Raw genomic sequence first — 87,006 nt, 5'->3', positions numbered from 1 at the left:
CAAAATCCATCCTCCGATGGATTGCCCGAGAAGCTAATTTCGGAAACGAGAATTAGCCAATTCAAAATCCGGAAGATTATCATCACACTACAAAGGTAGAGTCCGTTAATCAAAAGGTTATCATAGGTTTATCGGACAAATGGTGACACCAGATGTCATTAGATGACAGTTCTTTTTTAACCGCTATTGGTTACCTATTTTCAATGTTCTTTTGTGTGGATCAATTAACGAATTGGTGAGTTCTGCCATCCATTAACTCTTCAATGAAAGATGTATATAATCTGCTCAGGAATGACTGATATGGTAAGTGTATGAAGTTTCTGATTAGGGCAATAATGACAGAGGTTCTGGCTTCATGAATGAATGACTTCACTAAGTCATGACGTCGGACTATAACTCATTTAATACAGAGTTCATGAAGCAGGTATTTACATCATTCTGTAAGGAATAACATCGCTATATAACAAGTGAATAGCTGAACGAACTTTCTGATTCTTGATTGATCAAATGAATTATTGAATTACTTATTTAAAACAGTATCACATGAAAGGGAAAACATTATTTATCGCTATCTCCACCCAAAAGGGAGGAGCAGGTAAAACAGCTTTGACCGTACTACTATCCAGTTATCTGCATTATTCACAGGACTACAATGTGGCTATCGTGGATTGTGACTATCCGCAATACAGTATCAATGGGATGCGATTGCGGGATAAACAGTCTGTAACAGAAGATCCGTATTACAAATCACTTTTTTATAAGCAATGTAAGAGCCTGAACAAAAAGGCTTATCCCATCGAAGTGAGCAGGACTACTGAAGCTATCGAAACCGCAGAACGGATTATTCATGAATCAGAAGTTCCCTTGGATTTTATATTCTTCGATTTACCCGGAACAATGAATGCCAAGGGTGTATTAAGCACCCTTGCCCAAATGGATCATATAATAACGCCCATTACTGCTGACCGCATGGTTATGGAAAGTTCATTGGAATATGCCGGACTGATCAATGAGCAGATTATAACCACAGGCAAAGGAAATATCAAAAGTTTGCATTTACTCTGGAATATGGTTGATGGAAGAGAAAGTAACCATCTGTACGGAGTCTACGAATTAGTAATAGCTGAATTGGGCTTACAGGTCATGAAATCATTTGTTCCTGATACCAAACGCTTTCGCCATGAAATAACAACGGAACATAAACCGATCTTCCGCTCTACATTACTTCCTGCCGATAAGAGGTTGATAAAAGGCAGCCAGTTGGATCAGGTTACAGATGAATTTCTATCTATCGTGAAGGGAGGAGCTAATGGCTAAAAAAGAAAACGAATACGAAATTGATGAAGACTTTCTGCTGGCATCCATCGGAGAACGTAAAGAAGGTAAAGCTCCACCCAAGAAAGAAGAAGAGGTCGCAGAAAATATAGATGAGGTAGTAAAGCCTAAAGAGAATAGTAGTAAGCGGAATAAGCGAAGCAATAGCAGTACGGGTGATTATGAAGCCACTTTTTTATGCCGTAATGAAATACGGTTGCGTCAGGGTGCATATATCAGCAGATCGGTATATCAAATGATTATGCGGATCGTAAAACAGATAGCCGGAGACGATGTATCAGTGGGTGGCTACATCGACAATGTCCTAAAGCATCATCTTGAAAAATACAAGGATGAGATAAACGCTTTATATAAACAGGACCGAACCGATTTAATAGAGTAAACAATGATAGAGTTAATTATTATCCTATGCCTTGTGGGGATTATTCTGATTAAACTGTCGGATTACAAAATAACCATAAAGAAGAATCCTTCTAACTCTAAATCAGAAGATGAAAAATCTCATAAAAGAGGAAAAAGAGTTGGACGGGTTGGGAAAAGCATGCCCGATATCAGACAAATGATGACATTGAATGACAGTTCTTTAGAATCGGATAATCCACAGGAAAAAGAGCATATATTTGATTCGTCAAAAGATGAAAGCGAGTCTGATCCGAAGGATTTAGTGATAGATGCCGATCCGACAGAAACAGTAATTGATCATGAAGAGGAAGACGAAATTGCTGCTTATACAAGAGGAGAAGTCTATACAGCCGGAGGGATGGATTATGAGGTAATGGTGAATACCGTAAAGGTTATAAACAGCAAGACCGTCACCAAAGAAGAGGGACAGACGGCCGGACAGGTTTTGTATGATAATCGGGATACGGAACTGGTAGGTAAGATGGTTTCTGCAAAGAAAGAATTATCTGTCAGGATAATATCACTCATCGGACTCCGTCTTCAACAACATGCCGAAGAGAATCCGCAGTATGTTGAGTCAGGCCTCGCTTCTCATCTAAATGAATCGGATGAGTATAAGAATTTTAAAGCAGACGATTATTTCTAAGGTCAGATAATAACCATTTAATAGAGAGGAGGTTGCTTATGAGATAGAGAGTTGTAGAATATCTTTAATAAAACGGTCTGTGACCGCCACTAATTTCCAACGTTACAAGTTAAACCCGCTATGGGGAACTATCCACTCCCCATAGCTTAAAATCAATTTTATGTACAAAAAAGTTTCATTTTTTGTAGCCATACTAATGGCTGCATCGGCCTCTGCATTCGCTCAGGGAAACGGTATGCAAGGTATAACTGATGCGACAAACATGGTAACATCTTACTTTGATCCGGCTACTAAACTGATCTATGCAATCGGTGCTGTTGTCGGTCTGATCGGAGGTGTAAAGGTGTACTCCAAGTTTAGCTCAGGTGACCCTGATACATCTAAGACTGCCGCTTCCTGGTTCGGAGCCTGTATCTTCCTGATTGTTGCCGCCACCATTCTTCGCTCATTCTTCTTATAAGAGTCTCAGACTCTCTTATTTTACTTTTAATAACGAGAAGAATGGCAGAATATTCAATCAACAAAGGAATCGGAAAGCCCGCAGAATTTCGAGGACTCAAAAGTCAGTACCTCTTCATTTTTGCAGGTGGACTATTGTCTGTATTTATCGTCTTTGTGATAATGTACATGATCGGGATCAGTCAGGTTGTCTGCATCGGGTTCGGAGTGGTTACTGCGGGAATATTGGTCTGGGCAACATTCCACCTGAACGATAAATACGGAGAACATGGGCTCATGAAGTTACAAGCCATCCGTAACCATCCCCGCTATATCATCAATCGTAAACGGATCATACAACTTATTAGTCGTATCAAAAGAAAGGAGGATATGGTATGAGGAATACATTAAGTGCAGCAACCTTGGAAAGCAAGTTTCCCATACTGGCAGTTGAACAGGACTGTATCCTGAGTAAAGATGCGGACATAACAGTAGCCTATCGGGTAGAACTACCTGAACTCTTTACGGTCACTTCTCCCGAGTATGAAGCAATCCATGCAGCCTGGACAAAAGCAATGAAGGTATTGCCTAACTATTCGATTGTCTGCAAGCAGGACTGGTTTATCGAAGAGGATTATACCCCCGAATTGCAGAAAGAAGACATCAGTTTTCTGTCCCGCAGTTTCGAGCGTCATTTCAATGAGCGTCCTTTCTTAAATCACACCTGTTATCTGTTTCTGACCAAGACAACCAAAGAGAGAGCCAGGCAACAAAGCAGCTTTACAGCTCTCACTCGAGGCTTTATCGTTCCCAAAGAAATGCAAGATCGGGAAATGGCTCAGAAGTTTCTGGAATCAGTAAGCCAGTTTGAACGGATCATCAACGATAGCGGGTTTATCAAGTTGGCACGATTAACGACTGATGAGATTGTAGGAACAGTAGATCAGGCAGGCATTATCGAAAAGTATTTCTCCTTGTCCCAGAATGACACCACCTGTTTACAGGATATGTCACTGGGTGCAGGTGAAATGAAGATCGGAGATAAGTATTTATGTCTTCATACGCTCTCAGATGTAGATGATCTGCCGGGTAAGGTAGAAACCGATACCCGCTACGAACGTTTATCTACGGATCGAAGCGATTGCCGTTTGTCTTTTGCTGCACCCATCGGAGTACTCTTGACCTGTAACCACATTGTCAATCAGTATATCTTTATTGATGACCATGCAGAGAATCTGAAACGTTTTGAAAGACAAGCCAGAAATATGCACTCTTTATCCCGTTACAGCAGAAGTAATCAGATAAACAAGCAATGGATCGAAGATTACCTGAATGATGCTCATAGTTTCGGATTAACCTCTGTTCGTTGCCATGTTAATGTAATGGCCTGGAGTGAAGATAAGGAAGAGCTTTCACGAATCAAAAACGATGTAGGTAGCCAGTTAGCACTCATGGAATGTAAGCCCCGGCACAATACAGTCGATACACCAACTCTGTTTTGGGCAGGTATTCCGGGTAATCAGGGTGATTTTCCATCGGAAGAAGCTTTCTATACTTTTATTGAACAGGCATTATGCTTCTTTGTCGAAGAAACAAACTACAAGAGTTCGCCTTCTCCTTTCGGCATCAAGATGGTAGACCGTGTAACGGGTAAACCTCTTCATGTGGATATATCCGACTTACCCATGAAAAAAGGAATCATCACCAATCGAAACAAATTTGTGCTGGGTCCTTCAGGTAGCGGAAAGTCTTTCTTTATGAATCACCTCGTTCGACAGTACTGGGAACAGGGCACGCATGTAGTCCTAGTAGATACCGGAAATTCCTATCAGGGCTTGTGTGAAATGATCCGCAGTAAAACCAAAGGGGAAGACGGGATTTACTTTACATATACCGAAGAAAAGCCGATCTCTTTCAATCCATTCTATACTGACGATAACCAATTCGATGTAGAGAAAAAGGATAGTTTGAAAACCTTGTTGCTGACGCTTTGGAAAAGCGAAGACGATAAAATCTCGAAGACGGAATCCGGAGAATTGGGTAGTGCCGTTGACGAATACATTAAAAAGATTCAGACTGACCAGAGCATTGTTCCGAGTTTCAACACCTTCTATGAGTTTATGCGGGATGAGTACAAAACAGCATTGGCGAAAAGAGATATTGAAGTCAGTAAATCCGATTTCAATATCGATAATATGCTGACAACGCTCCGTCAGTATTATCGGGGTGGCCGCTTTGACTTTCTGCTGAACTCGGATAAGGAACTGGACTTGCTTTCCAAACGCTTCATTGTCTTCGAAATTGATGCTATAAAGGAGAATCGAGACCTTTTCCCTGTGGTAACGATCATCATTATGGAAGCATTCATCAATAAGATGCGTCGGTTGAAAGGCATCCGAAAACAACTGATTGTGGAAGAAGCATGGAAAGCTTTATCTTCTCCTAATATGGCTGAGTATCTGAAGTATCTCTATAAAACCGTTCGTAAGTTCTTCGGAGAAGCCATTGTTGTTACACAGGAAGTGGACGATATTATCTCATCACCTATTGTGAAGGAAGCTATCATTAATAATTCCGATTGCAAGATACTACTCGACCAGCGAAAGTATATGAACAAATTCGATTCGATACAGGCTTTATTAGGTTTAACCGAAAAAGAAAAAGCCCAGATACTTTCCATCAACATGTCCAACAATCCAAGCCGTATCTATAAAGAAGTCTGGATCGGATTAGGCGGTATGCAATCGGCTGTATATGCTACAGAAGTAAGTCCTTCCGAGTATTACACCTATACTACTGAAGAGACAGAAAAGCTACAGGTACAGAAACTCTCGGAAAAGTTAGGTGGGGATATTGAACAGGCTATCAAGCTAATCACTTCGGATAAGCCTCTTTCGTAAACAGGCTTATCGACAATTTTAAATTAATCTCAAACGTAAAAAATAAATTATATGAAAAAGTTCTTTTTTCTGACAGCCATTGCTGTCTCTCTATTTAGTTTTAACAGTTGCAGTAACGATGATGATCCGGTAAATTCGGGTAGTAAAGATGCTGTCTTAAAGATTCAGGCAGGCATCACAGCAATAGATGTTATCAGTACACGAGCATCAGTTGTATCCGCATTTCCTGAAGGAACAAATATTGGTTTGTTTGTCACATCGGGTAGTCTTGGGGATAACAATAATTCGTATAAAGAAAATGACAATGCATTATCTGTTTTTAGGAACGGAATATGGAATCAAACACCCGAAATCAGACTTACAGGGGATAACGCTACAGTCTATGCCTATTATCCATACAGTAGCAACAATACCGATGGTAGGTCGATCTTTGTGGATCACGCTACGCAACACGATTATATGTATGGAACGCATACCCCAGGACAATCTGCCATCAACAAAGACAATCCGGACGTAGCACTAACGATGAAACATGCAATGGCTTTGGTACAGTTTAATATCAGCAAGTTTAGTTATCCCTGGCAAGGCAAACTTACCCGTATTGAGATAGCCAATGCCGATAAGAAGACTATTCTTTTCAATGAAGGACTAATGGATATTTCAACAGGAATTATCAAAAATATAGAAGGGAAGAACAGACCGGCATCTATTCAGGCGTATTCGGATATCTATCCGCTGTTGACTATTCCGGAAAAGCCAGCTCAATCAGAAGCGGATTTCTTAAAAGTCTTTGTCCTTCCCATCAAATCTACAGGAAGCGAAGGTGATATTGTTTTTAACTTTACGATAGATGGGCGGATCTATACATGGAAAGTTCCTGCTAACACCACTTGGAAGGGCGGCACAAAAAATACCTATGCTGTAACGATTATTGGTTCGAGCCTTAAAGTCGGCAATGTAAACATCTCGGATTGGACAGGTGGGATTTCTGCAAACCTAATCATTACTGACTAATCTCACACAGGGAGTAAGAACACTGACACTTCTGTTCTTACTCTGTTACTTCTCTCTTTTTATTCAATTTACATCATTAAAAATAATTGAAATATGAAAATGAAAATCTTCATGTTGTGCGTGAGCCTTGTGCTTTTCACTTCAAATATATCAGCTCAGTGGACAGTTTGGGACCCGAGTAACTTTACTCAGAGTATTGTCAATACAAGTAAACAGATTGTGCAGACATCAACGACTGCCCAAAATATGGTCAACAATTTTAAAGAAGTTCAAAAGGTGTATAATCAGGGCAAACAGTATTATGATGCACTCAAAGCCGTAAATGGCTTGGTCAAAGATGCAAAGAAGGTGCAAAGAACCATTCTTATGGTCGGTGAAATATCCGATATCTATGTACACAGTTTTCAAAAGATGCTGTCCGATCCCAATTATTCCATTGAAGAACTTAATGCCATAGCCAACGGATATACCCGTCTGTTGGAACAAAGCAATGACGTTTTGAGTGAACTAAAAGGTGTTGTGAATATCAGTACACTTTCTCTTTCGGATAAAGATCGTATAGATGTGGTTAATTCCTGCTATGATGCAATGCTCGATTACCGTAATCTGGTTCGATATTATACAAATAAGAATATTGGGGTTTCTTACTTACGTGCTAAAAAGAAAGGGGAAACAGCCCGTGTGAATGCTTTGTATGGTAATCCTTCGGATCGTTATTGGTAAAATCCTAAATAAGAAGAAATATGGATTTCGATCAATTTCATCAAACCCTGCGGACGCTTTACGATCAGATGATGCCCCTCTGTGGCAATATGATCGGTATAGCCAAAGGAATAGCAGGACTGGGAGCCTTGTTTTATGTAGCATACCGTGTTTGGCAATCCCTGTCGAGAGCTGAGCCTATCGATGTCTATCCTCTGCTTCGTCCTTTTGCCATTGGTCTCTGTATTATGTTCTTTCCGTCTGTAGTACTTGGAACAATTAACAGTATTATGAGTCCTGTGGTACAGGGGACAAACGGAATGCTACAATCCGAAACGCTGGATATGCAGAAATATGCAGAGATGAAAGACAAGCTGGAATACGAAGCCATGAAGCGTAATCCTGAGACAGCCTACTTAGTAGACAACGAACTTTTTGAAGAGAAGCTGGATCAACTGGGTATTACTGATGTCGGGGAAATAGCAGGAATGTACATTGAGCGTGGATTGTATAATGCGAAGAAATGGATACGGGAAGCTTTTCGGGAGATACTGGAAATTGTCTTTAAGGCTGCCGCATTGATCATAGATGTGATACGTACCTTCTTTCTGATTGTTCTTTCGATTCTCGGACCACTGGCTTTTGCTATATCTGTCTGGGATGGTTTTCAATCGACACTCACGCAGTGGATCACACGCTATATATCCGTTTACCTGTGGCTGCCCGTTTCCGATCTGTTCAGTACAATACTGGCTAGGCTTCAGTCCTTAATGCTCCAATCGGATATTGAACGGATGCAGACCGATCCGAACTTCTCACTGGATAGCTCAGATGCGATCTACATAGTCTTTCTCATTATCGGAATTGTCGGCTATTTCACTATACCGACTGTTGCCGGATGGATTATATCCGCAGGAGGTATGGGCAATTTCGGAAAGAATGTAAACAATACAGCAACCAAAGCCGGAGCAATGGCCGGTGGTGTCGGAGGTGCTGCTGCCGGAAATATTGTAGGACGATTAAAAGGGCGGTAAATGTCTAATCTCAATTATCAAATCAAAAAACAATGGAATTCAAATCATTAAAAAATATCGAATCGAGCTTTAAGCAACTCCGCATCTTCGGCATTGTGTTTCTCTCTTTGTGTGCTGCCGTTGCAGGTTACTCTGTTTGGAGTGCCTACAATTTTGCAGAAGCACAACGCCAGAAGATCTATGTGCTGGATAACGGAAAGTCTCTGATGCTCGCTCTTTCGCAGGACTTATCACAGAACCGTCCTGTAGAAGCCCGGGAACATGTCAGACGGTTTCATGAACTGTTCTTTACGCTCTCCCCCGATAAATCAGCCATTGAAAGTAATATCCAACGGGCATTGCTCTTGTCGGATAAGTCCGCTTTCAATTATTACAAAGACCTATCGGAGAGAGGATATTACAATCGGATCATCTCGGGGAATATCAACCAGACCTTACAGGTCGATAGTATTTCCTGTGATCTTGAGGTCTATCCTTATCAGGTTATCACCTATGCCCGACAGATGATTATCAGAGAGAGTAATATCACCGAACGAAGCCTTGTGACAACCTGTAAACTCTTAAACTCTGTTCGCTCCGACAATAATCCGCATGGATTCAGCATCGAAGCTTTCGAAATACGGGAAAATAAGGATTTAAGGGTATTGGACCGATAAGATTCAGAGCTATGAAAGAGCGAATTAAAGAACTTGGTTATTGGCTGGAAGATAAGCTCAAAGACCTCTGTGGGGAGATTACTCCTGATAAGAGATTGACCGTAATTGTCATTATGCTTTTATTCTTTACAATCCTGAACCTGTATTTCACATTTACGGCAATCAGTAATTGGGGAAGAGAACAGGAACGCAGAGATCAGCTAAAGATAGAGCATATCAAACAACTCGAACTGGAAAAGACCAAACCGAAAGATGCGGTATTCGATTCGGATAGTACTAACAATAAAACAGATTAATCATATGGCAGATAAACCAAAACTAAGTGAAGAGCAGAAACAAAAGCTGAAGAAATATGCAATTTTCGCATTGATGGTGATTGTTTGTGCAGGATGTATTTGGCTGATTATCTCTCCATCGGAGAAAGAAAAAGCCAAAGAGCAGATAGGTATGGGTTTCAATGCCGATATACCCGATCCCAAAGGAGACGGTATTATTGGAGACAAGAAAGATGCCTACGAACAGGAACAAATGAAAGAACGGCAGAAAGAGCGGATGCAATCCTTACAGGGTTATGCTGATATGCTGGAAAGTTCCAAAACTGAACGGGTGACTATTAATCTGGATGATGAGCCTCAGCAGGCTATTAAGAAAGAGAAAGCTCCGATTAATAATTCGGTATCGGCCTACAGAGACATCAACCGGACATTGGGTAATTTCTATGAAAAGCCCAAAGACGATCCTGAAAAGGAAGAGATGAAAAAGAAACTGGAGGAACTGGAAGCCAAAATGCAGGATAAGGACAATAAACAGTCGGCAGTCGATGAACAACTGCTCCTGATGGAAAAATCCTATGAAATGGCTGCCAAGTATATGCCACATAATCAGTCAGAGCCTTCAATGACAAATTCCAATTCATTGAAAAGCAAGATTGATAATTATGGAAAAGATGGATCTTCTAAAAATGGAAAGACTACAATCAGCCCAGTTCGTCAGATACAAAAGAATACGGTTTCGTCACTGGCTCAAAATCTTACGAATGAAGAGTTGTATCAAATGTATGACCAACCCCGAAACACTGGTTTCAATACAATGGATGGTGAGGTTGGAGTAAGTAGCAAAAATACCATCTCTGCGGTTATCCATGATGACCAGACGATAATTGATGGACAAACAACCCGTTTGCGATTGACCGAACCATTGGTGGCAGGAACTACTCTTATCCCTGAAAATACTATTCTGACAGGTATTGCTAAAATTCAGGGTGAGCGGTTGGATATACTGATATCCTCTATCGAGTATAATGGAACAATTATTCCTGTAGAAATGGTCACTTACGATACTGACGGACAGAAAGGTATCCATATACCGGGATCACTGGAGATGAATGCAGCCAAAGAGATTGTTGCCAATATGGGAAACAGTGTAGGAACAAGCTTTACGATGACTCAGAGTACTGGAGCACAACTGGCATCCGATCTCAGTAAGGGAGCCATACAGGGTGTATCGGCATATATGCAGAAAAAAATACGGCAGGTAAAGGTTACCCTTAAATCGGGCTATCGGATCATGCTGATGCCCAAACAGTAAAGAGTTTACAACTGAATAAAAACAAGTATTTATTAATCAGAGAAATAAAACAATGAAGAAATATATTATTGCATTAGCATTGGTGCTGACAACAATTGTTGCTCATGCACAGAATGAAACAACACCAAAAGATATGCAGGAAGATCTGCAACAGGTATTGAAACCCACTTATGGGGATTATTACGAAGGACTGAGTAAGAAGATCTCCTTTGACAGGATGATTCCTCCACACGGACTGGAAGTGACTTTTGAGAAGACCGTGCATGTTATCTTCCCTGCTGCGATTCGGTATGTGGATTTAGGATCGAGTAATATCATTGCAGGAAAAGCGGGAAGTTCGGAGAATGTGTTACGCATTAAAGCGGCTATTCGTGGTTTTGAAACCGAAACAAATATGGCTGTAATAACCGAAGAAGGAAGTTATTACACTTTCAATATTAAATATGCCGATGAGCCTGAAAAGCTAAACATTGAAATGAAAGACTTTATGCATGATGGTATAGCAACCAACAGACCGAATAACTCAATGGAGATTTACCTGAAGGAACTCGGTAGTGAATCTCCCCGCATCGTTTACCTGATTAATCGCTCCATCTATCAGAATGACAAACGAATTGTAAAACATATCGGCTCGAAGCGATTCGGTATCCAATATCTACTCAAAGGTATTTACAGTCACAATGGCCTTCTGTACCTGCATACACAGATCAAAAACTCTACGAATGTTCCATTTGATATTGATTTTATCCGGTTCAAGATTGTAGATAAGAAGATGGTAAAACAGACGGCTGTTCAGGAAACGGTGATCTATCCGCTTCGGGCTTATAATTTCATTTCTCAGGTTGGAGCTAATCAGACAGAACGGACTGTCTTTACCATTGATAAGATAACGATTCCTAATGATAAGCATTTGGTTATTGAACTCTTTGAAAAGAACGGAGGACGCAATCAAACCTTTGTCATAGAGAACGATGACCTGATACGGGCAGAGGAGATTAATGAGTTAAAGATTAAATAAGGTCAGGGTCATAGACTCTTTTATTACATACAAATACAATAACAAAATGTATAAATATAAAATAGCTTTAGTATTCATATTGAGCCTTGTTCTGATAGGACAGGCTCATGCTCAACGTTACTTACCCGGACAAAAAGGGATTCAGGTAACAGGTGGTTTTGTGGATGGATTTAATCCGGAAAAGAAAGACGGACAAGCTTTCTTTGGAGGTATTGCTTTATCGACTTATACCAAGAATGGCAATCGATGGACTTTTGGTGGAGAATACTTGCAAAAGTCTTATGAGTATAAGGATAAACTGATACCCTTATCTCAGATAACAGTAGAAGGTGGTTATTATCTGAAATTCTTATCTGATCCAGGTAAAACAGTATTCTTCTCCGTAGGACTTTCTGCAGTTACAGGTTATGAAACAATTAATTGGGGGAAGGAACTGTTGTTCGATGGAGCAAGTATCACAACAGAGGATAATTTCTTATACGGTGGTGCAGTTAGCTTTGAGATAGAAACTTACCTGACTGATCGGCTTGTGTTACTGCTCAATGCAAGAGAGCGGGTATTACTCGGATCGGACATCAATAAATTTCATACACAAATAGGTATGGGGGTTAAGATAATTATCAATTAGATAAATCGTTCAAAGCCATCAGCGTATTTGGTAGGGATAAATTCGATAATATCGTAGGTCGCAACCTTATTGATATAGAATGGATCGGCTTTCATAATTTCCAAAGCAAGCTCTTTTGTTGCTGCTCTGCACAGGATAACACCTCCGGTACGGGGTTCTTGTCGTCCTGAAGCAATAAAATATCCTTCTTTATAATTTATATCCAGATAAGTGCAGTGCATACCCAGATATTTTTCAATCTCACTAAGTGGTTTCTGATAGGTTAGAACGAAAATAAACATAACATTCAAATTTGAAACAAAAGTAAAAAATAGAAATCGATATGAGAAGAATAGCATCATATATAATTTACACGATACTGATTGCATGTATCGCATGTGCCTGTAGCGACGATATTGATATTCGCCAAAGTTATGAATTCAAGGTTACTCACCTGCCTGTGCCGAAAAAGCTAAAGGTTGGAGAGACGGCTGAGATTCGCTGTCAGCTAGAACGATCAGGTAGATATGATAATGCGAAGTATTATCTAAGATATTTTCAGTCTGATGGTAAAGGGGAACTGAAAATGGATGACGGAACCGTATTTCTACCGAATGACACTTATAAGCTGACTAAGGAAACATTTCGGTTGTATTATACTTCTAAGTCGGAAGATCAACAAGTGATTGATATTTACTTTGAGGATAATTATCAGAATACTTATCAGCTTTCATTTTCTTTTAATAACGATAATTCGGAAGAAGAATAGTTATGATAACAATGATGATAATTTCGTATATCGTCACTTGGATAAATATTATTTATTCGTTGGTGACGGCTCCGAGTGATATAGAACTTTTGGAGAGGTGATGATGTGAGAAAGTATTATAAAAAGTCGGACAATTTTGCCCGACTTTTTGTATATTTAGAACATGAATTTTAATGTTTAAAAAATGATGGAATTTAATAATCTGAATGAGGTACTATCTTATTTTTCTGAAAAGACCAAAGAGGAGGTTAAACTTCATATTCATTCAATTATGATATCTGGCTGTATCTTCAAATTCGAATTAGATTTGGATATGCTATTATCAAATTTCTTGTGGAAATGGCCAAATGCCAAAGCTATCATATTCATTGATATTCTTTTTGAAAAGAAAGTTGATTTAATTACATTTGATAAAAAAGAGATAGAAATAACCTTAAATTTTAATGAATCTTTATTCAAGGATGAAGTAAATATAAATGGGCATATTTTTAAAAGAGATGTGAGTTTTGTAAAATGTACTTTTGAAAAAAAGGCTCTTTTCCAAGAAAATTTATTTAAACAATATTTTCGGCTTTCGGGGACTACTTTCATATCTGATGTAAGTTTCGGATATAGTGAACTAAACAAAACGGCATTTTTTAGCGGCAATGAAGATCGGGTGTTATTTAAAGGGGATGTAACTTTCTGGGGAGCAATAATTAGGGATGCCAGATTCTGGGACTTTATATTTGAGAAAGATGTAAATTTTGTAAATACAATGTTTGAATGTCCTGTGTTTTTTAATCGATCTATTTTTAAAGGGAAAGTTGAATTTGGTTCGGTAGAAACAATGGGAAAAACAATTTTTAATGGAAATATATATTTTGATCAGGCTGTTATTAATGAGATATTATTAACTAACATATTATTTGATACATATATAACGTTTAATAATGCAACAATAAATAAGATAAAAATAGATAATGTTATTTTCAATAGAGGAGCATTGTCTCTGTCCGGAACTACAATAAGATCTGTAACGGATGAACAATCGGCCAGAATACTTAAAATTGAGGCTATCAAAGCATCTAATCAATATGTTGCTTTGGATTTAAAAGCAAAAGAACTAAGGTTATTAAATAGATACCTTCCTTGGAATTATAAAAATCTAAAAGAAAAAATTGTCTTGACTTTTAATTGGTTATCGAATGATTATGGCCAAAATTGGATAAGAGGGGTTCTTTTTACTATCATCTCCTGGATTATATTCTTTTCATTATTTATCATTGTTCGTGACGGTTGGGGAGAGACATTTATATGGAGTGATAGTCAATATCTAACAGAGGCTGCTAACTTCTTTTGGATATTAAGTGGAATTAGCGGATTGGGAGAAAATGTAAATTGGATAGGATTTATTCTTTTTTTCTTAGGTAAAATATCCATAGGGTATGGAATATATCAAACAATCTCTGCTTTTAGAAAATATGGAAAATGAAGTATAATCAATTGATTGACTTTTAAACAATAATTTTTCACTTCTTTTTCTGTTACATAAAAGTATGCTAATTACATTTACTTAATAAATATCATTCGTGATTTTGCGAATCAAAATTATGTTCGTATATTTGCGAACAATAAATATATAGTCTATGTCAAAAAAAGAATTAACAGCCGATCAGGAGCAATTAGCCCGTTTTGCTAAAGCATTAGGGCATCCTATTCGTATCGCCATACTTGAAATGCTTGCCAATCAGTCATGCTGCTATCATGGCGATATGTCGGAGATATTACCTATCGCTAAAAGTACACTGTCACAACATCTGAACGAGTTAAAAGATGCAGGATTGATTCAGGGAACAATTACATTACCCACCGTGAAATATTGTATCAATAACGAGAACTGGAATAAAGCCAAAGAACTATTTAGTGGCTTTTTTACTCAATTACAGAAAACAGATGATATTTGCTAATATTATGAATATCAGGTTTGCAAGTAAAAAAGATATCCCTGCTATTAAAGAACTGTTCCGTTCAACTATCCTTTCAGTCAATTTGAAAGACTATACTCCTGAACAGGTCGAGTGTTGGGCTGCAAGAGGAGAAGAAGCGAGTGTGTGGGAGGAACGTATTAATGAGCAATACTTTATACTTGCCGAGGAAAATAATACAATATTAGGGTTCGCTGTGCTAAAATTATCAGGGTATCTAAATTCTATGTTTGTTCATAAGGACTATCAGGGAAAAGGTGTTGCCTCATTCTTACTTAAAAAGATTGAAGAATATGCACGGTTAAAAGATATTTCAGAAATAACTGCTGATGTCAGTATTACAGCCCAACCTTTCTTCTCAAAAAAAGGCTATGTTATTTTGGAACAACAGACCGTTTGCATTGGTATTTCCATGACAAACTATAAAATGTCAAAAGTTTTATCCTGATATTTTTTTAAGACAAGCATTCGTTATTCGACGAAACAGGAACTGTTAGTGTAAACGCGAAATTATAAACAATATGAGAATTTTAATTCTGTGTACAGGAAATAGTTGCCGTAGCCAGATGGCACACGGATTTTTACAATCATTCGATCCTTCATTGTCTGTTTATTCGGCAGGGACAAAAGCAAGCGGAAAAGTAAATCCAAAGGCAATAGAAGTCATGCAGGATGCAGGGGTGGATATTTCGCACCATACATCCGATAGTGTAGAGCAATATATGAATGATGAATGGGATTATGTGATAACCGTTTGCGGTGGTGCAAATGAAAGCTGTCCTGCATTCTCGGGAAAAGTAAAGAACCGCCTGCATATCGGCTTTGACGACCCTTCCGAAGCTACAGGAACACCCGGATTTATTCAATCCGAGTATATCAGGGTAAGGGATGAAATCAAAAAAGCATTTTACGAACTATATACAAGCAAGATAAAAGGTCATGAGTAAAAAGAAAATGAGTTTCTTAGATAAGAACTTAACCCTTTGGATATTCCTTGCAATGGCTATCGGTGTAGGATTGGGTTATTTTATTCCCTCATTCAGCGGTTATATAGATTCCATGTCGAGCGGGACAACAAACATTCCTCTGGCTATCGGTCTTATCCTGATGATGTACCCGCCATTGGCAAAAGTAGATTACAAACAACTGCCGAAAGTTTTCAAGAATGTCAGAATACTGACTGTCTCGTTAGTCCTGAATTGGATTATCGGGCCTGTCTTAATGTTCTTACTTGCCATTCTTTTTTTACACGATTATCCCGAATACATGGTTGGGGTTATCCTCATAGGTCTTGCACGGTGTATTGCGATGGTACTTGTATGGAACGACCTGGCAGAAGGTAATACAGAATACGGTGCGGGACTTGTTGCCCTGAACAGTATTTTTCAGGTATTCTTTTACAGTTTCTATGCGTGGATATTCGTAACCAAGCTACCACCGTTATTTGGATTTGAAGGTGCAATCGTAGATATATCCATAGGTACAATAGCTGAAACAGTTGCTATCTATTTAGGTATTCCTTTCCTAATGGGTATTTTAAGCCGTTTGATATTGGTTAAAATAAAAGGGGAACAATGGTATAAGGATAAGTTTATCCCTGCCATATCGCCAATTACCCTGATTGCGTTATTATTTACCATTGTGTTAATGTTTAGTCTCAAAGGGGAACTAATTGTACAAATACCATTGGATGTAGTGCGCATAGCCATACCGTTATTAATCTATTTCGTGGTGATGTTCTTCCTCAGCTTCTTTGCGGGCAAATTAATGGGTGTATCTTACGATAAAAACGCTTCAATCGCATTTACAGCTACAGGTAATAACTTTGAGCTGGCTATCGCAGTTGCAATAGGAGTCTTCGGCTTGCATAGCGGGCAGGCTTTTGCAGGCGTAGTAGGCCCATTAGTTGAAGTGCCTGTACTTATACTGTTGGTGAACATTGCCTTTTGGCTCAGAAAGAAATATTATAAATAAAATAACTACAATACTTTTAATATGAATACAAACGAAGAAAAGAAAGCTTTGGTAAAACAGAGATATAGCGAACTGGCTTTGAATAGCGATGCTTTAAAATCCGATTGCTGTTGTGGAACGAATCCTGCGACTCCTTCAAAAAAGGTCTTTACGATCATGAGCGAAGATTACAGCGGGCTTAAAGGGTATGAAGTAGATGCTGATTTAGGTGTAGGCTGTGGACTACCTACTGAGTATGCAGGCATTAAAGAAGGTAATACAGTTTTAGACTTAGGCTCAGGTGCAGGTAACGACTGTTTTATAGCCAGAGCAGAAGTTGGGGAAACAGGAAAAGTAATCGGCATTGACTTTTCGCCACAGATGATAGAAAAGGCACGAAAGAACGCAACTAAAAGAGGATATACCAATGTCGAATTTATCGAAGGAGATATTGAAAATATGCCTTTACCCGATAGTTCCATAGATGTTGTAGTAAGTAATTGTGTCTTGAATTTATTACCCGAAAAAAATAAAATCTTTAAAGAAATATATCGGGTACTGAAAGAAGGCGGCCATTTCTGTATTTCTGATGTTGTGCTGAATGGTGTATTTCCAAAAGAATTTACAGATAATGCTTCCATGTATGCAGGCTGTATAGCTAGTGCCATACAAAAAGACGATTATTTGGGTGAGATTGAAAAGGCTAATTTTACTGATATAAAGATTGAACGAACAAAAACAGTTGTCATTCCAGAAGATGTTTTACAGGAGCATTTGGATGAATCGACCATTGAAAAATATAAAAAGGGCAATGTCGGAATCTATTCTATTACTGTGACAGGCTATAGAAATAATTCATAAACTCCTGACTCTTTTTTAGTATAAATTTCTTTATATTTGTAATATGAAATATTTATCTTTTATATTAGCAATAAGTGTATTCCTATTATCGGTAATACCTTGCTGTTTTGAGGATAAATGTTTTTCCATACATACTGAGACGCAGAATACAGGAGATGATACAAGCAACGCTTGTGATGACTGTTCTGATAACAACTACAGTTGTTGCTCTCCATTTCTCCACTGTAATACCTGTACCGGCTTTCCGGAAGCCCGTTTCTATCATCCCATAACAATCGCATTAAGGTTAGTCTCTGATTGTAACTCAGATTATGTATTTAAAGGAGACGTACCCGGTTTTATATCTTTAATCTGGCAACCGCCACAAGCATAAACGAACTTATTTTTTACAGGCCATACTAAATATGACCTGCAATTTTTACGGTAATGCAATTTTTGTAATATCGTAGCTTTCATGCTATTTCTAATTGAAGATTTAAAACATTTATCATAATGAAAATGAAATTTATGCTGATGCTATTCTTAGCCTTCAGTTTTCCCAATATTTTCGCACAAAATACGCTTAAAGTCAAGTTGATTGATTGCGAAACGAAAGAACCTCTGATCGGTGCAAGTATCGTTCTTCAGAACACAACGAACGGCACATCTTCCGACACTGAAGGATTAGCAGTACTCTCAAATATACCGGACGGGAAACAGAAATTCGAAATCACTTATATGGGATATGAAAAGACCATACAAGAATTTATCTTTCCGCTTACTTCGGACGAACTTATTATTATCAAAATTGAACCTGATGAAGAAACATTACAGGAAGTAGTTGTTTCTTCAACAAGAGGAACCCGAACATTTAAAGATATCCCTACTCGTATTGAGTTTATAAATGGAGAAGAGTTAGGAGAAAAAGGAGTAATGAAGCCCGGTGATATAAGAATGCTTCTAAACGAGAGTACAGGTATTATGACACAGCAAACATCTGCTATATCGGGTAACTCATCTATCCGTATTCAAGGATTGGATGGTAGATATACACAGATATTGAAAGACGGTTTTCCTGTGTTTTCGGGTGCAGCGAGCGGATTAGGCTTGTTACAGACACCACCGCTCGATTTAAAGCAGGTTGAAATAATAAAAGGTTCTTCTTCTACTTTGTATGGTGGTGGTGCGATTGCCGGATTAGTAAACCTTATATCAAAAACCCCTGACAAGGAAAGGGATTTTTCGATACACCTGAATGGGACAACAGGCAAAGGGCTTGATGTGAACAGCTTTTTCGGTCAAAAATTCAATAAAGTAGGTACTGCCGTATTTGCATCCTATAATCGTAACTGGGCTTATGACCCGTCAGATGTGGGATTTACAGCGATACCAAAATTCGACAGGTTTGTACTTAATCCGAAACTATTCTTATACTTGTCTGAAAATACGGATTTTAATTTCGGTATAAACTCTATGATAGAAAACCGTCTGGGTGGCGATATGAAATATATAGAAGGGAAAGGAGATAAAGAACATTCTTATTTTGAAAGGAATAAAACACAAAGACACTCAAGCCAACTTACATTTGAACACCGTTTTGACAAACAAAACCGATTGAATGTAAAAAACAGTGTCACTTATTTCAGTCGTAAAATTGAGATTCCTGATTTTAAATTTGATGGTGAGCAACTGTCTTCTTTTTCGGAAGTTTCTTATATACATACCAAAGAGAAAACGGAATGGGTAGCAGGTGCGAATGTTTGGACGGATAAGTTTACTGAAAAGAAACTGACCGATTTTCCTTTGAGAGATTACAACATGACTACTTTAGGCGTGTTTGTACAAAATAATACGGAGATAACGGACTGGATGAACCTCGAAACCGGGTTGCGAACAGATTACGTTACAGATTATGGATTTGCTGTGCTACCCCGTATATCGTCTCTTTTCAAGATCAATGAGAAGTTCTCATCCCGTGTGGGTGGCGGATTTGGATATAAAGCACCTAGCATCTTTTCCGAAGATAGCGAACGTATACAGTTTCAGAATGTCTTACCGATAGATGATGATAAGAACAAGTTGGAAAAAAGCTACGGGGCAAATGTGGATTTTACTTATAAAACAGGCTTATTTGGCGACCAGGTATTTTTAAGTATAAATCAGCTATTCTTTTATACCTATCTTAAAAATCCGCTTGAACTGCAAGTTGCGGAAAACAGCCGATGGCAGTTTAATAACATAGACGGTCATGTGGATAGTAAAGGTGCTGAAACCAATATGAAAATAACGTATAAGGATTTCGGGCTGTTTCTCGGATATACCTATACGGATGCCAATGTTAAGGAAGATGTCAGAAGCTATCAAAAAACCCTTACCCCGAAACATAAAATCAATTCAGTTTTAATGTATGAGGTAGAGGACAAATGGAAAATCGGATTGGAAGCCTATTATACAGGAAAACAAAAACTGAATGACGGAAAAACAGGACAGGATTATCTGATTTGCGGACTAATGATGCAACGTATTTGGGAAAAGTTTTCTGTATATGCTAATTTTGAGAACTTTACCGACAGGCGACAAACAAGGTTTGATACTATTTATACGGATTCGATGACTAAACCCAAATTTCGGGATATTTACGCACCATTGGATGGATTTGTTTTGAATGCAGGTATTATCATTAAACTGTGAGATATCAGTATAATAATCATCTGAAAGGGGATGTCTGATTTCAATAAAGTGACCGAAATTTAAGACTTGGTCTTTTGCTTCTTTTCTACCGCATCAGACTCACCGAGAAAAGAAGACGGCGAGAATATTGTCTCGCCGTTCGCTGCCTGATTTTTGTCTCAATTTTTCCAGTTGTCTGAGCATAAAAGTATAATTATCTCCAACTGCATGCCCCGAATCCATTAGGAAGTGACTATCCTTGTATAACTTACATTGCTTGATAGCCTTATTCAGATTAATCACTTCGACTGATTGACTTGTAATATCTTTTATTTTCATGCTACAAGTCTTTCTTCTATGAGTGGAATATTCTGCTCAACAAGATCAATTATCTGATTATGGTATTTCGTATTCTTATTACAAACGCCTCTTGATTGGATAACCTTTAGTTGAGAGATTGAAACTTCGATTGTTTCAATTCGTTTACCGGCTATACAAGCCGATAAAATCAGAGAATCTTCTTTGGAATGATAACTGCCGACACAATGGTGCATGGCTTTGCCTTCGGTTATTATCTCTGCTACACTTTCCAATACCCGTACATTGATTAATCCATCTGAAAATATAAGACCGAAAAACTTGGCTTTTGCTTCTTTATAGTCGGCTTCTTTAGCTAGTTGCTTTTCTATTTCCAACTGAGTATCTGCTTTTGCTTTCTTGGCGACATAGCGGTCATGCTCTGCTTTCAGATTATCGGGACAAACATATTTTGCATTGTGCAAGTCTTTGCCAAAGAAGCGAAGTAAGTCAATATAATCGCACCAAAGGGTAGCATCTTTGATTTTGTAGTTATTACGAATACAAATCTTAATCGATTGCCAATAGTTATCAATGTTCTTCCATCCGCTATCCATAATACGCTTTAATAGCTTGGCTTGTTTAGCTTTTATTAGCGTTTCAGCTTTACTATCCGTTAGTAGGATACGAAATAAATCTAATGGCTTTTGATTGTATAAGGCTTTCTTATAGCCTGTACGTTTTAGTTCAGGTATTAGCTTTTGTTTGGGATATACTACACCCATATAGATACGATTGTAAACATCAATCTCTTGTCGTAACTCCAATGGAGTATGAAATATCCATGAATCGTAATACATTGTACCCATTGTCTGCCGAAGACGTGCAAATGTACAATACTTCCCATCGGGAGCAATCCAACGTTGCATCACTTCAGATGCACTGTATTTGGGAACTTCTCCGACTTTGCTCGTATATCCTAACATAATAGTTCGTAGTACTTGATAGCCTTTATGGGTATCAACAACAGTCATATAATAGCTGTCATTGAATGTCCGTTTGGCTGTAGCTTTTACAGTCAGCTTTGATTTACAGTTCGGACAATCGCAACCTAAAATGGTTGTAATCAGTTCGCCTTCTCCCTGCCATGAGTGTCCGCACTTGGAGCAGGTTACAATACCTTTTTTAGATCGATAACCGAGATATTCAATTGCATTATCATATCCCCATTGTATCTGTTCTTTAGTAATACTAGGCAATGTCTTGCTTGCTTCTACAAGTTGTTGTTGGAATTTATTCTTTGGTTTCATAGGTCAAAATAGGCTTAGTTGGTTTGTATTAGCTATTTGTTTAGCAGTTGTCTTCTTCTTAGGTTGCCTCATCTTATTATAGGCATCATTCTGTGCTTTTTGAATCGCATCTTGGCGTGCCTGTTGTTTTTCATCTTCTGTCAGTTCTACCACATGGTTTACTGTTATTCGGGCATCAATCGGTTTGCCAACGTCTACGTTTTCTTCATCGTAATAGTGAACAGCCATTGAGTAGACTTCATCATCAGTGAAGCCATTGCAACCGCTTTTCTGTACTTGGTTCAGGATGTAAGTACAGCAATCATCAATATTCTTATCAAGGTTGGCGAACGATTGGGCGAACAATGGGTCTATGGATGCTCTTTGTTCCAGATGTGTTAATATGGTTCGTGTAAAATATGCTGTTGATTTCATAGTCGTTATTTGTTTAAGTTTAATACTGTGTTTAATTCATCTCTCTTGCTTTTGGAAAATATCCATCCTGCTTGTTTCTCATTGTTATGTGTCAGTCTAGGATTGAATTTTCCGCCTATTGCTTTGAGTAAATCTTTGATTTCTTTGGTATCTCCGAACAGGGCAATTGCTTTCTCTGAATAATCGACTATCTCAAAAGAGAGGTTATCAGACTCGAATTGGAGCGTCGGCTCTTTCTGTTCTTGGGTAGAAGTATTATTGTCATTGCCTTTATTGATGTAAATACCATCGGGACATCCTGCCACATAGGCGAATTCGTCAATCTTACTCTTTCTGTCATATATCGGTGATTTTTCAATAATCCATCCGCTGTATTTGCTTTCTCCCAGATAATACCCAGCACCCATTGAATACTTTTCCCTGTGTTCATACTGTTCGTTATAGTTTGTCAGATGTGCTGTTTCTTCAAAGTTGGAAGCATATTTCCGCATCTCGGAGAAAATATCCCGTTTGTGATTGGAGAATCCTAGAATTACAGTGCGTGTTACTCTTGAGGCATAATAATCGGTTTGTGAGTCGGATTCATCAGCCTTTAAACGAGCCACAATGATCGCTTTGGCATCTTCAGGTAAGTTTTCATTCAGCCATTTGCGACCGATTTCTCTTACAGCCTTTCTGCGTTCATTCTCTTGTCTTTCTTTTTCCTGTTCTACATCCTCCTTAGTCTTTGCTTTGGTATAGAGTTCTGAGACTTCTTCTTCGGGCATAAATTCAATGTCGTTCTCATCGTAATACATACCGATTCCAAATTTTTGGCTCAACGGTTTAATGATTTCAGATTGTTGCATATCAAGTGTACGCAGGTTAATCAGATGATAGTGATAGCCGTATTTGTCGTGTGTAATTTGATGGACTACATAACGGTCATAGGAATATCCTTCCATTTGGAGGATTTGGTTTTCTGCTACTGCTTTAACTTCTGTATCAGTTCTTGTTTCTGCGAATAATGAATATAATTTTGTCATGGCTGTATGGATTAAAAGATTAGGAATAAGAAAATGGAGATAAGGATGATAAAAGCTATAATGGATAATATGATCTTGATAAATAGCTTTACTATTTTAAATACAAGACAGATAATCAGATAGCCACCGATAAGTCCTGTAATAACAGAAGTGTTTATACTCATTTGTGTCACTATCCATGCACACAGAGCCACTATTGCTACCCCTAAACCCAATTTTATGATGATTCCAGAGGGGAGGGAGTTTTGTTTCAATATTTTTCTTTCATTTCTCATAACTGCGACTTTTTTTTTCATGCGTCATCCGCCGTATCGGTCGTTTTTTGTTTCAAGGGCGACAACTAGGTATAGGCTTTTAGACAGGCATATTTTTTCGGATAAATACGCTCGCCTGAAAGGAAAGAGGAAGATTTCTGCGAAAACCGATAGGCGTAAGAATATGCAGGACTAAAAGCCGTTCATACCTTTGCCCGATGAACAGAAAGACCGATCAAGAGATGACTCCGCCAAAAGAGGAGCAGTTATAAAAGGAGAAACGGAAGAGGAAAATCAATAGAATATTATATCCTAATAATATTTTATCAAAAAATATTTGTTAATTTACCAACTTAAATCTTTATTATTCAATGAGTAAGATAAATATACTGGGTATTGTAAAAAATATAAAGAGTAAGTCAAATATATACACACCGATTGTTGAGGCGGTAGTTAATGCCATAGATGCTATAGAGAATAATCCTAATGGACAAATTGAGATTATTATTCATCGAGATAATACTCTGGATTTTGATAACTCAAAACCGTTTATTCAAAGTATAGAAATAATAGATAATGGAGTTGGATTTAATGCTAAAAATAGAAAATCTTTTGATACATATTTAAGTAATGCCAAAATTGAAATTGGAGGAAAAGGTTTAGGGCGATTTATGTACCTAAAGTACTTTAATAATGCGTTTATTCAAAGTCAATTTATAGACGGGAATAAATATACATACAGAAATTTTAGGTTTGGGAAACAAGATGAAATTATAGTCGATGAAGAAATTGGTTCAGCGACTCAATGTTATACCGGAAGTCGATTGTTTTTGGAAAACATTATAAATCCAGAACAATTAGACAAGGGTTTAAATGTGATAGCTCGTAAGTTAGTCGAAAAACTGCTCGTATTCTTTGTTAATAGTTCTTTTAATGTACCTCAAATAATATTGAAAGAAAAAGATAATTCAGAACGTATTATATTGAATGATTATATTAATGACAATAATGCAATTTCTCAAGTTGGAGTAAAAAAAATACCAATAACGAGCAAACTTGATAATAACGACTATTTTTTTGAAGTAAAAGTTTACAAAATATATTTTTCTACATTGTCCAGTAAAATATGCTTAACTGCACATAATAGAGAAGTTACAGAAACGACCTTACAAACATATATTCCTGAATTTCAAGATGAATTTTACGATATTAAAGATAATACGAAGCGTAATTTCATAGTTAAGTCATATGTTCTTGGGGATTACCTTAACACGAATGTGTCTTTGGAAAGAGAATCTTTTGATTTTGGGAAAGAGGCCGGCGATACATTTTTCCCATTAAGTCAAGCTGAGATCGAAAAAGAAGTTTCGACGATTATCAAATCTTTCTTTGATAATGATGTCAAACAGCGTTTTGAGAAAAAGAAAGAGCGTGTTTATAAATATGTGAATCTAAATGCCCCATGGCACAGAACGTATTTAAATGATTTCGATTTAACTGAATTACCAACTAACCTGACAGATGAGCGTATTGAAATTGAGTTTCAGAAATTCAAATTTCAAAAAGAACAAGAAGTACGTATAGAAATAAAAGAGATTGTTGCAGAGGATGATAATTTGATAGATGATAAATTACAAGAAATTGTTTCTCGTGTTTCGATTAACGGAAAAAATGATTTAGCTCATTATGTTTGTAATAGAAAACTTATTACAGATACATTTGATGAGTTACGTAAAAGAAGAGAGACAGATAACAAGGCACATTTGGAAGCTGAGCTCCATAATTTAATATTTCCAATGGGTAAAACTTCTGAAACGATAAACTATGAAGACCACAATTTATGGTTACTAGATGAACGCCTTGTTTTCTCTCAATATGTAGCATCTGATAAAATAATATCTAAAATTGAAAAAACAGAACCAGATCTTGTAGTATTCAATGAAGAACGGATTGTCTATAGAAACGGCGACAATATTACAACTAGCCCGATAACAATCTTTGAATTTAAAAGGCCTAAAAGGGCAAACTATCCGGACGAAGAAAATCCTATTATGCAAGCTTGTCGTTATGCTGATAAAATACGAAAAGGCAAATATGAAATGCCTGATGGTTTAGAAGCAATAAAGGTTTCAAATGAAACTCCGATATATGTGTATGTCGTATGTGACCTCTGTGATAAAATTCATGAGTTTGCAAAAGGTTTTTCACTAACTTTAAGTCCAGATGGAGAAGGATATTTTGGCTTTAGTAGCGGTTTTAATCTATATATTGAGATAATGAGCTTTAGAAAGCTAATAGAAGATGCAAAAATGCGGAATAAGATCTTTTTCAAGAAACTCGGTGTAGAGTAAAGAAAGAAGTTAAAAACTTTTCTATATAAATTGCCATAACGATCTACAAAAAACTGTACCTTGTTACTGTAATACTGAAAATAAAGGTTTAAGTAAGAGTTTAGATATTTTTGAAACAGCTCAATATTATATATAAAGCAGAGCACTTACTTTATATTCTCCTTTGGATGTAGCAAATAACCCACAACACTCAGGCCTCACTGAACAAAGGCTACATTCCTCTAAATATTTTACTTTCCAGTCCGAGATTGATTTACGAGCAAACTCATGTAATGATGAGGGTAAAGAGCAAAGAGGCAGATTGAATATTGAGACATCCAATCCCCATGTTGCAAGACTAATTACAGCTTTCTCTAGTTGGACTTGAAAATCAATTGGGTCTATCCAAACTCGTTCGTGATTTTTTATGCTGTAGCCAGTATCTTCTAATCCCATAAAAGAGATATGAGTAACAAAGGGCAGATTCTTGTATATAAAATTCGATAGCTGCGGTAGACGTGGATAATTTATTTTATTGATAACAATACGGAGTTCTATTCGGATATTAAATTCAGCCAGATTATATAATCCTTTTACGGTCTCATTATATGATCCTACCGCTTGCGCAATATAATCATGATCATGCAAGTAGTCGGAATGTAGAGGAATTCCCAATAATAATCTATCATTTCCAACAGCAGCTAGTTTTCTCACATAGTCTCGGTTTGAAAAAGCACGTCCATTGGATAGTATATGTATTTGGGATTCGGGTAGTTTCTCCTTTATTTTTTCTATCAACAAAAAGAGTTTATCTCCTAATAATGTGGGTTCTCCTCCTGTTATTCCAATGTCTGTCAATTCAGAAGGAGCAGACTCTATAATCGCTAAATTACGGTCGAACAATAGGTCTATATCATCTCTGTTAAGTGGAGGCTGTGAGCACATCAGGCACCGATTATTACATTGTGCTGTAACAAACAGGGAATTGTCATTGGAATTAATATCTAATTCAGTTTTAATCATCCGACACTATTATTAATCCACCGTTTGAATATAGGTAATACCTCTTCTTCTCTGTTTATCAATAATGAAAAGATATGTTGTATTATTTGTTTATGCTTTTTGCAGAAGGATGACGTTGGTCTAAAACCATACATATCACCTTGTGTTGAATGGTTTCGTACAGGATCGGCTCCGCAATAAGATTGATAAGCACATTCTGAGCAACCTGCAATAGTTTCGTTTGCCCAGATTAAAGCTATCTCCTGAGCCTTTCTTCCATAGAATATATCCTCGTAAGTATCATTGACATGTCCAAGCCGAAAAGTATTGTCTCCATGTTCAGTCAACATCCGAGATTCATCCGAAGCATATACATAATCGTCATAGTTATATACAATCACACTATTGATTATTCCGGCCGGAGATTGAAGGTCTACAAAACCAATAGAAAAAGGAGTCAAGATCTTCCTCAAAATTAGGGAAGTGAATTCTTCTATAAAGTAAGTTCCGTTTTTATTTAAGTCTATAATGTAATCCAACGCCTTCTTGTAAAAAACAATGAACCGATCATAATATTCATTCCAGTCTGCGTATTGGGAAGCCATACCATAAGGATTTAAGGCTCTTAAGAATATACTATGAAAACCGTTGTCTATATATGCATCAATAATTTCTACGGGATGATTCACTGATTCTTCCGAAGCTGTCATTAGAGCTGATACTCTATCTATACCTAAAATATTTCGGGCTTTCTCAATTCCTTTTACGACACGGGAGTAACTGTCAATCTTTCCTCTATTGTGATTATGCAGTTCCTCAGGACCATCAAGAGATGTCGATATCAGGACTTTGTATGTTTCACAAATCGATAAAACCTCGTCAGTCAGATTTACACTGTTAGTACACAAAACATAAGTAATCTCTTTCTGGTAAATGATATTCTTTTCTTGTGTGGTTGATATTGCAAAGAGTAATAAATCAACCATTAGAGATGGTTCTCCTCCCTGAAACTCCATTGTAATAGAAAGAGAAGGAGATTTAAACATCAGGTCAATGGATTTAAGCATTGTGTCTTTGCTCATATCGTATAATGAGCCGTAACATTCTTTACTGGATGCCTGACAATAAATGCAATTTTGATTGCATCGCAGCGTCAATACAAATATATGTAAGGATGTAAAATGATCTAGGAATGATTTCTTTGTTCGCAGCCGAGCCGCAAGATTATCTATCAGGTAAGGAATTGGTATTTCACTGATAAAATATGAAGAAATAAGATCTTTATACAGCTCTTCGTTCGTTCCAATTTCTCTGTGTGCAATTCTTTTAGCTGTACCAATAGGAGTAATCAGAAAATCCCCAACTTCATTAACAAGAACCTCATTATTGTCGATGCGATCAAATCGAAAGGGTAATAAATAATACATTATTCTCCGGTTAGCATGTAATCTTCAAACTCATCATTATTCGCAAAAGCCTTGACATAAAGAATATCTCGAATATTCCTTGTTTCTTGTCCGACAATATCCCGGACTTTATAATCGATAAAATCTTGATTAATTTTTCGCTCTAACTGATCAACCTCTTCTTGAGTAAAAATTCCGTCTTTCTTCTTGAGTTCAATAGATTGGATTGTATCGGTTGAAGTTTTACGGTTTATGAGGTATAAGTCCGTCAGCCAATACAGTACTTTTGATATAACTGTATCATTGTAAATCAGAGTGTCTACCGAAAAACGAATGGAATTCTCTGCTATTTGTCTAAAATCAGTCATCCTACTATTTTTTCAGGAAATAAACAGTTTGAGTATCTACAATCCCGTCTGCATCTATACCTATCTTATTTTGAAAAGCAATAACAGCTTTTTCTATTTCATTATCGAATAAAGTAGTTCCTTTTGCAAAAGATCCTGATAAGTATTTTTTATCAATTAAGATATTCTTTAGTTGTGTAACATCCGTTCCTGTCATTCCTTTTTTTAAGATTCTATCGCCCAAATTGAGTTTCTCACCGACAGCTGTTGTTGAGGTCGTCTTTTTAGTTGAAGTTGATGATGTTCCATTTGTGGTAGACGAACTACTGCTGCCTCTAGATTTACTACTTGAAGGTTTCGCATTGGATGTTCCCGTAGACGAACCTGTAGAAGGCGAAGAGTAATAAGAAGAAGATGATGATGACCTGCTGGGACTACCCGAATAAGTAGAACTGCTCGATCGGTGTGAAGAATGCGACCTATGCGAAGAATGTGATCTGTGGCTTCTATGTCCTGCAATGAGATAAGAATTATCATTTTGAAATTTCAATACAAATTTCTGAGAATTATCTTTTTTAGGACTTATTTCTGGTTCTTTTTTTCCGTTATCCAGATTCAGTTTACTGATAGCATAGTTTGAGGCTTCGGTATTTGTAGTAGCAACAATAGATGTTAAAGAAGTCAGAAAGATGCCTTTCAGAATTTTATTAAAACGTGATTTCATAGATAATTACTTAATTAGCTGATTCCAAGCATAAAGATATAGAATACTCTTTTATTATAGTGAATAAATGCTAAAAAATAATCAATATAATTTTTCTAACAGCTTGATTATACATAAAAGCGGAAAATATATTTACTCTTTTATCTACCTCATTCTGTATATTTGTAGGGAGAAATAAAAATTTGTAAATAATAGTTCAGACAATGATAAAAGTTATAGCCGAGGATTTTATTAAAGAAGAGTATCTGGAAATAGTAAAACCGCTTTATGCTGAATTGGTTGCTAAGACAAAACTGGAAAAAGATTGTATTGATTACAACCTTTATATAGATAAGGACGATAAGACTCACTTTATCTTCATTGAAGAATGGCCGGATCATGATGCATTGGACAGACATTGTCAGACAGAGCATTTCAGAAGGCTTGTTCCCCTGATTAATAAACATCAATCCAAAGAGTGTGAATTCACCATTATGGATATTTTTCAATAGGTAACAAAATGAATAAAGAAGATATCCTGATAAAAGCGCAGGAATATATAAAAGAAACTTTTCTCAAAGAAGGAACGGGACATGATTACTATCATATAGAACGAGTGGTTATTAATGCCCGAAAGATTTTGCAAACAGAGCAAACTGATAGTTTCATTGTCGAATTAGCAGCTTGGTTGCATGATCTGGGCGATCATAAACTCCACGACGGTGTAGATAAGTCAGAGGAGTTTATCGGTGCATTTCTTAGATCATTGGCTATTGAACAATCAATTATAGACAGAGTTGTCGAGATTGTTTCTCAGGTTTCTTTCAGTAAAGGGAATAGGCCATCTTCAATTGAAGCCGAGATAATACAAGATGCAGACCGTTTGGATGCTATCGGAGCAATCGGTATTGCCCGCTGTTTTGCTTATGGAGGTAGTAAGAACCGAATCCTATATAGTCCTGATGAAAAGGTGAAAGAAAATTCAAGTATTCAACACTTTTATGATAAACTGTTTAAACTAAAAGATATGATGAATACTGAATCGGCTAAGCTGATAGCCGTAAAACGGCATTCATTTATGGAAGAATATATTGCTGAATTTTACAGGGAAGTTCAATAAGAGATCTATCTTTGCAGTTCGAATTTAAAATATAATAGTGATGAAAAATTTAGTAGAAAATTTAAGTCAATTGTTTGCTGACTTTTCAAAAGATGCAAATACTCAGGTAGAGAATGGAAACAAAGCAGCCGGACAGCGTGCCAGAAAAGTGTCTTTGGAAATAGAAAAAGTTTTGAAAGAATTCCGTAAAGTATCTATAGAAGAGTCTAAGAAATAAGAGAGAGGAGCTATTGCTCCTCTTATTCATTTTGTATATATCCGACACGTTTTCTTGGTTTATCTTCCTGTTCTCTGGTACCAGCTAATTCTGTCAGAGCCTGATATATCTCATTGAACTGCATATTGGTTTCGAGCATAAATGTTTCCAGTTTCCGATTAAGTTCTGCATATCCTAAAGCATATTGGCGTAAAACTACAAATGCCCGCATAATTGAAATATTGATTTCAATAGCAATTTTACTTCGTAATACAGATGAGAGCATAGATACTCCCTGCTCAGTGAATGCAAATATCTTAGTTGCTCCGACATTATAACCGGAGGGTATCACAGATTGTGACACCCCCATGTTTATCAATTGCATAGCTTCTTCCCCCGTCAGTTCAAACATGAAGTCTTCGGGAAACCGCTCGATATTTCTTCGAACAGCCTGTTTTAAAACGCGGGTTTCAACCTGATAGAGTTCTGCCAAATGAAAATCGATCATCACCCGTAAGCCACGAACCTCAAATATTTTATTTTGAATAATCTGTAATTCCATATCAATTCAAAGTTTTAAATGATGATTTTCCTATGTTAGCATTGAATATTATGATCATTTCAGATTTAGTCTTTACCCTTCCGTATTCACAAAAAGCATTCAACACCCATTCCCGAAAAGTTTTGGTATATAGCGATTGAATACGGAAACTTAAGAAAATAATAACCTCTAGATTATAATAGGTACAAATATATTCTTCTTTCTCATTTCGGGTATACCGGTATTCTTTTGTCACATCCGGTTCTCTCAATAAGCCTTCTTTGAATATAACTTTGAGATGCTTATTGATTGTAGGTGTATATATGCCAAACAGATCAGCCATATCATTTACTGTCATCCAGACCGTACCATCTACTATTTTTACTTCAATGATTGGTCTGTCAGTATCTATATCTGTAAACTTTATATATCCTGTTTCCATAAACTCAACTAGATTAAACAATAGCACTTTTTGATTCGTAAGTTTTTAGTTTTCCAGCAATAGCATTCATTTCATTGGCTATCTTGTTATTAGTTATCCGGGCATATATTTGCGTTGTCTGGATTTTTGTATGCCCCAGCATTTTCGATACAGACTCGACCGGAATACCCAAGGATAAAAATGTAGTTGCGAATGTATGACGGCTCATGTGATAGGTGAGGTGCTTCTCAATACCGCACAAATCGGCAATTTCCCTTAAATAAGAGTTCATCTTCTGATTGCACATTGTCGGAAGAACTTTATTATTTTTTTGTTTTCCTCTGTATTTCTCGATTATAGAAAGCGGTATATCCATTAAAGGAACGGTTATATCGGTATTCGTTTTAACACGCTTCTTCATAATCCATAGATTATCATCAAAATGAGGCTTTATATCGTCATACGTTAATTCGTATATGTCTGCATATGAAAGTCCGGTGAAACAGGAAAATATAAATATATCCCTTACCTTTTCGATCCGGGCAATAGAGAAGTCTTTTTCAATAATCGCCTTTATCTCTTCTTCAGTCAGATATCCTCTGTCAACCTTCTCAAAATGGATTTTATAATTCGCATAAGGGTCTGCAATGATCCAACCATTATTCTTTGCTATATTGATAATCTTCTTCAGAAGCCTCATGTTGCGTCCGATTGTATTGGTCTGGCAATTCCCTTCAATTCTGAGATAAGTTTCAAAATCCGTTAAGAAACTGTGTTTAATATCTTTCAGTTTAATATCAGACAGATTATATTTGAATTTTAAGAATGTCTGAAGCTTTTTATAAACACATTTGTATTTTTGCAGGATAGCCGGAGAGAATTTTTTACCGACCAGTTTTTCCATATCTTCATTGTGCTGACGATAGACTTCCAAAAGATAGATTGGTATGTCGTTAGGAGACGAGGAGATACCAAGAATACTGTTTTTCAAGCCTTCTGCAGAAACAATCCCATCACGATGAAATATCTCATTGTATTTTTCATTGATAAGGCTGGTATAAGAATCTATAATCTTATTGATACCTAAAGCTTCTCGACTCTTTCCGATTGCTCTGCCTGTACTTGATTCCCAAATACCTGTATTTATTGCAGCTTTTATATTAAAACTGACCTTCTCCTGAGAGATGGTAATCCGGCAAAAGATAGGTGCTGTTCCGTCCTTTTTAAGTTTGTCTCGACGGATGTAATAAATAACATTGAATGTACTTTTCATAACTACTCATTTTAAATTACAAATAAAACATTATTGTTTCTCGAATGAGTAAATCTTGTACTTCCAAAAATGTCTGATACACTGCCAATTAAAGACAATTTAGGGTGAACACTTTTTCCGCTTAGGGTGAACACTTTAGGGAACGAATTAAGGCGTTCGATGCCTGTTTAATGTCTTTTTCTGGCTATATGGATAAAAAGAAAAATCCTACAATATATTGATATTGTAGGATTTAACTAACTTTTTTCGCCTTTTGGCTTTAACTCTGGCGGTATGGACGGGACTCGAACCCGCGACCCCCTGCGTGACAGGCAGGTATTCTAACCAACTGAACTACCACACCATTTTGTTTTACTTTTTTATTAGCAGCATTTCCTCTCAAATGCGATGCAAAGATAGGATAAGGATTTGAATCCTGCAATAGATTTACAAAGATTTTTTAGAATAAAATTTAACATCATTGTGTTTCAAAGGATTAAAAATAAAGAAAAATTATCGGCTTAAGTATTCTATGAAAATTTAAATGGAAAAATGGAAAAATGGAAAAATATAAATAAATAAAAAAGTTTACGAGAATTGATACTTAAAAAAGCAGCAAGATAAATAACATTTACAATATTGATATCTACCAAATTTATGACTTCACTAAATATTTTTTGAAATATTTTATACTTTATTTTGATTTATAAAATATTTTGTCATATTTTTGCAAATAAATAAATCAAAAAGAAACTCATAACCAATATATCTAATCAAAATGAATAATAAAGATTAATTTTAGTATCTTTAAATATTTTGATTATGGAAACTCTAATTTTAGGTAAAAAAGGTTGTCTGGCTATAGTATTATTTGCTTTCCTCTCTACTTTATCCGTAAAATCGCAATCAGTTAATATTGATTTCGGAGCCGATTTAGTAAGTTCCTATGTATGGCGCGGTTATAAGCAAGCCGGAGCCAGTTTTCAACCAACATTAAGTGCTAGTGTAAGTGGATTCTCACTAGGTGCATGGGCATCTACAGATTTTACTAGCGAAAATGGTAAAAAAGAAGTAGATTTTACTGCCGCATACGAAAACAGCGGATTTAAAATTGCTGTTACAGATTACTGGTGGGATGGAGAAGGTCAGTATCGATATTTGAGTAACCCTCTCGGAAGTAATAATGGACATTACTTAGAAACATCATTAGGCTATACACTGCCCGAATCATTCCCATTAAATGTTACATGGAATACATTTCTGCTAGGTAAAGGAAATAAGAAAGAAGATGGTAAAAACTCTTATTCTACTTACATTGAGTTAGCTTATCCATTTTCTGTTGCAGGAATAGATATGGGAATATCAACAGGATTCACGCCTTGGGAAAGTGCTGTTTATGGAACAAATGGATTCAATTTCACTTCTATATCTTTAAAAGCATCCAAAAGTTTAAAAGTTACAGATTCATTTTCTTTACCGATATTCGGTCATATCATCTGCAACCCAAATCTTGAAGATATACATTTTGTATTTGGCATGTCTTTTAAGTAAGAACCTCCTTAATTATAAATAAAACACTTTATCTTTTTTATATGAAAAAAATTGAAGCAATCGTTCGCAAATCAAAATTTAATGAAGTCCGCCGAGCGTTACATGAAGCAGATATCGACTTTTTGTCATGGTGGGAAGTCAATGGACAGGGGAGTGCCCGTCAGGGTTTAATATTCAGAGGTATAGCATACGATGTAAATACAATAGAACGCATCTATATCGCTTTTGTTGTAAGAAATATAAATGTAGAAAAATCAATCAATGCCATTTTAGGCTCAGCTTTTACAGGCGAAAGCGGAGATGGTAGAATATTCGTATCGGCGATAGAACAATCAATCCGTATACGCACCGGAGACCATGGTGACGAAGCCTTGTACGACAAGGATGAAGAGGATGAAGAGAGTAAATAAAGATTAGGTTAAAAAGCTTTAGGTAAAAAATAAAAATATGAAACATCGATTATTCAAATACGTCACTATTATATTGTTTATAGCTATGGTTTTACCCACAGCTGTATGGGCACAGGATTCTCTTACAACTGTTGCTGACTCTTTAAAAACAATAACGACTATTCCCGTAGAAGCTGCAGCAGCAGCTACGGAAGAACCTACTGTCTTAAATTCAGGGAATACCGCATGGATTATAGTAGCTAATGTGCTTGTTATGATGATGACAATTCCCGGGTTAGCATTATTCTATGGAGGTCTTGTTCGTCAAAAAAATATTTTGAGCATCCTTATGCAGTGCCTTATGGCTACCGGTATAATTAGTATTATCTGGATAGCTTTTGGCTACAGTTGGGTATTTGGTACTAGCTTTATGGATTCCGGCAGTCCTCTAGGTCAAATTATCGGAGGATTTGATAAGGCATTTTTACATGGTATAAAATTAGATACATATATGAGCGGAGTTGGCATTCCTGAGATTTTGTTTGCCTTATTCCAGTGTATGTTTGCAGTTATCACTCCGGCTTTGATTATTGGTGCCTTTGCTGAAAGAATCAAGTTTTCGGGTTATGTGGTTTTTATCATCCTATGGTCAATCATCGTTTACAACCCAATGGCTCACTGGGTATGGGGCGGTGGATGGCTAATGAAAATGGGTGCCATTGACTTTGCCGGAGGAACTGTGGTACATATCAATGCCGGTATATCTGCTCTTGTTATGGCTATCATGTTAGGACGCCGAAAAGGATACAGAACAATAGGTCATCCTTTTACACCGCATAACATCCCATTTGTATTCATAGGTACATCTCTACTATGGCTCGGATGGTTTGGATTTAATGCAGGTAGTGGACTTGCTGCTGACGGATTGGCCGCGAATGCATTCCTTGTAACTCATTTAGCTACATCTGCCGCCGCTGTGATATGGATGGCTCTAGAATGGATTCTTTATAAAAAGCCAACTATTGTAGGATTTTGTACTGGTGCTGTTGCAGGGCTGGTAGCAATAACTCCCGCAGCAGGAACTGCTGATGTGCTCGGAGCTTTTGCCATAGGAGGAATTTCTGCTTTAGTATGTTTCTTTATGGTTGCTTATGTAAAACCCAAACTTAAATACGACGATTCTTTAGATGCTTTTGGTGTACACGGTATCGGTGGTATAGTTGGATCTATACTTACAGGGGTATTTGCCACACGAGCTATCACAGGCCCTGAGGGCGTTCAAGGAGCATTATACGGAGATTGGAATCAATTATGGATACAGGTTGTTGCAACTGGAGCTTCAGTTGTATACAGTGCTGTTCTAACATTCATACTATTCTTTATTGTTAATAAAACTATTGGACTGAGGGTAAGCAAAGATGACGAGTCTACCGGACTTGACATATCTCAACATGGAGAAATTGCTTACAGCGAAGAAGAATAACTAGAAATCGCACTATTAAACACAGGAAATGTACCATGCAAAGAAAATATCTTTGCATGGCATTTTTTTCTATAAAGAGGGTAGGGGGCTTGCTTCTTTACTCTGCAGTTAGATCTACCACTTCAGCATCAGGTGCATTTTTAACAACAGATGCAATACCGTTATCGCGGCTAGCTACACTTTCATATAATTCGCTCGTTCCTATAATCTGCCCATTCGTAGCTTTTAGATTAAAATATGGTTTGCCATTTTTTGATTCTAGTTTTTCAAAGTGAGATTCAACTTGGCTGTTTTTTCTTACAGATTCAATACCATTCTTGCAGTTTTCCTTTTTTGTGTATCCTTCACTACTTAATATAACTTGTCCATTACCTGCTTTAAGATTAAACTGGAATTCACCGTTCTTTCTCTTCGAAATTTCAAATTTTCCCATTTTGTTGTGTTTTAAAAGTTCATATTAAAGTAGAACACTAGTTTAATATAAAAAGTTTATTATCAATCTATATTCATCTATATAAATACTGATAAAAAAATAGCAGTAGAAAAAAATCTACTGCTACATATATACTTTCTATTTATAGAACTTTTAATAGTCTTTTACTTCCCAACCTAAAGCACTTGCACCAAGTACGGCAGCATCGCTTTCTTTAAGCTCAGACATTAAAAGTTTAATTTTGTTACGAAATATAGGCAACATATTTTCTTCCATATGCTTGCGTACAGGATCAAAAATAAATTTGCTTGATTTGGTTAATCCTCCAAATAATATGATCGCTTCGGGACTAGAGAATGCTACAAAATCTGCAAACGCCTCTCCAAGCATCTGACCGGTAAATTCAAAAATTTCTTTTGCTAAAACATCACCTTTCACAGCAGCATCATACACATCTTTTGATGTTATTTCGTTCGGATCAAGTTCTCTTAATAAACTTGGGTCTTTTCTTGTTTCAAGAAACTCTCTCGCTGTGCGTGCTACACCGGTGGCAGAACTATATGTTTCAAGGCAACCTTTCTTACCACAACCACACATACGTCCATTACGTTGAATTGTAGTATGACCTAGTTCGCCTGCAAATCCATCGTGACCATATACCAACTGCCCATTTACGACGATACCACTACCAACGCCTGTACCTAGTGTAATAACAATAAAATCTTTCATTCCACGAGCTGCTCCATAAGTCATTTCACCTATAGCCGCTGCATTCGCGTCATTGGTTAATGCCACAGGTACATTTAGTTTGTCTGTCAGCATCTGAGCCAATGGAATAACACCTTTCCATGGAAGATTAGGTGCAAATTCGATACAACCTGTAAAGTAATTTCCGTTTGGAGCTCCAACTCCAATACCTTTGATATTGCTTGATCCTCCAACCTGATCTATAATTTCTTGAACTCCGGCTGAGAGATTTGTTACATATTCGTTGATTTCTTTATAAGCACCAGTTTTGATAGAACCCTGATTAATGATGTGTCCACGTTTGTCTACAACACCAAAAACAGAATTGGTTCCACCAATATCAATCCCAATAGCATATGGTTTCTCCATGATTTATATTAATGTTAATTCAACAATGAAATTATTTCTATTAAAGTGTACAAATATAATGATTTCTAAGAAAATATTCGGTTATAAATCTGCAATAATATACGTTTCCTTATCATTTAGATATCTTCTGATAAATATCTAAGACTTTATTAGCAGCAGCAAATGAGCTTATCTGAGAATTAAGTACTTGTTCTTCACATACCCTTAATTCCTTTTGTATGACAGCATTGTTATAAAAATTATTCTTTAACCGTTCGTTAATCGTTTCATACATCCAATAGCGAGATTGATCGTTGCGTTTATGCTCAAAATAACCATTTTCTTTGACAAATGCAATATATTCATCAATCATATTCCACACTTCATCTATACCTATCTCATAATATCCGGAATAAGTCAAAACTTTAGGCACCCATCCTGATTCCGGAAGAGGAAATAGGTGTAAAGCATTCTTAAAATGGGACTGTGCCAAACGAGACTTCTCTATATTATTACCATCAGCCTTGTTTATAACAATTCCGTCTGCCATCTCCATTATACCACGCTTGATACCTTGCAATTCATCTCCAGTTCCGGCTAATTGTATAAGTAAAAAGAAATCGACCATAGAGTGTACAGCTGTTTCAGACTGCCCAACACCAACTGTTTCTATTATAATACGGTCAAATCCAGCAGCTTCACAGAGTATAATCGTTTCTCTCGTCTTGCGAGCTACACCACCTAAGGACCCGGCAGAAGGGGAGGGGCGTATAAACGCATTTTTTTCAACAGACAAACGTTCCATACGAGTCTTATCTCCAAGTATACTTCCTTTAGTCAATTCACTTGATGGATCTATAGCAAGAACGGCTAGTTTGTTATTTTTTTTCAGAATATGCATTCCAAATGCATCAATAGAAGTACTTTTTCCGGCTCCGGGTACACCTGTAATACCAATTCGAACAGAATCGCCTGTATATGGCAAACATTTTTCTATAACTTCTTGTGCTATAGCCTGATGTTCTGGTTTAGAACTTTCAATAAGTGTAACTGCCTGTCCAAGAATAGATATATTTCCCTTGCGAATACCATCAACATATTCAGACACAGAATACGTTTTGCGTTTAAATTTCTTGAAGCTATTTAGATAAGGATTAATAGTCGGTTGCTCCGAAGTGCCTTTATTTACACTTAATCCTTGAAATTGTTCATCGTTCTCAATATGATCCATAAATTCTATTTTTGAATGCTAGTGAATAGATTTTTATAAAATCTAGAATTATAATCAAAGATAACTAAAAAAGAGAGAAGCGATATAACTTGTGTTTGTAATAATAGATTTCAAACACGAAATTAAACATAATAGTAATTATATAACAAATGATAGCGTTTTAAATTTGGCTATCATTCGCTATGCTATTTTTAAGATTCTATCTAAAGATAATAAGGGCAACATCAGAATTTATTAAAACCTTTCTAGATATACTAGGTAAAAAGATCCGACCAAAAAGATTCCGTCGTTTAGTATTTAGCATAACTATATTAATGTTTTCTTTTTTAATAAATTCATTGATCGAATCCGCCATGTTTGGACCATCGATAAGTTGATAGCTAACATTCAGTTCCGGATATTTATCGATAAAATATTTTTTCATTTCAGCAAGCTCAGCTTCAGACCATTTCTCATCTTTTTTGTTTATTACATTTACATGGGTAAGCGTTATTCTTACATTAGGATAAGGCTTCAATATATTAACTAAGAAATCAAAAGCGTCCAAATCCCTTTTCTGAAAGTTTGTAAGAAAAGCTATATTCTGAAAATCAAGAGTGTTTTCAATCGTAAAGTTCTCCGGAATAGCCATCACAGGCACATTGGTCATCTCAATTATATCAGCCGTTACATTCCCTACTACATTCCTCTTATTGTTACTTAAACCTTTAGTACCTAAAACAAGTAAGAACGGTTTATATTCTTCTACAAAGTTTTCTATCTCTTCACTAATGAGTCCTTCACGTAACGAATATGAATAATTTATAGGGGGAAATTCTTTTTGTGTAATTTTCTCATCTATTTCATTACAAAAATCAAGCATTCTCCGTCTAGCTACACTTAGTACATCACTTTCATCATCTTTGTTTAAATTATCAGCAAATGGGAATGTAATTGGAAAATGTACCCGATATACATGCAGTATTTTCACTTTAGCATTCGTTTGTTGCGCTATGGTAAATGCTGCATGACAAGCCTTTATTGAGTAACTGGAAAAGTCTACAGCGACTAGAATGCGTTTCCGTCCGTCATCTATTTTAGATATCTTCTCATCATCATATCTGAATAGTTTTTTATTTTCAATTACAGATATGGCATTCATTAAATCTTCTTTATCTACACGTACGGCCAACCCCAGGCTTGTATCGTCAGCATTTTGCGAAACATTCACAAGATGTGTGTTAATACCCCTTTCTTCCAAAACCTGCTTTAATATATAAGCTTTCTGAGGAGTATGTATGGCTATTGTTACTAATTTATCTTCTTTCATGTCTTTACCTATTTAAAGTTCGCTTCTAACAAATTTACAAAAAACTATCCACAATAAAAGTGATAAATAGCCTCAATATTAACAAGAAGCAATAAAGTTTCACCTTATTTAAACATATGATAAAACAAAAGCGTCCGGAACTAAAAAATTCCGGACGCTTAGTATTATTTATAGTATAAGTATTATTGCTTATCTGATATACCTAACTCTTTTTGAACTGCCTCATATTCAGCTGATTTATCTATATTCAATAGACTCAAGTTATAATATACATTTTGTAGTTTCATTAATGCAGGTTTGATATCTAAATCAAAATCAGCACCTCTGGCTTTCAACAAATCTCTATATTTTTCAAGATATGGTAAAGATTTCTGGTAAAAGTCTGCAGTTTGCTTATCTAACTGTGCTTGTTCACTTCTACTATTTGTTTGACCAGCTTTTTCTTTTACATCCTGAGCCTGAAGTATATACAACACACCTAAGCCTTCAAGGGCTTTCTCACAGTTAGCATCAGCAGCGATAGCTTGTAGATATGCAGGTTCTGCACTTGCATAATTTTTTTGCTCAGCATACAATGATGCTTTTACACCTATCAATTCACAAGTATTGCTTGGATCGTTAGCAATCGCTTGATCCAGATAAGCCATAGCTTCTGCCGTCTTGCCTCCTCTAATGAATTCATTGATCAAGTTTGGTGTGAAATATTTATTACCAGGGAATTTCTTAGCACCATCATTCAATACTTGTACAAACGCAAGACTATCATTTACTTGTTGGTATTCACTTGCTAACAGTTCGTATGCATCACTTTCCTTATAAGTACTGTTTTGAACGTAAGGTTCAGCAATAATTTTCTTCAATAGTTTGATAGAACGTTCATGATCAGCCGATTGGATAGAGCTAATAACAGCATAATATTTGATAGTCTGATAAACACTATCTTGTGTATTGAAGTCATTTTTTGTATCTTCAAACATAGCTAAAGAAGGAAGCTCCCAGTATCTTTCAAAAAAGTCAGTTGCTCTCTTAAAGTCTTTCTTCTCGTTATAGTACACACCTCCATTTATATAGAATCTGTGTCCATCTCTCATATTTTTAACAATATCCTTTCTGAACTTGTTCTTTACCTGTCCTTTTTCATTTGGAACTTGACCTAGTTCATCAGCTTTGATATATGGATCATACATATTGTAAAGTCCAATATACATCTTTTCTTCATTCCCTCCTTTACCGGTGATCTCTTTTTGCATTTCTAAAGTTCGTTCATCATCAAACGCTTTGTACTCGATATCACCTGCTATTTTCCATGTTTCAGGATCATTCGCAGTTTCAGGATTAGTGAGTGCGGGTTTGATTAATTCTCTTGCTTCATCAACGTTCTTCATTGCAGATTTTGCATCTTTCACGGCTTTTTTCTGGGCAAAAGAGAATCCTGCAAATATGCATAATGTTATTACTAATAAACTTCGCTTCATAATTATTGTTTTAGTTCATATATCAGTTATTTATTTCCTCATTTTCATCCAGGATTGAGTTATTCTGGGTATCTTCATCCAATTCTATTTCGGTAATCTCGATATCCTCTTCATCTTCTGAATCGACCTTACAAACAGATGCTATCTCATCGTTTCGTTTTCCTAAATTTATAAGTCTAACGCCCTGAGTAGCACGTCCCATAGTGCGAATATCTAAAACTTTTAGACGAATTGTAATACCAGACTTGTTAATTATCATTAAATCGTTATCATCAGTAACACTATTTATAGAAACGAGCTTACCGGTCTTATCTGTAATGTTCAATGTTTTAACACCCTTACCTCCCCTACTGGTTATACGATATACAGGAATAATATTGCCATCTTCGTCAAAAAGATCATTTCCTTCTTCGTCTTTATCATTCAGATTAGTACGTTTTCCATATCCCTGCTCTGAAACCACCATGATAGTATGAGTTTTCTGATCCTCTTTAGACATAGCCAACATTCCTATCACTTCGTCTTGTCCATCTTCATCGATACGCATACCTCTCACGCCGGTAGCAGTACGCCCCATCTCACGAACATCTGATTCATGGAAACGAATTGCTCGTCCATTACGATTTGCTATGAGAATTTCACTGTCTCCATCTGTCATCAAGACTTCAATCACTCTGTCATCTTCACGAATAGTAATTGCGTTGACTCCATTCTGGCGAGGACGAGAATATGCTTCAAGTCTAGTTTTCTTGATAACTCCTGCTTTTGTACAAAATACAAGGTAATGGCTATTAATGTAATCAGTATCACTAAATCCTCTGACACGAATAAATGCCGTAACCTTATCGTCCGATTCAATATTCAGCAAGTTCTGTATAGCCCTTCCTTTTGAATTCTTAGTTCCTTCTGGAATATCAAATACACGCAACCAAAAACATTTACCTTTTTGAGTAAATAATAATATATAGTTGTGCATCGATGCCGGATAGATATGCTCAATAAAATCTGCGTCACGTGTTTCAGAACCTTTAGCTCCTACTCCACCTCTGTTTTGTGCACGAAACTCGGTAAGAGGTGTACGTTTGATATATCCGAAATGAGATACTGTTATGATCATCTCATCATTTGCATAGAAGTCCTCAGGATTGAGTTCTTCTGATGCATATACAATCTCTGTACGACGAGCATCACCATATTTATTCTTTATTTCTATCAGTTCATCTTTAATTACCTGCATCCGAAGATCTTCGTTCGATAGAATTTCGTTCAGATAAGCAATTAGTTTCTGTATTTCGTCATATTCATTACGAAGTTTATCTTGCTCCAGTCCGGTCAATTGACGCAAACGCATTTCAACGATTGCACGAGACTGTATCTCTGTCAGACTAAATCTATTCATTAAACTTTCAATAGCTTCCTGAGGCGATTTTGAAGCCCTTATAAGAGCTATCACTTCGTCTATATTGTCTGATGCAATAATTAAACCTTCCAGAATATGAGCACGCTCTTCGGCTTTACGCAAATCGTATGTAGTTCTGCGGATAACAACATCTACTCTGTGCTCAACGAATAATGATATCATATCCTTAAGATTCAACGTTCTAGGACGTCCCTTTACCAAAGCAATATTATTGACACTAAATGAAGATTGTAGAGCTGTAAGCTTATACAATTTATTTAGCACAACATTCGCATTAGCATCACGCTTGATATCTACAACGATACGCATTCCTTGGCGGTCAGACTCGTCGTTAACATTACTGATACCATCCAGCCTTTTTTCTCCGACCAGGTCAGCTATATGCTTGATTAATTCAGCTTTATTTACCAGATAAGGTATTTCGGTAATTACTATTTTTTCATGATTACCTTCTGTCTCTATTTCGGCACGACCGCGCATAACCACACGTCCTCGCCCTGTTTCAAAAGCATCTCTTACCCCTTGATAACCATATATAAACCCTCCCGATGGGAAATCAGGCGCTTTGATATATTGCATCAAACCATCGGTATCGATATCTCTATCGTCTATATAAGCTACAATAGCATCAATAGACTCTGTCATATTGTGGGGAGCCATATTAGTAGCCATCCCAACAGCAATACCCGAAGCTCCATTTACAAGCAAATTAGGTATACGTGTTGGAAGCACTGTCGGCTCTTGCAACGTATCGTCGAAGTTTAATTGAAAATCAACAGTTTCCTTGTCAATATCTTTTAGCATCTCTTCGGCCAAACGACTTAACCTGGCCTCTGTATAACGCATGGCGGCGGGACTATCACCATCTACACTCCCCATATTACCCTGTCCATCTACCAAAAGGTAACGCATGCTCCATTCTTGAGCCATACGCACCATTGCAAAATAGACAGAAGAGTCTCCATGTGGGTGATATTTACCTAACACTTCCCCTACAATCCTTGCGGATTTCTTGTGCGGTTTGTTTGATGTATTACCTAACTCACTCATACCATAAAGGATACGACGATGAACAGGCTTAAATCCATCTCTTACATCGGGTAATGCACGGGATACAATTACTGACATAGAATAGTCGATATAAGCCGACTTCATTTCGTCTTCAATATTGATCCTGATAATTCTGTCCTCTGTTTCTGCCATTATCTTAAGTTAAAATTTTTATTTTCAAATATTTGTAAAGTACATTTACACTTTGTTTTTCTGACAATTAAAAAACATGCTAAGATACAAATTTTGTTTGTATTAGAAAACATAATAACATAAAAAAAGCCCGACAGAAACTTACTTGTCGGGCTTTTCATTATTAAATATATCAAGTATTTACTTTCGATTATTCATTCCTTCCATGACAGTTTTTATATTTTTTTCCACTGCCACAAAAACAAGGATCATTGCGCCCCGGTTTTTTATCTACTTGTATAGGCGCTGTCACTTTGGGTCTTTCCTGAGCTGCCTGCCCTTGACCGGGAGCCGAAGCTCTTTGTTGTCCATCTTCTATCTCATTCCGTTCGGTACNNCGTACTTGTTCCGGTTCACGAACAGGGATCTGTCCACGCATAAGAATTGTTACAGCTTTACTATTTATGCTGTTTAACATACTCTTAAACAGATTGAAAGATTCAAGTTTATAGATCAATAATGGGTCTTTTTGTTCGTAGCTGGCATTCTGAACAGATTGACGCAAATCATCCATCTCACGAAGATGCTCTTTCCATTCTTCATCGATTGTATGGAGGACTATTGATTTTTCAAAAGCTTTGATTACATCTTTTGATTGTGTTTCGTATGCCTCTTTCAGATTACAAGAGATATTATAAACACGTCTGCCATCTGAGATAGGAATAAGAATGTTCTCAAACTTATCACCTTGCTCTTCGTATACTTGCTTGATTACCGGATTAGCAATTTCAGCTAAACGATCCATCTTATGTTTGAAGTTCTGGATAGCCTTATCGTATATCATATCGGTCAATGTATCAGGCTTGGTAGAACGGAATGTAGCTTCATCAACAGGAGGATCTGTTGTAAATAAGCGTAGCATATCAACCTTTAGACCCTCATAGTCAAGATTATCGGCATGTTGTTCTGTAAGACTGACTGCTGTATCATATATCATATTAACAATATCGATACCAATACGTTCTCCCATAAGAGCATGGCGACGACGTTTGTACACAACTTCGCGTTGAGAATTCATTACATCATCATATTCCAACAAACGTTTACGGATACCAAAGTTATTTTCTTCAACTTTCTTCTGAGCTCTTTCTACAGATTTGCTAAGCATATTATGCTCAAGCATTTCTCCTTCTTTAAAGCCCATACGATCCATCATTCCGGCAATACGTTCCGATGCAAACAAACGCATCAAATCATCCTCTAACGAGATATAGAATACAGATGAACCCGGGTCACCCTGACGCCCTGCACGACCTCTCAACTGACGGTCAACGCGACGAGACTCATGCCTTTCTGTACCGATAATCGCCAACCCGCCTGCTTCTTTCACACTTGGCGCAAGCTTGATGTCAGTACCACGACCGGCCATGTTTGTTGCTATAGTAACAGCTCCCGGTTGTCCGGCAAGAGCTACAACTTCAGCTTCACGCTGGTGCAACTTAGCATTCAATACATTATGCTTTATCTTACGCATGGTAAGCATCTTACCCAGCAACTCAGAGATTTCGACAGATGTTGTACCCACAAGTACAGCACGGCCTTCTTCTACTAGTTTTTCTATTTCTTGTATAACCGCTGTATATTTTTCACGTTTTGTTTTATATATACGGTCATTCATATCTTTACGCGCAATCGGTCTATTGGTAGGAATTACAACCACATCTAATTTGTAGATGTTCCACAACTCACCTGCTTCCGTCTCAGCTGTACCGGTCATACCCGAAAGCTTGTGATACATACGGAAATAGTTCTGTAATGTAATAGGTGCAAATGTCTGTGTTGCAGCTTCTACTTTAACACGCTCTTTAGCCTCTATCGCTTGGTGCAATCCGTCCGAATAGCGGCGACCATCCATAATACGTCCTGTTTGCTCATCAACAATCATTACCTTATTATCGATAACCACATACTCATCATCTCTATCGAATAAAGCATAAGCTTTTAACAATTGATTGACTGTATGTACTCGTTCCGACTTGATAGAGTAGTTTTGCATCAACTCATCTTTCTTTTCTGCTTTTTGACTGTCAGTAAGCGATTGATTTTCTAAGTCAGATAATAAAGACCCGATATCAGGCAAAACAAAGAACAGTGGGTCATCAGAATTACCTGTAAGCAAATCGATACCTTTATCTGTGAGCTCTATGCTGTTATTTTTTTCATCTATAGTGAAATAAAGATCATCTGTAACAATATGCATATTACGCATTTGTTCGCTCATATAGTGCTCTTCAGTCTTCAACATAGATGCCTTTATACCCGGTTCACTAAGGAACTTGATAAGAGGCTTATTTTTAGGTAAGCCCTTAAATGAACGATATAACAACAACGACCCTTCTTCTTGCTCTTTCTTATCACTGGAAGCCATTTTTGCTTTTGCTTCAGCTAGTAATTTAGTACAAAGATCTCGTTGTGCTTTTACGATAATCTCTACACGTGGACGAAATTCTTCAAACAACTGTTGTTCACCCCTAGGTACAGGCCCGGAAATAATCAATGGGGTACGAGCATCGTCAATCAATACGGAGTCAACCTCGTCAACGATCGCATAGTTATGCTTGCGTTGAACAAGATCTGACGGATTGATTGCCATATTGTCACGTAGATAATCGAAACCAAACTCATTGTTTGTCCCGAAAGTAATATCTGCTTGATATGCTTTACGACGGCCTTCTGAGTTAGGCTGATGTTTATCGATACAATCTACAGAAAGTCCATTAAACATGTAAATTGGCCCCATCCACTCAGAGTCACGTTTTGCCAGATAATCATTCACCGTAACCACATGCACACCATTACCAGTAAGTGCATTAAGGAATACAGGCAAAGTACCTACCAGGGTTTTACCTTCCCCTGTTGCCATTTCGGCGATTTTACCTTTATGAAGCACAACACCACCAAACAACTGTACATCATAATGAATCATATTCCATTGTATTTCTGTACCTCCTGCTTGCCAGTGATTTTGATATATAGCTTTATCTCCCTCAATACGCACGAAATCATGATCTACAGCCAACTCTCTATCAAACTCTGTGGCTGTAACTATAATCTCTTCATTCTCCGTCAAACGGCGAGCGGTCTCTTTTACAATAGAAAAAGCTTCGGGAAGTACTTCGTCTAATACTTTCTCATACTTGTCTGTTATTTCTTTTTCCAGCTTATCTACTTCTACCCACACATCCTCACGTTGATCAATATCCAGTGATTCGATATTGGCTTTGAGTTCTGCTATTTTATTCTTTTCTGCTGCTACGTACTCCTGAACTTTTTGTCTGATCTCCATTGTCTTTGCACGTAATTCATCGTGTGACAGACGTTCGATAGAAGGATATACAGCTTTGATACGGTCTACATACGGATTGATTTCTTTTAAGTCTCTTTGAGACTTATTTCCGAATAATGATGTTAAAATGTCAGCGAATCCCATATATTTAGTTAGTTTATTTTCTTTTTATTTTGTTTGTTTTATTGTACTACCAAATTAACTCCGGTAAAGGCTCTTCTTTTGCTCCATTAGGAGACCTTATACGCATTATATATGTTACCGAAGGAGCTATTTCTGTAGCTTTAATCGTCCTTCTTATTCTGGCGGGCTTAATATTATTGCCAAAGAAAATTACAGGGCTTACAATCGCATTATTACGAGTCTGTTTTTCTTTAAATGAAGCATCTTGCTCGTTTACGATTTTATAGCCGGGCTGTAATTCGACAAATAGATCGCCAGAGTTCTCTTTAGTATAGCCATTCTTATAATATTCCATTACAGGATTCCACTGACCGTGCTGTATTTGATATGAAGTATATACTTCTTGCACGCCGGTAAATTCAGAAACAAACTCTGCCGCTTTTTCCTGTATTTCTTGTAATGATATATTTTTACTCTTTATCAGTTCTCTATTCAGATAAACCTGCCCTTTATAGAATTTATCAACCCATTGCCCATCTCTGCCATATATAGCCATTAGGTACATATTCAGCAAGGCTTCGCAGCGATTGACATAGAATTTATTTTCAGGGATATTTGAATTTGATAAAGCTGTGGACGTTGTATGTTCCGACGAATTATAATATCCGGTAGATGTGACAAAGATCAATGTATTTTTAAGACCCACAGTCATCTCTACTTCGTCTAACAACTTTTCTATTTCTTTGTCAAGGCAGCTATAAATATCTTGAATTTCGTATGAGTAATCAGAAACTCCCGGAAAGTTCCCTGCATAGAATGTCAAAGACAAAAAGTCAGGATTAGTGCGTTTTCCTAATTCTGCTTTAGAAAGCAAAGTCATAGCCGAAGACCTTACATTTTCATTTACAACAGGAATTTGTTTTGCTAAAATATAAGTCTGCTTATCTCCTCCCATAAAGTGCTGGAAAGACGATTCGCTTTGTTCATAAGGAAAAGCCTTATAGGTACTAACTTCCTTAGAAGGACGCCAATACATACTCCAAACCTTAGATGCAAAGTTTGTTGTACTACGATTATCCTGATCTACCGACCAATAAAAATCTTTATAATAAGTAGTTGAAGCCCATTTGCCGGTATAGTCATCTATCCAGAAAGCAGAATTGCCTCTTTTGCCGGATGATATCAAAGCTTGAGCTATTTGGGGTGCAAAGGAGTATACGTCAGATTTTCCTTGCGATGCCATCTTCAACTCATCTGTTATAGTAGAGGTTTTGATAGCCAAAGGAGAAACTTTATCCTGTGTATAGTTACCTAAGAAAGCTTCATCTGTAAATGTCGAGACCTCTTGCTTCTTAGCTACAATGTACTTTTTATTTCCTACGATACCATGATAAAAAGGTGAAGCACCAGTGTATATAGTGGCAATTGCAGAGGCATCGTCTAAATTTGGAAAATCAAATTTTATATTCTGATATACCAGTCCTTCATTCAAGAGACGTTTAAAGCCCCTTTCAGAAAACGAACCTTGAAAGAGTTCGAGATAATCACCTCTCAGCTGATCAATAGTTATGCCAATCACCAATTTCGGCACCTCGTGAACAGAAGTCTGTGCCTGAACAGATGTTATGGTTAATACTGCAACTAAAGAGGTTAGTATTCTTATCATTTTCGCCTAGGCAAGCTATAATCAGCTCTTTTCTTTAACTTTTTAAGTTGTAAAATATTCATCCCCGATCTTATACACAACGATAAGATGAATGGGATAAAGGCTATCTCTAATTGTTGTGGTATCAAACACCATGCCAAAAGAAAAGCCAAAAGTGCTACAAAGTTAATAAAATGATAACAACTTATGAATTTTGAAAGTGATTTTACAAAGAATAAACAAGCAACGATTAATTGAAGCGGATTTAACCACACTATATTCCAGTTTGGATTAACACATGGATGAATGGAAAAGAACATCAAAAAGAAAATTACACATCCTCCAATTCCTGCTACAATAAACAACAGTGTATCATAAATTTGTCCTAATGTAAACCACCTTTTTTTATAGACTAAGAAAGACAAGAGTATAGTAATCAACAACAAAATACAACCCGCATACAGTGGTTGTATGTGACTTTCTGATAAAACTAATTCTTGTGGCGTCAAAAGTTGGTGCTCTTTTAAAATGAAGTTTCGATATGTCCCATCAGTATTTTTAATGCGAGCCCCTTCGTTGGCTTTCATCAAATAAGCCGGTAAAAAATCCTTTTGTTTGTCTGTGATTACCTTATCAGCATCTGCTCCAATTATGATATCTATACCAAATTTAGTCCATGGCTGTATTCCAACGCACTCCCACACTAGGTCTCTGTATGTTTGTTGCTTATCAGTTGGAGTGTATTCTATTTCTCCCTGTACATATTTCTCTACGATATCACGAGGTCGAGTAGCACAGTTATCATAGAAGAAGTTATAAAGATACTCCCTGTTTTCGGGACTAGAGTTTTGAGCTAAAGCATCAAATGTCTCTTGCTTTTCCTTCAGAGTCAAATTATAAACCTGCTCGGTAACTCCTACACCTCTTTGTCCATACTCTTCTATGTAATACTTGAAAGGTATAGAACCAACCATATAGTAAGTTTCTCCCTTGACAAACCTATATATGAAATTATCACTATTGAAGTCAAATAAGCCGTAGTTGAACACTACATCTAAATGTTGTGTTGTATCACAAACCCGAATAGCCGTATGCCCAAATAGAGCATATATCTCTTTTTCCCAAGCAGAACTAGTCAGTAAACTTATTTGAGCTGTATCACTAAGAGTTATGGGCGACCGGAATGCATTCTGCTGTGACCGTAATCCCTGCGAAAAGGATGCTATGATCAAAAAAACAATAAAGAATAGGTTTCGCATTGTATTATTAGCGGATTTTATTCACAAATATAAAACAATAAGCGATAGAATTTATTTATAAGTATATATATTTTATTTCAAGTTGTGAATTTTACTTAAAAACAAGAGTTACACAAAGAACTTAATTCAAAAACAAGAGTTTATAAACGAATATAATTCTATATTTTTGTTTCTGTTAATTATAAAATTAGGTTACAATTATGAAAAAAGGTTTATTAGCCCTTGCGTTATTTTGTTTAATAAATTGTGTCTCTGCCCAGGATATACAATTAGTTTCTCCAACCAAAACAGGAGGAAAACCCTTGATGGAGGCCCTGAATGAACGTCAGTCTCATAGATCATTCGAATATAAAGAAATGCCGGCCCAAACCCTATCCGACCTTCTTTGGGCTGCTTATGGCTTCAACAGAGAGGATAAACGAACAGTCCCTTCATCTCAAAACCGTCAGGAAGTTGATGTGTATGTAATGCTCAGCTCAGGTATATATATTTATGATGCTAAGGATAACATACTAAAAATGCAAGAGAAAGGCGATTTCAGAAAGGCACTCGGACAGCCAAACATTTCAGACAATGCCTCATTAACTCTGATCTATGTGGCAAATATGGATAAAGCATCTAATCGAGAAGCCGGATTTATCGACAGTGGGTTTATTGCTCAGAATGTATACTTGTATTGCGCTTCAGTAGGTTTAGGTTCTGTAGCAAGAGGATCATTTACTCGCCCTGACCTACATAATACATTGAAACTTACTGACAAACAAGAAATAACATTCGTTCAACCAGTAGGATACATTAAGTAAATATCAAATTTATAGAAGCATAGAAGAGAAAGGCGTAAGCTTTTCTCTTTTTTTGCTTACAGCCCGTTTATTTCTGATAATACCATACAAGCAGTCTCTACATTTGGAATGCTCTGTATACTCACCGAACGCCTTCCGTTCCTGTCTTTCAATTCACACTTACGAGGATACTTCTGGATGTAATTGAGTAATTTATCGAACGCTTTCGACTGATAGTATGGTGACTCCGAATTTGTAACCAAGAATAAACTCATTCGTCCATTTTTTAAAACAACCTTTTCGATGCCCAGCGTTTTGGCTATAGATCGAAGCCGAACTACCAGAATCAACTCTCGACCTTCGGGTGGAATTTTTCCGAAACGATCTTCGAGACGCTCTGTAAATTGCATTATATCCGACTCTTTCTCCATATTATCGAGCTCCCGATAGAGTGTAATACGTTCCGAATCATTTGGTATATAAAGAGTCGGGAACAAAAGTTCAAGATCACTTTCTATCTGAACATCATCAACAAAGTTTTCTCCCGAAATCTTATTATCTTCATCAGCCTTATGATAGAGTTCTGCAAACTCATCATTTTTGAGCTCATTGACTGCTTCCGTCAATATTTTCTGATAAACTTCATATCCTAAATCTGCAATAAAACCACTCTGTTCTGCACCAAGTAGATTTCCGGCTCCACGAATATCCAAATCCTGCATAGCAATGTGGAATCCATGACCCAGTTCGGAGAAGTTCTCAATTGCTTGCAATCGTCTTCTAGCCTCAGGAGTCAAGGTATGTAACGGGGGTGCTAATAGATATGCAAAAGCCTTCTTATTGCTTCGTCCAACACGTCCACGCAATTGATGCAGATCGCTCAAACCAAAATTCTGAGCATTGTTTATTATTATCGTATTTGCATTAGGAATATCAATACCCGACTCTACTATTGAAGTTGCTATCAATACGTCATATTCTTGGTTTACAAAGTCTATAATAATCGATTCCAGCTTGGCGGGATCCATTTGTCCATGCCCAACAGCAATACGAGCATCAGGAACCTCTCTCTTTATTATATCTTCAAGTTCATGTATATTCTTTATCCTGTTATTGATAAAGAATACCTGCCCGTTACGGCTCATTTCAAACTCTATCGCTTCACGAATAATCAACGGATCGAATGTGTGTACTTCAGTCTGTATCGGATATCTGTTTGGCGGAGGCGTTGTTATTGCAGATAAATCCCTTGCTCCCATTAACGAAAACTGCAATGTACGTGGAATAGGTGTAGCTGTCATCGTTAAAGTATCCACATTGGACTTCATTTGTTTCAATTTCTCTTTTACAGCAACACCAAACTTTTGCTCTTCGTCTATTATAAGCAAGCCCAAATCTTTAAACTGAATATCTTTGCCAACAATGCGATGCGTGCCAATCAGTATATCAACTTTTCCCTCCTTTAAATCGTTTAGAACCTCTTTAATTTGTCCTGCCGACCGTGCCCTGCTGATATATTCTACACGGCAAGGAAAGTCTTTAAGCCTCTCTTTAAATGTTTGATAGTGCTGATAGGCTAAAACTGTTGTAGGAACCAATACTGCAACTTGCTTATTATCTGTTACGGCCTTAAATGCAGCCCGAATAGATACTTCTGTTTTTCCAAACCCAACATCGCCGCAAATCAAGCGATCCATGGGTTTACTGTTCTCCATATCAAGTTTTACATCAGCAGTTGCTTTTACCTGATCGGGGGTATCTTCATAAATAAATGAAGCTTCGAGCTCATGCTGTAGAAAAGAATCGGGAGCGAAGCTAAACCCTTCTTCTTGTCGGCGTTTGGCGTATAGCTGTATCAGGTCGCGGGCAATGTCTTTTACTTTATTTTTAGTCTTCTCCTTAATCTTATTCCATGCCCCTGTACCTAATTTATTGATACGTGGCGGTTCGCCTTCCTTGCCTCTATATTTTGATATTTTATGTAAAGAGTGCAGGGAAACAAAGATAACGTCATTGTTCAAGTAAATGAGTTTTATTAACTCCTGCATCTTTCCATTCATATCAGACCGCACAAGGCCTCCAAATTGACCTACACCATGATCGATATGTACGATATAATCTCCTATCTGAAACTGTTGAAGCTCCTTTAAAGAAAGAGCAAACTTCCCAGAACGTACCCTATCGGATTTAAGGTTATATTTATGATAACGGTCAAAAACCTGGTGATCGGTAAAACAGCAAATTTTTAAAGTTTCGTCAATAAACCCTTCTGATAGAGTCCTCTCCACAGATGTAAAATTGATATTATCTCCCCTGTCTTCAAAAATAGACTTTAGTCGTTTCTGTTGCTTTTCACTATCACTTAATATATATATAGTATATTCTTTATCAAGATATTTGTGAAGAGTTTCAGTGATCAGGTCAAAGTTTTTATGAAACGAAGGCTGTATATCTGTTTTGAATTCGACAACAGCTTCTGCCTGTATTTTATTCCCGAAATGAATATGCTTGAATCCCTTTACCAAGGCATCATATTCACCCCTTAACGTCAACTTATTTTGTAAATCTTTCTCATATTCAGGATTATCTAAAATAGTAGAATCATTATATACACTCTCTACTTTGTCGCTAGCCCATACAAAATCCTTGAATGCAATAACCGTATCCTTTGGAATCAGTTTCAACAACGACTCCCGATCCATATTCGACTTTTGCATGTCAGGGATAATCTGTATCTGCTTTAGTTTCTCTTTCGACAACTGTGTTTCGATATCAAAGGTTCGTATTGTACTCACTTCATCTCCAAAAAAGTCGATACGATAAGGATATTCGCTCGAAAAAGAAAAAACGTCCAGTATACTTCCCCTGATAGCATATTGTCCGGGTTCATACACATAATCAACGTATTCAAATCCAAAACTATCCAACATCTCTGACACGAAATTACGATCGATCTCTTCATCCACCGACATCTGTATCGTATTTTTCTTTAGTATATCTTTAGCTACAGCCTTTTCGGCTAAAGCTTCCGGATATGTTACGATTATCAGGTTTTTATCTTCAACCTGTAACTGTCCCATGACCTCGGTACGGANNGCATCTATCTGTCCGTACTTTATCGCCCGTTTGTATGCCGAAGGAAAGAATAAAACTTTATCTGAGTCTAAAATCTGATTCAAGTCATGATAAAAATACCCCGCACTTTCTAAGTCGTTTAGCACAAACAAATAGCAGCTATCTGTCTTATGAAACAAAGCTGTAGCAAACATAGACGCTGACGAACCCTGCAAACCTTTAACATAGATATCTTTATGCTTAGACAATAAATCTATTATTGCGGGTATATTTTTGTGAGTCTCAAAAATCTGTTGTAGTATGGATAATTTTAGCACTGTAAAAAATTTAATTGGGATGCAAAATTAATAAAATTATTGTTGTGTTGTATTTGCAACGTGTTTATAATATGGATATAATATATAAATTTTATCAATCCTAAACATTTAATACCTCATATCAACTCAATGTAAATATTGCTCTCAAAAAGTGACAAACCACACAAAACACAACATACTAAATATAAATAACATACAAACAAAAGGTGACAAANNACAAAAGTGACACTTTTTATAGAGGTTTTATACTGTCACTTTATACACACTCGAAAACCTCTACCATTAGACAATTTTACACGAATATTGTAACATCAATTACAAGTGCTGAAGCCGATCTATTAAGAGATATTTAATGACTAGTTTCCTAGTCAACTTAAAAAAAATGGGATAAAATTTGTTTTTAAAAAAAAGTTTATAACTTTGTGATCACTTTTATAGCGAAATAATGACAAATTGCTTTTTACATATCCTCAGTCTCATTGATATTCTCCTCGTCGGTCAGAATAAATGAGAAAGGTATGTATATTAAGTTAAGTATATAATAAGGAAATTAACATAGGCCTTTCTCATTCAATGGGAAAGGTTTTTTTTTAACTGTATGTATAATTGTTATGGGATTTGAATTAAGAAGTTCGACTAGTACACAAGGACGGCGTATGGCCGGGGCTAGAGCCCTATGGAGAGCCAATGGCATGAAAGAAGAACAAATGGGAAAACCTCTCATTGCTATCGTCAATTCATTTACTCAATTTGTCCCGGGACACGTACACCTTCATGATATAGGTCAGAAAGTAAAAGCAGAAATTGAAGCTTTGGGATGCTTTGCTGCCGAATTTAATACCATAGCTATAGACGATGGTATTGCCATGGGACACGATGGAATGTTATATTCTCTTCCATCACGAGACTTGATTGCAGATAGTGTAGAATATATGGTGAATGCTCACAAAGCAGATGCAATGGTATGTATCAGCAATTGTGACAAGATCACTCCCGGTATGCTGATGGCAGCAATGAGATTAAACATCCCAACTGTATTTGTATCCGGAGGACCAATGGAAGCAGGAGAGCTTGACAATAAACACCTCGACCTGATAGATGCGATGATAAAAGCTGCGGATGATACCGTTTCCGATAAAGAAGTAAACGCCATAGAACGTGCGGCATGTCCTACATGCGGATCTTGTTCGGGCATGTTTACAGCTAACTCGATGAACTGCCTGAACGAAGCCATAGGGCTTGCATTACCGGGCAATGGAACAATCGTTGCCACGCATGCAAACCGATCGAAATTATTCCAGGATGCTGCAAAACAGATTGTAAATAATGCTTATCGTTATTACAGAGACGGTGATGAATCGGTACTTCCCAGAAATATAGCTACCAAAACGGCTTTTCTTAATGCTATGACATTAGATATAGCAATGGGAGGTTCTACAAATACAATCCTTCACCTGCTAGCTATAGCACAAGAAGGCGAAGTAGACTTCACAATGGACGATATAGACAAACTGTCGCGCAAAACACCATGTTTGTGCAAAGTAGCTCCTAATACTCAAAAATACCATATACAAGATGTCAACCGTGCAGGAGGGATACTTGGTATTTTGAACGAATTGAATAAAGGTGGGTTGATTAATACTGCCGTTTCACGAATCGACGGACTTTCTCTTGCTGAAGCTATAGACAAATATGATATAACAAAAGCTAATCCGGAAAAAGCCGCCGAGGATTTATATAAATCAGCACCCGGAAATAAGTTTAATCTTGTAATGGGCTCTCAAAACAGTAGCTACGCTACTCTCGATACCGACAGAGAAAACGGCTGTATCCGCAGTATGGAGCATGCATATACCAAAGACGGAGGATTGGCTATACTGAAAGGTAACATCGCCCTGAATGGATGTGTTGTAAAAACTGCGGGTGTAGATGAAAGCATATTCAAATTTTCGGGAACAGCCAAAGTTTTCCACTCTCAGGATGCAGCATGTGAAGGAATATTGAAAGGCGATGTACAAGCCGGCGATGTTGTTGTCATCACATACGAAGGACCTAAAGGAGGACCGGGTATGCAAGAAATGCTCTACCCTACATCATATATCAAATCTAAGCATCTGGGTAAAGAATGCGCCCTTATTACAGACGGACGCTTCTCGGGTGGAACATCAGGTCTTTCTATTGGACACGTTTCTCCCGAAGCTGCATCAGGTGGCGCTATCGGCTTGGTTAAAGACGGAGATATTATAGATATAGATATTCCGAATCGTTCTATCGATGTACGCATATCCGATGCAGAACTGGAAGCACGCCGACAAGAGGAGCTTGCCAAAGGTAAAGATGCATTCAAACCAAATCGTAATCGTACGGTATCCAAAGCATTGCGCGCTTATGCAAGCATGGTTAGTTCGGCCGATTTAGGTGGAATAAGAATCATTGAATAATACAGCACAAAATAGAGACAAATATCATGGATAAAAATAAAATTACAGGAAGTGAAGCCCTTATTCAATCTTTGTTGAGTGAAGGTGTAGATACCATATTCGGGTATCCGGGCGGAGCCATAATGCCCGTATTTGACAGTTTATATCATTATAAAGATAAAATAAATCATATTCTTGTTCGCCACGAACAAGGTGCTACGCATGCTGCTCAAGGGTTTGCTCGCACTTCAGGTAAAGTTGGCGTTGCGCTGGTAACCTCGGGTCCCGGTGCAACCAATACCGTAACAGGAATTGCTGATGCAATGATAGATAGCACACCTATAGTTGTTATATCCGGGCAGGTTGCTTCTTCCTTACTAGGAAGTGATGCCTTTCAGGAAGCAGATGTAGTAGGCATTACACAGCCTGTATGCAAATGGGCATATCAGATTCGCAGAGCCGAAGATATCCCATCGGCAGTAGCTAGGGCATTCTATATAGCGTCAACAGGAAGACCCGGACCGGTAGTTCTGGATATAACCAAAGATGCTCAGTTTGGGCAAATGGATAAATCGGAATACAAAAAAGTTGATTTTATCCGTAGCTATCAGCCTAAACCCGAAGTAAAACTATCAGAAATGGAAGTAGCTGCCCAAATAATAAACAGTGCAAAAAAACCTCTAGCACTTGTGGGACAGGGTGTTATTTTGGGTGGAGCAGAAAAAGAATTGCTTGCTTTTCTCGAAAAGGCCGGCATTCCTGCGGCATCTACGGTATTGGGACTATCTGCCATACCCTCCGACCATCCTTTACAGATTGGAATGCTAGGTATGCATGGCAATGTTGGGCCTAATCAGAAAACAAACGAATGTGATGTACTTATTGGTATTGGCATGCGTTTCGACGACCGTGTAACGGGAGATCTTAAGACGTACGCAAAACAAGCAAAAGTAATCCACTTTGATATAGATAAAGCTGAAATAAACAAGAATGTATCTGTTACAGCACGTGTACTGGGAGATGTAAAGGATACGCTACCAAAGGTGACAGAATTACTAACTCCTGCCACGCATAGCGAATGGCTTGGAGAGTTTAAAGCATGTTACCAAAGAGAGTACGACGTTGTCATAGATAGCGAACTATATCCGACATCGGGACAGTTGAAGATGGGTGAAGTTATCAATAAAGTATCCGAAGCTACAAACCACGATGCTGTATTGGTTACGGATGTAGGTCAACATCAGATGATGGCTGTACGCTACTTCAAGTACAACCAAAGCCGTAGTGTGGTTACATCAGGAGGGCTGGGCACAATGGGCTTTGGATTACCTGCTGCGATAGGTGCAAAATACGGAACGCCCGATCGCACTGTATGCCTTTTTGTTGGTGATGGAGGTATTCAGATGACCATACAGGAGTTAGGTACGATCATGCAATATAACGTTGACGTTAAGATCATTATATTGAACAACCACTTCTTGGGAATGGTACGTCAGTGGCAAGAATTATTCTTTGATGAAAGATATTCTGAAACCCGGATGAATAATCCTGATTTTGTGAAAATAGCTGAAGCATACAATATTCCGGCAAAGAAGGTGGACGACCGCAATGAATTGGACGGAGCAATAAAAGAAATGCTGAATCACAAAGGCGCTTATTTGCTAGACGTACAGGTAGAGGTTAAAGGCATGGTTTACCCGATGGTTCCTGCCGGTACTTGCGTTACAAATATATTATTAGGGAACGAATAAGTTCATTATATTGATGAGATTCGTTAAATTTGAAACTGTCTAATATTACAGTTGTAAAAATAAATCTTATGCAAGATAAAACATTATATACGATAACTATATTTTCAGAGAATACCGTTGGTCTGTTAAGTCAGGTAACCAGTGTATTCGTTCGTCGTCAATTGAATATTGAGACTCTATCTGTTTCTGCTTCAGCCTTAGAAGGCATACATAAGTTTACCATCACAGTTTTTTGTGACGAAGATGTTGTAAAAAAGGTTGTACTTCAGATAGATAAGCGAGTAGATGTACTGAAAGCGTATTACAATACCGATGAAGAGCTTATTCATCAAGAAATAGCTCTCTATAAACTATCTACTCCCGATTTTCTTAAGATAGAATCGGTAGAAGAGCTTATCCGCAAACATAATGCGCATATTCTCGACATAAATGAAAACTGTGTTGTTTTAGAAAAAACAGGACACTATAAAGAGACTCAAGATCTATTCGAAGAACTGAGTAAAAGTATTGGGGTTCTGCAATTTATACGTTCGGGTCGGATAGCGATTACAAAATCGAAAGTTGAGAGATTAAGCGACATGCTAGCGGAGTTAGATAAAAGACATAAATCGCAAGACACAAATTAATATATCCATTCAAAACTATATTTAATGTTTGCTCCTATAGGAAGATACGAATTTACGATCGATGCATACTTAACCGATTTCAGAGGCAGAGCCACTTTGCCCATGATTGGAGGTTTTATGCTGCAAGCAGCAACAAAGCATGCCGATGAACGTGGGTTTGGATACTCATCAATGACTTCTCAGCAGCGAGTCTGGGTTTTGTCCCGAATGGCAATCGAGCTGTTCGAATATCCGAAAAACGATACTAACATGATAATCAAGACGTGGATTGTTAGTGTAAACAGATTGTTCACAGAGCGTCATTTTACTTTCGAAGACTCTGAGGGAAAAACAATGGGCTATGCGAGATCACTATGGGCTTCAATAGATCTTAAAACTCGTAAACCGACCAATCTGACAGAGCTGGATGGGTTGTCTGATTATATCTATACGGAAAAAGAATGTCCGATAGAGGGATTGAGCAAAATCTCAGCGTTGAAGGATGATTATGAAAAAGCGGATGAGTTTATTGTAAAATATAGCGATGTGGATATCAATAAACACCTGAACAGTATGAAGTATATTGAACATTTTGTAGATGTGTTTGATATAGATATGTTCAAGGATAAAGAAATCAGACGGATTGAGATAAATTATATATCCGAAGGGCACTACGGCTCCAAGTTGGATATATTCAAAAGAGAAGAAGAAGATTCTAATTTTATTTTAGAAATGAAAGACGGAGAAACGAGTGTATGCTCGACCCGTATTATATGGAAACAATTTTGAACCTAAATATTTTATTTAATAAAAACAAATTATGGCAGAAATGAACTTTGGCGGGGTAGTAGAAAAAGTAGTTACCCGTGAAGAATTCCCTTTGGAAAAAGCAAGAGAAGTATTAAAAAATGAAACCATTGCTGTTATCGGTTATGGCGTACAAGGTCCGGGACAAGCATTAAACCTTAGAGATAATGGGTTTAACGTAATCGTAGGACAAAGAAAAGGTGGCAAAACATGGGAAAAAGCAATAGCAGACGGATGGGTTCCGGGCGAAACATTATTTGATATCGAAGAAGCTGCAGCCAAAGGTACTATCATACAATATCTATTGTCTGATGCTGCTCAGATAGAAGTGTGGCCACGTCTTAAACCTTACCTGACTGCCGGAAAAGCTCTTTACTTTTCTCATGGGTTTGGTATTACATATAAAGAACGTACAGGAATTGTACCTCCTGCCGACATCGATGTAATTCTTGTTGCTCCAAAAGGTTCAGGAACAAGTCTTCGTCGCATGTTCCTCGAAGGTCGCGGTTTGAATTCAAGCTATGCTATCTTCCAGGATGCTACAGGTCGTGCATTCGAAAGAACTGTATCTCTGGGTATTGGCGTTGGTTCGGGATATTTGTTTGAAACAGATTTCAAACGTGAAGTATATTCTGACCTTACGGGTGAGCGTGGTACATTGATGGGTGCTATACAAGGTATCCTGCTTGCTCAATATGAAGTGTTACGTGAAAACGGTCACTCACCGTCCGAAGCATTTAACGAAACTGTAGAAGAGCTTACTCAATCTTTGATGCCTCTATTTGCAGAAAAAGGAATGGACTGGATGTATGCAAATTGTTCTACTACAGCACAACGTGGTGCACTAGACTGGATGGTACCTTTCCATGATGCAACAAAACCTGTATTTGCCAAATTATATTCAGAAGTAGCAAACGGTAATGAAGCACAACGCTCTATCGATACCAACTCTAAACCTGACTATCGTGAAAAACTAGAAGAAGAACTAAAAGCTCTTCGTGAAAGCGAAATGTGGCGTACAGGAGCAGTTGTGAGAAAATTGAGACCAGAAAATAACTAATTATTGATTTCAATATTATACGTATGAAGAGGCTGTTTTTATTCAGCCTCTTTTTATTTATTAGTCTATCTAACTCAAATTCTCTATCTTTGTTTTTTACGATTTATTATTAAGCTTAACACATATTTTAATCACATGAGAAAATTAACGATCTTATCACTTATTATCCTTTCCGCTATTATAACAACCCTTAGTTCCTGTTCGGGCTGTGTAAAACAAGCAACAAAAAAAGTTACAGAAACCGGTATAAATGCTATAGAAGGTGTTGCCGAGGCTGTAGACGAACACGGTGCCCGAGTTGGTGAAAAAGCAACAGATGCAGCAGGAAAACTTGCTGATGGTATAGGAAAAAGCCTAGACAGACAAATGAATGAGCATGCCGAAAAAGTAGCTTCGGTGATGGGTCGTACCTTGGTTCAGACAGTAGAAGGTCTGGATAAAGGAGCTACCGGGCAATATTATGATCCTATTTCATATAATGCAAATATTTGCACGGGTGTAAGTCTCGATTATTTAGGTAAAATCAAGTCTAAAGCTGTAGTAGATGCCTATTTTATCATCCTCGAAAAAGGAATATATAACTGTAAAATAGAGCTTGAAGGAAGTAAAGGGATATTCATTACAAAAGAAACAGAAATAGATAAGCCTGTAACCGAACGGAGATATTCACTTGTCAGCTTTGCTCTAAATATAGAAGAAGAAAAAGAGTTTTCGAATGCAGTTTCTGCAAAAGTAACTATTGTAAAAAAATAAAAAATCAGTATATAAAATGTTATTTATCAATATTTGAGAAAACAACAGTTAATAAGAAGCCGTTAAAAAGAGGTTAGTAATTGATAATAATTAAATTTTTAAGATTATGAATACCTCGAATTTTTTAAAAGACCCGCATTTGAGTAAAGAAACCAAAGAGTATCTGAAGGTTTTGAATTCTGGTGAAAAACCGGTTGAATCATTACCTATATCCGATGCACGTAATGTATTGGTCGATACTCAAGCTGCAATAAAAGTAGATGTTAGTGGTATTGAGGAAACAAAAAAAGTAATATTAGTCGATGAACATGATATAAAACTATATATTGTACGACCAGAGAAAGCTAAAGGTAAACTCCCTGTATTTATTTTTATACATGGTGGAGGCTGGGTTCTTGGAGATTATCAAACTCATAAACGCCTCGTTCGCGACTTAGTTATTGAGTCGGGGTATGCTTGTGTCTTTATTGAATATAGCCGTTCACCCGAAGCTAAATATCCAATAGCATTGAATGAATGTTATACGGCCACAAAGTGGGTTGCAGAACATGGCGATGAAATAAATGTAGATGGAAAAAGGTTAGCTATTGTAGGAAATAGCGCAGGAGGAAATATGACTATCGGGACTTGCCTGAAGGCAAAGGGTAATAAAGGACCGGATATTAAATGTCAGATTCTATTGTGGCCATATTCAGACGCTGGTATAAACACCGAATCATTCAAAAAATATGGAGAAGAAAGATTCCTAACTAAATCTTTAATGATTTGGATGAGAGACAACTACTTATCAAACAAAGCCCAATACGATGATATCTATGTATCTCCTGTACGTGCTGCAACGAACCAGTTGAAAGGATTGCCTCCTACACTCATCGAAGTTGCCGAAAATGATATATTGAGAGATGCCGGAGAAGAATTAGGGCGCAAGCTTGATGAAGCCGGAGTTGATGTTACTACAGTAAGATTTAACGGAGTAATTCATGATTGGGGTCTATTGAATGGTTATGCAGATCTACCTTCAACCAGAAATATGATAATATTCACGGCAGCTATGCTTAAGAAATATTTAGAATAACCCTTATATAGTTAGTAAGAGAATAAATAACTCTATATCATTTTTATTGTATAACAAAAACTTATTCTTATCTTTGCACCCGCTAATAACAATTATGTATAATTAAAATTAACTAGAAAGAAATGGCTACAAAGATCCGTTTACAAAGACGAGGACGTAAAGGTTATCCTTTTTACCACATCGTCATTGCAGATAGCAGAGCTCCACGTGATGGAAAATTTATTGAAAAGGTTGGTTCTTATAATCCTAATACCAATCCTGCTACGATAACTATAAATTTCGACAGGGCTTTGTACTGGTTACAAGTTGGTGCTCAACCTACCGACACTACTCGTAACATCCTTTCTGAAGAAGGTGTTTTGTTAAAGAAACACTTACTTGGTGGTGTTGCTAAAGGTGCATTTACAGAAGCTGATGCAGAAAGTAAATTTGAAGCATGGAAAGCTGAAAAAGAAAAAGGTACTCAAGCAGCTATCAACAAGAATCAAACAAAAGCTCAGGCAGACGCAAAAGCTCGTTTAGAGGCTGAAAAAGCAGCAAACAAAGCAAAAGCTGAAGCTGTAGCTCAAAAGAAAGCAGAAGAAAATGCAGCACAGGCAGAAGCTGAAGCTGAAACAAGTGAAGAAGTAGTAGAAACACCTACTGCTGAAACAGAAGCTCCTGCAGAAGAGAAAAGTGCTGAATAATTTGTTTTAAACAGCATAAAAAAGGCATCCGATTGGATGCCTTTTCTTTTTTATAACAGATAGATATTATAAGAGTATATTATTTTCATCCAACTTTATTTTATTCATTGCTTGCTTAATATAGTGACCAGACTCTATATGTAGGCTGAGTTTTATTGTATTTCGTTTCATCTCATTATATTGTTCTTTTGTAAGAGACAATAAGCGTGGTTTTATTTCTGATAATGAATTTATCGAAAAACCAACCCCATGCTCTAAAACAAATGGTGCCATAGCTGCTTGATTCCAAATAATTACAGGCAAATGACACCGAATATACAATGATACTTTGTGAGGATTATTAAATTGCAGATAAGAACCGAAACTACCGGAACAAGTATCAATCGAATCCCCATCCCAAACCAGTCCAAAATCACCCGTGATACTACTGATCAGATCATCACTCTGAACAAAACCTTTATAAACAAAATAAGGATTTTTTAATTCCTGTTCTGTAGGCTCGAAACCTGTACCATAAAGATTGAAAATAAATGAATCTACATGCTTACTAAATTCGTATAAGAATAAATTTTTACGTCGACTAAGCCCTCCTGCATAATTAACAACATAGTTTTGGTCATCATTGGATCTAAAACTTGAGGTATTTTGGTATTTTGACAGATAATCCCAAATATCAAGAGTCACAGTCTGTCCTTTGTAATTATTCTCTTCCAACCATTTCGCCATACTCTTATTTAAGGCTATAATGTAATCGGAGTTATTTAGGAGCGTAATTTCTTTATCTACAGTAAGCTTCTGCCTTCTAAAAGTTCCTAAATCGTGAATAAGTGTAATGATTTTAGTGTCTTTCAAATGAGCAATACCACAAATAAATGCATAATATTTTTTCATCGGATACTGAAGAAATAAAATACCTTTAGATGGCATTCGTATTACCGCTTTCAGTATCCCTGTAATATTTAAAACAAAATCAATGATTTTATTGTTGCTCGAACTTTGTTTCCATCCTATATTCTTAAACCCAATGCCTTGTAAAATTAACTCTACATCTGTTTTTGCTTTTCCACCAGCACTCTCTATTCCTTTATAGTTTCTGGATATAAAAACCTTTTTCATAGATTTATGTTAATTCATTTTTACAAAGTTAATTTAATTTCCAAACCTTAAGGTAGAAATAAAAAATATTAAAATTAGAGACTTGTACTAGTTACACTTTAAATCGAATTAGACTTGTAATGCACCTATTAGCTCCTGTATGGACGAAATATTATTTTTATCGAGATATTCTTTTATGCCATCTACAACCTTTACAGAAATTGTAGGGTCAATAAAGTTGTGTGTTCCTATCTGTATAGCAGAAGAGCCTGCAAGGATAAATTCAATGGCATCTTGCCACGATGATATTCCTCCCATACCTATCACGGGAATTTTTACAGCATTGTAAGTCTGCCAAACCATTCTAAGCGCAATAGGCTTTACACACGGGCCGGATAGCCCTCCCGTAACAGTAGATAACACCGGACGTCTCTTATTTATGTCTACAGCCATTCCTAATAGTGTATTGATCAAAGAAACAGCATCAGCACCTTCACCTTCTACGGCTTTTGCAATTTCTGTTATATCGGTTACGTTAGGAGACAGCTTTACGATAAGGGTCTTATTCCATACTTCACGTACTGCTTTTGTTACATCAGCAGCAGAACAAGCAGAAGTGCCGAATGCCATACCCCCTTCTTTTACATTTGGGCAGGAAATATTAAGCTCAATAGCCGGTATTTTTTCGAGGGCTACCAACTTTTGAGAACATTCCACATAGTCTTCGATCGTTGACCCTGAAACGTTCACAATGATGTTTGTATCAAAGTCTTTTATCTCGGGATATATATTTGAAACAAAGTAATCTACGCCTTTATTTTGCAGGCCAACCGCATTAAGCATTCCCGATGGAGTTTCTGCCATACGAGGATAATCATTCCCCTGCCTTTCGCGAATAGTAGTTCCTTTTACAAAAACACCACCAATTCGTCCCAAGTCCATAAAGTCAGAATATTCCTTTCCATACCCGAAAGTACCGGATGCTGTCATTACCGGGTTCTTTAAATGCAGGTTTCCTATATTTACTTTTAGTTTATCCATGTCAAATTTTCTATATTAAATACGGGTCCCTCTGTACATACACACACATTCCCTTCGCGTGTCTTCTCTACACAACACAAACACACACCAAACCCGCATGCCATAAGGTTTTCGAGCGACACTTCACACTCTATTTTATTCGTGTTCGCATATTTCGCTACAGCTACCATCATAGGCTTAGGACCACAGGTATAAATTTTGGATATTTGAGTGTTTTTTAATACAGAGTGATCTGTTACATATCCTTTTTCTCCGAAACTTCCATCTTCAGTGGTACAATACAGTTCACCATATTTTCTGAAATCATCCAATTGGAGTAAATCATTTTTTGATCTTGCGCCTAAGAGAAATTTAGGTTTATAGCCTGCTTCCCTGAGGCGTGCGCCAAGGAATAACATAGGAGCAGTACCTACGCCACCGCCAATGAGAAGAAGTTCTTGCTCCGGATTCGAAGTAGGAACTGTAAATGTATTACCTAACGGTAATAGAAGGTTTACAATATCGCCCTGTTTGTACTCACACATTTTCTTGGTTCCATCACCTACAGCCTGAACAAGTAGCCATAATTCGTTTTTTTGCTTATCCACAAAGTTTACCGAAATAGGACGTCTAAGGTAAGTTGAGGGAGATCCATCAACTCTCACTTCTACAAATTGCCCGGGATGCATTTCGGTTAAGGGAGTTTTATCTGTTGTGGTGAGCTTAATGAGGCTATAGTTTTGGTTTAGTTGCTCATTTTGAGTAACAACTAAATCCATCATTTTTTTCATTAACCTATTATTTAGAGATAAATATTTCCTGAGTTATTTCGAGTACAAAGTTAATAAAGTTTGACTTTATAATAAAATTAGGAAAGACTTTAATTTATTCACAAGTTTTACTACCTTTATGTCAAACATATCACGCCAACATAAGCATATATTGTATGAAAACAATCCAAAAGCACATCATTATTGCTATTAAAATATCATTTTGAAATAATAGGTTTATAATCTGTTCTTCTTTTATTCATAGTAATTATCTATATCAAGCATTTGTCTAACATATATCTAAACATAAATAATTATGGAATTGCCTTTTGCCGAACCTTGGAAGATCAAAATGATCGAACCTATTCATAAAAGCACACGAGACGAACGTGAACAATGGCTGAAAAATGCTAAATACAATATGTTTAAGTTAAGATCGGAACAAGTGTATATAGACCTGATAACAGACTCTGGAACAGGTGCTATGAGCGATAGGCAATGGGCTGGCATGATGGTTGGAGACGAGAGCTATGCCGGAGCGTCTTCATATTACAAAATGAAAGATATGATAACGCATATTACAGGGTTTGAATATGTTCTACCTACACATCAGGGACGTGCTGCTGAGAATGTCTTATTCTCTTGCCTAATCAAAGAAGGCGACGTATGCCCGGGTAATTCGCATTTCGATACAACAAAAGGTCATATAGAATCCAGAAAGGCCATTGCTTTAGATTGTACGATAGATGAGGCTAAAGACACTCAACTTGAAATTCCATTCAAAGGGAATGTTGATATCAAAAAACTTGAGGAAGCACTGAAAAAGTATGGAGATCGTACACCCTTTATTATTGTAACCATAACAAATAATACGGCAGGTGGACAACCTGTATCTATGCAGAATTTGCAAGAAACACGCATGATTGCAAATAAATATGCTAAAAAAGTAATATTTGACTCAGCCAGATTTGCAGAGAATGCATATTTTATCAAGAAACGAGAGAAAGGTTACGAAAACAAGACAATAAAAGAGATCTGCGACGAAATGTTCTCATATGCCGATGCTATGACCATGAGCGCTAAGAAAGATGCTATTGTAAATATGGGAGGATTCTTTGCCACAAACCTCAAAGAATGGTATGATGTAGCCAAAATAAAAGGATTTGCTTATGAGGGATATATTACTTATGGAGGTATGAGTGGACGTGATATGAACGCTTTGGCTATAGGTCTGGATGAAAATACAGAGTTTGAGAGTCTTGAAGGCAGAATAATGCAGGTTGAATACCTTGGTAAGAAGCTTGATGAATATAATATCCCATATCAACGTCCGGCAGGAGGACATGCAATCTTTGTAGATGCATCGAAAGTATTGCCAAACATCCCTAAAGAAGAGTTTCCGGCACAAACATTAGCTGTAGAATTATATCTAGAAGCGGGTATCAGAGGTTGTGAGATAGGTTATCTATTAGCAGACCGAGACCCTGTAACCCGGAAAAATCGTTTCGATGGGCTCGATTTACTGCGTTTAGCCATACCTAGGCGTGTTTATACAGACAATCATATGAATGTAGTAGCAGTAGCCTTAAAGAATATATTCGATCGTAGAAAATCGATTAAAAAAGGACTAACGATTACTTGGGAAGCTGATTTATTAAGGCACTTTACAGTTGAACTTAAAAGGATAAAATAGTAATATAATTATCATATACAAGACAAATAAACCTCTCGGAATATAACAATTCGAGAGGTTTTTTATTTTTTATAGACAAATTTATCTTATACAAAAGTGTTCTTTGATATATTTTTGAATATATAAGAAGTTACATTAGTAATAAGTAGTAAAAGAGTCACCTTTGATACTTTTTAAGGATAAACATATGTATACTAATCAATTATATTAAAAATACAATATAGAATAAATAGAAAAGTAGATCATTATAATGGCTTATTATCAGCATTAAATGTTTCAAAAGTATTATCCGAATAATATATAATTATTTTAGTTACTTTCCGCTCAGGTGCTTTTTGGTATATAATAGACTGTTTTACAACGTCTTCATCTGTTTTTTGAGGTTTCTCAACTATTATTTCCTTGCGATATTCTGATTCAGGCTTATCGGATGACTGAGATATTTCATTCTGAAAGAATAAATCGGGCTGGAGATTAGAATTTACCGGTATAGTCGTTGTAGTGAGATGTGATTTTTCTCTATTATCTGTTTTATACATCTTACCATTTCCGGTTAATAACCAATCCGAATCGATGTAATCCATTTTTGATAGTATACGAGATACAACATCCAAACTAGGATTATTACGTCCATTCAATATATGAGATATAACGGCACGTCCTAATTGCAACTTATCTGCAAAAGCTGATGGCGTTAAGTGCTCATTATCCATTATAAGCTTGATTCTATCCTTCATATTTTTGTATATTATCAGAACACAAATGTAAACTTTATATTTTACAAATGGAATATGTTTCCATTTATATTTGTAAATTACATTTGAATACGATAATATACTTTTGTTTTATCTATGTGTGTATACAATTGAATATATCATAAATAAACACTTTATAATAAATATATAATGAACTAATTAATATGTAAATAAATTAATAAAATGACTTATTTAGAGGCTGTATTATTGTATATAATTAATTATGGCTAATATATCTAAATTATTACTTTATTTTATGTATATAATAATCTGATATATAAATTATTACATCAAAACACAGTCAGTATTTTAAGGTTTTACAATTGTTTATTTAATGATTCATAGATAAGCTGTATTCAAATGTATACATTATTACATTTGATTATTTTTGTAATCATATGTAATAATATTAACCTCTACAATCTACACAACATTTGTAAACATACGTATAATTCACAAATGTTACAAGAAAGAAATACATTATGAAATACATCTTTATTAAAATGATACAATCATATCGCAGGAATAAATTAATTGAAGTATCTTTACGCTTTATATAACAATAATTTATAATTCTATGAGGAAAATATCATTATTCATGTTATTTTGTTTTCTCTGCGAGATTCACATATTTGCTTGCACAAATTTTTTAGTTGGCAAATATGCGTCTGTCGATGGGTCAACAATGATAACATATTCGGCAGATTCTTACGCTCTATTTGGAGAGTTGTACCATTGGCCAGCCAAAAAATACTCACAAGGAGAAATGCTAAAAGTATATGAATGGGATTCCGGAAAATATTTAGGAGAAATAGCACAAGCTAGCCAAACATATAATGTAGTTGGTAACATGAACGAGTATCAAGTGACAATAGGCGAAACAACTTTTGGCGGACGAGAAGAATTGGCTGATCCGGATGGTATCATCGACTATGGAAGTCTTATATATATCGCATTGCAACGAGCCAAGACTGCAAGAGAAGCTATTAAAATAATGACCGACCTTGTTGCTGAATATGGCTACTATAGCGGAGGAGAGTCATTCTCGATAGGTGATCCCAATGAAATCTGGGTTTTGGAGATGATTGGCAAAGGTAAGGGAAACAAAGGTGCTGTTTGGGTAGCTGTACGTATACCTGACGACTGCATTTCAGCCCATGCAAACCAATCTCGTATACATCAATTTCCTCTAAAAGATCCAAAAAATTGCCTGTACTCAAAAGATGTTATTTCTTTTGCCCGTGAGAAAGGTTATTATACTGGTAAAGATGAAGACTTTAGCTTTTCTAAGGCATATAATCCCCTGGATTTTGGAGGTCAGCGTTTTTGTGAAGCTCGCGTTTGGAGTTTCTTCAACAAATGCAATAAAGACATGGCTAAGTTTGTGACCTATGCACAAGGAAAAACTCAAGAACCAATGCCTCTTTATATCAAACCTGACAAGAAGTTATCTCTTGCTGATATACAAGGGATGATGAGAGACCATTACGAAGGAACTGAATTAGATTGGACTAACGATATTGGAGCCGGTCCTTTCAAATCTCCATATCGTTGGGCTCCACTTACTTGGAAAGTAGATTTTGTAGAATACTGTAACGAACGCCCTATTGCTACTCAACAATCAGGTTTTGTATTCACATCTCAGATGCGTTCATGGCTACCAAATTCAATCGGTGGAGTATTATGGTTTGGAACAGATGATGCTGCTCAAACTGTGTTTACACCGATGTATTGTTCTGTAACAGAGGTACCTGAATGTTATCGTGAAGGCAATGGTGATTTGTATACATTCTCTTGGACATCAAGCTTTTGGATTCAGAATTGGGTGTCAAATATGGTATATAATAAATACGACTATATGCATCCTGATTTGAAAAAGGTTCAGGATGAATTAGAAGGAAAGTTCTTAGCTGAACAAAATAGTACTGAAAAGGAGGCGTTAGAATTATATAAGAAATCGCCCGAACAAGCAGTTCAATTCTTAACTAAATATAGTGAGAAGCAAGCACAGTATGCTTTTGAAAAATGGAAAAAACTTGGAGAGTTCTTAGTCATCAAATATATGGATGGTGTTGTCCGCAAAGAAAAAGATGGTGAGTTTATCCGTAATGAACATGGAAAACCATCTTCGCCACAGCGAGTAGGATATCCTAAAGATTTCTATGAGCGGGTAGTGAAGGAAACCGGAGATAAATATAAAGTTCTTTATTAAATATTCAAGCCCCTCCTACAACGAGGGGCTATTTTATACATTCAGTACCTTATGTCCAAAGGGTTTACATATAGTATTCTATTCGTTATAAGTATATTTATACTATTTGTTTTAAGTCTATTTCTAGGCTCTGTATCAATACCGTCGCAAGCTGTCTTTCAAATATTGCAAGGAAATGAAGTTGAGAAACAAGCTTGGACCTATATTATACTCGAATCTCGCTTACCTCAGGCCATCACGGCTCTATTTACAGGAGGAGCAATTGCTGTTTCGGGATTGTTGCTGCAAACAGCATTTCGCAATCCTCTGGCTGATGCGGGAATATTAGGTATCAGTTCGGGTGCAAATATGGGGGTAGCAATAGTAATTCTTTTAATAGGAAATAGCTTCGGATCGGTAAATGGATTTAATTTGTCTTATTCGATGACTATTGTTTTTGGTGCTTTCATTGGTGCAGCTATTATTTTAGCTATCATCATGGGATTCGCATCTATTATCAAAAATAATGTTATGTTACTGATCATTGGTATAATGGTTGGTTATCTTACATCTTCTATTATATCTATTTTGAAGTTTTGGAGTACTAGCGAAGATGCATATTCGTTCATGATATGGGGTATGGGAGATTTTTCGGGAGTATCAAAAGAGCAATTACCTTTTTATTGCATCGTTGTCTGTGTTAGCTTACTCCTTTCTATCCTACTAATCAAGCCCTTAAATGCTCTGTTATTAGGAGAAAGATATGCAGCAAACTTAGGTGTAAATATAAAATTTATTCGCTTTCTACTCTTACTCTGTGCAGGACTGATCACTGCAATAACTTGTGCATTCTGTGGTCCTATAGCATTTATCGGACTAGCAGTTCCACATATAGCCAGATTAATATTGGGAACATCAAATCATAAATCTTTATTGCCTATTACCATACTAATTGGTTCGGCAATGGCTTTGCTTTGCAATTTGATCTGTGTATTACCGGGGGCCAGTGGAGTACTACCGTTAAATGCTATCACTCCTATTTTTGGAGCACCTGTAATAATATATGTAATTCTTAATCAGAAAAAAATACAATATTTCCATTAAGTTTACAAATTAATTCACTGAATATCAAATAGTTTACTTATGTAAACTAAATATTACTTACTTTTTTGAATACACTGTACTGATTACTTATGAATAATACAGAAGTAGTAATTAAGGCTCAAAATATTGGTATTGGTTATGCCAAATCTAAGCATAATAATATTCTTTATAACAACCTGTCGTTCAATTTATATAGAGGAGAACTTGTTTGTCTGATAGGTGCTAACGGTGCCGGAAAATCGACTCTGCTACGAACAATTAGTGCTTCACAACCAGCACAAGGAGGCGATATACTTTTCGAGAATCAAAGTATTTCATCCTTATCTGAAAAAGAATTATCACAACGACTAGGCCTAGTTTTAACTGATAAAACTTCTGCCGGAGGCTTACTCGTCCGAGAACTTATTGAGCTGGGACGTTATCCTTATACCGGATTTTTTGGTCAATTATCAGAGAATGATAAATCCATTGTTCACAAAGCAATGGAAGATGTAGGGATAGCACATAAGGCTAATTCTTATATAGCCGAATTATCCGATGGAGAGCGACAGAAGGCTATGATAGCCAAAGCTTTATCACAAGAGTGCCCTGTCGTTTTGCTGGATGAACCTACAGCTTTTTTAGATATTGAAAGCCGTATAGAGATTATGAATTTGCTCCATAATCTGGCAATGAATCATAATAAGACAATATTATTATCAACACATGATATTGATATGGCTTTGCTCCTAGCCGACCGTCTTTGGCTATTATCAAGAGAAAAAGGGTTGACTACGGGAGTAACTGAAGACATCGTATTGTCAGGGACTTTGGATGATTTCTTTAAAAGAGACAATGTTGTATTCGACAGATATACAGGTAATTTCTTACCAAAAAGAGCTAATAATAGAAAGGTTTATCTTAAAGCTGAGGGAATATTACACCACTGGACAAAAAACATATTAGAAAGAAACGGATTTTCTTTAACAAAAGATTTAAATGATGCTATATTCCACATTGAAGCTCAATCGTCTGAACAAATAATAGTAGAATATAATACAATAAAAATTGAAATTAGCAGCTACGAACAGCTTGCTTCATTTTTGAGAACGCATAAAACGCTATAATAACATTTATCTACGTTTTCTAGCCATATCAATGCGGAGGAATATAAAGAGAAGAATGGTAAATCCCCACAAAGAAGACCCCCCATAGCTAAAGAAAGGCAAAGGGATTCCTATTACAGGAGTCAAACCTGTTACCATTCCTATATTTATCATCACATGAAAGAGGAAAATACAAGCTACGCAATAGCCATAAACTCTTCCGAAAGTGCTCTTCTGACGTTCTGCCAAATAGAATAAACGTAGAATTAGTGCTAAAAATAATAAAAGGACAAATACCGATCCGGCAAAACCCTGTTCCTCTCCTACTGTGCAGAATATGAAGTCAGTATCTTGCTCGGGAACGTATTTCAATTTAGTCTGAGTACCATTTAAATATCCTTTTCCTAAAAGCCCTCCTGAGCCTATTGCAATCTTAGATTGATTCACATTATACCCCGCTCCCATTAGGTCATCTTCCATCCCCAAAGTGACTTTTATACGCATCTGCTGGTGAGGTTGCATAACATCTGAGAAAAGGTAATCTATTGAGCTGACGAATATAAGGCTGCTGATAGCAAAAACGGCTGTCAGAAAATATACTTTCGACCAATATTTCTTCGCCAGAACCAAAAGATATACTACAAGTACACCAAGAGCGATTAGTGAAATAATACCAAAATCAATATTGACATTCAGTAGCGAAATCAGATATGGAATTCCAAATAACGCCAGCATTCCCAATATAATATTACGAGCTGCTACTTTATCTTGCCTATAACTTACCAATAATGCGGCACAAATCAGTATAACTAAAATTATAGTAACAAACTCACCTGTAGATATTATACCTATATCTGTATCCGAATATTTGAGTCCAATTACAAAAAATGCAATGGCTGATATTCCCAAGAACAAAATAATTCCGGGCAGTCCCTCTCTATATAACATTAATATGAAGACTGTATACACAAGCGCAGAACCTGTCTCTTTCTGCATGATGATCAGCAACATAGGGAGAAGAATAAGTCCCGCTACTGTTATCAGATTTTTAGGGGTGAGCAATTTAAAATTGTAGGTGCTCAGCAACTTTGCCAAAGCTAAAGCTACTGCAAATTTAGCAAACTCAGCAGGCTGTATTTGCACCGAATCAGTTATTTTGAGCCACGATCTAGACCCTCTGATGTCTGTGGATAGAAATATAGTAGCTATAAGAAGTAATATAAAAGCTATATAAATATAATAAGCCAATATATCGTATAAGTTGCTATCCAGTTTTAATATTATGAAACCCAGAACAATCGATGTACCAATCCAAACCAATTGCATACCGGCTCTACCCGATATATCAAACATGCTGGTAGTACTTCCGTATTGATAACTAGCTCCATATATACTGAGCCATCCGCACAATACCATAATCAGATATAATGCGATGGTAAACCAGTCTATACTGCTTTTTATATGTTCATCTTCTCTTCTGTACATTCCTTATTATTGATTTTCAGCAGGGTTTAATGAAAATGGTTCTATAGATGTTTCATCTACTGCACCATCTGTATTTGATACCGCAGGCTGAGAAAACTCATCATACTTCTTATTTGCTCTATTCCAATTAAAAAATGTTTGTGGCAAAATTGTCGTTGTGGCAATTCTCTCTTCAATATATTTATCAGAATCAGGTACTTCTCCTTTCAGATACTTCTGAATCATCAGACGTCCGATAGGAACAGCAAATGTAGCACCAAATCCTGCATTTTCAACAATAACACAAATAGCCACCTTCGGATTATCTTTAGGAGCAAAACCCATAAATAAAGAGTGATCTTTACCATGTGGATTTTCGGCTGTACCAGTCTTGCCACAAACTTCAATATCAGGTATATTAGCTCCTCTACATGTACCGCCTGTAACAGCAAGAGCCATCCCATCTACTACATACTGATAGTATTCTTTTTTTATTCCGGTATAGTGAGGATGTGTATATATACTGTCTAAAGGCGTATCTTGTATCTGACGCACAACATGTGGCGCATAGTAGAACCCTCTATTAGATATACTTGCGGCAAAGTTTGCTATTTGCAAAGGGGTAGCTGTTATTTCCCCCTGACCTATTGCTATAGAAATAACATTGGAAGCACTCCAATTCTCCCTTTTAAAAGCTCTGCTATAGAAATTGGCATTAGGAATAAAACCTCTCTTCTCAGAAGGTAAATCTACACCTAAGCGATAACCAAATCCCATATCTACCATATGATCTTTCCAAATATCAAAAGCTTCAACAGTACTTTTATACTTTTTTCTGTTTCCTAACATCGCAGATAATCCATAACAAAAATATGAATTACAAGAAGTTGCAATAGCTGGAACTAATGACAGTGGTGAACCATGAGGGTGACATTTGGGACGACCGCCTAATGGAGGATACCCTCCTGCACACGCATATAGTGTATTAGAAGTAATAATGTCTTCTTGAAGGAAAATCAATCCCTGTGTTGGTTTAAAAGTAGATCCGGGAGGATACATCCCTTGTATAGCCCTATTAAATAATGGCTTAAGAGGGTTATCTTCCAGTTCTTTATAGCTCTTACTAAAATTACGACCCAGAAGCATAGAAGGATCATAAGTAGGAGATGTAACCAAGCATAATATCTCACCGGTGGAAGGTTCAATCATAACAACACATCCAACTTTATTTTGAAGAAGATACTCCCCGTATGCTTGTAAATCTATATCGACAGAAAGTGTGAGGTTTTTTCCTGATACAGGAGACTTATCAAACTTTCCGTTTTCATATCTACCTTGAATACGTCCATGAGCGTCTCTTAATAAAACCTCAATGCCTTTTTCTCCCCTAAGATAGTTTTCATAAGATGCTTCAAGTCCTGATTTTCCAGCATAATCACCTCTTACATAGTAAGGATCATTCTCCAGTTGACTTCTGCTTACTTCCGCTACGTACCCTAGCAATAAGCCTGCATTATGATAGTTATACTGCCGCAATGTCCTATTCTGAATAAAGAAACCGGGAAATTTATATAGCTTTTCTTGCAACAAACCACTCTCTTGAGTCGTAAGCTGAGTCATAAACGTTTGCATTGTATATGACGAATATCCGGGATTCAAACGACGATCTTTTATGTCGTTCATGCGTTTATCAAACTGCTCCCTGGTTATATTCAATGACTTACAAAAGTCAAGGGTGTCAAATGGCTGTACCTCACGAGGTATGTATACGATATCATACGTAGGCTGGTTGTATACAAGTATTCTATCTTTTCTATCAGAAATGACTCCTCTTGCAGGATATAATGTCCTGTTAAAGAATGCATTTCCATCTGCAAAATCCTTATATTCAGGATTAAGCACTTGTAAATTAAAAAGTTGAATTATATATATAAGAATTATGCCACAGGCTATTCCGCCTAGTACATATTTTCTTTTAGATAAGTCTAAGATGTTTTTTGCCATGAGTTTTTCTTCTTAAAAGATAAACCTTCAAATGCAAACACCAATAATGATGTGAGTAAAGTAGACAAAAGAATTCGCTGCAACAGTATCTCTAAATTAAAGTATGAAAAAGATTCAATCGAGATAAGTACAATATGGTGAATCAGTGTCAAAAATATAGCATATCTTATAAATGCACCTCCTAATAAAGACAATCTCGGGGTTTGCTCATCATAATCGTCAACCATAAAGAACAACTTCTGCACAGGCCAGCGAACAAGCCCCACAAAAGTGGAAGCTGCGGCATTTATTCCCGGCGTATTACAGAAAAGATCAATAACAAATCCGATTAAGAAGCTTAAAAAGATAACTAAACTTTTATTAGAGCGGATAGGCAGTTTTATTATAAAATATACATACGCAAAAGGGACTCCATATCCAAGAAATGAAATCCGATTTAGGACCAATACTTGTAATAATACAAGCAGGACAAACATTATTATATACTTTATATTACTGCTCTTGAACATTTTTTATTTTTTGCTCCAATTCTTTCCTCTCATCATCTTTTCCACTGAGTAAAAGAACTCTTTTCAATGATCCAAAATCTGTTGATAATTTGATCTTTAAAGAATAGAAATTATCATTCGTACCGCTTTTATAGTCCTCAATTACACCTACAAATATACCCTCGGGGAATATATCAGAGAAACCACTCGTTACAATAGTATCACCTTTCTCAACCTTCTCATATTTAGGATATTCAGTAAGGATTGCGTATCGAGGATCTCCACCTTCCCAAACTAAAGTTCCTGCTGTATTAGAGTTTAATATCTTACAACTAAATCTACTATGAGGATTTAATACAGGCTGAACTACAGCGTAATTTAAAGTAGCATCCCTAACAACACCTACTATACCTTGTTGAGAAACTACACCCATATCAGTCTGTACTCCATCTTTCTTTCCTTTATTGATTATAATAAAGTTATAAATCTGTGATATAGTGTTATTTTCTACACGAGCTATAATATGCGGCTCTTTTTGTCTAGTGCCCAGAGAGTCGGTAATAAATGCATTCGTCTTTAAGGAATCATTCTCAAGATTATAAATATAGTCCTTCAATTCTGCAATTTGAGACTGTAAATCTGCATTTTTCAGTAATAACTCCTCATTCTCCGATCTTAATCCAAAATAAGAGAGTACGTTTCCTGAAATAGTATAAACTCTTCCAGTAAATTCGTTGGAAGAGTTAAAAAATATACTCTTTTGATAAGAGTTGCTACTGAATATAAAATAAAAACAGATTATTTCAAGGAAAATAAACACAAACCAATGGCTATTTTTTCTTAAAAAATTGATTAGGTTATGCATTCTCTGTAATTATATCTATATTAAAATAGTTATGATTCGCGATTTGTTCAGAAATCACTTCTCTTTTTATCTCATCAAGAAGTTAAACTTCTCTATATTCTTTAGGGCTATACCAGTACCTTTGGCAACAGCATGCAACGGATCTTCTGCTACATGGAATGCGATACCGATTCTATCAGAGAAACGTTTGCTCAAACCTCTCAGCAATGCGCCACCACCTGTAAGGTATATACCATTGCGAACAATGTCAGCATACAACTCCGGAGGTGTTTGTTCTAAAGCACTTAGGATAGCTGAATCCATTTTAGAAATAGATTTATCGAGACAGTGAGCCATTTCCTGATATGATACAGGAATATCCATAGGCAAAGATGTCATTCTGTTAGGTCCATGAACAATAAAGTCTTCGGGCACATCCTCGTCAGGTAATTCTGTCAAAGCAGCACCAACTGCTATTTTAATATTTTCTGCTGTGCGCTCTCCTACTTTGATATTATGTTGACGTCCCATATACTCCTGAATATCTTCTGTAAGGTCATCTCCTGCAATCTTTATTGATTTATTTGACACAATACCTCCAAGAGAAATTACAGCGATTTCTGTTGTACCACCGCCTATATCAACGATCATGTTTCCTTCCGGCGCTTCTACATCAAGGCCAATACCAAGTGCCGCAGCCATCGGCTCATATATCATATAAACATCGCGACCTCCGGCATGTTCTGCAGAGTCTCTGATCGCACGGGTTTCAACCTCAGTACTTCCGGATGGGATACAAATAACAATTCTTAATGAGGGTGCAAATAAACGTCCTTTGTTATTGAACATCTTTATTAGTCCGCGAATCATTTGTTCCGCAGCCGTAAAGTCTGCAATCACACCATCTTTCAACGGTCTGATTGTTCTTATGTCCTCATGGGTTTTCCCATGCATCTGTCGGGCTTGTTCTCCAACAGCTATGACTTTCCCTGTTTTACGTTCCAAAGCCACTACTGATGGCTGATCGACAACTATTTTGTCGTTATGTATGATGATAGTATTGGCAGTGCCAAGGTCCATCGCAATTTCCTGAGTAAAAGAGAATAATCCCATATTGATGTTATATTTGCTTATTTACAATTACATTTAATGTTTAAAATGACGCACTCCCGTCATAACCATAGATATATTGTGTTCGTTACAATATTCTACTGATAGGTTGTCTTTTATAGATCCTCCCGGTTGAACCACAGCTGTGATACCTGCATTTCCTGCGATCTCGACACAGTCGGGAAAAGGAAAAAAGGCATCAGAAGCCATTACAGCACCATCAAGCTTAAAGCCAAAAGCATCGGCCTTTTCTATAGCTTGCTTGAGAGCGTCAACACGAGATGTTTGTCCTGTACCACCTGCACAAAGTTGCTTATTTTTAACCAGAATAATAGCATTCGACTTCGTATGTTTTACAAGCTTATTCGCAAATAGCAAATCTTCAGCTTCGGTTCCTTGTAAAGGTCTGTTTGTAACAAGTTTCAAATCTGAAGCAGCTTGTATACTTAGGTCTTTATCCTGAACCAAAACACCATTCAGTAATGAACGGAATTGTTTAGTTCCCTCTAAAGACTGTTTTTGCACCAGAATAATACGATTCTTCTTTTGTTCTAGTATTTCTAAAGCCTCTTTATCATATTCGGGAGCAATTACAATCTCAAAGAAAATAGTATTTATTTCTTCAGCTGCTACCTTATCTATTTTTCTATTACTTATAATAATTCCACCGAAAGCGGAAACAGGATCTCCAGCCAATGCATCTTTCCATGCTTCAACTACTGTTTCTCTCGAAGCTATACCACAAGCATTATTATGTTTCAATATAGCTACAGTAGTTTCGTCAAACTCACTGATCAAACTTATTGCAGCTTCGATATCTAACAAGTTATTGTAAGATATTTCACGTCCGTGTAATTGGTCGAACATGGCATTGAAATCTCCGCAAAAAGTCCCTTTCTGATGCGGATTTTCTCCATATCTGAGATGCATTGCATCATCTTCTGCGTAGCGAAATGCCGATCCTTCATAATTATCCATATAATTAAAGATCGCTGTATCGTATGACGATGATACGGAGAATGCTTCTTTTGCAAAGAATTTACGATCTGCAATATCTGATTTTCCGCCTTTTTCTTCCAAAAGATTCATTAAAGGTGCGTATTGATTATTTGAAGCTACAATTACTACATCTTTAAAGTTTTTTGCAGCGGCGCGAATCAATGATATACCGCCAATATCTATTTTTTCAACTATATCTTGTTCTCCTGCTCCTGAGGCAACAGTTTCTTCAAAAGGATATAAATCTACAATAACGAGGTCAATCTCTTGTATATCGTACGCTTTTATTTGCTTCATATCTTCCGATAGTTCTCTACGACAGAGTATACCTCCGAATATTTTAGGGTGTAATGTTTTAACTCGCCCACCCAAAATAGAGGGGTATCCTGTTACATCTTCCACAGCATCACAAGCGAAGCCTAGCGACTCTATAAAATTTCTGGTTCCACCTGTCGACACAAAGCGAACTCCCAAACTATCTAACTTTCTCAAAATTTCATCTAAGCCATCTTTATGATAAACTGAGACTAATGCGGTTTTAATTTTTTTCTCTAAAGACATGGTGTGTTAATATCCTTTTTTAGGGATACAAAGTTAAAAAAACTATTAGTATTACTTACCCTTTTTAGTATAATTTTTGAAGAATACATTTTGTTACATAAATCAACAAAAATTCAATATTGCGTTCACATTTTTCATATATTTACAAACAAATCTTAATTTACATACTTAGCTTGTTAATCATGAAATTTATCGCAATTGTAATCTTATATATAATACCTCTTTTTGCTGTATCTCAAGATTTCAGAAGTGAATATATAAAGTATAAAAGTTATAACCAAATCAAAGGTGACAAATTGATAAGAACAGATTCTGTTATATTACAGATTAATGAACGAATGGGCGATCATGATGCCGAGATACTTATCAACTATAGTAAAGGCGATAAAGTTTCTGTGGGAGATGCCTGGATAGAAGATATGCAGGGCAATATTGTAAGGAAATTAAAGAATAAAGAAATAACAGACAGAAGCTCTATTTCAAATATCTCCTTATACGAAGATGATTTTGTTAAATCTTTTGAACTGAAACACAATCAATATCCTTACAGAATTATCTATTCGTTCAGAGTAATTTATTCTAAATTTCTTAGTCTTGCCTCTCTCAATTATACAAATTCACGGACACCTATAATCTCAGGAGAACTTGTTGCTGAAGCACCAATAGATCTGCGTATTACATTTAAACAAAGAAACACAGAACCTCCGGCTATAGATACTATAAACAATAATATCAGATATGTTTGGAAATATAATTATAGACCTCTTAAAACAAAAGAACTAAACGCTTCACCAAACAATACCGAAGCTCCCATAATACACGCTGCTCCTATTAATTTCAAATATGGAGTAGAGGGCAACAATGAGAATTGGAAATCTTTTGGAAACTGGATATACAGATTAAATAGAGGCAGAGATATCCTACCCACACCAGAGCAAGCAAAGATAAACTCGTTACTCTCAGGCGTAACAGATGATAAAGAAAAGGCAAAGATCTTATATCAATATCTACAGGATTATACTCGCTACATAAACGTTAGCATCAATATAGGAGGAATGCAAACATATCCGGCGAGCTATGTTTCTACCAACAAATATGGAGATTGCAAAGCTCTGACCAACTACATGCAGGCAATGCTCAAATATGCCGGAATAAAATCATATTACACATTAATATTTACAGGAGGACAAATAGTTGATGTAGATACGACTTTCCCCTCTCAGGCATTCAATCATGCTATTCTTACAATTCCTTTCGAAAAAGATACGGTTTACCTTGAGTGTACTTCAAAAAATACGCCATTCGGATACATGGGGACATTTACTCAAGCTCGCAAAGCTTTACTTATTGACGAGAATAACAGCCATTTTGTAAACATTCCTCCTTTAAACCCAAACGATATATTATGCAGCCGTTCGATTCTTGTTGATCTCAAAACATCTGACGTAAAACTTGCATCAACAGCTAGAGGCGACAATTATGAAAGTTTAATATATCTGGCTTCCGATATTAATAAAAATACGATTGATAAATATATACGAAATACTATTTTGACAGGTTCATACGATCTTATTGATTTCAATTTAGAGAAAGCTGCTTCTGACAATCCTTCTATAAAGCTGAATGCTGAGTGTCAGTTTCATAATTTATTGAAAAAATATGGGAACAACTTAATTATTGAACCTTTTGCAATAGAAATACCCTCCTATGAGGCTCCTGGTCTACGAAAAAGTGACCTCCAACTAGACTACCCAAGTTTTTATAAAGATACTATTTGCTATTCCTTACCTGATGACAAAAAAGTAAAATTGCCGGAAGATATAAATATGGAATCTGATTATGGAAAATACTCTATAAGTTATAGGCAAAAAAACAATGAAGTTTATATATATAAATCGATACTGATTTCATCGGGAAGATACAACCTTATTGAATATAAAGAATTCTATGATTTTATAACGTCTGTAAAGAATAATGAACTAAAAAAAATATACCTACAGTACATATGAAAAAGACAATTACAGCTTCTATCCTATTTATAATATCTATTATAAGTGGATACTCTCAGGTTAACTATTCGCAAGAATTCGGAAAAGTCACACAGTATGAAATGTCAATGTCACAATATGAGCAAGACAAAGATGCCGAAGCTGTTGTTATATACGACTTGGGTGATTATTATTTTAGACCAGACGAATCTCGAGGATTCTTGCTATCGATGGAACGTAAAGTAAAAATTAAAATACTGAAACAAGCAGGCACAAAATACGCAAACTTCGAAATACCTTACTATTCAGAGAATAGAGAGTGGGAATCTATCGAAAAAATAGAAGCCATAACATACAACATGGAAGGAGGACAATTAACAAAAACAATTCTCGATCCTAAAAACATATACGAAGAAAAGGTTAGCAATAATCTAAGTATAAAAAAGGTCGCATTAGCTGATGTCCGCGAAGGTTCGGTAATCGAATACAAATATCTAATTACGACTCCTTACTTTTTTAACATGAGAAAATGGGATTTTCAAAAGAAAATACCTGTTGTTTATAGCAAATTAAAATATAAAGCTATACCATACTATGAGTATACATATATACTAAGAAGTATAAATAAATTTGACGAGTATAAAGCAACACCACTAAATGACGAAATTCGCTTTGGTCATTTAGTTTATAAAGAAATGCAATATGAGTTTGGATTAAAAAACCTTCCGGCATTTAAAGACGAAGAGTACATTACTTCCGAACAGGATTATTTGATAAGTCTTTACTTCCAGCTATCTAAAATATATTATCCAAGAGGAGGCAGCAAAGAAATCATGACTACCTGGCCTGCTATGTGCGATGATTTCTTGAAAGATAATGATTTTGGAAAGTACATAAAGAATAGTGAAAAAGAAGGGAAAAAAATACTACCTACTTTAGATATAGCAAGTAAAACACCTCTGGAACAAGTGGAGGCTATAACTAAATATGTAAAAGAAAAATACAATTGGAACGGAAATTATGGTAAACTCAGTGAATATAGTGTTTCCGATTTTATAAAAAAACAAACGGGGAATGTTGCTAATATAAACCTATTCCTAACCGGGCTACTCCGTTCTGCGGGACTAGAAGCATATCCTATAATATTAAGTACAAGAAAGAACGGATCGATAAGCTTATCTCATCCTTTTCAACAGTTCTTTAATTATACAATAGTCCTAGTGAGAATCGGAGAAAAAATATATTATCTCGACGCCACCGAACCGTTACTTTACTATAGTGATCTTCCTGAACGCTGCCTCAATGTAAATGGGCTTGTAGTAAAACCTAAATCTGAAGAATGGGTTAGTATCAGACAAAAAGAACTTTCCATTTCACAGAAGAATTTTATTCTAGATATTATTCCGGAAGAAAGTAAAATGAAGGTAAAAGCCAGATTTGCCGGGAGAGGACAAAAAGCATATAATTATCGTTCAACATATCTAGGGAAAACAGAAAATTTGCAAAAAGAATTGAAAAGCAATAACAATATTGATGTAAAAGGCGATATCAATATCGATGAAAATGATGACTTAGACAAACCTTTTGTTTTTTCTTTCGCATTTGATGCTTCTGTCGAAAATTTATCGGATAAATTATTTATTCATCCATTTTGCAACTTATCCATCAGCGATAACCCTTTTAAGCAAACCAAGCGGACATTACCTGTAGATATGATATACATGCAAAGTGATTTTTATCGATCTGAAATAAATATTCCTGAAGGGTATAAGATTAATTATTTACCATCACCTTATATTGTAGATGACAACCTGGTCTCAATACAATATACTGTACAAAAAGACAATAATAAAATAATAATAAATGCAGGGTATACTCTTAGACAGAATATATATCAACCTCAAAACTATATAAGCCTGAAAATGTCTTTTGCTGAGGCAATAAAAAGGTTTTCTGAGATGTTTATTCTTGAGAAAGAGTAACTCTTCAGAATATATCTAAAACGAATAATATAGTATCTATTTTTAATAAGGGAGCAGAAGGAGTTAATCTTTCTGCTCCTCTATTTGTAACACGATATTAACGTATCAATTACGCTAATACTAGATAATCATCATTGTACACAATTGAATCAGACGCCATACAAAAAATAAGAAATAACAATCTAACAACCAACAACATAAACCACAAACAAAAAGATGTATGATACTAATAAATAATATTTATATATAAACAATTTAAAAAGATACAATAAAGTCCTATTTTTTTTTTCTTTTGTTGCTGTTTTTAAATAAGAAGTATAAAAGGGTTAGTTTTTTATCGGAAAGTGAATCTTAATAATGTATATTAAGAGATTATGTATGTGTGCATAGTAATACCCTTTCCCTCAATATGGTATAGTGAATTATAGGTAAACCTTATTAAAGCTTAAAAAATCTCTTATTTGGCTTTTTTAGGGTATATCTCGACCAATTATGAATAATAATAAGCTTATATATTCTTAAACTGTATCAACAAAGTAGCCATTATCTGGTAAAAAACAATCAGAAGAAATCATCGCTTTCTATCTATTATCTTCCTTCTATAATTATTAATATTATAAAAACAAAGAAATCCTTATTTTTTTCAAAGTCAATATTTGCATTATAAACCCCATAAAACAACGATTAATGCATTTTTAACAATATAAATAGATTAAATACGAATTCGGATTATATAAATAATACAATATGGTTTTAAATTTAAGAATAATAGGATTTTAGAAAAAAACATGTATATAATACTCAAAAAATGAAACTACACATCATTAAGCAATCTGTATTTTTGCAATTAAACAAAAGAATACACTTTAATTAGTCACAAACATTTAAGTCTTAACTCAACTTAGGCATTGAGATTATAAAAACACACTTTTTTCTTTTGATAAAATACTAAATACTAATATTATAGAGGAAATAAAATGAATAATTTAGATTTTAATAATGTGAGGGAGACAAAAATAGATAACACAGTTCATAAAAAACTAATTAATGCCATCAGAACAGTAATTGTAGAAAAAGAAACACTAACTAAATCAGACAAAGAAAAAGTAGCTTCAGTTCTTGCAGATATCCTCTGTCTTGGTAAAGAGTCGGTTTATAGAAGACTTAGAGGAGAGGTTCGCTTTTCTTTTGACGAAGTTGCATTGATTGCCAAGACTTTATCATTTTCAGTTGATAATATTATTGGATCCCAAATAAATGAGAAAGCTATTTTTGAGATTAATTTAATAGATGCAAACCAGATAAACAGTGCATATACCAAAACATTGGAGAATGATATCAAAATCATCAAGAATATAAACAAAACCAAAGATTCAGTGTTAAAGTGTGCTTTTAGTAACCTGCCTTAGACACTATCCAGTAAAC

General features: G+C 36.4%; 78 protein-coding genes and 1 tRNA gene. 46 read left to right on the top strand and 33 right to left on the bottom strand.

The features are described 5' to 3' along the window. Positions 1 to 543 precede the first annotated feature (543 nt). From B3P17_RS03825 to B3P17_RS03760, 14 genes are all read left to right on the top strand, one after another. Positions 544 to 1,317, top strand: a complete 774-nt coding sequence (locus B3P17_RS03825; RefSeq protein ID WP_291103522.1) for a ParA family protein — start codon at positions 544 to 546, stop codon at positions 1,315 to 1,317. Next, positions 1,310 to 1,717, top strand: coding sequence for a DUF3408 domain-containing protein (locus tag B3P17_RS03820; protein ID WP_291103519.1), 408 nt, complete (start codon positions 1,310 to 1,312; stop codon positions 1,715 to 1,717). Before B3P17_RS03825 ends, B3P17_RS03820 begins: the two co-directional genes overlap by 8 nt. A 3-nt stretch (positions 1,718 to 1,720) precedes the next feature. Next, a complete protein-coding gene (locus B3P17_RS03815; RefSeq protein WP_291103516.1) occupies positions 1,721 to 2,383 on the top strand; it encodes a hypothetical protein in 663 nt (220 codons plus the stop codon). Between the two features lie 160 nt (positions 2,384 to 2,543). After that, entirely contained in the window at positions 2,544 to 2,843 is a 300-nt protein-coding gene (locus tag B3P17_RS03810; RefSeq protein WP_026626753.1) for a DUF4134 domain-containing protein, read from the top strand. A gap of 41 nt (positions 2,844 to 2,884) precedes the next feature. Continuing rightward, on the top strand, positions 2,885 to 3,220 hold the full coding sequence (locus B3P17_RS03805; RefSeq protein ID WP_291103512.1) for a DUF4133 domain-containing protein: 336 nt from the start codon (positions 2,885 to 2,887) through the stop codon (positions 3,218 to 3,220). Then, positions 3,217 to 5,721, top strand: coding sequence for a TraG family conjugative transposon ATPase (locus B3P17_RS03800; protein ID WP_291103509.1), 2,505 nt, complete (start codon positions 3,217 to 3,219; stop codon positions 5,719 to 5,721). Before B3P17_RS03805 ends, B3P17_RS03800 begins: the two co-directional genes overlap by 4 nt. Positions 5,722 to 5,772: 51 nt before the next feature. Next, positions 5,773 to 6,735, top strand: coding sequence for a fimbrillin family protein (locus tag B3P17_RS03795; protein WP_291103506.1), 963 nt, complete (start codon positions 5,773 to 5,775; stop codon positions 6,733 to 6,735). A gap of 93 nt (positions 6,736 to 6,828) precedes the next feature. Beyond that, the gene (locus B3P17_RS03790) at positions 6,829 to 7,458 is read left to right on the top strand and encodes a DUF4141 domain-containing protein (RefSeq protein ID WP_291103503.1); all 630 of its coding nucleotides are present in this window, start codon (positions 6,829 to 6,831) and stop codon (positions 7,456 to 7,458) included. Between the two features lie 20 nt (positions 7,459 to 7,478). Beyond that, entirely contained in the window at positions 7,479 to 8,471 is a 993-nt protein-coding gene (traJ, locus tag B3P17_RS03785) for a conjugative transposon protein TraJ (RefSeq protein WP_291103501.1), read from the top strand. Positions 8,472 to 8,503: 32 nt separating this feature from the next. Next, on the top strand, positions 8,504 to 9,127 hold the full coding sequence (gene traK, locus B3P17_RS03780; protein WP_291103498.1) for a conjugative transposon protein TraK: 624 nt from the start codon (positions 8,504 to 8,506) through the stop codon (positions 9,125 to 9,127). An 11-nt stretch (positions 9,128 to 9,138) separates the two neighbouring features. After that, on the top strand, positions 9,139 to 9,423 hold the full coding sequence (locus B3P17_RS03775; protein WP_291103495.1) for a TraL conjugative transposon family protein: 285 nt from the start codon (positions 9,139 to 9,141) through the stop codon (positions 9,421 to 9,423). Positions 9,424 to 9,427: 4 nt separating this feature from the next. Further along, complete coding sequence (traM, locus tag B3P17_RS03770; protein ID WP_291103492.1) at positions 9,428 to 10,714, top strand: conjugative transposon protein TraM; 1,287 nt, start codon at positions 9,428 to 9,430, stop codon at positions 10,712 to 10,714. Between the two features lie 52 nt (positions 10,715 to 10,766). Beyond that, positions 10,767 to 11,732, top strand: a complete 966-nt coding sequence (gene traN / locus B3P17_RS03765; RefSeq protein ID WP_291103488.1) for a conjugative transposon protein TraN — start codon at positions 10,767 to 10,769, stop codon at positions 11,730 to 11,732. A gap of 46 nt (positions 11,733 to 11,778) precedes the next feature. Beyond that, positions 11,779 to 12,360: a conjugal transfer protein TraO gene (locus B3P17_RS03760; protein ID WP_291103485.1), complete on the top strand. Its 582-nt coding sequence runs from the start codon at positions 11,779 to 11,781 to the stop codon at positions 12,358 to 12,360. Here B3P17_RS03760 and B3P17_RS03755 read toward each other — a convergent pair. Continuing rightward, the gene (locus tag B3P17_RS03755) at positions 12,357 to 12,641 is read right to left on the bottom strand and encodes a YciI family protein (protein ID WP_291103482.1); all 285 of its coding nucleotides are present in this window, start codon (positions 12,639 to 12,641) and stop codon (positions 12,357 to 12,359) included. The two genes, B3P17_RS03760 and B3P17_RS03755, sit on opposite strands and share 4 nt — an antisense overlap. 41 nt (positions 12,642 to 12,682) lie before the next feature. Here B3P17_RS03755 and B3P17_RS03750 point away from each other — a divergent pair, with 41 nt between their 5' ends. From B3P17_RS03750 to B3P17_RS03710, 9 genes are all read left to right on the top strand, one after another. Continuing rightward, on the top strand, positions 12,683 to 13,108 hold the full coding sequence (locus B3P17_RS03750; protein WP_291103479.1) for a DUF3872 domain-containing protein: 426 nt from the start codon (positions 12,683 to 12,685) through the stop codon (positions 13,106 to 13,108). A 184-nt stretch (positions 13,109 to 13,292) separates the two neighbouring features. Then, complete coding sequence (locus tag B3P17_RS03745) at positions 13,293 to 14,582, top strand: hypothetical protein (RefSeq protein ID WP_291103476.1); 1,290 nt, start codon at positions 13,293 to 13,295, stop codon at positions 14,580 to 14,582. A gap of 154 nt (positions 14,583 to 14,736) precedes the next feature. After that, a complete protein-coding gene (locus B3P17_RS03740) occupies positions 14,737 to 15,057 on the top strand; it encodes an ArsR/SmtB family transcription factor (RefSeq protein WP_108821993.1) in 321 nt (106 codons plus the stop codon). 4 nt (positions 15,058 to 15,061) lie between these two features. Beyond that, complete coding sequence (locus B3P17_RS03735) at positions 15,062 to 15,523, top strand: GNAT family N-acetyltransferase (protein WP_255412457.1); 462 nt, start codon at positions 15,062 to 15,064, stop codon at positions 15,521 to 15,523. Between the two features lie 73 nt (positions 15,524 to 15,596). Continuing rightward, positions 15,597 to 16,022 (top strand): arsenate reductase ArsC, encoded by a 426-nt coding sequence (locus B3P17_RS03730; RefSeq protein ID WP_108821994.1) that lies wholly within the window; start codon positions 15,597 to 15,599, stop codon positions 16,020 to 16,022. Continuing rightward, positions 16,015 to 17,049: an ACR3 family arsenite efflux transporter gene (gene arsB, locus B3P17_RS03725; RefSeq protein WP_108821995.1), complete on the top strand. Its 1,035-nt coding sequence runs from the start codon at positions 16,015 to 16,017 to the stop codon at positions 17,047 to 17,049. Before B3P17_RS03730 ends, arsB begins: the two co-directional genes overlap by 8 nt. Positions 17,050 to 17,070: 21 nt before the next feature. After that, entirely contained in the window at positions 17,071 to 17,889 is an 819-nt protein-coding gene (arsM, locus tag B3P17_RS03720; RefSeq protein ID WP_291103465.1) for an arsenite methyltransferase, read from the top strand. 43 nt (positions 17,890 to 17,932) lie between these two features. Then, positions 17,933 to 18,262, top strand: a complete 330-nt coding sequence (locus B3P17_RS03715; protein WP_291103463.1) for a hypothetical protein — start codon at positions 17,933 to 17,935, stop codon at positions 18,260 to 18,262. A gap of 119 nt (positions 18,263 to 18,381) precedes the next feature. After that, positions 18,382 to 20,559, top strand: a complete 2,178-nt coding sequence (locus B3P17_RS03710) for a TonB-dependent receptor (RefSeq protein ID WP_291103460.1) — start codon at positions 18,382 to 18,384, stop codon at positions 20,557 to 20,559. Between the two features lie 314 nt (positions 20,560 to 20,873). On the opposite strand, the gene B3P17_RS03705 is transcribed toward B3P17_RS03710, so the two are convergent. From B3P17_RS03705 to B3P17_RS03690, 4 genes are read right to left on the bottom strand one after another with little or no spacing between them, the layout of a single operon-like run. Further along, the gene (locus B3P17_RS03705) at positions 20,874 to 22,145 is read right to left on the bottom strand and encodes a PcfJ domain-containing protein (protein WP_291103457.1); all 1,272 of its coding nucleotides are present in this window, start codon (positions 22,143 to 22,145) and stop codon (positions 20,874 to 20,876) included. Between the two features lie 3 nt (positions 22,146 to 22,148). After that, the gene (locus B3P17_RS03700) at positions 22,149 to 22,559 is read right to left on the bottom strand and encodes a PcfK-like family protein (protein ID WP_291103454.1); all 411 of its coding nucleotides are present in this window, start codon (positions 22,557 to 22,559) and stop codon (positions 22,149 to 22,151) included. Positions 22,560 to 22,564: 5 nt separating this feature from the next. Next, positions 22,565 to 23,584, bottom strand: coding sequence for a fusion protein (locus B3P17_RS03695; protein ID WP_291103451.1), 1,020 nt, complete (start codon positions 23,582 to 23,584; stop codon positions 22,565 to 22,567). A gap of 11 nt (positions 23,585 to 23,595) precedes the next feature. Then, positions 23,596 to 23,859 (bottom strand): hypothetical protein, encoded by a 264-nt coding sequence (locus B3P17_RS03690; RefSeq protein ID WP_006842774.1) that lies wholly within the window; start codon positions 23,857 to 23,859, stop codon positions 23,596 to 23,598. Between the two features lie 350 nt (positions 23,860 to 24,209). Between B3P17_RS03690 and B3P17_RS03685 the strand changes: the two genes are divergently transcribed. Beyond that, positions 24,210 to 26,189, top strand: coding sequence for an ATP-binding protein (locus B3P17_RS03685; RefSeq protein ID WP_291103442.1), 1,980 nt, complete (start codon positions 24,210 to 24,212; stop codon positions 26,187 to 26,189). A gap of 126 nt (positions 26,190 to 26,315) precedes the next feature. On the opposite strand, the gene hxsC is transcribed toward B3P17_RS03685, so the two are convergent. Genes hxsC through hxsA2 form a run of 4 tightly spaced genes read right to left on the bottom strand, consistent with a single transcriptional unit; the run spans position 26,316 to position 29,647 of the window. Then, positions 26,316 to 27,191 (bottom strand): His-Xaa-Ser system radical SAM maturase HxsC, encoded by an 876-nt coding sequence (gene hxsC, locus B3P17_RS03680; RefSeq protein ID WP_291103439.1) that lies wholly within the window; start codon positions 27,189 to 27,191, stop codon positions 26,316 to 26,318. Next, on the bottom strand, positions 27,188 to 28,597 hold the full coding sequence (gene hxsB, locus B3P17_RS03675) for a His-Xaa-Ser system radical SAM maturase HxsB (protein ID WP_291103437.1): 1,410 nt from the start codon (positions 28,595 to 28,597) through the stop codon (positions 27,188 to 27,190). Before hxsB ends, hxsC begins: the two co-directional genes overlap by 4 nt. Further along, positions 28,597 to 28,944, bottom strand: coding sequence for a His-Xaa-Ser system protein HxsD (gene hxsD, locus B3P17_RS03670; RefSeq protein ID WP_291103434.1), 348 nt, complete (start codon positions 28,942 to 28,944; stop codon positions 28,597 to 28,599). Before hxsD ends, hxsB begins: the two co-directional genes overlap by 1 nt. A 4-nt stretch (positions 28,945 to 28,948) precedes the next feature. Further along, positions 28,949 to 29,647, bottom strand: coding sequence for a His-Xaa-Ser repeat protein HxsA2 (gene hxsA2, locus B3P17_RS03665; protein ID WP_291103431.1), 699 nt, complete (start codon positions 29,645 to 29,647; stop codon positions 28,949 to 28,951). A 203-nt stretch (positions 29,648 to 29,850) separates the two neighbouring features. Here hxsA2 and B3P17_RS03660 point away from each other — a divergent pair, with 203 nt between their 5' ends. From B3P17_RS03660 to B3P17_RS03650, 3 genes are read left to right on the top strand one after another with little or no spacing between them, the layout of a single operon-like run. After that, positions 29,851 to 30,138, top strand: coding sequence for a putative quinol monooxygenase (locus B3P17_RS03660; protein WP_291103428.1), 288 nt, complete (start codon positions 29,851 to 29,853; stop codon positions 30,136 to 30,138). Positions 30,139 to 30,146: 8 nt separating this feature from the next. Then, positions 30,147 to 30,746 carry an HD domain-containing protein gene (locus B3P17_RS03655; RefSeq protein WP_291103425.1) on the top strand — a complete coding sequence of 200 codons (600 nt, stop codon included), beginning with the start codon at positions 30,147 to 30,149 and terminating at the stop codon, positions 30,744 to 30,746. Positions 30,747 to 30,786: 40 nt separating this feature from the next. Then, a complete protein-coding gene (locus B3P17_RS03650) occupies positions 30,787 to 30,963 on the top strand; it encodes a histone H1 (protein ID WP_291103422.1) in 177 nt (58 codons plus the stop codon). Between the two features lie 22 nt (positions 30,964 to 30,985). Here B3P17_RS03650 and B3P17_RS03645 read toward each other — a convergent pair whose 3' ends face one another. The 4 genes from B3P17_RS03645 to B3P17_RS03630 all read right to left on the bottom strand — a co-directional run bounded on the left by B3P17_RS03645 (position 30,986) and on the right by B3P17_RS03630 (position 33,520). Further along, the gene (locus B3P17_RS03645; protein ID WP_291103419.1) at positions 30,986 to 31,504 is read right to left on the bottom strand and encodes an ORF6N domain-containing protein; all 519 of its coding nucleotides are present in this window, start codon (positions 31,502 to 31,504) and stop codon (positions 30,986 to 30,988) included. Position 31,505: 1 nt separating this feature from the next. Continuing rightward, a complete protein-coding gene (locus B3P17_RS03640) occupies positions 31,506 to 31,925 on the bottom strand; it encodes a hypothetical protein (protein ID WP_291103415.1) in 420 nt (139 codons plus the stop codon). A gap of 13 nt (positions 31,926 to 31,938) precedes the next feature. Continuing rightward, entirely contained in the window at positions 31,939 to 33,177 is a 1,239-nt protein-coding gene (locus B3P17_RS03635) for a site-specific integrase (protein WP_252637408.1), read from the bottom strand. Between the two features lie 266 nt (positions 33,178 to 33,443). Further along, positions 33,444 to 33,520, bottom strand: a tRNA-Asp gene (locus B3P17_RS03630). A gap of 458 nt (positions 33,521 to 33,978) precedes the next feature. Here B3P17_RS03630 and B3P17_RS03625 point away from each other — a divergent pair. Genes B3P17_RS03625 through B3P17_RS03615 form a run of 3 tightly spaced genes read left to right on the top strand, consistent with a single transcriptional unit; the run spans position 33,979 to position 36,579 of the window. Beyond that, the gene (locus tag B3P17_RS03625) at positions 33,979 to 34,707 is read left to right on the top strand and encodes a hypothetical protein (protein WP_252637409.1); all 729 of its coding nucleotides are present in this window, start codon (positions 33,979 to 33,981) and stop codon (positions 34,705 to 34,707) included. Positions 34,708 to 34,748: 41 nt separating this feature from the next. Continuing rightward, a complete protein-coding gene (locus B3P17_RS03620) occupies positions 34,749 to 35,117 on the top strand; it encodes a P-II family nitrogen regulator (protein WP_135106111.1) in 369 nt (122 codons plus the stop codon). Between the two features lie 37 nt (positions 35,118 to 35,154). Further along, on the top strand, positions 35,155 to 36,579 hold the full coding sequence (locus tag B3P17_RS03615) for an ammonium transporter (protein WP_291103411.1): 1,425 nt from the start codon (positions 35,155 to 35,157) through the stop codon (positions 36,577 to 36,579). A 97-nt stretch (positions 36,580 to 36,676) separates the two neighbouring features. Here the strand turns inward: B3P17_RS03615 and B3P17_RS03610 are convergent, their stop codons facing one another. The 9 genes from B3P17_RS03610 to B3P17_RS03570 all read right to left on the bottom strand — a co-directional run bounded on the left by B3P17_RS03610 (position 36,677) and on the right by B3P17_RS03570 (position 51,097). Beyond that, positions 36,677 to 37,012, bottom strand: coding sequence for a YegP family protein (locus B3P17_RS03610; protein WP_252637411.1), 336 nt, complete (start codon positions 37,010 to 37,012; stop codon positions 36,677 to 36,679). 153 nt (positions 37,013 to 37,165) lie between these two features. Next, positions 37,166 to 38,128, bottom strand: coding sequence for an ROK family protein (locus B3P17_RS03605; RefSeq protein ID WP_135106107.1), 963 nt, complete (start codon positions 38,126 to 38,128; stop codon positions 37,166 to 37,168). A gap of 112 nt (positions 38,129 to 38,240) precedes the next feature. Continuing rightward, positions 38,241 to 39,338 carry a methylmalonyl Co-A mutase-associated GTPase MeaB gene (gene meaB / locus B3P17_RS03600; protein ID WP_252637412.1) on the bottom strand — a complete coding sequence of 366 codons (1,098 nt, stop codon included), beginning with the start codon at positions 39,336 to 39,338 and terminating at the stop codon, positions 38,241 to 38,243. 199 nt (positions 39,339 to 39,537) lie between these two features. After that, positions 39,538 to 40,647 (bottom strand): universal stress protein, encoded by a 1,110-nt coding sequence (locus B3P17_RS03595; protein WP_135106103.1) that lies wholly within the window; start codon positions 40,645 to 40,647, stop codon positions 39,538 to 39,540. 182 nt (positions 40,648 to 40,829) lie between these two features. After that, the gene (locus B3P17_RS03590; protein ID WP_252637413.1) at positions 40,830 to 42,122 is read right to left on the bottom strand and encodes a tetratricopeptide repeat protein; all 1,293 of its coding nucleotides are present in this window, start codon (positions 42,120 to 42,122) and stop codon (positions 40,830 to 40,832) included. A gap of 22 nt (positions 42,123 to 42,144) precedes the next feature. Further along, entirely contained in the window at positions 42,145 to 44,745 is a 2,601-nt protein-coding gene (gene gyrA / locus B3P17_RS03585; RefSeq protein ID WP_252637415.1) for a DNA gyrase subunit A, read from the bottom strand. A gap of 190 nt (positions 44,746 to 44,935) precedes the next feature. Continuing rightward, entirely contained in the window at positions 44,936 to 48,214 is a 3,279-nt protein-coding gene (gene secA / locus B3P17_RS03580; protein ID WP_291103404.1) for a preprotein translocase subunit SecA, read from the bottom strand. A gap of 46 nt (positions 48,215 to 48,260) precedes the next feature. Beyond that, entirely contained in the window at positions 48,261 to 49,859 is a 1,599-nt protein-coding gene (locus tag B3P17_RS03575; RefSeq protein ID WP_291103401.1) for an alkaline phosphatase family protein, read from the bottom strand. After that, a complete protein-coding gene (locus B3P17_RS03570; protein ID WP_291103399.1) occupies positions 49,856 to 51,097 on the bottom strand; it encodes a DUF4105 domain-containing protein in 1,242 nt (413 codons plus the stop codon). Before B3P17_RS03570 ends, B3P17_RS03575 begins: the two co-directional genes overlap by 4 nt. A gap of 200 nt (positions 51,098 to 51,297) precedes the next feature. Here B3P17_RS03570 and B3P17_RS03565 point away from each other — a divergent pair, with 200 nt between their 5' ends. Further along, complete coding sequence (locus B3P17_RS03565; protein WP_252637422.1) at positions 51,298 to 51,900, top strand: SagB/ThcOx family dehydrogenase; 603 nt, start codon at positions 51,298 to 51,300, stop codon at positions 51,898 to 51,900. 56 nt (positions 51,901 to 51,956) lie between these two features. Here B3P17_RS03565 and mfd read toward each other — a convergent pair whose 3' ends face one another. Beyond that, positions 51,957 to 55,148, bottom strand: coding sequence for a transcription-repair coupling factor (gene mfd / locus B3P17_RS03560; protein WP_291103597.1), 3,192 nt, complete (start codon positions 55,146 to 55,148; stop codon positions 51,957 to 51,959). A 734-nt stretch (positions 55,149 to 55,882) separates the two neighbouring features. On the opposite strand from mfd, the gene ilvD reads away from it, so the two are divergent. From ilvD to B3P17_RS03520, 8 genes are all read left to right on the top strand, one after another. Then, positions 55,883 to 57,712 carry a dihydroxy-acid dehydratase gene (ilvD, locus tag B3P17_RS03555; RefSeq protein ID WP_252637423.1) on the top strand — a complete coding sequence of 610 codons (1,830 nt, stop codon included), beginning with the start codon at positions 55,883 to 55,885 and terminating at the stop codon, positions 57,710 to 57,712. 26 nt (positions 57,713 to 57,738) lie between these two features. Beyond that, positions 57,739 to 59,442 (top strand): biosynthetic-type acetolactate synthase large subunit, encoded by a 1,704-nt coding sequence (gene ilvB, locus B3P17_RS03550; protein ID WP_252637424.1) that lies wholly within the window; start codon positions 57,739 to 57,741, stop codon positions 59,440 to 59,442. Between the two features lie 68 nt (positions 59,443 to 59,510). Next, positions 59,511 to 60,068 carry an acetolactate synthase small subunit gene (ilvN, locus tag B3P17_RS03545; protein ID WP_006843975.1) on the top strand — a complete coding sequence of 186 codons (558 nt, stop codon included), beginning with the start codon at positions 59,511 to 59,513 and terminating at the stop codon, positions 60,066 to 60,068. Positions 60,069 to 60,092: 24 nt separating this feature from the next. Next, the gene (locus tag B3P17_RS03540; protein WP_252637425.1) at positions 60,093 to 60,836 is read left to right on the top strand and encodes an acyl-[acyl-carrier-protein] thioesterase; all 744 of its coding nucleotides are present in this window, start codon (positions 60,093 to 60,095) and stop codon (positions 60,834 to 60,836) included. Positions 60,837 to 60,867: 31 nt separating this feature from the next. Next, positions 60,868 to 61,914 carry a ketol-acid reductoisomerase gene (gene ilvC, locus B3P17_RS03535; RefSeq protein WP_135106081.1) on the top strand — a complete coding sequence of 349 codons (1,047 nt, stop codon included), beginning with the start codon at positions 60,868 to 60,870 and terminating at the stop codon, positions 61,912 to 61,914. Positions 61,915 to 62,049: 135 nt separating this feature from the next. Further along, positions 62,050 to 62,667, top strand: coding sequence for a hypothetical protein (locus B3P17_RS03530; protein WP_252637427.1), 618 nt, complete (start codon positions 62,050 to 62,052; stop codon positions 62,665 to 62,667). 106 nt (positions 62,668 to 62,773) lie between these two features. Next, positions 62,774 to 63,742, top strand: coding sequence for an alpha/beta hydrolase (locus tag B3P17_RS03525; RefSeq protein WP_252637429.1), 969 nt, complete (start codon positions 62,774 to 62,776; stop codon positions 63,740 to 63,742). A 122-nt stretch (positions 63,743 to 63,864) separates the two neighbouring features. Continuing rightward, positions 63,865 to 64,428, top strand: coding sequence for a 30S ribosomal protein S16 (locus B3P17_RS03520; RefSeq protein WP_252637430.1), 564 nt, complete (start codon positions 63,865 to 63,867; stop codon positions 64,426 to 64,428). Positions 64,429 to 64,494: 66 nt separating this feature from the next. Here B3P17_RS03520 and B3P17_RS03515 read toward each other — a convergent pair whose 3' ends face one another. The 3 genes from B3P17_RS03515 to B3P17_RS03505 form a co-directional block, all read right to left on the bottom strand. Then, entirely contained in the window at positions 64,495 to 65,544 is a 1,050-nt protein-coding gene (locus B3P17_RS03515; RefSeq protein WP_252637432.1) for a galactofuranosyltransferase, read from the bottom strand. Positions 65,545 to 65,652: 108 nt separating this feature from the next. After that, entirely contained in the window at positions 65,653 to 66,564 is a 912-nt protein-coding gene (locus tag B3P17_RS03510; protein WP_252637434.1) for a dihydroorotate dehydrogenase, read from the bottom strand. Next, the gene (locus tag B3P17_RS03505) at positions 66,552 to 67,334 is read right to left on the bottom strand and encodes a dihydroorotate dehydrogenase electron transfer subunit (protein ID WP_252637436.1); all 783 of its coding nucleotides are present in this window, start codon (positions 67,332 to 67,334) and stop codon (positions 66,552 to 66,554) included. Before B3P17_RS03505 ends, B3P17_RS03510 begins: the two co-directional genes overlap by 13 nt. A gap of 295 nt (positions 67,335 to 67,629) precedes the next feature. Here B3P17_RS03505 and B3P17_RS03500 point away from each other — a divergent pair, with 295 nt between their 5' ends. Further along, positions 67,630 to 69,006: a tryptophanase gene (locus B3P17_RS03500; RefSeq protein ID WP_291103384.1), complete on the top strand. Its 1,377-nt coding sequence runs from the start codon at positions 67,630 to 67,632 to the stop codon at positions 69,004 to 69,006. A gap of 245 nt (positions 69,007 to 69,251) precedes the next feature. Here the strand turns inward: B3P17_RS03500 and B3P17_RS03495 are convergent, their stop codons facing one another. After that, on the bottom strand, positions 69,252 to 69,743 hold the full coding sequence (locus B3P17_RS03495; RefSeq protein ID WP_252637439.1) for a helix-turn-helix domain-containing protein: 492 nt from the start codon (positions 69,741 to 69,743) through the stop codon (positions 69,252 to 69,254). 595 nt (positions 69,744 to 70,338) lie between these two features. On the opposite strand from B3P17_RS03495, the gene B3P17_RS03490 reads away from it, so the two are divergent. The 3 genes from B3P17_RS03490 to B3P17_RS03480 all read left to right on the top strand — a co-directional run bounded on the left by B3P17_RS03490 (position 70,339) and on the right by B3P17_RS03480 (position 74,162). After that, positions 70,339 to 71,973: a dipeptidase gene (locus tag B3P17_RS03490; protein ID WP_252637441.1), complete on the top strand. Its 1,635-nt coding sequence runs from the start codon at positions 70,339 to 70,341 to the stop codon at positions 71,971 to 71,973. A gap of 51 nt (positions 71,974 to 72,024) precedes the next feature. Beyond that, positions 72,025 to 73,056, top strand: coding sequence for an iron ABC transporter permease (locus B3P17_RS03485; protein WP_135106063.1), 1,032 nt, complete (start codon positions 72,025 to 72,027; stop codon positions 73,054 to 73,056). A gap of 89 nt (positions 73,057 to 73,145) precedes the next feature. Beyond that, positions 73,146 to 74,162, top strand: a complete 1,017-nt coding sequence (locus tag B3P17_RS03480) for an ABC transporter ATP-binding protein (protein ID WP_252637443.1) — start codon at positions 73,146 to 73,148, stop codon at positions 74,160 to 74,162. Between the two features lie 6 nt (positions 74,163 to 74,168). Here the strand turns inward: B3P17_RS03480 and rodA are convergent, their stop codons facing one another. The 6 genes from rodA to purH all read right to left on the bottom strand — a co-directional run bounded on the left by rodA (position 74,169) and on the right by purH (position 81,611). Beyond that, positions 74,169 to 75,626, bottom strand: a complete 1,458-nt coding sequence (rodA, locus tag B3P17_RS03475) for a rod shape-determining protein RodA (protein ID WP_135106059.1) — start codon at positions 75,624 to 75,626, stop codon at positions 74,169 to 74,171. A 6-nt stretch (positions 75,627 to 75,632) separates the two neighbouring features. After that, positions 75,633 to 77,609, bottom strand: a complete 1,977-nt coding sequence (gene mrdA / locus B3P17_RS03470; protein WP_252637445.1) for a penicillin-binding protein 2 — start codon at positions 77,607 to 77,609, stop codon at positions 75,633 to 75,635. Continuing rightward, the gene (gene mreD, locus B3P17_RS03465) at positions 77,591 to 78,085 is read right to left on the bottom strand and encodes a rod shape-determining protein MreD (protein WP_228093915.1); all 495 of its coding nucleotides are present in this window, start codon (positions 78,083 to 78,085) and stop codon (positions 77,591 to 77,593) included. The genes mrdA and mreD overlap by 19 nt, the downstream gene beginning before the upstream one ends. A 16-nt stretch (positions 78,086 to 78,101) precedes the next feature. Next, positions 78,102 to 78,962 (bottom strand): rod shape-determining protein MreC, encoded by an 861-nt coding sequence (gene mreC, locus B3P17_RS03460; RefSeq protein WP_291103377.1) that lies wholly within the window; start codon positions 78,960 to 78,962, stop codon positions 78,102 to 78,104. 66 nt (positions 78,963 to 79,028) lie between these two features. After that, positions 79,029 to 80,054, bottom strand: a complete 1,026-nt coding sequence (locus B3P17_RS03455; RefSeq protein ID WP_006843992.1) for a rod shape-determining protein — start codon at positions 80,052 to 80,054, stop codon at positions 79,029 to 79,031. A gap of 33 nt (positions 80,055 to 80,087) precedes the next feature. Further along, positions 80,088 to 81,611 carry a bifunctional phosphoribosylaminoimidazolecarboxamide formyltransferase/IMP cyclohydrolase gene (purH, locus tag B3P17_RS03450; RefSeq protein WP_291103375.1) on the bottom strand — a complete coding sequence of 508 codons (1,524 nt, stop codon included), beginning with the start codon at positions 81,609 to 81,611 and terminating at the stop codon, positions 80,088 to 80,090. Positions 81,612 to 81,793: 182 nt separating this feature from the next. Here purH and B3P17_RS03445 point away from each other — a divergent pair, with 182 nt between their 5' ends. The 3 genes from B3P17_RS03445 to B3P17_RS03435 all read left to right on the top strand — a co-directional run bounded on the left by B3P17_RS03445 (position 81,794) and on the right by B3P17_RS03435 (position 86,990). Then, on the top strand, positions 81,794 to 83,620 hold the full coding sequence (locus B3P17_RS03445) for a DUF3857 domain-containing protein (protein ID WP_252637449.1): 1,827 nt from the start codon (positions 81,794 to 81,796) through the stop codon (positions 83,618 to 83,620). Beyond that, the gene (locus B3P17_RS03440) at positions 83,617 to 85,581 is read left to right on the top strand and encodes a DUF3857 domain-containing protein (RefSeq protein ID WP_291103371.1); all 1,965 of its coding nucleotides are present in this window, start codon (positions 83,617 to 83,619) and stop codon (positions 85,579 to 85,581) included. The genes B3P17_RS03445 and B3P17_RS03440 overlap by 4 nt, the downstream gene beginning before the upstream one ends. Before the next feature lie 977 nt (positions 85,582 to 86,558). Beyond that, positions 86,559 to 86,990 (top strand): helix-turn-helix domain-containing protein, encoded by a 432-nt coding sequence (locus B3P17_RS03435; protein WP_291103368.1) that lies wholly within the window; start codon positions 86,559 to 86,561, stop codon positions 86,988 to 86,990. Positions 86,991 to 87,006 lie beyond the last annotated feature (16 nt).

This window comes from Dysgonomonas sp. UBA7630 (assembly GCF_002483985.1).
GTDB lineage: Bacteria > Bacteroidota > Bacteroidia > Bacteroidales > Dysgonomonadaceae > Dysgonomonas.
Note: the sequence above shows the minus strand (reverse complement) of the source record. Positions and strands in the feature narration are given on the sequence as shown.

What these genes read in the sequence shown, in the direction of transcription:
- B3P17_RS03730 (WP_108821994.1), top strand. Translation starts at nt 15,597, where the DNA reads ATGAGAATTTTAATTCTGTGTACAGGAAATAGTTGCCGTAGCCAGATG.
- B3P17_RS03685 (WP_291103442.1), top strand. Translation starts at nt 24,210, where the DNA reads ATGAGTAAGATAAATATACTGGGTATTGTAAAAAATATAAAGAGTAAG.
- arsB (WP_108821995.1), top strand. Translation starts at nt 16,015, where the DNA reads ATGAGTAAAAAGAAAATGAGTTTCTTAGATAAGAACTTAACCCTTTGG.
- B3P17_RS03615 (WP_291103411.1), top strand. Translation starts at nt 35,155, where the DNA reads ATGAAACATCGATTATTCAAATACGTCACTATTATATTGTTTATAGCT.
- B3P17_RS03540 (WP_252637425.1), top strand. Translation starts at nt 60,093, where the DNA reads ATGTTTGCTCCTATAGGAAGATACGAATTTACGATCGATGCATACTTA.
- meaB (WP_252637412.1), bottom strand. Translation starts at nt 39,338, where the DNA reads ATGGATCATATTGAGAACGATGAACAATTTCAAGGATTAAGTGTAAAT.
- B3P17_RS03595 (WP_135106103.1), bottom strand. Translation starts at nt 40,647, where the DNA reads ATGAAAGAAGATAAATTAGTAACAATAGCCATACATACTCCTCAGAAA.
- B3P17_RS03655 (WP_291103425.1), top strand. Translation starts at nt 30,147, where the DNA reads ATGAATAAAGAAGATATCCTGATAAAAGCGCAGGAATATATAAAAGAA.
- B3P17_RS03590 (WP_252637413.1), bottom strand. Translation starts at nt 42,122, where the DNA reads ATGAAGCGAAGTTTATTAGTAATAACATTATGCATATTTGCAGGATTC.
- B3P17_RS03485 (WP_135106063.1), top strand. Translation starts at nt 72,025, where the DNA reads ATGTCCAAAGGGTTTACATATAGTATTCTATTCGTTATAAGTATATTT.
- B3P17_RS03510 (WP_252637434.1), bottom strand. Translation starts at nt 66,564, where the DNA reads ATGGATAAACTAAAAGTAAATATAGGAAACCTGCATTTAAAGAACCCG.
- traM (WP_291103492.1), top strand. Translation starts at nt 9,428, where the DNA reads ATGGCAGATAAACCAAAACTAAGTGAAGAGCAGAAACAAAAGCTGAAG.
- hxsD (WP_291103434.1), bottom strand. Translation starts at nt 28,944, where the DNA reads ATGACTGATTTTAGACAAATAGCAGAGAATTCCATTCGTTTTTCGGTA.
- ilvB (WP_252637424.1), top strand. Translation starts at nt 57,739, where the DNA reads ATGGATAAAAATAAAATTACAGGAAGTGAAGCCCTTATTCAATCTTTG.
- B3P17_RS03800 (WP_291103509.1), top strand. Translation starts at nt 3,217, where the DNA reads ATGAGGAATACATTAAGTGCAGCAACCTTGGAAAGCAAGTTTCCCATA.
- B3P17_RS03735 (WP_255412457.1), top strand. Translation starts at nt 15,062, where the DNA reads ATGAATATCAGGTTTGCAAGTAAAAAAGATATCCCTGCTATTAAAGAA.
- B3P17_RS03520 (WP_252637430.1), top strand. Translation starts at nt 63,865, where the DNA reads ATGGCTACAAAGATCCGTTTACAAAGACGAGGACGTAAAGGTTATCCT.
- B3P17_RS03745 (WP_291103476.1), top strand. Translation starts at nt 13,293, where the DNA reads ATGATGGAATTTAATAATCTGAATGAGGTACTATCTTATTTTTCTGAA.
- traN (WP_291103488.1), top strand. Translation starts at nt 10,767, where the DNA reads ATGAAGAAATATATTATTGCATTAGCATTGGTGCTGACAACAATTGTT.
- ilvC (WP_135106081.1), top strand. Translation starts at nt 60,868, where the DNA reads ATGGCAGAAATGAACTTTGGCGGGGTAGTAGAAAAAGTAGTTACCCGT.
- B3P17_RS03645 (WP_291103419.1), bottom strand. Translation starts at nt 31,504, where the DNA reads ATGGAATTACAGATTATTCAAAATAAAATATTTGAGGTTCGTGGCTTA.
- ilvN (WP_006843975.1), top strand. Translation starts at nt 59,511, where the DNA reads ATGCAAGATAAAACATTATATACGATAACTATATTTTCAGAGAATACC.
- B3P17_RS03705 (WP_291103457.1), bottom strand. Translation starts at nt 22,145, where the DNA reads ATGAAACCAAAGAATAAATTCCAACAACAACTTGTAGAAGCAAGCAAG.
- B3P17_RS03805 (WP_291103512.1), top strand. Translation starts at nt 2,885, where the DNA reads ATGGCAGAATATTCAATCAACAAAGGAATCGGAAAGCCCGCAGAATTT.
- B3P17_RS03640 (WP_291103415.1), bottom strand. Translation starts at nt 31,925, where the DNA reads ATGGAAACAGGATATATAAAGTTTACAGATATAGATACTGACAGACCA.
- B3P17_RS03755 (WP_291103482.1), bottom strand. Translation starts at nt 12,641, where the DNA reads ATGTTTATTTTCGTTCTAACCTATCAGAAACCACTTAGTGAGATTGAA.
- B3P17_RS03810 (WP_026626753.1), top strand. Translation starts at nt 2,544, where the DNA reads ATGTACAAAAAAGTTTCATTTTTTGTAGCCATACTAATGGCTGCATCG.
- B3P17_RS03530 (WP_252637427.1), top strand. Translation starts at nt 62,050, where the DNA reads ATGAGAAAATTAACGATCTTATCACTTATTATCCTTTCCGCTATTATA.
- B3P17_RS03440 (WP_291103371.1), top strand. Translation starts at nt 83,617, where the DNA reads ATGAAAAAGACAATTACAGCTTCTATCCTATTTATAATATCTATTATA.
- arsM (WP_291103465.1), top strand. Translation starts at nt 17,071, where the DNA reads ATGAATACAAACGAAGAAAAGAAAGCTTTGGTAAAACAGAGATATAGC.
- traK (WP_291103498.1), top strand. Translation starts at nt 8,504, where the DNA reads ATGGAATTCAAATCATTAAAAAATATCGAATCGAGCTTTAAGCAACTC.
- B3P17_RS03455 (WP_006843992.1), bottom strand. Translation starts at nt 80,054, where the DNA reads ATGGGATTATTCTCTTTTACTCAGGAAATTGCGATGGACCTTGGCACT.
- B3P17_RS03490 (WP_252637441.1), top strand. Translation starts at nt 70,339, where the DNA reads ATGAGGAAAATATCATTATTCATGTTATTTTGTTTTCTCTGCGAGATT.
- mreD (WP_228093915.1), bottom strand. Translation starts at nt 78,085, where the DNA reads ATGTTTGTCCTGCTTGTATTATTACAAGTATTGGTCCTAAATCGGATT.
- B3P17_RS03565 (WP_252637422.1), top strand. Translation starts at nt 51,298, where the DNA reads ATGAAAAAAGGTTTATTAGCCCTTGCGTTATTTTGTTTAATAAATTGT.
- B3P17_RS03625 (WP_252637409.1), top strand. Translation starts at nt 33,979, where the DNA reads ATGGAAACTCTAATTTTAGGTAAAAAAGGTTGTCTGGCTATAGTATTA.
- B3P17_RS03690 (WP_006842774.1), bottom strand. Translation starts at nt 23,859, where the DNA reads ATGAGAAATGAAAGAAAAATATTGAAACAAAACTCCCTCCCCTCTGGA.
- gyrA (WP_252637415.1), bottom strand. Translation starts at nt 44,745, where the DNA reads ATGGCAGAAACAGAGGACAGAATTATCAGGATCAATATTGAAGACGAA.
- B3P17_RS03695 (WP_291103451.1), bottom strand. Translation starts at nt 23,584, where the DNA reads ATGACAAAATTATATTCATTATTCGCAGAAACAAGAACTGATACAGAA.
- B3P17_RS03525 (WP_252637429.1), top strand. Translation starts at nt 62,774, where the DNA reads ATGAATACCTCGAATTTTTTAAAAGACCCGCATTTGAGTAAAGAAACC.
- B3P17_RS03515 (WP_252637432.1), bottom strand. Translation starts at nt 65,544, where the DNA reads ATGAAAAAGGTTTTTATATCCAGAAACTATAAAGGAATAGAGAGTGCT.
- B3P17_RS03750 (WP_291103479.1), top strand. Translation starts at nt 12,683, where the DNA reads ATGAGAAGAATAGCATCATATATAATTTACACGATACTGATTGCATGT.
- B3P17_RS03790 (WP_291103503.1), top strand. Translation starts at nt 6,829, where the DNA reads ATGAAAATGAAAATCTTCATGTTGTGCGTGAGCCTTGTGCTTTTCACT.
- B3P17_RS03820 (WP_291103519.1), top strand. Translation starts at nt 1,310, where the DNA reads ATGGCTAAAAAAGAAAACGAATACGAAATTGATGAAGACTTTCTGCTG.
- B3P17_RS03570 (WP_291103399.1), bottom strand. Translation starts at nt 51,097, where the DNA reads ATGCGAAACCTATTCTTTATTGTTTTTTTGATCATAGCATCCTTTTCG.
- B3P17_RS03775 (WP_291103495.1), top strand. Translation starts at nt 9,139, where the DNA reads ATGAAAGAGCGAATTAAAGAACTTGGTTATTGGCTGGAAGATAAGCTC.
- B3P17_RS03700 (WP_291103454.1), bottom strand. Translation starts at nt 22,559, where the DNA reads ATGAAATCAACAGCATATTTTACACGAACCATATTAACACATCTGGAA.
- traJ (WP_291103501.1), top strand. Translation starts at nt 7,479, where the DNA reads ATGGATTTCGATCAATTTCATCAAACCCTGCGGACGCTTTACGATCAG.
- B3P17_RS03435 (WP_291103368.1), top strand. Translation starts at nt 86,559, where the DNA reads ATGAATAATTTAGATTTTAATAATGTGAGGGAGACAAAAATAGATAAC.
- B3P17_RS03605 (WP_135106107.1), bottom strand. Translation starts at nt 38,128, where the DNA reads ATGGAGAAACCATATGCTATTGGGATTGATATTGGTGGAACCAATTCT.
- B3P17_RS03710 (WP_291103460.1), top strand. Translation starts at nt 18,382, where the DNA reads ATGAAAATGAAATTTATGCTGATGCTATTCTTAGCCTTCAGTTTTCCC.
- rodA (WP_135106059.1), bottom strand. Translation starts at nt 75,626, where the DNA reads ATGTACAGAAGAGAAGATGAACATATAAAAAGCAGTATAGACTGGTTT.
- ilvD (WP_252637423.1), top strand. Translation starts at nt 55,883, where the DNA reads ATGGGATTTGAATTAAGAAGTTCGACTAGTACACAAGGACGGCGTATG.
- B3P17_RS03740 (WP_108821993.1), top strand. Translation starts at nt 14,737, where the DNA reads ATGTCAAAAAAAGAATTAACAGCCGATCAGGAGCAATTAGCCCGTTTT.
- B3P17_RS03825 (WP_291103522.1), top strand. Translation starts at nt 544, where the DNA reads ATGAAAGGGAAAACATTATTTATCGCTATCTCCACCCAAAAGGGAGGA.
- hxsC (WP_291103439.1), bottom strand. Translation starts at nt 27,191, where the DNA reads ATGATTAAAACTGAATTAGATATTAATTCCAATGACAATTCCCTGTTT.
- B3P17_RS03715 (WP_291103463.1), top strand. Translation starts at nt 17,933, where the DNA reads ATGAAATATTTATCTTTTATATTAGCAATAAGTGTATTCCTATTATCG.
- B3P17_RS03620 (WP_135106111.1), top strand. Translation starts at nt 34,749, where the DNA reads ATGAAAAAAATTGAAGCAATCGTTCGCAAATCAAAATTTAATGAAGTC.
- mreC (WP_291103377.1), bottom strand. Translation starts at nt 78,962, where the DNA reads ATGCATAACCTAATCAATTTTTTAAGAAAAAATAGCCATTGGTTTGTG.
- B3P17_RS03575 (WP_291103401.1), bottom strand. Translation starts at nt 49,859, where the DNA reads ATGATAAGAATACTAACCTCTTTAGTTGCAGTATTAACCATAACATCT.
- B3P17_RS03480 (WP_252637443.1), top strand. Translation starts at nt 73,146, where the DNA reads ATGAATAATACAGAAGTAGTAATTAAGGCTCAAAATATTGGTATTGGT.
- B3P17_RS03635 (WP_252637408.1), bottom strand. Translation starts at nt 33,177, where the DNA reads ATGAAAAGTACATTCAATGTTATTTATTACATCCGTCGAGACAAACTT.
- B3P17_RS03760 (WP_291103485.1), top strand. Translation starts at nt 11,779, where the DNA reads ATGTATAAATATAAAATAGCTTTAGTATTCATATTGAGCCTTGTTCTG.
- B3P17_RS03495 (WP_252637439.1), bottom strand. Translation starts at nt 69,743, where the DNA reads ATGAAGGATAGAATCAAGCTTATAATGGATAATGAGCACTTAACGCCA.
- purH (WP_291103375.1), bottom strand. Translation starts at nt 81,611, where the DNA reads ATGTCTTTAGAGAAAAAAATTAAAACCGCATTAGTCTCAGTTTATCAT.
- mrdA (WP_252637445.1), bottom strand. Translation starts at nt 77,609, where the DNA reads ATGGCAAAAAACATCTTAGACTTATCTAAAAGAAAATATGTACTAGGC.
- B3P17_RS03500 (WP_291103384.1), top strand. Translation starts at nt 67,630, where the DNA reads ATGGAATTGCCTTTTGCCGAACCTTGGAAGATCAAAATGATCGAACCT.
- hxsA2 (WP_291103431.1), bottom strand. Translation starts at nt 29,647, where the DNA reads ATGAAATCACGTTTTAATAAAATTCTGAAAGGCATCTTTCTGACTTCT.
- B3P17_RS03610 (WP_252637411.1), bottom strand. Translation starts at nt 37,012, where the DNA reads ATGGGAAAATTTGAAATTTCGAAGAGAAAGAACGGTGAATTCCAGTTT.
- B3P17_RS03815 (WP_291103516.1), top strand. Translation starts at nt 1,721, where the DNA reads ATGATAGAGTTAATTATTATCCTATGCCTTGTGGGGATTATTCTGATT.
- B3P17_RS03795 (WP_291103506.1), top strand. Translation starts at nt 5,773, where the DNA reads ATGAAAAAGTTCTTTTTTCTGACAGCCATTGCTGTCTCTCTATTTAGT.
- hxsB (WP_291103437.1), bottom strand. Translation starts at nt 28,597, where the DNA reads ATGTATTATTTATTACCCTTTCGATTTGATCGCATCGACAATAATGAG.
- B3P17_RS03445 (WP_252637449.1), top strand. Translation starts at nt 81,794, where the DNA reads ATGAAATTTATCGCAATTGTAATCTTATATATAATACCTCTTTTTGCT.
- B3P17_RS03660 (WP_291103428.1), top strand. Translation starts at nt 29,851, where the DNA reads ATGATAAAAGTTATAGCCGAGGATTTTATTAAAGAAGAGTATCTGGAA.
- B3P17_RS03650 (WP_291103422.1), top strand. Translation starts at nt 30,787, where the DNA reads ATGAAAAATTTAGTAGAAAATTTAAGTCAATTGTTTGCTGACTTTTCA.
- B3P17_RS03505 (WP_252637436.1), bottom strand. Translation starts at nt 67,334, where the DNA reads ATGAAAAAAATGATGGATTTAGTTGTTACTCAAAATGAGCAACTAAAC.